Consider the following 112,391-nt stretch of genomic DNA (forward strand, 5'->3'; position numbering starts at 1 on the left):
ATCAGGCTGGTGGATAATGTCGGAAAAGCGCATGAGGTTGCGCGCATCCGCGGCAATTCACGTTGGAACATCCTGCGTTATGTTGTGGCGTTCCAAGGCTATTGGATGCTAGCGCGGTGTAGGATGTGCCCCGATCAAGTCAGCGATTTCGCGGACATTGCGGTGGGGGATCCGCATCTGCCCAGATTCCGCTCCAAGCAGGGGTTGGGATATTCAGCCGTGGTTGTACGAAATGAGCGCGGGCTACGCTGGTATGAAGAAGCCATCAAGGCCGGCGTGTTGCAGGATGAACAGCTGGACCGCGAAGAGTTGATTGAATCACAAGGCTATACGCTTGATAATCGGCGCCATGCAAAGGCATACATCCGGGTGGCCAGATGGCTGGGCATGCCCGTGCCGGAACTGGTGACTTATCAGGAATTCGATCATCCTGCCTTCAAGCATTACAAGTATGCCTTGATAGATCTGCTAAAAATTCGCTTGAGAAATGTCCTCATACTGCGACCGTTTTATATTCCCTGGCAGGTATTCGAATATCTATTCATAACCTTGGCGCCGCGCGTCTTCGTCAAGCGCCTCATGAATCTTTTTTCAAATAAATAATGTCATTCTGGCATAGAGATTATCTATCCCTTATTGAGTCGCTTGACGCCGTACGAAAGCGCCTAGGTGGTGTGGAAGATTTCCTGCAAGCTGAAGATAAGCAGGGGCGGGTAATTCTGCGTCATGATGTGGACCGCCGCCCCGCAAAGTCGTGTGCGTTAGCTCGCCTGGAGCGTGCAGCCGGAGTTCGAAGTACGTATTATTTCCGCGTGACAGCAGCAGGAGAATTCCCGGCTGCTGCCATTGCCGACATCGTCGGTAACGGCCACGAGGTTGGTTACCACTACGAGGACCTGGGCGCATGCGGCGGAAACCGCGCACAGGCACTGGCGCGCTTTCATCGCAACCTATCCGAACTCCGCAAGCTGGCGCCATGCACAACGGTAAGCATGCACGGTGCACCGCTCAGCAGGCATGATAATCAGGATCTGTTGCATACCGATGACCTGAAGCTCGCAGGCCTGCTTGGCGACGCTGTCGCCTCTGTGCGGCCGTTCAACCCCTTCTACCTTACCGATACCGGTGGCCGATGGCTGGCCACGCAGTCAAATCTGCGCGATCGTGTCGGGGATGCATGGCCGCATGACGCCTTGCCGAACGCCGGCCAAGCATTTCAACGCTTTATTACGCAGACGATTAGGCCGCTATACATAAGTACACATCCGGAAAGATGGAGTGCCTCGTTTATCGACTACTGCGGCGTAAAAGCGTTGGACCTGGCCGCCAACAGTACCAAGCGAGTACTGCGCGCTGCTCGTCCTACCGTACGCTCATGAAACCCCTCCACCAAAACCACTATGCACTGACTATCGCGAAGCAATGCTGGACCGGGGCAGTTCTTTTGGCCCTGGGACTTTACATCTGGAAGAATGGCATACACATCGCCGCGACGCTCGCAGCTATTTCAAAAACCCACCTGATCGCTGCGTTCTTCTGCATCATGGCCGGCAAGTTCTCGGCTCTCTTTCTCATGCAGGCGTCGTTGCGGATGTCGATACTGGTGTCGCCAAGTTGGAGAGCTAGTTCCTGGATCTACGCTTCTTCGGATGTGGCAAAGTACATGCCTGGCGGTGTATGGGCCATCGTTGGACGAGTGATGCACTATAGGGACCTGGGCCTATCGGCTGGCGCCATCTCGAAGGCCCTTTTGCTGGAAAACTTGGGCCTCGGTGTCACTGCCCTGATGTTAGGAACACCGGCCGCAATAGCCATGGCTTCAAAGGCAGGCTGGCTGGGCGGCCAGGGATGGTCGGCCATTGCTACGGTCGTGACCGTTATGGTCTGGGCAGGGGTGCGGCTGCTGCGCCGCAGGGTTGTCGTGATTTCGCGGGCCAGCGTCGGGATTGGTAGCCTGGCGCTTGCAGTGATGATGCTAGGCTGGGTTGCCATGGGCACGTCTTTTTTCCTACTGCTCGCTACATTCGGTGGTTGGCTTGAATGGCTGTGGATGGTTGGCACGTATGCTGTTGCCTTTACCGCCGGCATGGTCGCCATCTTTGCGCCTGCCGGAGCAGGCGTGCGCGAGGGAGTGCTGGTACTGGCTAGGCAGATGTATGATGTTTCCGCCACCACAATGCTGGATGCAGCTTTGCTGAACCGCGCTCTTTGGGTCGTAGCAGACGTTTGTTTTTTCGGAGTTGCCCTGGTTGCGAGGGCGATAAAAAAATGACTGCTTACTACCTGCTGCAGCATATTTTCCTAGCACTTGGCCTTGCTCTATGCGCTGGCACTGGCGCGAGATGGTTCCATACGGGTATGACGCCACGCATGTTGCTCGCCGCCGCTCTGACGCCGCAAGTCATCGGCCTGTGCGTAATGGCGTTGGCCATGCTAGGAGTGTCCGCGCCTAGCATCTATGCGCATCTGCCAACCGCACTTGGCCTCAGCCTGATCGGATTAGGCAGTTGCGGCGGAGCCGTGTACCGGCGAATCGGCCAGGCGGTCTCGCAAGTGAATATCAGTACCGCAGTAATCGCCTTCATCGCGACACTGGTTCTGGTCCAGCTGATTTCGACCATCGTGGAAAATTCGCTGACCCTGAATCCGCTGGCGCATGACTTCAACGTATACTTAACGGGTGCGAAGAAATTCGCCGTCGCGCCATCTATGGAAGCGATACCCAGCTTCTTTGGCAAAGCGGGCGATATCATTGTTGTACATCCACATTCGTTTATCTACGAAGCTTATTTCTCGCAGGCGGTGCTGCTGGCTGGCCCAGATACGACCTTCCCACCCCTTGACTTTCTGCCGCGACTGGGCCAGCAGCTCACGATGCTTTACCTCTGTTTTGCATTGTTCGGCACGGCTCTCGCCATGGGGGCACGGTGGGGAGCAGTCGCTGCGGTATGCCTGGCACTGTGCATTCCCTGGGTCTATTATATTGTTAGCACGCTGAGCCGGGATGGCTTTCGCATGGTGCCGGTGCTGGGCTACCTAGTGCTGCTGAGTTCACTGTGCCTAAATGCTCGCAGTGCGATGCTACGGCGCGGACTGCTTGCCGGCGCCTATGCAGCTTTAGCTATCATGTCCCACACGCTGGGGCTGATGCTGATCGGACTTACCAGCCTCTTCATCCTAAGCTATGCCGCTATCCGAAATAAACTAGGATGGACGACCGCAGCCAGATATGCACTACCTGTGCTCGTCCTGGTTGCGCTATCGACGTTCAGGTATGCCGAATATTATCGGAAAACCGGTAATTTCATGGGCTACGGACTACAGTATTCCATCTATCGCGGTACGTGGTTGGAGCCGCTGCTCGCCGCAGCCTGGACGAACAAGCATACCGGTGCTTGGGAGGCGCTGGGTATTCTGTTGGAGCGCTACGACCAGCACCTGCAGCTGGCGGCGGTTGTGATCAGCTTGCTCACAGTGCTGTTTACGAAAGGACGGGGTCGAATCACTTATCATTGTATCGGCTTGGCATTATACAGCCCCTTGCTGGTCACCCTCTCCGGACTGATCGATCAGTCAAGCATCAACTTGCGCAATGCCTTGATCGCAAATGAACGGTATGCGCTTTCATATTTTCTTCTGTCGGCGTTGCTGATCGGGGCTGGTCTGGCGCTGCTGGGGCGCACCTTAGCAGCAAGACTTCCCGTAGGAAGGTGGCGCCAAGGGGGAGCGGTTTTGGTCACCGTGTTCGCGGCATGGCTTGCCTATGAATCGCTACTGAGCCCGCAGTGGCTCAGTTCCAAGCCATTTACCGAGGACCTGGAGCAGATAGATTTCATGAAACGAACGGTGAATTGCCTCAGTCCTCAAGACAACTGGCTGATAGATGACGATGGGTGGAACCCATATTTCACAGATCGTCCCCCCGCGTTTGTATATACGCAGCCTGTGCGCCCGTTATTACTAGCCGGAAGCATAGACACAGTGCGCGACGTGCTGAAAGAGATGAAGATACAAATGATTGCATTTATATATAGCCCGGAAATCTGGAAGACTAGTCCGCTCTATAAATTCTTAGAGAAAGGCTGGATTCGCGTCTCCATGAAAGGTTCCCGCGATCGCGAAGTGTGGTTAGCGCCAAATACGGCGCAATGCGTCAATTTGAAATAGCTCTCGTCCAGTTGCCGCAAATTTACAGCATATCAGTTTTTATATATGAAAAAAATCAAAGGCTTCGATGGTCTGCGTGGATTAGCCGTGTTGTTAGTAATCATTTCGCACGGAGGATTTTGGACGCTATTGAACGTGGATCACACAATTTTTGCCAGAACACTGACTGCCGAACTAGGGGTGACGATCTTTTTTGTATTGTCTGGTTTCTTAATCACATCACTCCTCTTTGAAGAGAGGCGTGTCACTGGCACAGTAAGCCTACTTGGATTTTACATGCGGAGGGCGTTGCGTATTTTCCCACTGTATTTTCTGTCTCTCTCTATAGCGCCGGTTCTGCAGTATATGGAGCTTATCCGGCTTTCGAACTGCACCTATTGGCATGCATTCACTTACACCATGAATTTTGCGCCCAAGGAGTGTGTCTTGGCGTCTTATAGTCATTTCTGGTCATTGGCCGTGGAGGAGCACTTTTACCTTATTTGGCCTTTAGTGTTCCTGTTGCTCAGACGTTGGGCATTAGTTTTCATGGTTCTGGTTGTTCTAATATGCTGGATAGTTTCGGCAAACGGTTCTTTCTGGCTTGCCTCGTTTTCAGAAAAATATTATATTAATCGCTGGAGCATTCCAGCGGCAGCACCAATTGCGATCGGTTGTATAGGAGCATACTTCTGCAATAGTAAATATCTGACATATGCTTTCGATAAGATCGGCGGCATAATTCTGTGCACTTCTCTGTTTGCTATCGTCTATCCGGGAACAAGCAGTCATCCCGAGTTCGACAGTTAGAACCGCAACTCATTGATTTATAAAGAAGCGCCTTAAAAACGCTCCATTACAGATTAACGAAGGCCTCAGTTGCTGTGAGCTTTCCAACCTGCAGGCTCTTCAGGATGGCCGCCTGTTCGGCATCGATCGTCGAGATGCCCGTGATGGATTTGCCGCCCGGCAGCACGACCCGGTGGGTCTGGATGCGACGCAGAATCGACAAGGCGCGCTCGGGCGAGACCACGTCGGCCACGGGCTGTTCGCGCAGCCGCATGCGTATGACCCGTTGCAACACCAAGGCAATAAAGCAGATCATGGCGTGTGCCCGGATGCGATCGGGGCGTCGGTGGTAGACGGGTCCGATCTCAATTTCGGACTTGAGCACCTTGAAGCCCCGCTCGATGTCGGCCAGGGATTTGTAGCGGCTAATCACATCGGCTGGCGCCAGATCGCAGACGTTGGTGATCAGTAGCAGCTTGCCATCCATGGCGCGTGCCAGGGCCAGCGCCTTTTCATTGACCTGGTAGGTGAAGAGCTCACTTTTAAGGTCTACCCGGATGATGCGTGCGAGATGCGCTTCGCAGACCGCGTGATAGAACCGGGCGCGCGCGCCACCATCGGAGAGCTTGCGGCCTTTGCCGCGTACCCCAGCATCCTGGGCGTCCAGTTTGCCGACCCACTGGGCGGCCTGGGCTTCGAGCGCTGCAATTTTCTGATCGCGCTGGGCCGTTTGTTCGGCAGCCCGGTACCGATCATGGGCAACAACCAACCGCAGCCCTTGCCACGCCTGTTCGCCCACGATCTCGGGGCTGTCGCTCTCGATAGCCGCTTGGTTGATCGGTTCGAGCAGCTCGGCAAACTCGTTGTACCGTCGGCCGGGGACCGCCAGAATGAATTCCAACGGCTGGCCATTGGGCAGGCGCATGGCTTGCAAGTCTGCGAGGTTGTCAATCGACAGCAGCCCTCGATCGGCGACGGCGATTACCCGGCGCACCGGGAAGCGATCCATGACCTTTTGCAGCGAGGCCTTCAGCGTCCCCACTTCGGCCGTATTGCCTTCAAAGATCTCGTGATAGAGCGGGATGCCTTCAGCGGTTTGCACCAGCCCCAGCATGAACTGACGGGCAATGATGCCTTCCTTGGACTTGCCAAACTGGCGAATGTCATCCGTTTGCTCAGAGAGCCCTTCGGCACGAATCGTGGTCATGTCGTAGAAGACCACCGACAATTCTTCACTTACCAAGGGTTTGACGGCTGCGACCAGCGCCTGATCGATGACGGCCTGGTGCTCCACCATCGCGTCCATGGTGCGCAGCAATTGCTGGTGCTCAACCGATGCCAGATCGGTATCGGGAAAGCTGACGGTCTGTAGCCAGCGCAGGGTCCCAAGCTTTGAATCGGCATCGCTCAGGCGATTAAAGACCATGACGCGCAGTAGCGCCTCCAGGTCGATTTTGTGGCGGGTGCGCTGGCGCAGCACCTGACGCAGGCGATCCAGGCCCAGCTGCTTCCAGATCTGAGTCAGTGCCCAAAGGTCCCCGATGGCTCGTGAAGAATCGAAGCGGGCGGTGCCATCATCAAGCGCTGGTGAAGGCTCTATGCCCAGGATGCGCGCCAGGCCTTCGTGCAGGGACTTGATGGAATCACCCATCTGGTCCAAACGGCCAAGTGTCGCCACAGTGCGCTGCTTGGGGCACCCAGCGTCGTCGCGGTAGGCCTCCACGAGCTGCACATAGCGGCGGGGGCCTGACTTGGTGACTTTGATAAACATGCCATTACTATAATCACATATACACAGTATAGTCAATGCGCAATTATGATAACGTGCCATTACAAAATTATCGTTGTAATTCTGTGAAAGCCGCGTCGTTACTGCGTTTCGATCAAAAAGCAGGGGTCAAACTGTCGAACTCAGGAGTCATGGAATTTATCTGGCAGTCCTTGGTGTAATCATTTTTATATATCGCAGGCAGAATTCAGCCACGACTCGTATCTTAGAATGGCGCCCATTGGCTTGGATCGGAACAATCAGTTATGGCTTGTATGTATGGCAAGGAGTGCTCGGAGGCAACGGTACATATCGCGAATTCCCAGTCTTTCCTCCCCCTTTGTATGAAGGCTTGGCTTGGGCTTTCGTTGCCTCCGTTGCGAGTTACTATCTCTTCGAGAAGCCAATCATGCGCCTGAAACACCGATTTGCATGGCGTCGTGACTCCCAGGCGATAAGCGCAGCAGCTAGCTAGCTATATTATATTCTTGGCAGATAATCTGAGGAGGGGGAGGGGGACAGAACTAATTGTTTCTTCCCGCGCCCAATGCAAGTCCCACGATGATAAAAGGTAAGCCAGTCAGAAGGAAAAGAGCCTCCGGCGACAAAGCACCCTCGTGACCAAGCCCCCACCAGAGGGCTGTGCCGAACCAGAGTGTTGCAATCAGGAAGTAGCCCAAGCTTACCGGACCGTGGCCGCGGACTTTCCGAGAAAGGATCTGGTATGCGTGCGAGCGGTGTGCTTCATTCGGGTGTTGCTTTCTCATCAGGCGCACCAGTAGAGTAATCGTAGCATCCAGAATGAATAGCGCTGCAGGAAGCAACCATAATATCAGGCTCTCATCAGTGGCCTGCTGCATCTGCAACGCGGCAACGCCAATGAAGAACCCGCAGAATGCACTGCCTATATCTCCCATGAAAACTTTGGCAGGCGGGCGGTTGAATACAAGAAAACCGGCCGCCGCCAAGGCGAATATGATACCGGCGACGGCGTGTGTCACGCCGGCAACGGCTGCCCAGCACAAGCCGATAGCAATTGCTTGCCCAGCAGCGATGCCGTCGATGCCGTCCATGAAATTATACAGATTGGTCATCCATATGATGCCGATCAGATAAATTGCTGAGGAAAACTCCGAGGGCAGAATCATGCCGAAGATAGCCAGCGTTGTCAGTGGCGATAGTAGCCAGAGAGCGCCGGCCGCGCAGGCGAGTTGCACCAGCAGGCGGCTGCGGGCAGACAGCGAACGGCGGTCGTCGATATAGCCAACGACGGCTATTGGCAAGCCGCAGGCAAAGGCGGCCGCGACTCGGATCGGCAAGAAGTCCAATGCCACAGCGCCGGCAATGCCGACCACACAGGCGGCCACGATGCCAATACCGCCGCCGCGCGGAGTCGGGCGCGAGTGCGAACTGCGATGGTTCGGTTGGTCCAGAATATTGCGATGATGCGCCCAGGCGATGCTGGCCCGGGTTGTGAATACCGCAATCAGGAAAACCACAAGAAAAAGTATGTAAAGCGTGAGCATGTCGGCATTTCGAACTTAGGGGACGTAACTATCAAGCGTGCTAGCCAAAGCACTGGCAGCGTCCAATGCGGGCGTCCAGCCTGCAGCACGGATCTTGGAGCAATCAACTAACATGGGGCGGGTTAAGCTGTCGATCTCGCGTTGCCGACCCACGATTTTAGCGGCTAGACGTAGCAATCCAGGAGGAAAGGGCACCAACCGTGAAGGGGTATGCACGCCAGCAGCAATCATGCGGATCAGTTCAGGCAACTCAAAGTCTGATCCATCGCCAGCGACAAACACACCATCCATGTATGGCGTTTCAATGCAGTACGCAAGCATGGATGCTAGATTATCCACATGGATGAACGAACGGACTCCGACCACACTCCCGAACGGGAGCGGAATGCCGCTCCTGACCAGCTTGACCAAGCGTGGGAAGTTGCCGGGACATCCAGCGCCATAAACCATCGGTGGGCGCAGGATCGTCAGAGCGGTGCCGCTGCCGCTCAGTTGCACACGTAGCTCCTGTTCGGCAGCGATTTTGGAACGCGTATATGGCGTGTCACCGATCACTGCAGAGGTCTCATTGATCGGCTGGGCAGACCAATTGCCATGCACCCCCAACGTGCTGACTTGCACGAAACGCGCAACACCAGCATCGCGTGCAGCAGTCGCTGTAACGTACGCGAGCTTACGGTTGGCGTAATCGAAGAGGTCCGTGCCATCCTGCTGCGCGATGCGGGTGTGCGCACGGCCGGCAAGATGCACGATCGCGTCGCAGTTTTGAAGATCGATACTATCGGGACAGCCATCGGGCTTGAGAAGCCAGCGCACCGCCGAGTGGTCTCCCGCTACCTCACGGCGTCCAAATGCAAGTACCTGATGGCCGCGTGAGGCAAAACAGCGCAGCAATGCAAGACCGATATACCCCGAGGCTCCGGTGATGGCAATGCGCATCATCATGACTCCTTGCTAGGGTTGGCCAAGTCCAGATATGCTCGTGCCAGGGCATCATAGCTATGCTGCTCCAGCACATAGGCATGCCCGCGCTCACCCATATCCCGCCGCTCAGCCTCACTCATACTTCCCAGGCGGCGCAAACCGTCCGCAATGGCCACGACGTCACCGGGACTGACCGATATGCCGCAAGCAGCTTCCTGCACGGGGTCGTTGCCCGCCTGTACAGCGAACAACACCGGCAAGCGGGCAAGCATATAGTCGAACAGTTTGTTGGGACTTACGCCAAAGCGGAATAAGGGTTCCTTACGCAGCGAGATATAGCCAACACTTGCATGAGCCAGCAGTGCCAGCACAACCTGCTTAGGCATTTGCTCGAATAGGGCGATACGCTCACTCAAACCGATACGATTGATCGTGGCTCGCAATTCCTCTTGAAGCTCGCCGCGACCAACAACGATGGCGAACACGTTCGTATCACCATGATCCTTCAAATGTGCGATCGCTTGCACCAGGGAGTCGACGTAGTTAGGTCGTCCCAGGGCACCAGCATAGACTACGACGCTGCGGCCGGCTTCGCGCCACAAACGCGCCTGCTTGACGCAAGGCTGATCCTCGGTGCTGATGGGCAAGGCACTCTCATCTGCGTGCACACCGTTGGGGATATACTGCCAATGATCTGGCGGCATGCCAGTAGCCGTCATGTGTTCAAGTGTGCAGGGAAGCAGGGAGACCACTGTATCGGCATGGTGATAGGCATAGCGCTCCACCCAACCGGTGAACCGCACCAACGGGTGGGTAGGGGCGATACCGGCCAGTTCTGTCAGGCTGAGAGGCCACAGATCTCTCACTTCGAATATCGACCGTGCGCCGAACTTGCGTGCTAACGCATGCGTAGCCAAGAATATGTAGGGATGGGGGCTGGAAGCTACCACTAAATCTGGACAGCCGTGCCGACGTGCGTATTTTCCTGCATTCAGCCACATCTTCAGGCTAAATGCCGCCATGTGCAACAAACGGCCCACGCCATTTCCCTGGTAAGAACGCGTGGGTACGAATTCGTACGAAACACCCTTAATCTCGCGCGTTCCAGCCGCTTGTGGCGTATCGAGCAGATGATGAAAAGCAGGAGTGAAAACTGCAGCCCGCGCGCCAGATTGCAACCACTGCCGTGCCAAGTAATAGGGCCTGCTATACCGACCTACGCCGGGGCCACCGGCATAGGGATGCACGTACCAGATATTCAGTTGGCCCTTCATGGGGTGCTCAGTCAAAGTTGAGACTCCTGTAGCGTTGCACCAGACTGGCAGCCTCCTTATTCCAATCAAACGCGACAACGGCCTGCTTGACGCCAGCTTGGCAGGAAATCAGCGCTTCGCGTGTAATGCTACGCAACAGCGTGATCAGTTCCCCGTCATCGTTGGGAGCAACCCAACCGCACTGATACTGCTGGATGATGCGTTGCTGCTCTAGCAATGGATTCACGATAATCGGCAGACCAGCATGCATGTATTCAAAAACTTTGTTCGGCAGCGAATAGTAGTGTGACAGACACGAGTTATCAGTTAAGCAGATACCAACATCAGCCGCTTTGGTGTACTCAAGGACTTCATGAGGGGCCACAGGCAGCAGCAGGTGGATATTCAGATGATTTGCTGCAACTGCCGCGATCTGCTCGCGCAATGGACCACTACCCATACACATCAGATGCGTACTGTCCGGCATCTGCGTAAATACTCGAAGCAATCGTTCAATACCTCGACCAGATATAAATCCACCCTGATACACGAAAAGCAGATCATCCGGCTTAATGCCCATTTCCCCACGCAAATCAGATTGGACCGGCGATGCAGATGCAACAGTGGGGAATTGAGGAATATTGCGTATAACTTGAGGGCGCGCAATGCCGTAACGGCTAACGTACCAGTCGGCGATAGCATCACTAACCACGAATACATACTTGCAACGCCGAATCAACCGCTTTTCAATCATGCGGCCGAGTTTCTGACGCATACCCCTATAGCCAGTGGTCTCCGTTTCCAGTTCATGCGTATCATATATTAAGCTCGCACCGGTCATACAGCTGATCATATAGCAAAGCGGCAGCACAGCAAGACTGTGTGCATTCACGCAAGCGATCTTCCGATCACGCAAGCTTACAAGAATTCGCCCTGACCATTCCAGAGTCTTGATCAACTTCGCGATAAAACCACCACTCACGCCAAAGAGTTTTCTAGGGTAGCGAATAATAGTCCGCTTGGCATCGATGGGCTGGCAATCTGGCAAGCCCGAAGCGCTTACGCCGTAGATCTCAATCTGATCGAATATTTCCGAATTGGCAAGGGCATCAGTAATGCGCAGAATCCGACTTTCATGCGTCAACGGCGATGGGTAGATATGAATATTAGTGGATGCCATATCAGATCGACTTGGCGCGCCGGCGAATATAGGTACGTAATCCGGATAAACCTTCGATAAACTGGCTCTGATTTGGATAATCAGTGTGCTTGTGATTAGGTGCAGTGACGATGCGATCCAGTTCAGCGCGACTTATGCCGAACTTCTTAAGCACAAATTCCGTATCATTTACCAGATCATTGTTCATGTACGGATCCTGCGCTAACTCGTCCAAACCCTGTTGGCGAGTAATCTGCCCAGCACATACCAGCGCGGAAAGATGGGCGCGGCGCTTGTCGAAACCAAACTTGGCAGGAAGGTAGTAGCCTTGGTACCACCGGGTATAGATGGATTCGTAATGCTTGCCGCCATAATACTGCCAGCCCAGTTGCTCCTGCATTATCTTCATGGCAGTGGCTTTGTCGTAATCCAGGTAGTTTAGTAGGTTGACCATGCGATACTTGCCAGTCAAGATGCGCAACATGAACGAAGGCAGTCCGATCTGCGGAAATGTCTTCAGACGGACCTTCCCAAAGCGGGAGTGTACGGCACGGATGTGCTTGAGATCATGGCTGTAATACACCCATGAAATGGGCAGAATTCCTTCGGTAATAACATTGCTACCATTGACGACATAAGGCGTGCCGACACGCTTAGCTGTATTGAGTAGCGTAGCGGTGATGGCATGGTCAGTCGGAATTTCACAGTTCGGCACAGATGCGCGCAAGAACGACATTTGCAAATCCTTGAACTCCTCCCAATCAACAACATAGGTATAGAGATCGATGCCCAGCTTGTCCAGCGCATTTTTAATATTATTAACAGCCAACTCAGAATTCCAGCCATTATCGAAATGCACCGCCAGCGGACGTAATCCCAGATCTTTCAACTTATAGATAACATAGGTACTGTCAACACCGCCGCTGACGCCAGCGATACAATCATAGTCCTTACCTTTACCCTCCTCACGGATGCGATCGACAATTTTCCCCAGTATGGCTTTATCCTGTGCGCTGTGGCGCACCTCATTCTTTACTCGTGAGAAATAGCGGGTGCAATGATTGCAACCATTGTCGTCAAAGACAATATCTGGGTCAGACGTATCCATCAAACACCGAGAACATTGCTGATAGGGTCTCTGGGAGAATTGACTGGAAGTCATGCTTTATTTGGTACGAAAGAAGTATAGAAACAGCGCAGTCATGACGAGCCAACCTGCGCCTGAATTCAAAGCGGTTATGATACTGGTTTCCATTGAAACTATTATCAACGGGATATTCAATGGCAAGGCCAAGGGATGATCACGATAAATCACAGTGATCACACAGAAAAGCAACGTAGTCAGGACGGTCGACGCTGCGATGCCAACGAGGCCGAAGTTGGCATAATCGTTCATGAATGACGCTGCATTCAGACTACCACGCATGCCCCGCTGAACATTCTCCTGATAGAAGGCCTGATACAGCTTGGTGGGAACAGGTACATACTTACATTCCATGAAACGCGCCAGAATTCGGTAGCCACAACCATGTTCCCGCACTTCGGGGCGACTATAAAAATAGAACCACTGATCAATCACTTGTCCGGGCACAAACAAAGCGCGCTCGAAGATAGCGTACAAGGCCGATCCGCTTTGCCAGTCCTTGTCAGGAGCGTTAGCAGTAGAGTAGCCGGAGGCCAGATCCTTGTCCGTCTGGCTAATCAGCAGCGTATCCGCGTCTGGAACGAAGCTGTTGCGGATATCAGGCGCAGAGGCCGATGCGGCCACTGTGATAAGTAGGACCAGTAGGGCGACGGCCGACATCAAGTGTAACCAACGACGCTGGAACAGTAGCAGCAATAGCAAGGGGGTCAGGAAGAGGACGGGCAAAATTCGGACGAACATCGCCAGAGAGTATAGCGAACCCATGACCAATACAAACCAGAATAGCCGCTTTCGATATGAGTAAGCTATGACAAGGAGCGCCGGGCCTAACGCCTTAAAGCTATAGTCGCTCATGTAGCGCAGCCACAGTGGTAAACTAAAATACCCTTCTTGCCGAATGACGCTGATGCCATAATCGTCCGATGAAGAGAGCGCAGCCAGGATCGGGATGTAACCAAGCGTTGCCATGTGGGCTACAAACACCGCCGCGAATAGGAGTACCAGCGCCAATAGCGCCAATGATTTGGCTCGCGATAGCACGGGCGGTACATCATGCGCTTCGCTCAACCAGTTGACCAGGCTTGGGGCCACTAAGGAGAGTATCTTCCAGATAAGCGCATACGACATGATTGCGCCGACGATGATGGCAACCACGACCGGAGCATGGCCCAGCCCCTTGTGGGCCCGCTCTGCAAACCACAAGCACGCAACTGTCAGCCACAATAGCGATGCACAATACGCGGAAAAAACGCGGTGCCGTAACATCAGATCTAGCATGCAGTACCCTTCACAGCTTAGTGACTGCTCGTTTAATCCGCAATCCAATATCGAACAACTTCGCATATGAGGCGTAGTCAGTGTAATCTTTGTTGGGCCTAGAGAATATTTCCTCCAACTCGCCAACAGTTACCCCAAGTTTCTTAGCGACGAATTTTTTATCATCTTCCTGAAGCGAAGGGTCATAGGTCGGTCTCTGCAACTCTTCCAAGGCCGCTTCGCGGGACATCTGCCCAGACTTGATCAAAGAAGACAAATGAGCCAAGCGTTTATCGTAACCAAATTTCCTGGGGAGGTAATACCCCTGAAAGAAACGGGTAAATATAGATTCATAGTGCTTACCGCCATAATCTCGCCACCCAAGTTCTTTAATAATGGTCTTCTTGGCATCAAATTTATTATAAGGAATATAATTTAACAACTTGACTGTTTTTATTTTTCTTATATAAGGATACCAGACATACTGCCTGAAAAATCCAATGGTAGGGTAGTCATGAAGACGACCTCGGCCAAAATGGCGGTGAATATCCTTCAAGTGTCTAAGATCACCTGATTGATAACCCCAAGACGATGGTAGGATGAATTCCGTGGCGTAATTGCTGCCAGACAACAAATATTTTATACCATGGCGCGCAGCCTGCCGCAGCAGGATGGCCGGGAACGCATGATCTGTCGGAATATCGCAGTTGGCAACCGAAGCTTTGAAAAAAGCTAATTGCAGGTCGCGCATCTCATCCCAGTTCACAACATGGGTGTACAGGTCAATGCCAAGCTGTTTGACGATGTTCTCGATATTATTTACTGCCAACTCAGAATTCCATCCACTGTCGAAATGCACCGCCAGCGGACGCAGTCCCAGGCGTTTGGCTGTATAAGCAACATACGAACTATCAACACCGCCGCTCAAACCCATGATGCAGTCATAGTCTTTGCCTTTGCCTGCTTCCTTGATGCGTTCGACCATGGCATTCAGCTCTTTCGTTCGCTCACCACGGGCAGCGCGGTCCACAACATCACGGACCAGCCGATCGTAGCGCTGGCAGTGGTTGCATACACCCTGTTTGTTGAAGGTGATGTCTGGGTCGGTAGTGTCCATGACGCAACTGGTACATCTCTGGTAGGTACGGATATTCATAAAATCCTGTTGCCTATTAAGTTAGCAGGCAGATTAATCTATAGAAAGAGAGAAAGGGGGGATTCGAAGAAGGTTCAAGTACGTGCCCGGCTATGGCCATCATCAGCCAACGATAACAGCCAGACCGGAGTGCAAATGGGTGCTGAAATCTGAAACTCTGGAAAGAGTTACTATGAAAACAACTGATCTACGTCCTTCTGACTAGGATAATTAATCAAGACAGCACGGTGTTTGCCGTGAAAGACAAACATACTGCCGGCGGCAAATGCAGGAATATGAGCCTTGTCGACCGCTTCGCGCATATGCTGCAAGCTGCCGGCCCCACCGCAAGCGATAATGGGCGTATCCACGGTACTCGACATCTTTTCTAAAAACGCGATATCGTATCCTGTCATCGTTCCATCACGATCAATGCTGTTAACCAGAATCTCGCCAACGCCAGCCTTGGACAGATCCTCAGCATAACGGATGGGGTCTTCCTTGGTATTGATCTTACCGCCGTTGATCCAGACCTCATATTTTCCGAAGAAAGCTTTCTTAACATCGATCGAGGCTATGACACTAGAACTTCCAAAAGCAGCACAACTCTCCTGAACCAGCCTGCGATTGGTAAATGCCGCAGCATTCAAAGCAATCTTTTCAATACCTAGTCGATACAGTTTGCGCATCTGCTCCATCGAAGTCACGCCGCCGCCGTAACTGAGCGGCATGAAACACTCACTGGCGATGTCCTCGATCAAATCAAAATTCGGTTCACGTTTTTCCTGGGTTGCAGTAATATCGAGCAGGATCAACTCATCCACTTCCTTCTCGTTGAAGATCTTCACCGCGTTAACCGGATCTCCGACATACGTAGGATCCTTGAACTTGACAGTCTTATAGAGACCACGACCCCGTAGCAATAAACAGGGGATGATACGGATTTTCAGCACGATTGAAATCGCCCGACGAAGTTACGATAGATCTGGAGGCCGTACTTATGGCTTTTTTCCGGATGGTATTGCATCGCAAGGATATTGCCGCACCCCAACACACTGGCGAAATCCTGACCATATGATGTGATACCGAGCGTTATTCCTGGCAAATCGGCGACCATGTGGTAAGAATGAACAAAGTAGAAACGCATGGGATCCGCCACTCCCTTGAAAATATTTATATCAGGGCGTGTGGGCTTGACGATATTCCAGCCCATATGAGGGACACGTAGTGAAGCACCCTCGAGAACGCGGAACCGCTGGATATGTGCGTCCAACCATCCGAAGCCTGGCTGCATACCTTCTTCGCTAGACCGAGTCATCAGCTGGGCGCCCAAACAAACACCCAAGATAGGCTTTCGTTCGATCAGGACCAACTCGTTGAGCAAGTCCCACAGTTCGAAGCGCCGCAGGTTGGCGATAGCCTCATCATAGGCGCCTACGCCAGGTAGCACTAACTTCTCGGCAGCACGCAACGCTGCCGGATCCCGTGTGATCTCTGCCTTGGCACCGACTTTACGGAGCATGTTCAGGACTGACCCGACATTGCCGACGCCGTAATCAACGATAGCGATCATGTTGCTGTTTCCTTTATGTACATGATTAGGGCTACATCCCTCCACAACTTGCGCCCCATCAGAACGGCGGAGGCAGAGGCGAGGGTTGCTGCGGCAATCGCAATGATCAAGGGGCATCCGGGCAGCAGGCGTAAAACGCCCAATATCAGACACGACAACCCAAAGACGATCCAGCCCTGGCTCAGTAACCAACCCAGCCTATTAGCCGCAAATCCACTTACCCGATAAATCGCAGCGATGTAGACGCTGTGATAAAGCAGATTGGTCGCGGTGAACGCGACGACTGAAACAATAGCATCCATACCCAAGAATAATGGAACAATGACTGCAGCGGCGGTGATGATGTCGGCGATGATCTGAACCTTAAACGATACATCCTGCCGCATGGAAACTTCAAATAAGCGTTCTGGCCAACCTGTTTGTAGCGACATCCAGGCAGCTGGCGCCATAATCATGGCAAAATAACCCGCCTGCCTCCAATCGACGCCAAACAGATTCTCGAACAGCACGTCGCCCCAAATAGCACAGAATGCGAACAGCGGTGCACCGGCTAGTAAGCCCAACTTCAGCAAACACTCGGTCAGTTCCTCCAATCGAGGAGTATTCTTCAATGCAACCGCCTCACGAAAGAACACCTGACTCAGCGCCCCAGAAACCAGCAGGGTAGGCGCCAACAACACTGTGCGTGTCAGGCCATAAAAGCCGGCATCCGCAGTGGCGGACATAGCAGAAAATACAAAGATTGGCATATCACGGGCGACCGTGCCGATCAGACTGTATGGCATGTTGTAGTACAGGAACTGACGGTAGTTACGTACTACTGCGCGTATCCGCAGCCAATCCCAGTTCCGCACCATCCGCCTCAGCGCGTACCCAGTACCACCCAAAATGACCGTCAGGCCCAGCAACTGCCCACCCATCTTGGCCCAGACCAAGCCCTCGACATGGGTTCCCAGCAGGCCAGCGCCAACCGCGATAAGGGCATAGCCTGCCTGGTTCAATACAGCGGCCTTGGCAATGTAGGTAAAACTGCGTGCACGTGACGCATAAGCGTTCCCCAACAACGTAAACGTCGTGCCAAAAACCATAGGTACCAACAGCCATAGCCAAGCTGTGTAGCTACCATAACCGGATAGACTGGCCAAATTGCCACCCGCAAGCGCAACCGCGATTACCAACACCAGCAGCACAAGCGTAGCGATGGCCAAGACGGCAGCGGCGATGCCGTCTGCTTCGTCGTCCGAGTCCGGCAACACCACCGCTAAATCATAGCGGCACGTCGCCACCACACCGAGCACCGCCGTCCATCCCATGAAAAGCGTTTGCAACCCGATCGCATCGGGGCTGTATAAGCGCGCCAATATCGGAGATAGGGTCAGCGGAATTGCTTGCGCCGCCGCCGTGCCAGACAACATCGCAATGACGTTCTTGTGAAAGCTCACGCGAAACTCTCACCAACACCGCACCAGCAAAACCACCCCATGTTGCCAATGAGAGCTAGTGATCTGGCACTGATGACTGCAACATGGCGACGCTGATGAATGATACGTTGATCACCACCGCTTGGCCGATGACATCTGGCACCACCATCAACTTGAGATGCTAACTGTGCTGTTTTCGTCGAGTCGCGCAGGGCAAAGATATCCACCGGCGTGTGGAGCATCAGAGTCCCCGCATCAATTCTTGGAGAATCAGACGGCTCGCCGTGCCATTGCCATAAGGAACACCTTGCTCGACGATTGGCAGACTGGTCAGTTTGGCGTAAGCATCCAGGATGCGAGCCTGACTGGCACCAACCAGATGATTCCAACCAAGAGCCACCGTTTCCACCCACTCGGTTTCATCGCGCATGGTGATGCAAGGCACGCGATAGAAGAAGGCTTCTTTTTGCACACCACCAGAATCAGTAAAAATGACCTTAGCTGCTTGTTCCAACGCCACCATATCCATAAAGGATACAGGATCGACAATCGTCATGGAACTCAGGAAGCGCTCCAGCCCATGTTCTGTTACCAGCTTGCGGGTGCGAGGATGCAACGGCAACACAACGGGTAAATCACGAGCAATCTCAGCCAAAGCAGACAAAATTTCGCCTAAACGCTCGGGTATATCCGTGTTTTCAGCACGATGGCAGGTTGCCAAGGCAAAACCCTTTTCCACCAATCCCAAAGTTTGCAAAATACAGCTATCCGTACTGGCTTTATCCCGGTAATGTAAGGCAACGTCATACATCACGTCGCCGACATTGCAGACCCCCTGCTGGATACCTTCACGGGCCAGATTGGCCACTGCCACGTCGGTTGGGCAAAACAATAGGTGAGACACCCGATCAGATAGAATGCGGTTGACTTCTTCTGGCATGCGCATGTTGAACGAGCGCAACCCCGCCTCAACGTGCGCCACCGGAATATGTAGCTTGGCCGCAGCCAGTGCTCCAGCCAAGGTCGAGTTGGTATCACCATAGACCAGCATCCAGTCGGGCTTTTCAGACAGAATGACCTGCTCAATACCCTCAAGCATGCGTCCGGTCATCGCGCCATGACCTCCACCGGAAACCTCAAGGTTATAGCGTGGCGCTGGAATTTCCAGTTCATCGAAAAAGACTTGCGACATATTCGGATCATAGTGTTGGCCCGTGTGGACCATAACCTCCTCAATCTGTCCAGAATGCTTGAGCATTTCCCGTGAAACAGCCGCCGCTTTGATGAATTGAGGGCGCGCGCCAACTACCGTCAAAACTTTTCTACTCATACAACCGCCTTTTTCTTATAATGCTCAACGCTTCAAGAACGGATGATAATTACCCTTCAGCGACGCAATGGGTGCATTGCGGATCGTGGACACGGTTTCGATGGCCACACGATTTTCCTCCAACCCGAATCCGCGGCCCGCTAGTATTTCCTCGTAGCTGCGCGTGTGCAGGTCAGTGAATCCGCTGGAGAACTCGATTTCTTCCCCATCCACAGTAATGGACCGATACGTGCGCTGGCCGATGGCTTTTTGCGCTTCCGGTACATAAGCATAATCTACGGACAGGAACCAGCGCACCCGCGCATGTTCATATTCTAGATAGCCACCCGCATAAGTTTCTGCACTGGCATGCACAACATTGGTCTGCAACTCGCCGAAGATATAGTGCAGCATGTCGAAGAAGTGCACGCCGATGTTGGTGGCAATACCGCCTGATTTCTTCGCGTCACCCTTCCAGGATTGCAAATACCAATGCCCACGGGATGTGATATAGGTCAAATCGACCTCGTGCTTGGTGCCCTTATTTTGCGCCTTGACCTTGTCGCGCAAGGCGATGATGGCCGGATGCACGCGCAGTTGCAAAATGGTGTTGACCTTGCGGCCCGTGTCGCGCTCGATCTCCTGTAGGCCATCGATGTTCCAGGGATTCAGCACCAAAGGCTTTTCACAGATGGCGTCGGCGCCTGAACGCAAGGCAAACCGCATATGCGAATCATGCAGATAGTTGGGCGAACAGATTGAAATGTAATCGATATTTACCGACTTTTCGGACCGTCGCATTTTGTCGATATGCCGATCAAAGCGTTCAAACTCCGTAAAGAACTCCGCATCCGGGAAATGACTGTCTATGATACCCACAGAGTCATTGGGATCCAGAGCGGCCACCAGACGATTGCCGGTGTCTTTGATGGCTTTCATGTGGCGCGGAGCGATATAGCCGGCTGCGCCGACCAAGGCGAAGTTCTTCATTGTCGTAGAGTTTATGGTTAAGGGATACTGGTTGAACAAAATGGACTCTCTCAGAGAGTGGACTGTGATTCCCGCTGCAATTGCTCGATTTCCCGCTTCAGGGTTTCATATTCCCGGATTTTGATCTTCAGGAAATTGCGCGTCAATTCAGCCTTGGCGGCAATACCCGCCGTCGTCAGCAGATAGACGTAGCCCAGCTTGTTATCGCTGTGCCGAAAGTTCTGCATCTTGATCAGCCCTTTATCTAACAGTGCACGCACACAATAATTGGCCTTGCCCAGACTGATGCCCAAGGCCCGGGCTAGCTCCCGCTGACTCAGGCCGGGATTGGCCTCCAACAAGCGCAAGACCTTCAGGTGGCTTTCTTCGTGAAGGGGGTGGTCGGCGGACATGGCATACGAACTTGAATCCAGCGAGTCTTGTTTGCCGGAGAGATCCGGAAATCAGCTGCGCTTCGAAGCATCGGACACCACGGCCGCCACGGCTTCCACCACCCGCTCCACAATTGCCTCATCCATATACGGATGCATCGGCAAACTCATCACCCGCCCGGCCACGGCGTCGCCGACCGGCAGCGAAACGCCGTCATCCGCCACGGCGGGCTGGCGGTTCAGGGGGATGGGGTAATGGACGGCGGTGGGGATGCCGGCGCCCTTCAGCGCGGCCTGCACGGCGTCGCGCCCGTCGATCTGGACGGTGTATTGCGCCCAGGCGCAGACGTTATGGGTTTCGATGACCGGAGTGGCCTGGATGCCGGCCTGCTGAAACAGGCGGGTGTAGGTGTCCGCCGCGCGCTGGCGGGCGGCGATCTCGTCATCCAGCACGGCCAGCTTCGGCAGCAGGATGGCAGCCTGCAAGGTGTCCAGGCGGCTGTTCACACCGACGCGGATGTGGTGGTAGCGGCGGTCCTGGCCATGGCGGGCGATCTGGCGCAGCACAACGGCCAGGGCGTCGTCGTTGGTGAAGATCGCGCCGCCGTCCCCATAGCAGCCCAGGGGCTTGCTGGGGAAAAAGCTGGTACAGGAAATCGTGGACAGATTGCCGCTCTTGCGGCCTTTGTAGATGCCGCCCAGGCTTTGGGCCGCGTCTTCGATGACCGTCAGGCCGTGCTTGGCGGCGACGGCGTCGATGGCGTCCATGTCGGCGCACTGGCCATACAGGGACACGGGGATGATGGCGCGGGTCCGGGGGGTGATGGCGGCTTCCAGCTTGGCCGGATCCAAGGTATAGGTGCGCGGATCGATGTCGATATAGACGGGCTTGGCGCCCAGCAGGGCGACGGTCTCGGCCGTGGCGATGTAGGTGAAGCCCGGGGTGATGACTTCGTCTCCCGGCCCGATCCCCAGCGCCATCTGGGCGATCTGCAGGGCGTCGGTGCCGTTGGCGACGGTGATGCAGTGCTTGGCGCCGGTATAGGCGGCCAGCCGTTCTTCCAGTTGGGCGACTTCCGGCCCCAGGATGAACTGGCCGTGGGCCAGCACGCGCTGGATGCCGGCATCGATTTCGGATTTCAGGCGCTGGTACTGGGCTTGTAGATCGACGAATTGCATGGTGACAGTGAATGTGGGATGAAAATCAGAGACGGACGCACTGACCATCGGTCAGGCGGTAGGTAGCCCCGGTATGGGTGCAAGTGGTCTCACCGTCGCCGCTCAGGGGCAGGTCCAGCTGTTCGCCGTGTTCGCTCATCCAGCCGATCTGGCGAGCCGGCACGCCGACCATCAGGGCATAGGGCTTGACGTCCTTGTTGATGACGGCGCCCGCGCCGACGAAGGCGTATTCGCCGATGGTGACACCGCAGACGACGGTGCAGTTGGCGCCCAGGGTGGCGCCTTTCTTGACCAGGGTGTCGCGGTATTCATCCTTGCGCTCGATCAGCGAGCGGGGGTTGTAGACGTTGGTGAACACCATGCTGGGGCCGCAGAACACGCCCTCTTCCAGGGTGACGTTGTCGTAGACGGAGACGTTGTTCTGGATCTTGCAACGGTCGCCGATGACGACCTGGTTGCCGACGAAGACGTTCTGGCCCAGGGACACCCCGGCGCCGATGCGGGCACCGCCGCAGACGTGGACGAAATGCCAGACGCGGGATCCTTCGCCAATCTGCGCGCCGGGATCGACGATGGCGGTTTCGTGTTGGTAGTGGGGCATGGGTTTCAGCGACTTGGGATTTTGGATGTTTCGGGCACGCTACCGCCGTGCTGTGACACGGTCAGCAAGCGCCAGGTGATGTTCATCGGGTGAACGCGATCATACATCACCTGGATGAGCACTAAAACCCGGAAATGCCTATAGGAATTATCTGAAACCGGCCTCGGCATGACGTTTTTATCCGTTCGCACTTCCCAGTCTGGCGGGTGCGGCGAGGCATGAAGTACCTTACACTATCAAGTTCCAAAGGAGCTCTTGCCATGAGCACTGCCCTCTCTCCCATCGTTTCCGAATTCGAGACCAAAGAACAAGCGGCCAGCTACGACCGCTGGTTTCAGGCCAAGGTACAAGCCAGCCGTGACGACCCGCGCCCCAGCATTCCCCACGATCAGGCGATGGCACTGATTCGTGAGAAACTGGCCGCCAGGCTGAAAGGCCAGGACAAAACCACCTCCCGCTCCCGTAGTCGTGACGTCTGAGTACGCGGCATCAGCACAAGACGAACCAGACAACCATGCTCCCCATCTCCTGGAGCGCCGCGGCGGCCGATGACCTGGGTCATATCATCGATTACATCGCAGAGTTCGAAGCAGCTCACATCGAGGTCATGGCCATCCTGCACGCTCGCCAGGAATATCCCTAGGCACACAGCAGATCATCCTCATTTGAGATCGGCCCTCACCCCCAGCCAAACCCCGTGCTGCATCTGCCCTCCTCCGTGCTGGCCGGTATAGGCCAGCACGACATCGACACGGCGGGCGATAGACGCCTGAACGCCCAGATCCAGACGCAGGGCATGACGCGGCAAGGGCAGGCCTTCGGCGTCGAAGCGCCGCCCCGGATCGGCCCGGTAGGTCTGCGGACTGGTCAGGGTCGATCCGCCCCATAGACTGCGCACACCCAGATCCAGCGCCATCAGGGCGTCGCCATGCGGCGTGGGCCAGGGGCGCCGGACCTGGACGCCCAATTGCCCCATCCACCGGCGGTCGGTCTGCGCATCCAGGGCAACGGCGGCCAGTCCGCCGCCCTCATGCGCGGCGGGGCGATGCAGGCGCAGCCAGACCGCCTGGGCGTAGGGCGTCAGTTGCCAGGCGCCCTGCTCCACGGGCATGTCCGGCTGGGCACGCAGCCAGGCTTGGGTCAAGCGCGCGGCGGGCCTGCTGCGCAGCGGGGATTCGGCCGGGTCGGCCTGGCGGCTGATGTCGGCCCGATGCCAGGACTGCGTGGTCCCCAGGGTCAGGCGCCAGGCGCCCCGGGCCAGACTGGCGCCCAGGCCCAGGTGTACGGACCGGTCGCGCAGGCGATAGGCGCCGCTGGCCATGCGATCTTCCCCGCCCGGCCCGGTCGACAGGCGCGTGTCCTGCGCACCGGCAAAGACCGCCAGGGCACTGTGCGCGCCTGCCGGGCGGCTGACGCCGATCTGCAGGCCACCGGTATCCCGGTCGTCGCCCGACAGGCCATGGGCGCCGGACCGTTCGGTGTTGACGGCCCAGCTCTGGATCCAGGCCCTGCCGCCAGCGATATGCGCCAGGGCGGATTCCCGCGGGAAGCGGCTGTCGTCCAGCAGGGCGCCGCGCCAGGCTGCATCGGCGGTGCTCAGGCCCCGGGCGTTGTATCGCAGGCCCAGAGTGACGGTGCTGGCGCCGTAGTCCAGGACGGGATCCAGGTAGCGCAAGGCACTGAGGGCACGGACGTAGCGGCCATCCCCAGGCACCGGGTCACCGCCGGGATCCGCCCCGTATTCCAGACCGCCGTCGGCCTGGACGACGATCCAGCGACGGGCGGGCGTCCAGGCGCCGGTTGCCGGTTCGATCAACAGTTCGCCGCCCAGGCGCGCGGTGCCGAAGGACCGGATCCGGTCGGCCTGGCCGTCGACGCCGATACGGATGCGGGTTTGCGATTGTGGCAGCAGCGCCAGGCGCTGGCCGATCAGCAGGGTTCCGGTCCGATCCGGTGCTCCGGGTTGCAGCAGGCCCGCCACGCGGGCCTCGTCCACCTGGCCGACGCCCGACAGCACAGTGCCGGGCTGCGTCAGAACCGGCCCCCACCACAGTTGGTCGACCCGCAGGCCGCCCTGCGCCAGGATCAGGGGATCGCGGCCGGGGCTGAAGCCGGCGCCCGCCAGCCGCAGGGTGCCTGTGCCGTCCTTGACGATGGGCGCCTCGGCCTGGATATTTCCCGCGAGCGTCGCTTCTCCGGATGCGACGCGCCAGACGGCGGCGCCGGACAGGCCGGCGACGGGCGGCAGCCCCCAGTGCGCCGGCGGCGTCTGGGCGGTGGCTGCGGAACGGACCTGCAGAATCTGCCCGATACGCACGCCGGGACGCAGTTCCAGGCGGGTGCCGGCCGCCATTTCCAGGCTGTTGCCTGGCGCGCCCAGGGCGGCATCGTGCGCCAGGCCCAGGCTGCCTTCGGCCAGGATGACCTGGCCGGTCAGGGTGCTGGCTCCGGCCAGCTCCAGGTGCCCGCCGCCCAGTTTCCAGAACGACACAGGGATCAGGGGATCGGCGGGATGGCCCAGGACGGAGCCCTGGAGCCACAGGGTCCGGCCGTCGGCGACCCGGAATCCGCTGGCGCCTTCCAGTTGCAGCCTCCATTCGATGCGCCGGTCGGCGGTGACGGTAATCGATTCTCCACGCAAAACAAAAGGCGCCGGGGAATCGTCCCACGGCGCCTCGGTCGATGCCTGCGTCAGGGCCGGCGGCGGCAGGCCCAGGCAGCACAGCGCCAGGATGGCGCGGACATGACGGGTCTTGAAGATGGACATGCTTGTCTCCTGTCAGGGTTATATGTCACTGAATGTGACACCCTGGTTTTACAGAAGACGGATGGCGTGTGGGGCCTGGTGTGCGGTGGAATTAGGATGGGTCAAGGGGCGCTGGGCGCGGACAGGGTTCGACTTTTGCGAATGGCCCGCTGAAGCGAGAACAGGTAGTTTGTCGGTTCTATCCTCCATTGTCATGGTCCCATTGTGGGACTTGATTAAGCCATGCGCATCGTTGCCACGCGTACCTTGCGGCAATTCTGGGAGCGACATCCGGGCGCAAAGCAATCCATCCAGGCCTGGGTGGACGAAGTTCGCCAAGCCAACTGGCAACAACCGGCGGACGTCCATTGAAATGGCATAGGTCCGCTATGAAAATCCGTCCCATCCGATCTGAAGCCGACTACGAGGCGACACTCAAGGAAGTATCTCGTCTGGTCGATCTCGATCTCGATCTCGATCCCGCTCCCGGCACGACCGACGGCGACCGGTTGGACGTGCTGGCCACACTGGTGCGGGCTTACGAGGCCCGCCACTATCCCGTCGATCTGCCGGACCCGATCGAAGCCATCAAATTCCGCATGGAGCAATCGGGGTTGAGCGCCAAAGACCTGGAGCCGATGATCGGACGGCGCAATCGGGTCTACGAGGTCCTGAACCGGAAACGCGCCCTGACTCTGCCCATGATCCGGAAGCTGCACCGGGAACTTGGCATTCCGGCCGCAAGCCTGATCCAGCCGATGACCTAGTGTCCTGTCTGGCTAATTCCAATCCTTACCTTCGGCGCCTGGGCTGGCCATGCATCCGAATTTAAGTGACCAAACTAACCTTGCATGGCGTCAGCCTCGTCCGCTGCCGCCTGCCTGACCAGGTCGGCTATGGTTTTCATAACGTCGAACCTCTCAGAGGTTGGTTATCCGCGCTCTTCGAAGACGGGCTCCCGCCGATCGGGCCGCGGGCACGGCCTCCCGCTACAATTCACCATCCCCTTGTCCATTGATGCCCCCATGCCCACCCCCCCGGCCACTCCACCCGCCTGGTTGTCGACCTGGATGTCGGCTTGCGCCGCGCTGTCCTTTCTGCTGATGTTGTCGGTGCCATCGGGCTATTCCGTGGGCGGCGGCTTGCTGCTGCTGGGCGGACTGGCGGTCTGGTGGACGGGCCGGCACCCGGGGCGTCCGCATCCCGCGGGCATGCCGGACGGGCGGGTGGCCGCGCCCTGGACGACCGAGGACCGCACGCTGTGCGCGCTGCTGCTGGCGGTGTTCGCCGTCAATGCACTGGCCGTGCTGTGGCACGGGGATTCGGGCAAATACCTGGACCAGGGTGTCCGCTATCTGCTGGCCATCCCCATCCTGGCGGGGCTGCGGCGCGTCCAACTGCGCCTGGACTGGCTTGCGGCGGGGCTGGCGCTGGGCCTGTTCGCCACGGCGGGGGTCGCCGCGTGGCAGACGATCGGCATGGGCTACGAACGCGCAACGGGCTTTGTGACCAGCGCCATCCCGTTCGGCGACATGTCCCTGACAATGGGGTTCTGGTCCTTGATGGGCGCCGCCCTGGCGGCGATCCGGCGGCGCTGGTGCGGGGCCGCGCTGCTGCTGGCCGGGTCGCTGGCGGGGATCTACGCCATGATCGCCTCCGCCTCGCGCGGCAGCCTGGTGGCGTTGCCGATCCTGCTGGTGCTGGCGGCGGTCGCGCTGCTGCGCCGTACGCATCTGCGCCCCTTGCTGGCGGGCGTGGCCATCCTGGCGGCGGCCGCGGCGATCGCGCTGTCCGTCCTGCCCGCCGGCCACATCGCCGAAAGCCGCTACGGCGCCGCGCTGGACGAATGGCACGCCTACAGCCAGCGGGGCGATGCCACGAACAATGTCGGTTCCCGCCTGGAGGCCTGGAAGGCCGCGCTGATCAGTATCCCGGAACGCCCCCTGCTGGGCTGGGGGCACGCGCAGTACGATGCCCATCTGCGGGAACTGATCGGCGCCGGTCGCGTGGCGCCCATCGTGGGTACGCTGGCGAACACGCACAACCAGTTCATCGAGATCTGGCTGCACCAGGGCAGCCTGGGACTGATCGCGTGCCTGGCGCTGCTGATCGCCAGTTTCTGGTATTTCTGCCGCCGCCTGCGCGCGCCCGAACCGGCGGTGCGGGTGCTGGCCTGTTGCGGGGCGGCGTTGCCGGCCGCCTTCGCCGCCTACGGCCTGACCCAGGTGATCCTGGGCCGCAACAACGGGGTGATGTTCTTCCTGGTGTCCCTGGCGGTGCTGTGGGCTGCGATGCGGCAGGCGGAACGGGACGCGGCGGTCGGGGACTAGACTTTTTCCCGACCACGCAGCCACTCCCGCAAGGCCTGATTCATGCGGGTCTGCCAGCCGGGCCCCCCGGCCTTGAAGGCATTGATGATATCGACGTCGTAACGGACTGCGGTCTGAATCTTGCGCGGTGCCTTCTGGGGTCCGCGTTGTCCGCGTAATTTCCGCTGAAGCGACTCAGGCAATCCATCCAGGCGCACGGCCGTGCGCATGTCGGTCTCAGTCCATTCCGGGTTGTCGTCATCCACGCGCTCAGGGTCGACTGATTTCTTGCTCATACAAATACACCTCCCGCCGATTGGCCTTGCGCAAGCTGATGATGCGGATCGCATGCTCGCGCTCTGTGAATACCACCACGTGCACACGGCCATCGATCTTGCCCAGCGCCCGGATGCGTACCTCGCCGTAATCGCACCGTGCATCGACTTTGAATACCGCGGTCTCGAACTCGAACTGGGACGCCAACGCGAACGGCAGGCCGCGTTCTCGCTCATTGATCCTCGATTTATACGGATCAAATTCGATATCCATGGTCTGATTGTAGATGCATTTAAATCAATGATCCATCTTTCTATAGACACATTGACGGGATGGGAGCATGTTGCATCGCCCATCTTATGGATATCTGTCTTGGTAAGCGAGGTGGGCTGTGATGGATTGATCACAACCTGCACTGGAGGCAAGGCGGAGCTTCCGCCCCGCTACAGCGGCGTGATCCGCCCGAATTCGACCTGCACGGTCTGCGGGCGGCCCAGGATGTCCAGCAGCAGGGTGACGCGATCGGCGGAGACCGCCTGGACCAGGGCCTGGACGCCGGCCAGCGCCGGGTCCCGCAAGCGCACGGCCATGCCGGGACGATAGGGGCCGATGTCGGCCAGGGCGGCGGTTTCGCGCAGGCCTTCGGCCTGGCGGATGGCATGGACGGCGGCATCGGCCAGTGTCGCGGGCTGGTGGCCGAACATGACCAGCCGGCTGACGCCCACGGTGGAGCGCACCACGGACAGGGACTGCGTGGCCCGGGTGGGCCGCAGGAACAGGTAGCGGGGGAACATGGGTTCGTGGGCGGTCAGGGCCGGATCGGCATGAGCGCCTGGCTGGACGCCGGCGCCGATGGCCGGCTCCGGGGCGGCGCAAGCCGTCGCGGACGCGCGCCGCCGCCCCGGTTCCCGGAAGACCTTGAACAGCGGCAGATAGACCTCGAAGTCCTGGCGCCGCAATTGCTCGGCCGCGGTGCGTTCCTGACGAGGCTTGGTGTGGACGACGTACCAGGCGGAGGGAAGATCTTCAGGCATGCAATTCTTTTCTAAGCGCCTGAATGACCAGTTCGTTCAGGGCCACTCCGCGGCGTCGGGCTTCCTGGGCAGCCTGTCGGTGCAAATCACCGCCGACGCGCACGTTGAAGCTGCCCTTGAACGGCTGATCCGGCTGGACGCCTCGTTCCGCGCAAGACTGTAGGTACTGATCGACCGCCTCACGGAAGGAGTGCAGGACTTCGTCCACGCTGATGCCATCGAACAGGATCAGATCGTTGATGAACTCGACCTTGCCGCACAGGCACTGGTCTTCGGCGCTGAACTCGACCGAACCCAGGTAGCCTTTGTATTCCAGCACATTGTTCATAGAAAGCCCCATTGACGCAGTCTGGCGCATATCTCGCGAACCTGATAGACCTTCAGCACACCGCCCGGATGCGGTCGCGCGCAGACAATCCTATACTCGCCGCCTTGCGCACGCTGGTGAATGAACGACTTGTGCGACGATCCGCCGCCATGTTCCCACAAGATGAATCCGAAACCGGACAGCAACGCCACAAGATCCGCAAATCGAAAGTCACGCGGCGAAGGAACGGCACTGAGCCGGTCCACCAGTTTTTGATGCCTGGACATGAATGATGCCTCGAAGTGCGGTTGATAGCAACTATTAATCAGTTGCTAACACCGTCAATGATCCAGGCAGAACTGTGCCGGGCATTTAGCGTGAAAGACAGGCATTTCTGACCGAGCGCCCCCCCAGCCATCGAAGGCTGTAAGGGCTAGGGCGGTGCGGCTCAGGCGCTGGCAGGTTGGATAAATCCGAACTTGGTCAGAGCCTTGATCCAGCGTGGAGCGTTGCGTTGAACGGATAGGGCCTCATAGTCGGTGGCGCTGTCCCGGTAGTGTTCGCCACGCTGGAGTATGAAGAAGATCGTTCGCAGTATTTTGTGGCCGATGGCGATGATGGCCCGTTTATAGCCACGGCGCACCATCAAGGCCTGGAATTTCGATTTGAAGACGGATTGAGTACGGCTAGCGGCGTGAGCGAACTCGCACAACAGGCGCCGGACATACAGATTGCCCTTGCGAACACGACCGGATTTACGCTTGCCGGCTGATTCGTTGTTGCCGGGGCAGATGCCGACCCAGGAGGCAAGACGATCGGCACTACCAAAGACATCCATGTCGGAGCCGATTTCGACCAACAGCATGGCAGCCCCGATCTGATCGACGCCGGGAATGGTTTGCAGCAGGGCCAAGGCGTTGTGTTCGGATTTCAGTTCGGCGAGCAGCCGGGTATCGAAGCGAACGATACGGGCCTCGATTTCCTCGACATGCTGCATCAGTTCATCCAGGACGAAGTGATGGCTGGCCGTCAGGTCGCCTTGCAGGGCGTCGAAGATTTCCTCGCGGCTGGCCTTCAGGCGGCGACTGGCAAGCTTGAGCACCTCCTGCGGCGCTTGTCCGGCGATGATCGCCTTGACCATGGCGCGTGCCGACTGGCCGTGCAGATCACTGACCACCACCCCCAGGCGCACGCCGCTATCGGTGAGCACCTTGTGCAGACGGTTCTTCTCGCTGGCCAGTTGCCCGACAAGTTTCTGTCGTTGGCGGGCGATCAGGCGCAGTTCCCGCAGCTTGGCCGGCGGTACAAACGAGCCGCGCAGTAATCCCGCTCGCGCCAGCGTCGCTAACCAGTGGGCATCACCCACATCGGTCTTGCGGCCCGGCACGTTCTTCACATGTCGCGCATTGACCACCTTGGCGCAGATGCCACGCGCTTCCAGTGCCGCATACGGGCTCTTCCAGTAAATGCCGGTGCTCTCCATCACGACTTCGTCGGGGCGTAGTGACGCCACCCAGTCGGCCAGTTCCCGACGGTCTCGCTTGAACGCGCCGAATTGACGTTGCTCGATGCGTGCGCAGCCGTCTGCTTCCTCGATCAGCGCACAGGCCGTGATCTGCGCCTGATGAATGTCCAGACCGATCACCCGTTTGTATAACGCTCCCAGTTCCATACCACCTCCTGTCGATTAGACTTAAGGGTGGAAGGTGGCGGGTGCCGGGACTGAACGTGCCTGAAGGCGACATGTCGCCAACGGCCTGTTTAGCGTGCGCTCTCTAGGGAAGCAATCCGGGGTGCGAGTCAGTCCGGCCGGTCACGTTAGCCGCGGGGTCGAGCCGCCAAAAACTTTTACGACCTTCACCCAACACCTTCCACCCCAAAGTCTCTTTCATCTTCAGGGGTGGTGCCTACCACCATGATCGTTAGCCAGACAGACAGTCGGTCAATTCCTCATGGCTGATTTCGTCATGCTGAAAAACTGGTGAAAATGCATCGGGCGCTCCATGGAGCGCTCGATGCGGCATTGATCCGGGAAAAGATCAAGCCTCCGCGTGCTTCGCGGCCTCGACGGCGGCGTCGGTGTCGTGCGGGGCGCCGTTGAAGAACAGGTTCAGCAGCACGGCCGACAGGGAGGTCAGCAGGATGCCCGATTCGATCAGCGGGTGGATGGCGTGCGGCATCCACTGGCGGAAGTTCGGGGCGACGACGGGGATCATGCCCATGCCGATGGAAATGGCGACGATCATGGCGTTGTTGCGGTTCTTGACGAAGTCCACGCCGCCCAGGATGCGGATGCCGGTGGCGGTGACCATGCCGAACATCACGATGCCGGCGCCGCCCAGTACGACGGTGGGCAGGGATTCGACCAGCGCCGCCAGTTTCGGCAGCAGGCCCAGGATCAGCAGGATGACGCCGCTGGCCACGCAGACGTAGCGGCTGCGCACCCCGGTGACGGCGACCAGGCCGACGTTCTGGGAGAAGCTGGAATACGGGAAGGTGTTGAAGATGCCGCCGATCAGGGTGCCCAGGCCATCGGTGCGCAGGCCGCGCGCCAGGTCCTTCTGGCCGATCTTCTTGCCGGTCATATCGCCCAGGGCCAGGAACATGCCGGTGGACTCGATCAGGATCACGATCATGACCAGCACCATGGTCAGGATCATCCAGAAGTCGAACTTCGGCATGCCGAAATGAAAGGGCAGGACCACGTCGACCCATGCGGCCTTGCCGACTTTCTCGAAAGACATGATGCCCATGGCGGCCGTGATGACGGCGCCGATCACGATGCCCAGCAGCACGGCGATGTTGGCCAGGAAGCCCTTGCAGAACTTGGCGATCGCCAGGATCGACAGCAGCACGACGCCGGCGATGCCCACACCGGTCAGGTTGGCGTACTTGGGATTGGGCAGCGTCGGCATGATGGCCAGTCCCTGCGGCACGGCCGGCAGGGGCGAACCCGGCGCACCGGCCGCCGCCTGGATGTCCTTCAGCCAGTTGACGTAATTGGGATCGACCAGGGACGGCGCGGTGGGCCCGACGGGGTTGCCGAAGATCCAGTTGATGCCCACGCGCATCAGGGTGATGCCGATGATGGCGATGATGGTGCCGGTCACGACCGGCGGGAAAAAGCGCAGCAGCCGGCTGATCCAGGGCGCGATGAGGATGGTGACGATCCCCGCCGCGATGATGGTGCCGAACAGCAGTTGGGCGCCCTCGTGCCCGGGGGTGGACTGGGCGATGTGGATCATGGGGCCGACGGGGGCGAAGCTGACGCCCATGATGACGGGCAGCTTGATGCCGAACCACTGCGTGGCGCCCAGGGACTGGATGATGGTGGCGATGCCGCAGGCGAACAGGTCGGCCGCGATCAGCAGGGACACTTCGTGCGAGTCCAGGCCCAGCGCCCGGCCGATGATCAGAGGGACGGCCACGGCGCCGGCGTACATCACCAGCACGTGCTGCAGCCCGAGGGCCGTCAGCTGGCCCAACGGCAGGATCTCATCCACCGGAGCGACGGTTTTGCTCATGTCTTGTCTCCAAGGAGCGGGACGCCTCCGTGCCCGGGGCCTCCCTCTTGTCTGAAGTCGGAAGTCTGAAAGCGCCTTTCCGGCGTCTTGCGGCCACTCTACCGGAGGCCTCTGCGGGCAACCATGCGCAAAGCACGATAAGGGCTTTTCGACCGGGCGCATAATCCCGGGTAAACCCTGGGGTTTTCAGGAAATATTCATGAACCGGACGGGGATGGCAGGGAAAGTCCCTATGGGTGCAGGCTTCGGAGCGCTCGAAAGACATCCCGATGTTCCCCGACCTGCATGGCCCGGCCGCATTCATGATCCACCTCTTGCTTGCCAAGTGATCCTAAAAAAGAGACCATTGACCTCAAATATGGATCATTCATTGATTTCCCTCCTCCTGCCGGAATACCGGCGCCGGATACTGGAGCTGCTGCTGCTCAATCCGACGGAGCCGCTGCATGGGCGGGAAATCGCCCGCCGCACGGACCTGCCGGCCGGCGCGACGATGCGCGAACTGTCCAAACTGGCGCAGGCCGGCCTGCTGACGCGGACTAACCGCGGCAACCAGCGGATCTATCAGGCCGATACGACTTGTCCCATCTTCCATGAGCTTTCCAGCATCCTGCTGAAGACATCCGGTATCGCCGTCCTGCTGTCCGAAGCCATCGCGCCCCTGGACGACGACATCGTCATCGCCTTCATTTTCGGGTCGACCGCCAGGAATCAGGCGGCTCCGACCAGCGACGTCGACCTGATGCTGATCGGTCCGGCCCACTTCGACCACGTGGTCGAACATCTCTGGCCCGCCCAGGCAAAATTGCGACGGGAGATCAATCCGGTCGTGCTGACCGTGCCAGAATTCAAGGCACGGGCGGGCGACGCATTCCTGCGAGACGTGCTTTCCAAGCCCAAACTATTCCTGAAGGGCGGCGAACATGAGCTTGCGGAACTTGGTGGGCATCAGCCTGGAGCCGATTGAGCCGGATTGGCGCGCCACCTGTCGGACTATTCCGGCGACCTGGTTTCCGAATCGACCGCATCCGCCTGTCTGCAACAGGCTGTTCTGCTGCACGCCGACATCACCGTCTGGCTGAGCAGCCACGACCCGGGATGATCATCACGGATCATTCCCGCAGGCGGTCGATCCAGTGGCGGGTGGAGGCGTCGTGGCGGACGGCGAGGTCATCGGCGGCAGGTGCGGTCGCGCGCGCCTGGCCGGACGGGTCCAGTTCGGCGATGATGCCGCGCGCCAGGATCTTGCCGTACTCGACGCCCCACTGGTCGAAGGGGTCGATGCCCCAGATCACGCCCTGCGTGAAGACGCGGTGCTCGTACAGGGCCAGCAGCGCGCCCAGGGAATACGGCGACAGGCGCGGCAGGACGATCAGGTGGTTGGGGCGCCCGCCCGGGTGGACGCGGTGCGGGGCCAGCCAGTCGGCGCGGGCCGCATCCATGCCTTCGGCCAGGCATTCGGCTCGCGCCTGGGCCAGGGTCTTGCCGCGCATCAGGGCTTCGCGCTGGGCCAGGCAGTTGGCCAGCAGTTGGCGGTGGTGCGCCGGCCAATGGTGGTCGGCCTCGCGGCACAGGATGAAGTCCACCGGGGCGCCGTCGCTGCCCTGGTGCATCCACTGAAAGAAGGTGTGCTGCGCGTCGGTGCCCGGCATGCCCCAGACGGCGGGGCCGGTGGGCACGCCCACGGGCCGGCCGGCGACGTCCACCGACTTGCCCAGGGATTCCATGTCCAATTGCTGGATGTAGGGCACCAGGTTCGCCAGGCGCGAGTCGTAGGGCGCGATGTTCAACGATCCCTGTCCCAGCACGCTGCGGTTGGCGACGCCCGCCAGCGCCATGCGCACCGGGGCGTTTTCCGCCAGCGGCGCCTGGGCGAAGTGCGCGTCCATGGCGGCGGCGCCCGCGCGCAGGCCCTCCAGCACGTCGACGCCCACGGCCAGCGCGGTGCTCAGGCTGACCGCCGACCAGAGGGAGAACCGCCCTCCGACCCAATCCCACAGTTGGAAGATCTGGCCTTCCGGCACGCCCCAGGCGCGGGCGCGGTCGGGCCGGGCGGTGACCGCGGCCAGGTGGGCGGCCGGGTCCAGCCCGGCGCCGGCCAGCCATTCGCGGGCGCGCGCGCCGTTTTCCAGGGTTTCCGCGGTGGTGAAGGATTTGGAGACCAGCACGACCAGGGTTTCGCGCGGGTCCAGCCCCGCGAGACCGCCCTCGATCGCATGACCGTCGATATTGGCGACGAAGCGCACGTCGCGCCAGGTGCCGGCATAGCCGAAGGCCGTGACCGCCAGGCGCACGCCCCAATCCGAGCCGCCGATACCCACGTGCACGACGTGGCGCCAGCGCCTTCCCGCGTCGGCGCGCTGCACCCAGGCATCCATGCGCTCGCGTTCCGCCCGCACCTCGGCCGGCGCCTCCGGCGCACGCAGCGCGGTGTGCCAGGCCGCGCGGCCTTCCGTGACATTGACGGACCCGCCCGCCAGCAGGCACGTGCGCTGCGTCTCGAAATTCCGCGCACGCAGCAGGGCCTCGCCCGCCGCCATGAGATCGGGCGAGTGGCGCTGGCCGCTGGAATCCAGCGCCAGGCCGGGCGCTTCGATCAGGTCCAGCGCGTCGGCACGCGGCGCGCAGGTCTGCGCCGCCAGCGCGAAGCGCTTCCATTCGGGAAGGTCCGTGAGGGGAGCGGGCGTGTCGGTGGGAGTGATGCGATCGGACATGGCGACGGGATCGGGATCGGCGGGGTCGCCGGTCATTATGTCATGATGCCATGATGCGGCCATGTAAAAAACGCCCCGGCTCTCCCTCCTCGCAGCGGGCGGAGCCGGGGCGTTCAGGCCGCCGAAGGCAATCAGCAGCGTTCGAAAATCCCCGCCGCGCCCATGCCGGTCCCCACGCACATGGTGACCATGCCGTATTGCAGCTTGCGGCGGCGCAGGGCGTGGATGGTGGTGGCGGAACGGATCGCGCCGGTGGCGCCCAGGGGATGGCCCAGGGCGATGGCGCCACCCATCGGGTTGACCACATCCTCGTTCAAGCCCAGGTCGCGGATGACGGCCAAGGACTGGGCGGCGAAGGCTTCGTTCAGCTCGATCCAGCCCATCTGGTCCAGCGTCAGGCCGGCTTTCTTCAGGGCGGCCGGGATGGCTTCCTTCGGGCCGATGCCCATGATGTCGGGCGGCACGCCGCGCACGGCGAAGGACACGAAGCGCGCCAGCGGCGTCAGGTTGTGTTCCTTCAGGGCGCGTTCGGACACGACCAGCAGGGCGCCGGCGCCGTCGGAGGTCTGCGAGCTGTTGCCGGCGGTGACGCTGCCCTTGGCGGCGAACACGGGGCGCAGACGGGCCAGGGCCTCCAGGCTGGTGTCGGCGCGCGGGCCTTCGTCCAGGGCCACGGTGCGGCGGTCTTCGCGTATCCGTCCCGTCGCCAGGTCGGGCGCGCGGCGCACGATTTCCACCGGCAGCATTTCGTCGTTGAATTCGCCGGACTGCTGGGCGGCCAGGGCGCGCTGGTGCGAGCGCAGGGCGAAGGCGTCCTGATCCTCGCGGGAAACCTTCCAGCGCTGAGCGACCTGTTCGGCGGTGGAGCCCATGCCGTAGGCGATGCCGATGTTCTCCTCCTTCAGGTAGACGTCCGGGCTGAAGGAGGTGTTGATCCCCATGGTGGGTACCAGGCTCATGGACTCGGTGCCGCAGGCCAGCATCACGTCGGCCTCGCCCACGCGGATGCGGTCGGCCGCCATGGCGACGGCGGTCAGGCCGGACGCGCAGAAGCGGTTCACCGTCACACCGCCCACCGACTGGGGCAGGCCCGCCAGCAAGGCGCCGATGCGCGCGACGTTCAGGCCCTGTGGGCCTTCGGGGATGGCGCAGCCGACGATGGCGTCCTCGATCGCGGCGGGATCCAGGCCGGGCGCCTGGGCCATCACGCCCTGGATGGCCTTGGCCAGCAGTTCGTCGGGGCGGGTGTGGGAATACATGCCGCGCGGGGCCTTGCCGATGGGCGTGCGCGTCGCGGCGACGATATAGGCTTGTTGAAGGGCAGTCATTGAAAGTCTCCTTGTTCGGGGTTCCGGGCCGGCCGGCGGCCCGGGCTTCGTCTGCGACGCGTCAGTTCCGCACGGGCTTGCCAGTTTGCAGCAGGCCGGCGATGCGCTCTTGTGTCTTGGGGTTGGCGAGCAGGCCCAGGAAGGCCTCGCGCTCCAGCCGCAGCATCCAGGCTTCGTCGACCAGGCTGCCCGGATCGACGTCGCCGCCGCAGATGGCCGTGGCGACCTGTTCGGCGATGTGGAAGTCGTAGTCCGAGATATAGCCGCCCACGCGCATGTTCACCAGCTGCGCCTTCAGGGTGGCGATGGCGTCGCGGCCGGCCACGGGGAAGCGCGCGGCCAGCGGCGGGCGCCAGCCCTGTCCGGCCAGGTTGGCGGCCTCGCGCACCGCCACGTACAGCAGTTCATGGCGGTTCATCACGATGGGGTCGGAGTCGCGCAGGAAGCCGATCTCGCGGGCCTCCAGGGCGGACTTGGACACGCGCGCGGTGGCCACGGCCAGGACGAAGTTCTTCACGTAGGCGAGCAACGGGGCGTCCGGGGCCGACTGGGCCTGGATCTCGGCCGCGCGGCGGGCGCTGAAAGTGATGCCGCCCGCGCCCGGCACCAGACCGATGCCGACTTCCACCAGGCCGATGTAGCTTTCCAGGTGGGCGACGCGGCGGGCGCAATGCACGGACAGCTCGCAGCCGCCGCCCAGGGCCAGGCCGGCCACGGCCGCGACTACGGGCACCTGGGCATAGCGCAGGCGCATGACCATGTCCTGCATTTCTTTCTGGATCGGCTCGACGGCCTTGACGCCGCCGGACATGAAGGCGGGGAGCATGGCTTTCAGGTCGGCGCCCGCGGAAAACGGGTCGTCCAGTTGGGCGACGACCAGGGCCTTGTAGCCCTGCTCGGCCAGATCCACGGCGCGGACCACGCCGCGCACCACGTCCGGACTGAGGGTGTGCATCTTGGTCTTGAACGACACCAGCAGCACGTCCTGGGGATGCGGGGCGGGCAGCGTCCAGCACAGCACCGCGTCGTCCTCATGGACGACATGCGGCACCAGCGACGGGCCTTCGCCCACCAGACGCGGCGCGCCGATCTGGCGCTGGTAGACGGGCAGCGCGCTGCGCGGCACGTAGGCGCCGGTGGCCGGACTGAAGGAGCCTTCCGGCGTGTGCACGGCCTGCTTGTCCCAGACGACGCCGCTGGTGACCCAGGCGGGCAGCGGCGCATCCGACAGGGTCTTGCCGGCGGCGATGTCTTCGTTGATCCACTCGGCGACCTGACGCCAGCCGGCGGCCTGCCAGATCTCGAAGGGTCCGAAGCTGTGACCGAAGCCCCACTTCATGGCCTGGTCCAGCTCGCGCGCGCTGTCGGCGATGTCGACCAGGTGCACGGCGCTGTAATGGAAGGTGTCGCGCAGCACGGCCCAGACGAACTGCGCCTGGGGATGCGTGGAATCGTGCAGCGCCTTCAGGCGCTTGGCGGGATCACGTTCCTTCAGGATGTCCTTGACCTCGTCGTCGGCCTTCTCTCCGGAGGGCACGTACTGCCCGGCGGCGGGGTCCAAACGCAGGATGGCCTTGCCTTCCTTCTTGAAGAAGCCGGCCTTGGTCTTCTGGCCCAGGGCGCCCTTCTCGATCAGGGCGGCCAGTACGGGAGGCACGCCGAAATGCGCGTGGAAGGGATCGTCGGGCAACTGGTTCTTCATCGTGTCGATGACGTGCGCCAGCGTATCCAGGCCGACCACGTCGGCGGTGCGGTAGGTGCCGGACTTGGCTCGGCCCAGGCGGGTGCCGGTCAGATCGTCCACCAACTCGTAGGGCAATCCGAAGGCCTGGGTATGATGGAAGACCGACAGGATGCCGAATACGCCGATACGGTTGCCGATGAAGTTCGGCGTGTCCTTGGCGCGCACGACGCCCTTGCCCAATTGCGACACCAGGAAGGTTTCCAGGTGGTCCAGCAGGGCCGGCTCGGTGGCGCCGGTGGGGATCAGTTCGACCAGCGGCATGTAGCGTGGCGGATTGAAGAAGTGCACGCCGCAGAAGCGGTGGCGCAGGGTCTCGGGCAGGGCCTCGGACAGGGACGTGATGGACAGGCCCGAGGTGTTGCTGGCGACGATGGCGTGCGGGTTCAGGGCCGGCGCCAGCTTGTGGTAGAGGTCACGCTTCCAGTCCAGGCGTTCGGCGATGGCTTCGATGACGACATCGCAATCGGCCAGCAGCGCCAGATCCTCGTCGTAGTTGGCCGGCGTGATCAGGTCGGCCAGGGCGTCGACGCCCAGGGGCGCGGGGTTGAGCTTCTTCAACTGGGCGATGGCGCGCTGGACGATGCCGTTCTTGCCGCCCTGGCCGTCGTCCTTGGCCAGATCGAACAGCACGACCGGCACGCCGGCGTTGACGCAGTGGGCGGCGATCTGCGCGCCCATGACCCCGGCGCCGCACACCGCCACGCGGCGGATGAACAGGGGGGCGGACTGGCTGGTTTGCATGATATTGTGTCCTCGCTGGTTTTAATGGGCTGGCCGATGGCCTGGGTGGGTGCCGAACAGGTTCACCCGGCTGCTGCACGCTTCGGGCGGATTTCTTCAGAACCTTCCCGGGCCGATTTTTTGATTGTCGCTGATTTGTGATGAAAATTCAAACAACCGTTTGAATTTAAAGATGCCTCTATAGTCATGGCTCGATTGCCCCGCCTCTACGCCCCCCGCATCCCCCAGCTGGCCCAGGCGCGCTTCGCGCATCCGCTGGCGCCGGCCGACGCCCCCGCCCCGGCGACGGCGCTGGACCGGATCCGCGGCTGGCTGGCGGAGGAAGCCGGGCGCGCGGCGGCGGGCGAGGCCGGCGCCGTGGCCCTGCACGGCTGGATCGTCCTGCCGGACCGGATCACGCTGCTGGCCACGCCGGGCGACGAGGCCGCGCTGTCGCGCCTGATGCAGGCGCTGGGACGACGCATGGGCTCGGGCCTGATGCGCACGCGTGTGTACACGGGGCGCTATCGCAACGCGCTGCTGGAACCGGGACGCTGGGTGCTGCCGGCCATGATCTGGCTGGAATCGCTGCCGGTCTCGACCGGCCAGGTCGGCGCGGCGACGCAATGGCCCTGGTCGTCGGCGGCGGAACACGCCGGGCTGGGCCTTGGGAGCGCGCCGGGACCGTCTGACCCGGACGGGGAGGCGGTCCCGGCGGGAGCCCGCCCGGCCCTGACGGACCACCCCGACTACTGGCGCGAAGGCGATACGCCCTTCGCCCGCCAGGCCGCCTGGCGTAACCGGCTGGCCGCCGGACTGGGCGAATCGCAAGGCTTGCGGATCGAGGCGGCGCTGGCGGGCCAATGGGCGCTGGGGGAAAAGATCTTTCTGGCGCACCTGGGGCGCCTGGCGTCCCGGCGCGTCAGCCCGGCGCCGCGCGGACGGCCGAGGAAGACAGCGGGGTAGTCTCGTGCGGCGACGGACAGCCGCGCGTTTCCGGTGCGCCGTCAGCACGACAGAGCCAGATCATTCATCAGGCCATTGCACCACGCCTGGGCCTCGTGCTCGCGCGCCTCGTTCGCCGTCCCTCGGATTGCGAGGCCGTTACATGCGGCAAACCGTTTGGCAGGGCGACCGGGACTCATAACCAGACGGTGCGCCGCTCCCATTTCCGGATCCGGCTGCGGGGATAGTGGGTGTCCGAGAGGCGGCCATCCGCGATTGGTTTGCGCAGCAGGTATTCGGACGGCTCCTGCAGCAGTTCACCCAGAATGGACAGTTCAGCCAGGGCGATCAGGTAGGTCGAGGCCGCCACCGTGGCGTCTCCCCGCTCGGCGCGCCGCAAGGTGGATAGCGACACACCCACTCGTTCGCAAAGCGCCTGCGCCTTGATGCCCTGACTCACGCGGCGGTAGCGGATGCACATTCCCCATTCCGCCAGCCGGGTCGCGGCCTGTTCGCGACAGGATCGGCGGCTGTGGGCCTCCACCTGCCGCTTCATGGAAACGGTCTTCTCCCGAGTTGCCGGCACCTGCGGAGGCGGGACGGGTTTCCGGGATGCCGGCTGCTGAAACGTGTGACCTTGAAGCGTCTGCCTCTGCGCCCGGAAGCTAGCCAGACTCTCGGCCAACGCCCGGTTCGCTTCATAGCGCAGGTCGAGTTTTTCCTGGGGAATTCTGCGAAACAACGGTCTGCGCGAGGGTGGGGTGTGAGCCATGGACGAGTGCCTCCTGTGTCCTGTGATGAGTCATCCGACTCAAGCCCAGTCCAGGTTTCGGCCAAGAAGGGCTGGGCGGCGCCAAGGAAGACAGAGCAATGATGTTCCTTTCAAATTCCTGGCCAGAGAGACCATATACGACGCTTTAGAGGGGTAAAAGCGCATATGAGGTCACATCGACCACTTTTCTCTGGTGGAACCCTTATGTACCTCGGGTACTGCCGTTCTGATCATGCCAGATTGTGAAGACTCTTCCATACCTCAGCGGACTTCCGTACCGCGATTCAGCCTTCCGTACCGCGATTCAACCATCGCTGCCAATTGCCGCCATGACCCACCGTAGCCCATTCACCACAGACCGCTCGGCCCCTGCCCGCCGATTGCCGACTGCCGATTGCCGACTGCCGACTGCCGACTGCCGACTGCCAATTGCTGATTGCCGATTGCCGATTGCCGATTGCCGATTGCCGATTGCCGATTGCCGCGCAAAGGATAACGCCCCGCCTTCACGACGAATAGTGGGGGCGGAGCGTTTTTGTCATATCCGGACGGCGTGAACCGTTCAGAAGCGAGATGCCGGCACCTGGGAAGAAACGCTTAGAACGAGCTGGTCACTTCCATGAAGAAGGTGCGGCCAGGCTGGTTGTAAGTGTAGGCGCCGGCGCCGTGGATGTAGTTGGCGTTGTCCATGTTGACGCCGATCGCATTGCCCCGGCGGAAGATACGCTTGTCGAACACATTGTCCACGCCCGCCGTCACGCGCAGGTGCTTGTCGACCTTGTACTGCGTACTCAGGCCGAAGATCGCGTAAGGCGGGATCTTGTCGGTGGCGCTGCCGGTCAACGGCTGGCCGTAGTAGTCATACTTCGGCCCTTCCTGCTCGCCGTAGACGGTGGCCTTGGCGCGCAACGACCACGCCGGCGTCACGGACCAGTCCAGGGTGCTGTTGACCGTGTATTCGGGAATGGTGGACAGGTGTTCGCCGGTCTCCTTGTTCTTCGATTCGATCATGTAGGTGAAGTTGGTGGACCACAGCCAGTCCCGGGCGAAGGGCCAGGTCAGGTTGCCCTCGATACCCTGCACGACGGCGCGGGGGATGTTTTCCCATTGAAAGACATTCTGCTTGAAACCGGTGCTCCCGGTGAACGAACTGACAGTGGTACGCCCCGCCTCGATCTTGTCACGGTAATCGTTGTGAAAATAGGTCAGGCTGGCGCCCAGTCCATCCGGACTGCGGAATTCGATCCCCAACTCCTTGTTGATGCTGGTTTCCGCTTTCAGATCCGAATTCCCCAGCAGGAAGCAGCCATCCGTACCGCCCGGCGGGTTGCCCCAGCAGCCATTGCCCGCGCTATACAGGAGATAGCCGGAATTGCTCTGGTACAGATTGGGCGCCTTGTAGGCCCGGGCGACGCCGGCCTTCACCGTCCATTGCTCATTGACCATGTAGGCCAGGTTCAGCGACGGACTCCAGTTGTTGCCCTGGAGGCTGTGATGGTCGAAACGCAGGCCCGGCGTCACGGTCCAGCGATCGCCGATGTACAGATTGTCCTCGGCGAACAGTGAATAGATGTTGGCATGCGCCTTGGGGCTGTAGGCAAAAGGCACCTTGGGCATCTTGGCGTTCGGCAGATTGCGCGAGGCCAGATCGGACGAATAGTCCTCCAGATCCTGGCGCACCCATTCCAGGCCGAACGTCCCCATCTGGTCGATGCCGCCCCAGTTCAGGCGCCGGCTCAGTTCGGTATGGGCGGTCAGCGTGCGCAGATCGATGTCGCCGTAACCACCGTCCTTGACCTTGGGATTGGTCGGATCATTGAACGCGCCCTCGGTACCCCCGGCCAGCCCTTCCAGCAGCCGGGTGTTGCGCGTCTGTTCGTACTGCAGGTAGCTCAAGGTATGAGTGTCGGCGTTCCAGTCGCCGTTGTGGGTGATGGAATAAGCCTGGCGGTAGATACGGTTGGTCTCGCCGCCCAGCTCGCGCTTCACCATGTCGTTGGTATTGGTGTTCTGCGTATCGCCGACGTAGATGTTGCCCTGGCGACCGTAGCTGGCCTCGAAGTCGATCTTATGGCCGGCGGCGGGCTTCCAGCTCAACACCCCGTTGATGTCTCGATTCTTGAAACCTTCTCGGCCGGCGGGAAAAGTACCCTTGTTGCTGCCGCCACGCGCCGACTCATGCCCCTCGTTGATGTCCCACGCATCCCCCTGGAAATTCGCCGCGCTGCCGTTCAAGCGGAAACCCAGGGTATCGGAGATCGGACCGGCCAGGCTGAAGGTCGTGCGGGCGGTCGAGCCCTCGTCGCTGTGCTCGGGCAAATTACCGTAGACGGTGACCGAGCCGGTCAGCTTGTCCGCGATCGGCTTGGTGATGATGTTCACCACGCCGCCGGCCGCGCCGTTGCCGTAGCGCGCGGCGGCGGGGCCGCGCAGGACTTCGATGCGCTCGATCTGTTCGGGCGGGACCCAGTTGGTGTCGCCGCGCGTGTCGCGTTCACCGCGCCAGCCGAAGCGCACCGACCCGCGCGAGGATACGGGCTTGCCGTCGATCAGGATCAGGGTGTTCTCCGGGCCCATGCCGCGGATGTCGATCTGGCGGTTGTTGCCGCGCTGGCCGCTGGAGGAGTTGCCGGTCAGGTTCACTCCCGGCATGGTACGGATGATCTCCGACACGTCGGTGGCGGGCGGGGATTTCTGGATGTCCTCGGACGTGATGGTGGACGCGCCCGGGGTCTGCTTCAGTTCCTGCTCGGCCTTGACGACGACGCGGTCGAGCTGGGCGACGCCGTCGGACGATTGCGCGCCGGCCGGGGCGGCGACCAGGCCCAGGGCGATGAGCAGGCCGATCGGCGGCAGGGTACGGCCCTGGACATTGGAAGCGGACATGTGGATTCCTTGGATTGCTGTCTGGATTATGAAATAAATGAGAATATAAACGATAACTGTTTCTATTTACAATTCCCGCTCCGGGATCTGATCAAACAATGTCAAGGATTCCCCCGCCCCACACCGGAAATGATCAAATCCCTTGACCTTCATTCATAGAACCCCCCAAGGAGATCGTCATGGGTCTGTTCAGCACCATCCTCGAAAAACTGGGCTTCGGCAGCGCGCAGGCCGCTCCGGCGCCCGACGCGTCCGCCGCCGCGAGCGTGCCGGCCAGCCAGGCGATTTCCGTCGTGGACGTAGTGGGTCAACTGGAACAAAAGGCCGCCGCCAATTCCCAGAAACTGAACTGGAAGACTTCCATCGTCGACCTGATGAAGCTGCTGGACATGGACAGCAGCCTGGGGGCGCGCAAGGACCTGGCCACCGAACTGGGCTGCCCGGCCGACAAGATGGGCGACTCGGCGCAGATGAACATGTGGCTGCACAAGGCCGTGCTGGCCCGCCTGGCGGAAAATGGCGGCAACGTGCCCGCCGACCTGCTGGATTGAACCACCCCGAGGCCGGCGCCGCCGGCCAGGAGCCACACACCATGCAAATCGCCGATATCCTCGCCCTGGCGAACGAGCTGGGCCCCATCGCCCGCCAGCTGGGCATCACCGAAACCCAGGCGGCCAGCGGCGCCCAGGCGCTGCTGCCGGCCGTGATGGGCGGCTTCCGGAAACAGGCGCAGGGCGCGGGCGGGCTCGACGGCCTGCTGGCCCAACTGGGCGGCGCGAACCTGCCGGCCACGGCCGACGATCTGGATCCCGCCGACACGGCCCGGGGAAACGACGTGCTGGGGCAGATCTTCGGCTCGAAGGATGTCAGCCGCACCGTGGCCCATCATGCGGCCTCCGGCAGCGGGCTGGATCCCGCGCTGCTGAAGCAGATGCTGCCCCTGCTGGCCACGCTGGTCGCGGGCTTCATGTCCCGCCAGGGAAGCACGGGCCAGGCGGAGCCGGCCGCGCCGATGAGCGGTCTGCTGGGTGACCTGCTGGGCGGGCTCGGCGGCCAGGGCGGCACGCAGCAATCTTCGGGCGGCCTGCTCGGCGGTCTGAACAGCCTGCTCGACGCCAACGGCGACGGCAACGCACTGGACGACATCCTTCGCATGGCGGGCAAGGCGGGGCGCTGAGCATCGCGCACCTCGCCACGCAACATCAGCCGGCCAGGCGCTCCGCCGGCCGGCCCCGCCCGCCTGCCAGCAGCCAGCGCCACCCAGGCATCAGAGCGTCCAGCGGCGCGGTCCGGTGTGTGCGCCCGGGCAGCACGGCGCCATCCAGGCGCAGGCCGGGGCATAGGGTCAATTCTCCGGTCAGGTCCCGCATGCCGTCCACCATGGCGCGCGCCCGACGCAGGGCCAGACGGCGGGCCCGTTCTTCCTCATCGATGCCGGGGCCGCACTCCTCGGGCGCCAGGCCCTGCTCGTGCTCCCCCACGGTCAGCCGGACACCGAGCGCCGGCACGCCCCGGGCGCACAGCCACGGCCGACGGCGGCGCAGCAGGCGGGCGGCATAGCGGCCTCCCCACCAGACCGAAGGACTGGACAGCACGTAACCGTCAAAAGCGCACGGCCGGTGAGTCAGGACGTACAGGGCGAACAGCGCGCCCAGTGAATGGCCGGACAGTACCTGGCGGCGAGGATCCAGGCGCCAGTCGTCGGCGACCCGCGCGCGCACCCGATCCAGGACGCGCAGCCAGCGGGCCGCGCCCGCCCGCATGCCGGGCGGGATTCGGCCGTCACCAGCCACGCCGGGGCTTGCGGGATCGGCTCCCGCAAGCCCGCGCGCGCCCCGGCCCGCCGGCACATAGTCCCAGCGGCGGTCCTCGGGCCTGCCCGGCCCCAGGCCCACCAGCAGGCCAGGCAGGCCCGCCGGATCGGCGCGCATCGAGTCGAACTGTTTGAGATCCAGCACGTAGGCCACGGGCCAGCCGTCCACCGGCATGAGACCGGGCGGCACGGCGATGCGCACGGCGCAGGCACGGCCGTCCTCCAGGGGCAGGTCGAAGGCAAGCGGGGTCATGTTCCACTATACTGGCAGAGCCGTAAACGGTTCTCATTCTATACATTCATTCACCCGCCTACCCAGGTTCCGCACCCGCCGCCCCGCGCGGTGGTCCGCCGCCTCTTTCGCATGGACGCCTCGCTGACGACTCCCGCCCCGGTTTTGATGGATTACCGGCGCATGCTGCGCCGCCGCTGGCTGCTGGTCGCGCTGCTGTCGATCGTCATCCTGGCCTCGATCCTGGCGGACTTCATGCTGGGGCCATCGGGGCTGGGCTGGGCGGACCTGAGCCATGCACTGTTCCACCCCGACCTGGCCGATCCGACCACCCGCGTCATCGTCTGGGACATCCGCCTGCCCTACGCCCTGATGGCGGTGGCGGTGGGCCTGTCCCTGGGCCTGGCCGGCGGGGAAATGCAGACCATTCTGAACAATCCGTTGGCCAGCCCTTTCACGCTGGGGATCTCCTCGGCAGCCGCGTTCGGGGCATCGCTGGCTATCGTGCTGGGCCTGTCGCTGCCTGGCGTGCCGCAGTCCTGGACGATCGCCGCCAACGCCTTCGTCTTCGCGCTGATCTCGGCGCTGCTGCTGGACGCGGTGGCGCGCTGGGGTTCGATGAGCACGTCCGGACTGGTGCTGTTCGGCATCGCGCTGGTGTTCTCCTTCAACGCGGCGGTATCGCTGGTGCAGTTCGTCGCCAGCGCCGAGGCCCTGCAAGGCCTGGTGTTCTGGACCATGGGCAGCCTGGCGCGCTCCTCCTGGCCGAAGGTCGGCATCCTGCTGCTGGTCTTCGCCGTGCTGCTGCCGCTGTCGCTGCGAGACACCTGGAAGCTGACCGCACTGCGCCTGGGCGAGGACCGCGCCGCGAGCTTCGGCATCGATGTACCGCGCCTGCGGCTGACGGCGCTGGTGCGCATCAGCGTGCTGGCCGCGCTGGCCGTGTCCTTCGTCGGCACCATCGGCTTCGTCGGGCTGATCGCCCCGCACATCGCGCGCCGCCTGTTCGGCGAGGACCACCGCTTCTACCTGCCGGGCAGCGCCCTGGTGGGAGGGACGATCCTGTCGCTGGCCTCGATCGCCTCCAAGAACATCGTGCCCGGCATCATCGTACCGGTGGGCATCGTCACCTCGCTGGTCGGGGTGCCGTTCTTCCTGGCGGTCGTACTGCGCCGTCAAATGAAATAGGGCCTAGCATGCTGCAGATCCAGGACCTGTCGGTCGCCTACGGCCGCCGCCCCATCATCCGTGAACTGTCCGCCGGGCCGTTGCTGCCCGGCCGGGTGGTGTCCCTGCTGGGCCCCAACGGCAGCGGCAAGTCCACGCTGCTCAAGGCTCTGGCCGGCCTGCTGAAGGTCGCCCGCGGCCAAGTGGTGCTGGACGGCCAGGATCTGACGAAGCTGTCGTTCGAGCGCCGTGCGCAGCGCGTGGTCTACCTGCCGCAATCCCTGCCGGCGGCCGTGCACCTGCGAGTCTTCGAGTCCGTGATGGTGGCCGCGCGCGCTTCGGACCTCGATCCGCGCGCCCAGGACGCGAGCCCGCAGCGCATCCTGGACGTGCTCGGACGCCTGGGGATCGAGCACCTGGCCATGCACTACCTGGACCAGTTGTCCGGCGGCCAGAAGCAGCTGGTGGGCCTGGCCCAGGCGCTGATCCGCACGCCCCGCCTGCTGCTGCTGGACGAACCACTATCGGCCCTGGACCTCAACTACCAGTGCCACGTGATGGACCTGCTGGCCCAGGAAACTCGCGAGCACGGCCTGACCACGCTGATCGTGCTGCACGACCTGAACATCGCCCTGCAGCGCAGCGACGAGGCCCTGCTGATCCGCGAAGGGGAACTGGTCGGCCACGGCCGCCCGGACCAGGTCGTCACGGCCGAATCCCTGGCCGACGTCTACCATGTCGACGCCCGGGTCGAAACATGCTCGCGCGGGCTGTCCCACGTGCTGATCGACGGGCTGTGCGCCCCGGCTTCCTGACTGAGATGGAGCAGGCCATGCCCTTCTTCCTGAACTCTCTACGCGCCCTGCTGCTGGGCCTGGCCTGCCTGGCCGGCGCGGCGACGGCCGCCCCCATCCAGGTCACCGACGTCCTGGGCCGGCGGGTCACACTGCCCGGTCCCGCGCACCGCGTCGTGCTGGCGCAGGCGCGGCATTTCCAGGTACTGTCCCTGCTGGCGCCCGATCCCGCCGCTCTGCTGGCGGGCTGGTCCGACGAACTGCGGACCTCGTTCGCGCCGGACTACCAGGCCGCCCTGAAGCGCTTCCCCGCCCTGGCGCAGGTGCCGGTCGTGGGGCGCCACACGCCGGACTCGTTCTCGGTGGAACGCACGCTGGCCCTGCGCCCCGACCTGGTGGTCATGACCGCCACCTTCGCCGGCCTGGCTCCCGGACAACCAGCCGGCGAGTCGCCGCTGATCGGCCGGCTGGAGGCCGCCGGGGTGCCGGTGATCGTGATCGACTTCTTCATCCGGCCGATGGAAAACACCGTGCCCAGCCTGCGCGCCCTGGGCCATGCCATCGGCCAGGGGGACCGCGCCGAGGCTTTCATCGACTTCTACCAGCGGCACATGCGCGCCGTCGCCGAACGGCTGGCGGACCTGCCCGCGGACCGCCGCCCGCCGGTCTTCGTCCATGCTCACGCGGGCAGCACCGATTGTTGCAACTCACCGGGCACAGGCACCTTCAATGAAATGATCGCCTACGCGGGCGGCCACAACATCGGCGCGGACGTGCTCAAGGCGGCCACGGGCAAGCTGAACTTCGAATACATCAATGCGCGCGCGCCCCAGGTCTACGTCGCCACCGGCACCGGCGCGCGCAAAGGCGCGGGCCTGGCGATCGGCGCCGGGGTGACCGAGGCCGGCGCCCGCGCCAGCCTGGCGCACCTGATCGAGTCCAACCGCCTGGACGCGCTGCCGGCGGTACGCTCGGGCAACAGCCACGGCATCTGGCACGCCTTCAACGATTCACCGCTGCATGTGGTGTTCATCGAGGCCCTGGCCCACTGGATCCATCCGGACCGTTTCGCCGACATGGATCCGGCCGGGACACTGCGCGAAATCAACGAACGGTTCCTGGCCGTCCCCCTGGAAGGCACGTATCTGGTCGATCTGAAGCCCGGAACCGGGTCCGTCCGATGAGCCCGCGGGAAACCATGCTGGCCGCTGGCGTACCCGACGCTCGCCGCCTGCGCCTGCACGTGCCGGACGGACGTCCGCCCCGCGACGGCTGGCCGCTGCTGGTCCTGCTGGATGGAGACTGGGTCTGGCCCCAAAACCCACCACCCGAAGGCGGAACGGCCTGCGCCGTGCTGATTCCGGGCCACGGCGGCCGGCATGGCCCCGTTCCGCCCCGGCTGGCAAGGCGGGGCGTGCCGGCCCGGGCCGGTTCCCAGGCGCAGGCCCTGGCGCGGCGCGCGCTGGATTTCACGCCGCCCGCGCCCGGCGGTGGCCGCTGGCCCGATCCGCGCCGGCCCGAATGGCAATGCGGCGGAGCGGACGCGTTCCTGGACGCGCTGCTGGGCCCCATGCTGGACTGGGCGACCGCCCAGGCGCCCCTGGATCCGGTCCGCCTGAGCTTGTATGGCCACTCTTACGGCGGCCTGTGCGCGCTCTACGCGCTGGTCCGCCATCCCGGCCGATTCGCCCACACGATCTGCGCCAGCCCCTCTCTCTGGTGGCGCGAAGGACGGATCGAGGCCCTGCTCGACGGTCTGCCGTGCGCGCTGCCTTCCGGCCCGGGCACCCATCGGGCCGGCCCCGCCGAGGGCGCGCCCCACCCGCACCCGGCGGCGTCCCGGGTCCGGCTGACGCTCATGGCCGGCACGGACGAGCGCTGGTTTCCCCGGCCCCTCGACCCCGCGAACCCGCGCCGCCCGGCCGACGGCATCCCGACCCTGCCCCGGCTGGAGACGCTGTGCCGACGCCTGGTGGACATTCCCTGGCTGGATTGCTCGCTGGAACGCCTGGACGGCACCCACCACGGCGATGCGCTGCAAGCCAGCGCGCGGCGGGCGTTGACGCTCGCCGCTGCCTGACGCGCGCCGGACGGCGCCATCCGCCGCCAGGCCGATCATGCACGCCCCGGACACCTCCGCCCCGTACCGGCTGGTCCTGTCCCGTGGACTGCCGGACGAAGCCGGAGCCGCGCGCCTGCGCCGGGACCTGCCCGAGGCCGAACGGCGCTGGATCGACCGCCTGCGCCGCCCCGACGACCGCCTGCGCAGCCTGATCGGCCGCGCCCTGGCCCGCCGCCTCCTGGGCCGGCGCCTGGACCTGGCCCCCGAGAACGTCCCCCTGCGCGCGGGGCCGCGCGGCAAGCCGATGCTGGCCGGCGGCGATCCGGGCGAACCGCCCAGCCCGGGCGGCGGCGCCCCCGCGCCCGGCACGACGCACTCCGCCTGGCACTTCAACATCGCGCACAGCGGCGACCTCGTCCTGGTCGGCGTCGGCCCCGGGCCGCTGGGCGTGGACGTGGAACATTGCCCTGATCACGTGGACGCGGACCTGTGGCGTCTGGCCACCGGCCATCCGCTTCCGGCTCCAGGCGGCCCCGGAATCGCGCCCGATCCCCAGGCCTTCTGCGCCCAATGGGTCCGCCGCGAGGCGATCCTCAAGACCTGCGGCCTGGGACTGGCGGCCGGGCCCGGAGCCCTGCGGCTGGCGGTCGCCGAAGCGACGGGCTGGGAGCCGGTCTCGGGCCGGCCCGAGGTCGAAGGCCTGTGGGTGCGGCTGCTGTGGGCATTCCCGGACCATTGCGCCGCCCTGTGCCTGCGAGGCGCGGCGCCACCCATGCCTGCCGCGTGCGGCTCCGGCCGCCATGACGCGCCGCCTCCCGACGCCTGGTCGCTGAGGACGCTGGCGCTGGCCGACTGGATCGACGGACCGGACTGACGGGCCGGATCGACCGACCGGCGCCGGGGACAGGATTCGCGGACGAACGCCACGGACCGGCCCGGAAATCTGACTGCAAGCTGAATCCATGGACTGGATCCCGAGCTCTCATGGATTATAATCATTCTCATTATCATACTCAGATCATTGGCGCCTGAACTATGACGATGCCATCCCTCCCGCCCGCCCCCAGCCCTGCCGAAGGAGCGCCCGACGAACCGCCGCGCCCCGTCCAGGTCTGGCCCGAGGCGTTCGCCGCCCGCTACCGCACGGCCGGCCACTGGCGCAACGAGACCTTCGGCGCCTGGCTGCGCGAACGCGCCACGGCCCACCCGGACCGCCTGGCCGTGGTCGGCGGCGACCAGCGCTGGACCTACGCCGAACTGGACCGGCGCGCCAGCGCCCTGGCGGCCGGGTTCCTGCGCGCCGGACTGCGCCAGGGCGACCGCGTGCTGGTGCACCTGCCCAACATCCCCGACTTCATCGCCGTGGTGATGAGCCTGTTCCGCGCCGGACTGATCCCGGTCTATGCCCTGCCCGCGCACCGCATCGCCGAGATCGAGCACTTCGCCCGGGGCTCGGGCGCGCGCGCCTACGTCTCAGCCGCCGCGCACGCCGGCTTCGACTACACGGCGCTGGCTCGCGAACTCCAGGCGCGCCAGCCGCGCGTCGAGCACGTCTGGATCGCCGAACCCGCCGGCACCCCGCAAGGCGCATCCGCCGAACCGGCCCCGGCCGACCCGTTCCCGCGCCTGGACGCGCTCTACGCAACCGATGGCGACGCCGTCCCGGCCAGCGTCTCGCAGGGCCAGGACGTCGCCTTCCTGCAGATTTCCGGCGGCAGCACGGGGCTGTCCAAACTGATCCCGCGCACGCACGACGACTACATCTACACTCTGCGCGAATCCGCCCGCATCTGTGGGCTGGACGCGGACACCGTCTTCCTGGGCGCGCTGCCGATCGCGCACAACTTTCCCATGAGTTCGCCCGGATTCCTGGGTACGCTGTACGCGGGCGGACGCGTGGTGCTCTGCCCCTCGCCCGATCCGGAGTCGGCCTTCGCGCTGGTCGAGCGCGAGCGCGTCACGGTCACCAGCCTGGTGCCGCCGCTGCTGCTGCAATGGCTGGACCGCGCGCCCGCCTCGGGGCGCGACCTGGGCAGCCTGCGCGCCATCCAGGTGGGCGGCGCCAAGCTGTCGGCGGAAATCGCCCGCCGCGTGCGCCCCACGCTGGGCGCCACGCTGCAGCAGGTCTTCGGCATGGCCGAGGGGCTGGTGAACTACACCCGTCTCGACGACCCGGACGAGCTGATCATCCACACCCAGGGCCGCCCGATCAGCCCCGACGACGAGATCCTGATCCTGGACGACGAGGGCCGGCCGGTCGAGCCGGGCCAGGCGGGCCACCTGCTGACACGCGGCCCGTACACGATCCGCGCCTACCACGACAACCCGTCGGCCAACGCGCGCTCCTTCACCGAGGACGGCTACTACCGCACCGGCGATGTGGTGCGCATGACGCCCGAGGGCTGCCTGGAAGTCCAGGGCCGCGCCGGCGACCACATCAACCGCGCCGGAGAGAAGATCTCCGCCGAGGAGATCGAGGACCACCTGCTGTCGCACCCTCGGGTCTTCGACGCCGCCGTCGTGTCCGTGCCGGACGAATACCTGGGCGAGCGCAGCTGCGCTTTCGTCATTCCCAAGGGCGAGCGCCCGCGTCCGGCGGACCTGAAGCGCTGGATCCGCGCGCGCGGAATCGCCGACTTCAAGGTCCCCGACCAGATCGTGTTCGTGGACCGGTTCGCGTCCACCGCCGCCCTGAAGATCAGCCGCAAAGCCCTGCGCGCCCAGTTGCGCGCCCGACTGCTGGAACAGGAACAGCGGGAACGCGCCGCGCAGTGAGCCCGGCGCCCGACCTTTCACCGATACGTACCACCGACATGACCGCCCTCAGCCTCGAATCCATGCGCGCCGACATCGCACGCATGCTGCATGAATCGCCCGACGAGATCCGGAACGACGACAACCTGATGGACCTGGGCCTGGATTCCATGCGCCTGATGAAGCTCGCCTCGCAATGGCGCGCGACCGGCGCGCGGCTGGAATTCGCCGACCTCGCCGCCGACGCCACCCTGGCGCACTGGTGGGCGATCGTGGCGCGCGGCCAGGCGCGCGAGGCATGAACCGGCAACCCGAACAGACGGCAGCCGGCGGCATGGCCCAGGCCCCGCACGCCGCCGTTTCGGCCTGGGCGCCGCTGACCGAGGCTCAGGAGGGCCTGTGGTACGCCCAGTGCCTGGACCCGTCCAATCCGATCTTCAACCCGGCGCACTGCACCACGCTGCGCGGCCCGCTGGATGTGCCGCGCTTCGAGCGGGCCGTGAACCAGGCGCTGGCCGAGGCCGAGTCCCTGTCCCTGCGCTTCGAGGACCGCCCCGACGGCCCGGCGCAACGCACCGACCCCGCGCGCGCGCCGCGCCTGGAGATCCGCGACTTGAGCCGCCTGCCAGAAACGCAGGCGCGCGCGCAGGCGGACGACTGGATCCGGGTCGACCTGCGGCGACCCGTGGACCCCGTGCGCGATCCGCTTTCGCGCCAGGTCCTGTTCCTGTGCGGCCCGGCGCTGACGCTGTGGTACCAGCGTGTGCACCACCTGGCCGCCGACGGCTACGGCATGGCCCTGATCGAGGGCCGCGCCATCCGCCTGTACCGGGCGCTGGGCGAGGACGACGCCGACTGGGGGCCGCCGCTGGCGCCGCTGGCGCCCGTCTGGGACGAGGACCGCGCCTGGCGCGCCGATCCGAAGCGCGCGCAGGCCCGCGAATTCTGGCTGGCCCAATGCGCGGGCCACGTGCCCGCCGCCAGCCTGGCCGCGGGGTCGGCGCTGAGCGCCCACGACTGCCTGCGCATGGAACTCGACGCGCCCGCCGCGCTGGCCGAGGCGCTGCGGGCCCTGGAAGCCGCCACCGATATCGGCTGGCCCGACATCCTCACCGCCCTGAGCGCCGCCTACGTGGCGCGCCACCTGGGGCCGTCCGGATGCGTGACGGGCGTGCCCGCCATGGGCCGCCTGGGCAGCAAGAGCGCCCGGGCCGTGGCGACCGTGATGAACGTGCTGCCCTGGACCTGGACCCCGGACGAGGACGCCCCGCTGGCCGAAACCCTGCGGGACGCCGCCCGGTCGCTGCGCAACCTGCGTCGCCACAGCCGCTACCGCGCCGAGCACCTGCGCCGCGACCTGGCGCTGCCGGGCGGTCTGCCGCGCCTGCACGGCCCGATCCTGAACATCCTGCCCTTCGATACCCCCTACGAGGCCGCCGGCCTGGACGCCTCGCAGGCCGTGCTGTGCACCGGTCCGGTCGAGGACCTGACCATCAGTTTCCGGGCGGCGCCCGACGGCGGCGGCCTGCGCATCGAACTGGAGGCCAACCCTGCCCTGTACGCCCCGGACCAGGCCCGGGCCCACCTGCGGCGCCTGACAGCCTTCCTGGCGGCCTCCCTGACCGCCCCCCGCCTGGCCGGCGTCCCCACCCTGACGACGGACGAGCACGAGCGCTGGGCGATGGCCCCCAACCGCACCGACCACCCCATTCCCGCCGGCACGCTCTGGACACGCATCCGCGACCGGCTGCGCGCCGAGCCCGATCGCGTCGGCCTGGAAGACGACGCCGGCGCCTGGACCTATGCCGACATCGACACCTGGACGGCGCGCGCGGCGCGACGCCTGCGCGCCCTGGGCGCGGGCCCGGGCGTCCTGGCGGCCGTGGCCCTGCCGCGCTCGGCGCGGCGCGTACTGTGCATGCTGGCGATTCTGCGCAGCGGCGCGGCCTACCTGCCCCTGGACCCGCGCCAGCCGGCCGCGCGCCTGCGCGGCATCCTGGACGACGCCCGCGCCCGCGTCCTGATCGGCCCGGCCGGACTGTGCGACGGCCTGCGCACCCGGCCGCTGACGGCGGACACGCTGGGCGACACCGATGAAGCGGTCGCCCCGTCCGGGTCCGGCGCCGGCGCGCCCGGACCGATGGCCGAAGCGACGGCCGGCGCCAGCCCCGGAGACCCGGCCTACGTGATCTACACTTCCGGCTCGACCGGCGCGCCCAAGGGTGTGATCGTGTCCCACGCGGCCATCGTCAACCGGCTGGAATGGATGCGCGCGCACTACGCCATCGGGCCGGGGGACCGCATCCTGCAGAAAACCCCGGCGACCTTCGATGTGTCCGTCTGGGAATTGTTCCTGCCCTTCCTGAGCGGTGCCCGCCTGGTGGTCGCCCCGCCCGACGCGCACCGCGACCCGGCCTGGCTGTGCCGCCTGGTGCGCGAACGGCGCATCACCGTGCTGCACTTCGTGCCGTCCATGCTGGCCGCCGTACTGGACGAGCCCGCCGCGCGCGGGCTGGAGGCCCGCCTGGTATTCTGCAGCGGCGAGGCCCTGCCCGCCGCCTTGCGCGACCGCTTCCACCGCACGATCCGGGCGGAACTGCACAATCTGTACGGCCCCACCGAGGCCGCCGTGGACGTGTCGTACTGGCCGGCCGGCGCGGACGACGACAGCCAGCCCGTCCCCATCGGCTGGCCGGTCTGGAACACCCGGCTGCACGTGCTGGACGAACGCCTGCGGCCCGTGCCGCCCGGCACGCCCGGCCAGCTCTACCTGGGCGGCCGCCAACTGGCGGTCGGCTACCTGGGCCGGCCCGACCTGACGACCGAGCGCTTCATCCCGGCTCCGGCCGGCCTGCCGGACGACCGCCTGTACGCCACCGGCGACCTGGCCGCGCGGCGCGAGGACGGCGCGGTGGTCTACCTGGGCCGCCTGGACCACCAGGTCAAGCTGCGCGGCCAACGCATCGAACTGGGCGAGATCGAAGCCGTGCTGGCTTCCCACCCGGACGTCGCCCGGGCGGCCGTCCTGGCCCGCGAGGACCGGCCCGGCCAGGCGCTGCTGGCGGCCTACGTAGTGCCCGAGTCCGGCCGCCCCTTCGACCGCGATGTCCTGGCGGCCCACATAGCCGATCGCCTGCCGGACTACATGGCACCGGCCGCCTGGGTGCCGCTGGCCGCACTGCCGGTCACGGCCAACGGCAAGCTCGACCGCAAGGCACTGCCCGCCCCCGATCTCCCGGTCCGGTGCGCGGCGCGGCCCCCGCGCACCGCGGCCGAGCGCCGGGTGGCCGAGGCCTTCCGCGCCGTGCTGGGGCTGCCGGACCCGCCGGGCGCGGACGATGATTTCTTCGCCCTGGGCGGGCATTCGCTGCTGGCGGCGCACCTGGCCCTGGCGCTGCGCGACGGCCACGACCTGTCGCTGGGCGCGGTCTTCCAGTACCCCACGGTGGCGCGCCTGGCCGCCCACCTGGAAGACGAGGACGCGCGCGCGACCGGCGCCGCGCAGGCCGGCTTCGGCTCCGTCGTGACCCTGCGCGAGGCCGCCGGCCGGCCGGCGCTGTTCTGCATCCACCCCGCCGGCGGCCTGTCCTGGTGCTACGGCGCCCTGGCCCGCGCCCTGCCCACGCCGCGCACGGTCCACGGCCTGCAGGCGTCCGCCCTGGCCCTGGACGGCCAGCCGCCCGCCGACAGCCTGGACGCCCTGGCGCGGACCTACGCCGACCGGGTGCTGTCGCTGCAGGCCGAAGGGCCATACCACCTGGCCGGCTGGTCCGTGGGCGGCATCCTGGCGCAGGCCGTGGCCGCCGAACTCCAGGCGCGCGGATGGGCCGTGGGCGTGATCGCCCTGCTGGACGCCTATCCCTGCGAAGCCTGGCGGGACCGCCCCGAGCCCGCCCCCGAGGATCTGTACAAGGCGCTGCTGCACGTCGCCGGCGCCGACCCGGGCGCCCTGCCGCCGGAACGCCTGAACCGGCGCGGCGTCGTTGAATTCCTGCGCGTCCGGGACCATCCGCTGGGCGAGCTGTCCGACGCGCGGCTGGACGCGGTCTTCGAGACCGTCGGCCACACCAACCGCCTGGTGCGCGGCCACCGGCACGCGCGCTACGAAGGCCCCGCGCTGCATTTCCAGGCCGCCCTGGACCACGCCGATTCCGGCCTGAACCCGGACATGTGGCGGCCGCACGTCGGCGCATTGACCCGCCATGCGGTGGACAGCACCCACGCCGGCTTGCCGGGCACCGCCGCGACGGCCCTCATCGCCCCCGTGCTGGACGCCAGCCTGCGGGCGGCCGACCATGCGGAAACGACCGCCGCGTCCGCCTGAACCCCATTCCAGCCCTATCGATCGCACGAGGAAACCGCATGAACACGCACATCATCCACCACCCGGCGCCGCGGCGCGGCGTTCGCATCCTGCTGGCCGGCGCCGCCCTGGCCCTGGCCGCCGGCTGCGCGGCCACGGGCCCGGACGCGCGGCAATCCGCGCCCGCGACCCCGTCGGCCGCCGCGCCGACCTGGTCCGTCACGGCGCAGTCCATCGACCTGCTCCCGGGCGTCTACCAGGGCGCCTACAGCGTGCGCGCCCAGCGCCTGTACGTGACCTCGGCCATCGGCCGCCCGCCGGTGAAAGAATCGCACCTGCTCGCCATCGATCCGGCCAGCCTGCGCGTCGTCGCCTCCGTCGTCCCGGCCCCTCAAGCCAGCCGCACGGACGGCCAGGTACAGGCCGTCTACGGCCTGGCGGTGGACGACGCCCGCAGCCAGGTCTGGACCACGAACACCCGCAGCGGCTCGGTCGCCGTCTACCGGCAATCGGACCTGTCCCTGGTCAAGCAGTTCCCCGACGACGTGACGCCGCATGCGCGCGACGTGCTGGTCGACGCCGCGCACGACCGCGCCTACGTCTCCTCGCCCGCCTCCAACGTCATCCACGTGTTCGACAGCGCCACGCTGCAGCCGCTGCCCGGCATCACGCTCTCCGGCGCCGGCGAAGCGCCCAGGCCGATGAGCCTGGCGCTGGACGCCGACCGCCAGCGCCTGTACGCCGTCAGCCTGAACACGGCCGAAGTCTTCGCCATCGACACGGCCACCGGCCGCCAGGCTGCCCGCTACACCGTGCCCGACGTCCAGGGCGCTTCCGGCATCGCCGTGGACAGCCAGGCGTCGCGGATCTACGTGGCGTCCCAGAAATCCGGCGACCTGACGGTGCTGGACGCCCGGGACGGCCGTGTCCTGCGGCACCTGGCGACCGGGGCCGGCGCCCTGAACGTCGCCTTCGATCCAGTGCACCGCCTGGCTTATGTCGCCAACCGCGGCGCGGGCACCGTCACCGTCGTGGACGAGCATGGCATGGTCCAGGCCCAGGTGGACACCGGGTCCGCCCCGAACCACATCGCGCTGGATCCGCAGGGCAACGCCTGGGTGCTGGTGAAAAAGAGCAAGGACGACCCGCGCGGCGACCGCCTGGTGCGCATCGAGGTCCACCGCTGATCATGGATATGCTTGCCCGCACGCCACCGGATCCGCGCACCGGCGACCTGGCCGGCTTCCAGCCGGGCGACAGCCTGTTCACCGCGCGGGGTCTGGGGTTTCATGGCCAGGGCTGCCTGCTGCAGGCAGCCCCCCGCGAGGACGTGAGCGCCTGCGCCGCCCGCCTGCTCGCGCAGGCGACCGAACTGCGCGCCGGGACGGACACGGACGCCGAGAGCAACGCGAGAGACGCGCGTCCCCTGCTGCTGGGTCTGTTGCCCTACGACCCGGCCGGCCCGGCGCCTGCCCTGCTGCGCGTGCCCCGGACGCTGCGGCGCATCGCCGCGCCGCCGGACCTGCCGCCCGCGCGGCGCGGCGCCATCCTCCAGCGCCGGGAGCACCCCGGCCAGGCCGGGTACGAACGCAGCGTGAGCGCGGCGCTCGAACGGCTCGGCCGGGACGGCGTCCTGCGCAAGCTGGTGCTGTCCCGCACCCTGGAGCTGGAACTGGACCGCCCGCTGGACCTGCCGGAAGTCCTGGCGCGACTGTGGCGGGCCAGCCCGCACGGCCACACCTACGCGCTGCCCGTGTCCGGGGCCGGCCAGAACTATTTCCTGGGCGCCAGCCCGGAACTGCTCGTGCGCCGGGAAGGCCGCCGGGTGCGCGTGCATCCCCTGGCGGGCACGGCCGCGCGCCACCCCGACGCCGCCGAGGACGCCCGCATCGCCCGGGCGCTGCTGGACTCGCCCAAGGACCGGCTGGAACACGCCGTCGTGGTCGAGGCGATCGAGGCCGCGCTGCGGCCATTGTGCCGCACGCTGGACGTTCCCGCGCAGCCGGGCCTGACTTCGACCGCCCGGCTCTGGCACCTGGGCACCCCGATCGAAGGCGAACTGGCCGATCCCGCCATCAGCGCCCTGGACCTGGCCATCGCCCTGCACCCCACCCCGGCCGTCTGCGGCCTGCCCACGGCGGACGCGCGGCGCGCCATCGCCGGGCTCGAACCCTTCGAGCGCGGCTACTTCGCCGGAGCCGTCGGCTGGTGCGACGCCGCCGGCGACGGCTCCTGGGCGGTCGCCATCCGCTGCGCCCACGCCCGCGGTCGCCGGATCACCCTGTCGGCCGGCGCGGGTATCGTCCCCGGCTCGGTCCCCGAACTCGAATACCTGGAAACCGGCAACAAGCTGCGCACCGTCCTGGACGCTCTGGGCCTGCTTTGAACAGGCCGTCGCGTCGCATGCATCTGCTTTCCGCTCGACCCGTTCAAAGGAGCCCCGGGGCTTCTTTGAACAGACTATTCCCGGAGTTCCGTTTCATGAGCATCCCCTCCCTGCCGTCCTACGCCATGCCCCGCGAGCCCGCGCGCAACCGCGTGGACTGGCGCCCCGAGACGCGCCGCGCCGCCCTGCTGATCCACGACATGCAGGATTACTTCCTCGGCAAATATGACGTGGCGCGAGAGCCGATCCCCGACCTGATCGCCGCCATCGTCCACCTGTGCGACCGCTGCCGCGACCTGGGCATCCCCGTGTTCTACACCGCCCAGCCGCCCGTGCAGCCCGAGGCCGACCGGGCGCTGCTGAACGACTTCTGGGGGCCGGGCCTGACCGCGCCGGAACACCAGGACGGCGCGCGCATCGTCGCGGCCCTGAGTCCCCGCCCGGAAGACACCGTGCTGACCAAGTGGCGCTACAGTGCCTTCCAGCGCTCAGACCTGCGGGAACGGCTGCGCGCGCAAGGCCGCGACCAGCTCATCATCACCGGCGTCTACGCCCACATCGGCTGCATGGCCACCGCGCTGGAGGCCTTCATGCAGGATGTCCAGCCCTTCCTGGCCATCGACGCCTGCGCGGACTTCAGCCCGGAAGATCACCGCATGGCCGTCACGCACGTCGCGCGCCGCTGCGGCGTGAGCCTGACCACGGACCAGATCCTCGGCGCCCTGGCGCAAGACGCCGCGACCCCGTCCACCCGAGAGATCCACGCACGATGAACACCCTGCCCGACACTGGCCGCGACAGCCCGGCCGCGCACCGCCAGGACGACTTCCTGGACCGCCACATCCTCGTCACCGGCGCCGCCAGCGGCATCGGCGCCGCCGTCGCCCGCCAGCTGCTCTCCCGGGGCGCCCGCGTGGCCGCCGTCGACCTCGACGGTGCCGGCCTGCAACGCCTGCATGCGCATGCGACGGACGCCGCCGCCGGCGGCTCCGACCCGTCCGCCCGCCTGTGGACCGCCCCTCTGGACGTGCGCGACGCCGCGCGGGTCGAACACATCGTCGCCCAGGCCGAGTCCGCCCTGGGACCGCTCCACGGGCTGGCCAGCGTCGCCGGCGTCCTGGAAATGGGCGACATCATCGACCTGGACGACACCCAATGGGCGCGCTGCTTCGCCGTCAATGCCACCGGCGTCTTCCACGTCTGCCGCGCCGTCGCCCGCCGTCTGCGGGAACGTCGCGCCGGCGCTATCGCCGTCGTCAGCTCCAACGCCGCCACCACCCCGCGCGCCGGCATGGCCGCCTACGCCGCCTCCAAGGCCGCCGCCACTCAGATCGCCCGCTGCCTGGGCCTGGAGCTCGCCCCGCACGGCATCCGCGTCAACATCGTCTCGCCCGGCTCCACCGACACCGCCATGCAGCAGGCCATGTGGGCGCTGGGCAGCTCGCGCGAAACCGTCATCGCCGGCGATCCAGCCCGCTGGCGCCTGGGCATCCCCCTGGCCAAGATCGCCACCCCCGACGAAATCGCCCGGGCCGTCCTGTTCCTGCTTTCCGACCAGGCCAGCCACATCACCCTGCACGACCTGCGGGTCGATGGCGGCGCCACGCTGGATATGTGAACCAGCAACACAAAAAAACTCGAAATCCGATCACACGAAACCCGGATTTTCCAGTCCACGTCCCGCACGAACGTGACCGGGACAAGACCGTTCGGAGGTCCCGTTTCCGAGCCGGGACAGGCGGCCCCACCGCCACGTCCGCAATCCACAGACGAATATTTTTCCACCACTCCCCCGGGGGTTTCCCTGGCAATCCGGGCATATCCAGCCGATCACAATATTTATATTTCATGTGATTTGATACGTCCCTATATATTAATAATTAATGACATACCCATAATAAATAGGGACGTATCAATAAAAAATCCTATTGTCAACAAGGACTTGTGGCTGTAATTTCCACTTTCCGCCGCCCGGAACGGCACCTGTATTCCGCCACGCGAGTTCTGCCATGACCCACCCCGCCTCCTGTCCCCCCGGCCCGCCGGCCGCCCAGGGTCTATACCGCCCCGAACAAGAACACGACGCCTGCGGCGTCGGCTTCGTCGCCCACATCAAAGGCCACAAGAGCCACTCCGTCATCCAGCAGGCCCTCAAGATCCTGGAAAACCTGGACCACCGGGGCGCCGTCGGCGCCGATGAACTGATGGGCGACGGCGCGGGCATCCTGATCCAGATCCCCGACCAGCTCTACCGCGAGGAAATGGCCGCCCAGGGCGTCACCCTGCCGCAGCCCGACGACTACGGCGTCGCCATGGTCTTCCTGCCCAAGGAAACCGCCTCGCGCCTGGCCTGCGAGCGCGAGCTCGAACGCGCCGTGCGCGACGAGGGCCAGGTCGTGCTCGGCTGGCGCGACGTCCCCGTCGACCGCGACATGAAAATGTCGCCCGCCGTGCGGGCCTGCGAACCCGTCATCCGCCAGCTCTTCATCGGCCGCGGGCACGACATCATGGTGCCCGACGCCCTGGAGCGCAAGCTCTACGTCATCCGCAAGACCGCCAGCCACGCCATCCAGCGCATGCAGCTCGCGCACGGCCAGGAATACTTCGTGCCCTCGATCTCGGTGCGCACCGTGGTCTACAAGGGCCTGCTGCTGGCCAGCCAGGTGGGCCTGTACTACCGCGACCTGGCCGACACCCGCGCCGTCTCGGCCCTGGCCCTGGTGCACCAGCGCTTCTCCACCAACACCTTCCCGGCCTGGCCGCTCGCGCACCCCTACCGCATGATCGCCCACAACGGCGAGATCAACACCGTCAAGGGCAACTTCAACTGGCTGCGCGCCCGCGAAGGCGCGATGAGCTCGGCCGTGCTGGGCGAGGATCTGTCCAAACTCTACCCCATCGTCTACGAAGGCCAGTCCGACACCGCCACCTTCGACAACTGTCTGGAACTGCTGGTCATGTCGGGCTATTCCCTGGCCCATGCCATGATGATCATGATCCCGGAGGCCTGGGAGCAACACGCCGACATGGACGAGTCGCGGCGCGCCTTCTATGAATACCACGCCGCCCTGATGGAACCCTGGGACGGCCCGGCCGCGGTGGCCTTCACCGACGGTCGCCAGATCGGCGCCACGCTGGATCGTAACGGCCTGCGCCCGGCGCGCTACCTGATCACCGACGACAACATGGTGGTCCTGGCGTCCGAGGCCGGCACACTGCCGATCCCGGAACACCGCATCGTCAAGAAATGGCGCCTGCAGCCCGGCCGCATGCTGCTGATCGATCTGCAGCAGGGCCGCATCATCGAGGACGAGGAGATCAAGTCCCAACTGGCCAACGCGCACCCCTACCCGCAATGGATCGAGCGCTTGCGCCTGAAGCTGGATGACCTGCCCGCCCTGAAGGCCGACGATCCACCCGAGCCGTCCGCCAGCCTGCTGGATCGCCAGCAGGCCTTCGGCTGGACCCAGGAGGACTTCAAATTCATCCTGGAACCGATGGCGAAGAACGGCGAGGAGGCCATCGGCTCCATGGGCAACGACGCCCCGCTGACCGTGCTGTCGGACCGTCCCAAGCCCTTCTACAACTATTTCCGCCAGATGTTCGCCCAGGTGACCAACCCGCCGATCGATCCGATCCGCGAGCAGATGGTCATGTCGCTGGTGTCCTTCATCGGCCCCAAGCCCAACCTGCTGGACATCAACAACGTCAATCCGCCGCTGCGCCTGGAGATCAGCCAGCCGGTGCTGGACCGGGCCGCCATGGCCCAGCTGCGCCACATCAGCCGCCAGACCGGCGACAAGTTCCGCTGCTGCGAACTGGACATCGTCTATCCGGTCGCCTGGGGCCCCGAGGGCATCGAGGCCTGTCTGGCCTCGCTGTGCGCCACCGCCGCCGACGCGGTGCTGAGCGGCGACAACATCCTGCTGATCAGCGACCGCCGCGTGGATGCCGAGCACGTCGCGATCCCCGCGCTGCTGGCGACTTCGGCCATCCACCAGCACCTGATCCGCGCCGGCCTGCGCACCCGCACCGGCCTGATCGTGGAAACCGGCTCGGCGCGCGAAACGCACCATTTCGCGCTGCTGGGCGGCTACGGCGCCGAGGCCGTGCACCCCTGGCTGGCGCTGGAGACCCTCGCCGCGGGGGTGGGGCCCCATGCCGAGCCCGGCGCCCCGACGGCGATCACCGACTCCGCCAAGGCCACCGAGAACTACATCAAGGCGATCGGCAAGGGGCTGAAAAAGGTCATGTCCAAGATGGGCATCTCGACCTACATGTCCTACACCGGCGCGCAGATCTTCGAGGCGGTGGGCCTGCACAGCAGCCTGGTGAAGAAATACTTCACCGGCACGCCCAGCAACATCGAGGGCATCGACATCTTCCAGGTGGCGGAGGAAGCCCTGCGCACCCATCAGGCGGCCTTCAGCGCCGATCCGGTGCTGGCCAACGCGCTGGACGAGGGCGGCGACTACGCCTTCCGCATCCGTGGCGAACAGCACCTGTGGACGCCCGATTCGATCGCCAAGCTGCAGCACGCCACGCGCGCCAACAATTATTCAACCTTCAAGGAATACGCCCAGCTCATCAACGATCAGTCGCGCCGCCACATGACGCTGCGCGGCCTGTTCGAGTTCCGCGTCGATCCGGCCAAGGCCATCCCCCTGTCGGAAGTCGAGCCCGCCAAGGAAATCGTCAAACGCTTCGCCACCGGCGCCATGTCGCTGGGCTCGATCTCCACCGAGGCGCACGCGACCCTGGCCGTGGCCATGAACCGCATCGGCGGCAAGTCCAACACCGGCGAGGGCGGCGAGGACGCGCTGCGCTACCGCGCCGAGATGCGCGCGGGCAAGCCGACGGTGAGAAAGGGCGATACCATCGCATCCGTCCTGGGCCAGGACCGCATCGTCGCCGACATCCCGCTGGCGGCCGGGGATTCGCTGCGCTCCCGCATCAAGCAGGTGGCTTCGGGGCGCTTCGGCGTCACCGCCGAATACCTGTGCAGCGCCGACCAGATCCAGATCAAGATGGCCCAGGGCGCCAAGCCCGGCGAAGGCGGACAGCTGCCGGGCCACAAGGTCACGGACTACATCGCGCAACTGCGCTATTCGGTGCCGGGCGTGGGCCTGATCTCGCCCCCGCCGCACCACGATATCTATTCGATCGAGGACCTGGCGCAGCTGATCCACGATCTGAAGAACGTCAACGAGCGCGCCTCGATCTCGGTGAAGCTGGTGGCGGAAGTGGGCGTGGGCACGGTGGCCACCGGCGTGGCCAAGGCCAAGGCCGACCACGTGGTCATCGCCGGCCATGACGGCGGCACGGGCGCCTCGCCCGTGTCCTCGATCAAGCACGCCGGCATTCCCTGGGAACTGGGCCTGGCCGAGACGCAGCAGACCCTGGTGCTGAACCGCCTGCGCAGCCGCATCCGCGTGCAGGCCGACGGCCAGATGAAGACCGGCCGCGACGTGGCCATCGCCGCCATGCTGGGGGCCGACGAGGTCGGCTTCGCCACGGCGCCGCTGATCGTCGAAGGCTGCGTCATGATGCGCAAATGCCATCTGAACACCTGCCCGACGGGGGTCGCCACCCAGGATCCCGAGCTGCGCAAGAAGTTCAACGGCAAGCCCGAATACGTGGTCAATTATTTCTTCTTCGTGGCCGAGGAAGTGCGCGAGATCATGGCGCAGCTGGGTATCCGCACCTTCGACGAGCTGATCGGCCGCGTCGACCTGCTCGACATGCGCAAGGGCATCGAGCACTGGAAAGCGCACGGACTGGACTTCAGTCGTATCTTCCATCAGGTGCCCACCGGGGACCCGGTGCATCACACGGACCCCCAGGACCACGGCCTGACGCACGCGCTGGATCACCAGTTGATCGAGCGCAGCAAGGCGGCGCTGGAGCGCAGCGAGAAAGTGTCCTTCATCACCCCGGTGCGCAACCGCAACCGCACCATCGGCGCCATGCTGTCCGGCGAGGTGGCCAGGCGCTACAGCCATGAAGGCCTGCCCGACGACACCATCCACATTCAGTGCAACGGCGCGGCCGGCCAGAGCTTCGGCGCCTTCCTGGCCCACGGCGTGACCCTGGACCTGGTGGGCGAAGCCAACGACTACGTCGGCAAGGGCCTGTCGGGCGGTCGCCTGATCCTGCGCTCGCCCAACGATTTCCGTGGCTTCGGCCCGGACCACATCATTGCCGGCAACACGGTGCTGTACGGCGCCACCGGCGGCGAGGCCTATTTCAACGGAGTGGCCGGCGAACGCTTCGCGGTGCGCAATTCGGGCGCCGCGGCCGTGGTGGAAGGCACGGGCGACCACGGCTGCGAATACATGACGGGCGGCACTGTGGTGGTGCTGGGCGAGACGGGCCGCAATTTCGCGGCTGGCATGTCCGGTGGCATCGCCTATGTCTGGGATCCGGAGCAAGTCTTCGCGCGCCGCTGCAACACCGGCATGGTGCGCCTGGATCCGATGGAGACCGACGAGGCTCAGCGACAAGCCGGCGAGCCGCAATTCTGGCACAGCCTGGATCGCAACGGCCCGCGCGAGACCGACGAGGCGATCGTGCGCCGTCTGGTGGAAAACCATTTCCGCCACACCGGCAGCTTCCGCGCCCGGGAAATCCTGGAAGACTGGAACCAGGCGCGCCGCGCCTTCGTCAAGGTCTCTCCGATCGAATACCGCCGCGCCCTGGGCGAACTGTGGCAGGCGGCCCAGACCCAGGCCCAGGCCGCCTGAAGGAACATCATGGGAAAAATCACTGGCTTCATGGAATTCGCGCGGGTCAAACCCGCCTACGAGGCGCCGGAATCCCGCCTGCGCCACTGGAAGGAATTCGTCTCGCCGCTGACCGACGAACAGGCCCGCGTCCAGGGCGCGCGTTGCATGGACTGCGGGGTGCCCTTCTGCACGCACGGCTGCCCGGTCAACAACATCATTCCGGACTGGAACGACCTGGTCTACCGCCAGGACTGGAAGCGCGCGCTGGACGTGCTGCTGTCGACCAACAATTTTCCGGAGTTCACCGGCCGCATCTGCCCCGCGCCCTGCGAGGCGGCCTGTACGCTGAACCTGAACGACGACGCGGTCGGCATCAAGTCGATCGAGCACACGATCATCGAGCGCGGCTGGCGGGAAGGCTGGGTGGTGCCGCAGCCGCCCGCGCGCAAGACGGGCAAGCGGGTCGCCATCGTGGGCTCGGGACCGGCCGGCCTGGCCTGCGCGCAGCAATTGGCGCGCGCCGGGCACAGCGTGTCCGTCTATGAGAAGAGCAACCGCATCGGCGGGCTGCTGCGCTACGGGATCCCGGACTTCAAGCTGGAAAAGTCGCACATCGACCGGCGCCTGGCGCAAATGGAGGCCGAAGGAGTGGAATTCTTCCCCTCGACCTACGTGGGCCGCGCGGAACACGCGGAGGACGGGCTGACGGTGGTCACGCCCGAAGAGCTGCTGGCGCAGCACGACGCGGTGGTGCTGACGGGCGGGTCCGAGCAGCCGCGCGACCTGCCGGTGCCCGGCCGCGAACTGCGCGGGGTGCACTTCGCCATGGACTTCCTGCGCCAGCAGAACAAGATCAACCATGGCGACCGGATCGCCAAGCCGATCAGCGCGAAAGGCAAGCACGTGGTGGTGATCGGCGGCGGCGACACGGGTTCGGACTGCGTGGGGACGAGCAACCGCCAGGGGGCGGCGTCGGTGACGCAGTTCGAGCTGATGTTCCGCCCGCCGGAGGAAGAGGACAAGCTGCTGACCTGGCCCTATTGGCCGATCCGGCTGCGGACTTCGTCCTCGCACGAGGAAGGCTGCCAGCGCGATTGGGCGGTGGGCACCCAGGCGTTCGAGGGCAAGGGCGGCAAGGTGGAAAAGCTGGTCGCGACGCGCCTGGAATGGCTGAAGGACAAGGCCACGGGCCAGATGAAGATGCGCGAGGTGAAGGATTCGCAGTTCGATATCCAGGCGGACCTGGTGCTGCTGGCGATGGGCTTCGTGTCGCCGGTGCGCTCGGTGCTGGACGCATTCGAGGTGGAAGCGGACGGGCGCGGGAACGCGCGGGCGAATACGGACGACTACTGCAGTTCCCGGGCGAAGGTGTTCGCCGCGGGGGACATGCGGCGCGGGCAGTCGCTGGTGGTGTGGGCGATCCGCGAGGGGCGGCAGTGCGCGCGGTCGGTGGACGAGTATTTGATGGGGGCGTCGGTCCTGCCGCGCTGACGCGGCCAGATGCGATCCCCGCCGCCGCGGCGGCGGGGATCGCCATCAGGATTCCTTCGGCACCTGGATATCCTGCCAACCCGGGTGATCGAAATAGGCGCCATAGCGGTTCAACGCCTCGGCCAGGCGCACGACCCCCGCGGCACGGGGCTGTCCGGCCTGCTGACCGCCCGCGATGCCCGCGCCCTCGACCACGTCCGCCAGGATCACATGCAGCACGGCATCGGCCTGCGGTTCGAGCTTGCAGTTTTCGACGATATACGCCAGTTCGCGATTGGCCTGTTCACCGAGCGCATCGTAGCTTGCGTCGGAAAACGTACCCGCGTGCGCGTCGGGCAGGGCCCGCGCCACGGCTTGACGAAGATTGCCCATGGCCTGGCGCAGCGGAACATCGGCGGCCCACTTCTGGCCATGGTCCAGGGTCGGCGTCGCCGGCGATGCATGGCCGTGATCGTGCGTCTCCGCCGCCCGGAGGGGGCCGGTGGCCAACGCAAGCGGCAGAGCGAGACCCAGGGCGAGCAGCAGGCGGGAGGGATGGGTTTTCATGATTCAGCTCCTAAAAAAGGGGGGCAATGTCATTCCGACACCTCCTCTAACGCGCCATGCATGGAAAAGTTCCACGCTGGCCACTTGCCGCACGAATTCAGCGGGCCGTTGGCGCCTTCCGATGCAGCTGCTCCGCCCGGGTCGCCTGCGCGGCGAACTCCTGCATCAACAGTTCCTTGAGCACGGCCCGCTGGCGAGCATCGAGGACGTCTCGTTCCGCCAGCAACTGGCGGATCACATGCTTCTGCTGCTCGTCCTGCAAAGCGGCGATCTTCGCCTGGATGCCGTCCAGCCGCGTCGTGTCCGGTTTCGTGGCGAAGAGTTCGTCGAGCAAGGCCTGTCGCTGCGCGCGGATGTCCGCCCAATTCCGCGCCAGGTCCGCCAGGAACGGGCCTTCGAGCCGCGTCCAGGCGGTCTGCTGGCTGGCCGACAGCCCGAGGCGCTGCGCCAGGGATTCCGCGGGCGGACCGTCACCGCCACCCATCCAGTGCCGCTGGACGGCGGTGGCTACGAAACCGACATTCAAGGCCAGCGAGACGGCCAGCAGGATATTCCGGAATCGTGGGCTCATGTTCTCTCCTCGAGGGTTCCACACAGGCCGGCGGCGGCGCACAGCCCGCCCGGAGGTACCGGGCTGAAAGCATCCAGACGAGCCATCGAAACATCAGGCCGCGCGGGACTCTCCACAGGCCAGGACCAGTTCGCCAGCCCGATGCCGACCGCCAGGGAAGCCGTGACGGCCATCGCGGCCGGCAACCAGCCCAGCCAGGCCCGCAAGACATCCCTGAAGGGCCGGACCGCAATGCGCCGCCCGACGGACGCGGATTGCCAGGAACGGGAAAAATCCGGCACCGCAACGGGATCAGGCAATGCCTTCAGGTCGACGATCATGGCCAGTAGCGCCTGCGATTCGGCCGCGCAGACCGGGCAGCCTGCGACATGCGCCTGGATCAGGTCGCGCCTGCGTCCGGTCCAGTCCGGATCCAGGCAGGCGGAGAGCAGTACGGTTCGGGGGCAAGGCATTGACTTCTCCTTTGTCAGGCCTTCAGGACGGCCAGCAAGGCCGCCCGGGCACGGGCGATGCGCGAGCGCACGGTGCCCGGATTCAGGTTCAGGGTACGGGCGATGTCCTCATAGGACATGCCCTCGATCTCGCGCAACAGCAGGATTTCACGATGCGTCGGCGCGATGACGGACAGGGCCTGCTCCAGCCGACGTACTCTTTGCGCGGTTTCGAGCAGCCTGTCGGGGCCGGGCGCCGGATCCGGAACGTCCAGGCCCGCGTCCAGGGGCTCCATGCGCACCCGGCTGGTCCGCCGCAAATGGTCCAGCGCCAGGTTGTGCGCGATGCGAAACAGCCATGTCCGGAACCTGGCCTCCGGCCGCCAGTCTCGAATGGCCTGATAGGCGCGCAAGAACGTGTCCTGGGTAAGCTCCCGGGCGATTTCCGGCGCCTGGATCAACCGCACGAGGTAGCGATAGACGGCGCCCTGGTGGCGCGCCACCAGCCAGGAATAGGCATGCGCATCCCCGGCGCTGGCACGCGCCGCATGGCGGTCGTCTTCGAGTTCGGCATCGGCATCCACACCCACTCCAACGAAAGAGGACGTAAAAAGTTCCCTGCCAGGGAAACGGAAGGGCTTCGGGACAGGCTCCATCCAGCCGGCCCGGCGGGTGCAGGTACAATCCATGTTAGTCCGATGCGGTTATCCGATCCCAATGAATTCTGCCCCCGATCCCCTTGTCACCTTCGATGGCGTTTCGCTCGGCTACGGCGAGTTCACCGTGCTGCGCGGCATCGACCTGCGGGCCATGCCTGGCCAGGTCGTGGCCATGATGGGCGGCTCGGGCTCGGGCAAGACCACGCTGCTGCGGGCCATGACCGGCCAACTGCCGGCGCAGGCCGGGCAAATCCGGGTGTTCGGCCAGGACATGGCCGACCTGAGCGGCGAACCGCTGCGCGCCACGCGCCAGCGCATGGGCGTGCTGTTCCAGAGCGGCGCCCTGTTCACCGACTTGAACGTCTTCGAGAACGTCGCCTTTCCGCTGCGCGAGCACACCCATATTTCCGAACAGCAGATCCTGGAACGGGTGCTGGACAAGCTCCAGGCCGTCGGCCTGCGGTACGCCGCGCATCTGCGGATCTCGGAAATTTCCGGCGGCATGGCGCGGCGCGTGGCCCTGGCGCGGGCGATCGTGCTGGAGCCCGAACTGATCCTCTACGACGAGCCCTTCGCGGGGCTGGACCCGATCTCGCTAGGGATCACGGCGCAGTTGATCCGTACTCTGACGGACCAGCTGGGCTGCGCCTCGATCCTGATCACGCACGACGTCGCGAAATCCTTCGCGATCGTGGACCAGGTCTACCTGATCGGCCAGGGCCGGCTGATCGCCCAGGGCACGCCGGCGGAACTGTCGGCTTCGCAGGACGAATACCTGCAGCAATTCCTGCAGGGCAGGCCCGACGGCCCGATCGGTTTCCACTACCCCCTGACGCCGGCCTTCGAACGCTGGCTGGCCTCCCGGAGGGACTCATGAGCACGCTCGCAAGCCGCATCGCCGCGCTGGGGCACGGCTTCGTGTCCATGATCACCGGCCTGGGCGCCTTCGCCCGCCTGTTCGCGGCCATCCTGGCGCGCAGCGGCGTGGTGCTGCGCCGCCCGCGCCTGACGGGCCAGCAGGTCCATTTCATCGGCAACCATTCCTTGCTGATCATCGGGGTCTCCGGCCTGTTCGTGGGCTTCGTGCTGGGCCTGCAGGGCTACTACACGCTGAACCGCTACGGCTCGGAAGAGGCCCTGGGCCTGCTGGTGGCCCTGTCACTGACGCGCGAACTGGGGCCGGTGGTCACGGCACTGCTGTTCGCCGGACGGGCCGGCACGTCGCTGACGGCGGAAATCGGCCTGATGAAGGCCGGCGAGCAGATCGCCGCCATGGAAGTCATGGCCGTGGATCCGATCCGCCGCGTCCTGGCGCCGCGCTTCTGGGGCGGGGTGATCGCCATGCCGGTCCTGGCGGCGGTCTTTTCCATGGTTGGCATCCTGGGCGGCTGGTTCGTTGGCGTGATCCTGATCGGCATCGACCCGGGCGCCTTCTGGTCACAGATGCAGGACGGAGTGGACGTCATCGACGACGTGCTCAACGGCGTCATCAAGAGCCTGGTCTTCGGTGTCGTCGTGACCCTGATCGCCCTCTACCAGGGCTGGACGGCGCGCGCCACCCCCGAGGGCGTCTCGCGCGCCACCACCCGCACCGTGGTCAGCGGCGCCCTGGCGGTGCTGGGGCTGGATTTCCTGCTGACGGCGCTGATGTTCGCCCACTAAGGCCTGTTCACACGAATCAAGGCGGCTCCTCGATTCGTGTGAACAGGCTCTAACCCCGATTCTTCGTCAACCGAAACCTGCGGAACGAGTTCATGACACGTGAAAAAACCGATTTCTGGGTAGGCCTGTTCATCCTGCTGGGCCTGATCGCCCTGGCGTTCCTGGCGTTGCGCGCCGGCAACATGAGCTCCTTTTCCTTCGCCCCCACCTACCAGGTGCATGCGCATTTCGACAACGTCGGCGGGCTGAAGGTCCGCGCGCCGGTGAAAAGCAGCGGCGTGGTGGTCGGGCGGGTCGCCGAAATCGGCTTCGACAACCAGCGCTTCCAGGCCACGGTCACGCTGTCGCTGGAGCAGTCCTACGCCTTCCCCAAGGACACCTCGGCCTCGATCCTGACCTCGGGCCTGCTGGGCGAGCAGTATGTCGGCCTGACGCCGGGAGGCGACGACAAGGACCTGGCCGATGGCGGCACGATCGAATTCACGCAATCCGCCGTGGTACTGGAGGACCTGATCAGCAAGTTCCTCTACAGCTCGGCCGAGAAGGAAGGCTCGAAGGAAGGCCAGGGCGCCGCCGCGCCGGCCGCCGGCCATTGACCGGCTCCCCTTACAATGTGCGACACTTTCACGCTGCCCTGACATCGACCGCACGAGACACGACATGAATCCCACCGCCCCGACGACGGCCACACCGCGTTCCGGACGCCTCCCGGCCCGCACCGGGCTGGTCCTGGCGACCGCCGCACTGATGGCCGGCTGCGCGCAGGTGCCGCACCCCTCGCCCAATGATCCCTGGGAATCCTACAACCGCAGCATGTACCGCTTCAACGACACGGTGGACCGTGCCGTGCTCAAGCCGATCGCCACGGGCTACCAAACCGTCACCCCGCGCCCGGTGCGTACCTGTATCCACAACATCTACGGCAACCTGGTCGATGTCTGGTCGGGCATCAACAGCCTGCTGCAGGGACGAGGCCGCGATTTCGTGGACACCTTCGGCCGGGTGCTGTTCAACAGCACGGCGGGCCTGGGCGGCTGCATCGACATCGCCTCGATGCACGGGGCGCGCAAGATTCCCAACGACTTCGGCATGACCCTGGGCGTCTGGGGCTTCGGCCCCGGCCCATATGTGGTACTGCCGTTCCTGGGCTCGAGCACGGTGCGCGACGGCACCGCCTGGGCCATTTCCCTGGCGTCGCCGATCTCGCCCGTCAGCGCGGTGTTCGCCATCGACGACGTGCCGGTGCGCAACTCGCTGCTGAGCCTGTACGTCGTGGACATGCGCGCCGATCTGCTGGAAGCCGACCGCCTGGTGGACCAGATCGCGCTCGACAAGTACAGCTTCATCCGCGACGCCTACCTGCAGCGCCGCAAGGCCATGCTGGACAGCCGCCTGCGGAACGGCCGCGCCTCGACGGCGGACGACCTGAACCATCCGGCTTCGCCGCCGGCCGACCAGGGCCTGCCGGTCTACGAAGATCCGGACGCGGCACCGGCGAACTGAACCCGCCCGGGGTCGCGTCCGGCCCGGGCATCGACCCGCCCCGCGCGGGCGGGCGCACACGGAGACGATCATGTATTTTCCTTCCTTCCTGAAAATCCTGCGCCGGGCGGGCGGCCTGTGCTTGCTGGGCGCCATCCTGGGCCTGTCCACGGCATCCGCGGGCACGGCCGAACGCACGGTCGCCCCCCAGGCCGCGCCGAACGATTTTCTCGAAGCCGTGGCCAACAACATGCTGGACGCGGTGAAGGCCGATCCCCAGGCGCTGCAGGGCGATCCAGGCCATATCGCGGATATGGTGCGCCGCTACGCGCTGCCATACGTGGACATGGACAAGACGACCCGCCTGGCGGCCGGCCGCTACTGGCGCCAAGCCTCGGCGTCGCAGAAGAAAGCGCTGATCCAGGCGTTCACGGGAACGCTGATCCGCACCTACAGCGGCGCGTTCACGCGAGTGACGTCCAGCACGACGATCTCGCTGCTGCCGTTCCGGGGCGATCCGCAGGCGGACGACGCTGTGGTGCGCACGACGATCTCGCAGCCGAACAGCGCGGCGATCGGTGTGGATTACCGGCTGGAGCGGACGGACGCGGGCTGGAAAGTCTACGACCTGAACGTGGAGGGCATCTGGCTGATCCAGAACTACCGCAACCAGTTCGCCTCCGAGATCAACCGCGGCGGGATCGACGGGTTGATCTCGGCCTTGAACGCGAAGCAGTGACGCGGCTCTCGATCCCCTCTCAGGCCGCAAACCCGGTCCCGGGAGTGGCGTGGGAGGCAGGGCAGCCGCGTGAGGCGCCGGCGGCTTCCGAAGGGAAGCCGGGGGAAGTCGGCGGGGGTGTCTGAGCCGCGCAAGTCCAATCGTCCCGACCGCTATAATGTCCGATGGCGCCCACTTCGGGGCGCATCGCCAGCCCATGCCCGCCCTCGACCTGCAACACGTCTCCAAAGTCTATGCTCCGCGCCAGCGATCCTGGCGCGACCGTCTGAGCGGCCGTCCCGCGTCCGCGGGCTTCCAGGCCCTGCGCGACGTCAGCCTGACGGTCGAGCACGGCGAATTCTTCGGCCTGCTGGGCCCCAACGGGGCGGGCAAGACCACGCTGATCTCCATCCTGGCCGGGCTGTCCCGCGCCACCCGGGGCAGCGCCCGGGTCTGCGGCCACGACGTGGTCGACGATTTTCGCCGCGCCCGCCAGTCGCTGGGCGTCGTGCCCCAGGAAATCGTCTACGACCCCTTCTTCACCGTGCGCGAGACCCTGCGGCTGCAATCCGGGTATTTCGGCCTGCGGAACAACGACGACTGGATCGACGAGATCCTGGACAACCTGGGCCTGCTGGACAAGGCCGAGGCCAATATGCGCGAACTGTCGGGCGGGATGAAGCGCCGCGTACTGGTGGCGCAGGCCCTGGTGCACCGCCCGCCCGTGATCATCCTGGACGAGCCCACCGCCGGCGTGGACGTGGACCTGCGCCGCACACTGTGGGATTTCATCACGCGCCTGAATCAGGCCGGCCACACGATCCTGCTCACCACCCACTACCTGGAAGAAGCCGAATCCCTGTGCGGACGCGTGGCGATGCTGAAATCCGGCCAGATCGTGGCGCTGGACACCACCCAGGCGCTGATGGCGCGGGTCGGCGGCGCCGATCTGGAAGACGCCTTCGTGCGCATCATGCACGACGATTCCGTGCTGGAGGCCGAGCTGTGATCCGCCCCGTCTCCCAGGCCCGCCCCGCGATGGGCTCGGGCTTTCCGACCCTGCTGCACAAGGAACTGATGCGCTTCTGGAAGGTCGGCCTGCAGACCATCGCCGCCCCGGTGATGACGGCGCTGCTGTACCTGCTGATCTTCTCCCACGTGCTCGAAGACCGTGTGCGGGTGTACGACGCGATTTCCTACACCGCCTTCCTGATCCCCGGGCTGATGATGATGAGCATGCTGCAGAACAGCTTCGCCAATCCGTCCTCGTCCCTGATCCAGAGTCGCATCACCGGCAACCTGATCTTCGTGCTGCTGCCGCCGTTCTCCCACCGCCAGATCTTCACCGCCTACATCCTGGCGGCGGTCGCGCGCGGGCTGGCCGTGGGCGCCTGTGTCTGGCTGGTGGCGCTGTTCTTCGTGCGCCTGCCGGTCACGGCCCCGTTGTGGCTGCTGGTCTTCGCGGTGCTATCGTGCTGGATCATGGGCGTGCTGGGACTGATCGCCGGCCTGTGGTCGGAAAAATTCGACCAGTTGGCAGCCTTCCAGAACTTCCTGATCATGCCCGCCACCTTCCTGTCGGGCGTGTTCTACTCGATCCACAGCCTGCCGCCCTTCTGGCAGGAAGTCTCGCGCTGGAATCCGGTGTTCTACATGATCGACGGCTTCCGCTACGGATTCTTCGCGGCGTCCGACGTTTCCCCCTGGCGCGGCCTGGCCATCGTGCTGGCCGTCGCCGTGGCCCTGAGCCTGTTCGCCCTGCGCCTGCTGGCGCGCGGCTACAAACTACGGAGCTGACCCATGTCTCCCACCCCCGACCACGTCCGCCAGTACATCGCCGACAACCTCCCCTGCGAGCACCTCGAAGTCTACGGCGACGGTGCCCACTTCGAGGCCCTGATCGTCAGTTCCGTCTTCGAGGGCAAGCGCACGCTGGCCCGCCACCAGGTGGTCTACCAGGCCCTGGGCGAACGCATGCGCGCGGAAATCCACGCCCTGTCGATGCGCACCCTGACGCCGGCCGAATACGAAGCCACCAAGAGCAATGGATAAGCTGCTGATCCAGGGAGGCCGCCCGCTGCGGGGCGAAGTCGCCATCTCGGGCGCCAAGAACGCCGCCCTGCCGATCCTCTGCGCGTCGCTGCTGACCGCCGATCCGCTGGAACTGGACAACGTCCCGGCCCTGCGCGACATCGGCACCACCCTGACCCTGCTGCAGCGCATGGGCGTGCGCACGGAACGCGGGGACGAGACCCGCGTCACTCTCCAGGCCGACCAGGTGTCCAGCCAGGAAGCCCCCTACGAACTGGTCAAGACCATGCGGGCGTCCATTCTGGTGCTGGGACCGCTGGTGGCGCGCTTCGGCCGCGCCCGGGTCAGCCTGCCCGGCGGCTGCGCCATCGGCCAGCGGCCGGTGGACCAGCACATCAAGGGCCTGGCCGCCATGGGCGCGCGCATCCACATCGACCACGGTTTCGTCGTGGCCGAGGCCGACCGCCTGCGCGGCGCCAGCATCCTGACGGACATGGTCACCGTGACCGGCACGGAAAACCTGCTGATGGCCGCCGCCCTGGCCGAAGGCCGCACCGTGCTGGAAAACGCCGCCTGCGAACCGGAAGTCGTCGATCTGGCGAACGTCCTGATCGCCATGGGCGCGCACATCGAAGGCCACGGCACCGACCGCATCGTCATCGAGGGCGTGGAACACCTGCACGGCGCCGCCCACCGCATCGTGCCCGACCGCATCGAGGCCGGCACCTTCCTGTGCGCCGTGGCCGCCACGGGCGGCGACATCACCCTGCGCCACGCGGCCCCCGACACACTGGGCGCGGTGCTGGACAAGCTGCGCGACGCCGGGCTGGAGATCACCACCGGGCCGGACTGGATCCGCGCCCGCATGGCCGGCCGGCCGCGCGCGACGGGCTTCCGCACCAGCGAATACCCGGGTTTCCCGACCGACATGCAGGCCCAGCTGATGGCCCTGAACACGCTGGCCGAAGGCACCGCCGTCATCACCGAAAACATCTTCGAGAACCGCTACATGCACGTGCAGGAACTGCACCGCATGGGCGCGGACATCGAGATCGACGGCCACACCGCCGTGGTCCAGGGCGTCGCGCGGCTGCTGGGGGCCACCGTCATGGCCACCGACCTGCGCGCCTCGGCCAGCCTGGTGATCGCCGGTCTGGCCGCCAGCGGCCAGACCACGGTGGAACGCATCTACCACCTGGACCGCGGCTACGAACGCATGGAACACAAGCTCCAGGCGCTGGGCGCGGACATCCAACGCATCCAATAAGCGACAGGCTCCACATGGCCCTCTCCCCTCTGACCCTGGCCCTGTCCAAAGGCCGCATCTTTGAAGAAACCCTGCCACTGCTGGCCACCGCCGGCGTGGGCGTGCCGGAAAACCCGGAATCCTCGCGCAAGCTGATCCTGCCCACGGATTCGGACGAACTGCGCATCATCATCGTGCGCGCCTCGGACGTACCCACCTATGTCCAGTACGGCGCGGCCGACTTCGGCATCGCCGGCAAGGACGTGCTGCACGAACACATGGCGCAGCACCCCGGCGGACTGTACCAGCCCATCGACCTGAACATCGCCCGCTGCCGTCTGTGCGTGGCCGCCCCCGAGGGTTTCGACTACCAGGCCGCCGTGCGCCAGGGCTCGCGCCTGCGCATCGCCACCAAGTACGTGCGCGCCGCGCGCGAGCACTTCGCCGCCAAGGGCGTGCACGTGGACATCATCAAGCTCTATGGCTCGATGGAGCTGGCCCCGCTGGTGGGCCTGGCCGACGCCATCGTAGACCTGGTGTCCTCGGGCGGCACACTGCGCGCCAACCGCCTGGTCGAGGTCGAGGAAATCCGCCAGATCTCCTCGCGCCTGATCGTCAACCAGGCCGCGCTCAAGATGAAGGGCGAGCGCCTGCAGCCCTTCCTGGATGCCTTTGCCAGGGCCTCGGCCGCGATGGCCTGAGGACCGTCCGCGGCCGCCGTCCGCTCGGACTGCGGGAATTCCGGCTAAGATAGACACGTCGTGGCCGCCGCGAGCGGCCCGCGCGGCCGTTCGCCGTCCAATTTTCCGCACCCCGCTTCCGACCCGATTTCCATCATGTCCCTGATTCACCGACTGGATGCCCGTTCCCCCGATTTCGACGCGGCGCTGGCCCGGCTCCTGGCCTACGACGCTTCCCAGGACGAGGCCATCGAAACCGCCGTGCGCGACATCCTGCACGACGTGCGGGCGCGCGGCGACGCGGCCATCCTGGACTACACGGCGCGCTTCGACCACGTCCGGGCCGACCGGCTGGAAGCCCTGGAAATCCCCCGCGCCGACTGGCTGGCGGCCCTGGACGGCCTGCCCGCCGACCAGCGCGCGGCGCTGGAGGCCGCCGCCGACCGGGTGCGTCGCTACCACGAGCACCAGCGCGCCGAGACCTGGACCTACACCGAGCCCGACGGCACGATGCTGGGCCAGCAGGTCACCCCGCTGGACCGCGTCGGCCTGTACGTGCCGGGCGGCAAGGCCGCCTACCCGTCCTCGGTGCTGATGAACGCCATCCCGGCCAAGGTCGCCGGCGTGCCCGAACTCATCATGGTCACGCCCACGCCCGGCGGCGCGCGCAACCCCATGGTGCTGGCCGCCGCCGCGCTGGGCGGGGCGGACCGCGTATTCGCCATCGGCGGGGCCCAGGCCGTGGGCGGCCTGGCCTACGGCACGCGCACGCTGCCCGCCGTGGACAAGATCGTCGGGCCGGGCAACGCCTATGTCGCGGCGGCCAAGCGCCGCGTGTTCGGCACGGTCGGCATCGACATGATCGCCGGCCCGTCCGAGATCCTGATCCTGGCCGACGGGTCCACGCCCGCCGAATGGCTGGCCATCGACCTGTTCTCCCAGGCCGAGCACGACGAACTCGCCCAGGCCATCCTGCTGTGCCCGGACGACGACTATCTGGACGCCGTCCAGGCCGCCATCGAGCGCCTGCTGCCGGCCCAGCCGCGCGCCGACATCCTGCGCATCAGCCTGGCCAACCGGGGCGCCCTGATCCGTACCGGCAGCCTCGAACAGGCCTGCGACATCGTCAACCGCATCGCGCCGGAACACCTGGAGATCTCCGCCCGCGACCCGCAGGCCCTGCTGCCCTTGATCCGCCACGCCGGCGCGATCTTCCTGGGGGCCTACAGTTCCGAATCCCTGGGCGACTATTGCGCCGGACCGAACCACGTCCTGCCCACCGCGCGCACCGCGCGCTTCTCCTCGCCGCTGGGCGTGTATGATTTCCAGAAGCGCAGCAGCCTGATCCAGGTCTCGCGCGCCGGCGCCCAGACCCTGGGCCGCATCGCCGCCACCCTGGCCACAGGGGAAGGCCTGCACGCACATGCCGCCAGCGCCTCGCTGCGCCTGGACGCGCAGCCCTAGGGCCTGTTTACACTGATCAAGGGGTCCCCCTGATCAGTGTAAACAGGCCCTAACCCGCCCGCGCGGCCCTTCCGGCGCCGCGCGGTTCCACCCCCGACCGACCCACCCATCGCCCATGCGCACCGCCACCATCGAACGCAACACCCAGGAAACCCGCATCCGCGTCAGCCTGAACCTGGACGGCACCGGCTCCCGCGGCCTGAACACCGGCGTGCCCTTCCTGGACCACATGCTGGACCAGATCGCCCGCCATGGCCTGTTCGACCTGGACGTCCGCTGCGACGGCGACACCCACATCGACGACCACCACAGCGTCGAGGACGTCGGCATCACCCTGGGCCAGGCCTTCGCCGCCGCGACGGGCGACAAGGCAGGCCTGCGCCGCTACGGCCACGCCTACGTGCCGCTGGACGAATCCCTGTCGCGCGTGGTGGTGGACCTGTCCGGCCGCCCCGGCCTGTTCTACCACGTGGCCTACGCCCGGCCGCGCATCGGCACGTTCGACGTCGACCTGGCGCGCGAATTCTTCCAGGGCTTCGTCAACCACGCCCAGGCGACCGTGCACATCGACAACCTGCGCGGGGAAAACGCCCACCATCAGTGCGAGACCATCTTCAAGGCTTTCGGCCGCGCGCTGCGCATGGCCGCCGAAGTCGATCCGCGCGCCGGCGGCGCCATCCCCTCGACCAAGGGCTCGCTGTAATCCTGTTTCCCCAGAGGACTTCCGCATCGTGACCCGCATCGCCATCGTCGACTACGGCATGGGCAACTTCCATTCCGTCGCCCGCGCCCTGCAAGCCGCCGCACCCGGCCATGACATCCGCATCGCCCGGAGCGCCGACGAGATCCGCGCCGCCGACCGCATCGTATTCCCGGGCCAGGGCGCCATGCCAGACTGCATGCGCACGCTGGATACCTCCGGATTGCGCGACGCGGTGCTGCGAGCCGCCCGCGAAAAGCCGCTGCTGGGCGTATGCGTGGGCGAACAGATGCTGTTCGAGGCCAGCGACGAGGGCGACACCCCCGGCCTGGGCCTGTTCGCCGGCCGCGTGCGCCGCTTCCAGGGGCCGGCCTTCGACCACGCCGCCGACGGCGGCGAACGGCTGAAAGTCCCCCACATGGGCTGGAACGCCGTCACCCAGACTCGCGCCCACCCGCTATGGGAAGGCATCGCCCAGGACACACCGTTCTATTTCGTCCACAGCTACTACGCCGAACCCGCCGACCCGGCGCTCACCGCCGGCATCAGCCGCCACGGCCTGCCGTTCTGCTGCGCCATTGCGGACGACAATATTTTTGCCGTACAGTTCCACCCAGAAAAGAGCGCAGCCCCCGGGCTGCGGATGTACCGCAACTTCACCCGCTGGCAGCCCTGAAACCACCCGGCTCCCGGCACCGCATCCCGTATCCTTTCCGCACCGACCACGACGACCATGCTGCTCATCCCCGCCATCGACCTCAAAGACGGGCATTGCGTGCGCCTGCGCCAGGGTGACCTGGACCAGGCCACCGTGTTTTCCGAAGACCCCGCCGCCATGGCGGCCCAATGGGTCGCCCAGGGCGCGCGCCGCCTGCACCTGGTGGACCTGAACGGCGCCGTGGCCGGCAAGCCGCGCAACCGCGCCGCCATCCAGGCCATCGTGGACACCGTCGATGAATCCATCCCGGTGCAGATCGGCGGCGGCATCCGCGACCTGGACACGGTCGAATACTACCTGGACAACGGCATCTCCTACGTCATCATCGGCACGGCGGCGGTCAAGGATCCGGGCTTCCTCAGCGACGCCTGCTCGGCCTTCCCCGGGCACATCATCGTCGGCCTGGACGCGCGCGACGGCAAGATCGCCACCGACGGCTGGTCGAAGCTGACCCGCCACGACGTGCTGGACCTGGCCCGGAAATTCGAGGACTACGGCTGCGAGTCCATCATCTATACCGACATCGGCCGCGACGGCATGCTCTCGGGCGTCAACATCGAAGCCACCGTGCGCCTGGCGCAGCATGTCCGCATCCCTGTCATCGCCTCGGGCGGCGTCGCCTCGCTGGACGACATCCGCGCCCTGTGCGATGTGGCCGACGAGGGCGTCGAAGGTGCCATCCTGGGCCGCAGCCTGTACGAGGGCACCCTGGACTTCGCCGCCGCCCAGGCCCTCGCCGACGACCTGGCCGGCCCCCCGGCCGAGGACGCGGCCGGCGAGGACGCCGACGCATGACCCCGTCCGACGCTCCAGCCGGGCAGCCGGTCCTGTCTGGCCTGTGCCGCCGCATCATCCCCTGCCTGGACGTCAACGCCGGGCGGGTGGTCAAGGGCGTGAACTTCGTCAACCTGACCGACGCCGGCGACCCGGTGGAAATCGCCCGGCGCTACGACGAACAGGGCGCCGACGAACTCACCTTCCTCGACATCACGGCCACGTCCGACGACCGCGACCTGATCCTGCCCATCATCGAAGCCGTGGCGCGCCAGGTCTTCATCCCCCTGACGGTCGGCGGCGGCGTACGTCGGGTGGCCGACGTGCAGCGCCTGCTGGACGCGGGCGCCGACAAAATCTCGATCAACAGCGCGGCGGTCGCCCGCCCCGAGCTCGTGGCCGAGGCCGCCCGCCACCACGGCTCGCAATGCATCGTCGTGGCGCTCGACGCCCGCCGCGTCTCCGGCGAGGACGAGGCCCCGCGCTGGGAAATTTTCACCCATGGCGGCCGTCGCGCCACCGGGCTGGACGCCGTGCAATGGGCGTGCCGCATGGCCGACCTGGGCGCCGGCGAACTGCTGCTCACCAGCATGGACCGCGACGGCACCAAGTCCGGCTTCGACCTGGAACTGACGCGTGCCGTCTCGGACGCCGTGCCGGTGCCGGTGATCGCCTCCGGCGGCGTCGGCACCCTGCAGCACCTGGCCGACGGGGTCACCCTGGGCCACGCCAGCGCCGTGCTGGCCGCCAGCATCTTCCACTTCGGCCAGCACACCCTGGCCGAAGCCAAGGCCTACCTGGCCGCCCAGGGCATCCCGGTGCGACCCGCTCCCGCGCAGGCGCCCGCATGACGGCACCCGCGCAACCCGCCCCCTGCGCGCCGGAGGACTGGCTGGCGGCCCTGCGCTTCGACGACCGGGGCCTGATTCCCGCCATCGCCCAGGACGCCAGGACCGGCACCGTGCTGATGATGGCCTGGATGAACGCCGAAGCCGTCCGCGAAACCGTGCGCACCGGCCGCGCCGTGTATTTCTCGCGCTCGCGCGCGCGCCTGTGGCGCAAGGGCGAGGAATCCGGCCACGTCCAGCAGGTCCACGACATCCGCCTGGACTGCGACGGCGACGTGCTGCTGCTCAAGGTCACCCAGATCGGCGGCATCGCCTGCCACACCGGGCGAGAACGCTGCTTCTACCGGGGCCTGGACCTGGCCGGGGATCCGCCGGCCTGGGTCGCCCAGGACCCGGTGCTGAAGGACCCCGAGTCCATCTACGGCCACTCGCACCCGCACGGCCACTGAACGCATGCACCGCACGGGCCGGCCGCGCCGGGCCCGGGCCTCCTTCGATCACGGACTCCTCCACATGACGACTTCCTCCACCGCCGACACCCTGGCCCGGCTGGCCGACACCCTGGCGACGCGCCGCCCCGACCGCGGCGGCGACCCGCAGACGTCCTACACCGCCAAGCTGCTGGCGCGCGGCCCGGACGCCTTCCTGAAGAAGATCGGCGAAGAAGCCACCGAACTGGTCATGGCCGCCAAGGACGGCGTCCGCGAGCGCATCGTCGCCGAGACCGCCGACCTCTGGTTCCACTGCCTGGTCGCCCTGACGCACTTCGACCTGCGTCCCGAGGACGTGCTGGCCGAACTGGCCCGCCGCGAAGGGCTGTCCGGGCTGGAGGAAAAGGCGTCCCGTCCGAAGGACTAGGGTCCGCACGCCCTCGTCCGCCCGGCGCCTGCTCGGGATGCCCTGGACGAGTCGAGCCGGGAGAATCTCTCGGGACATACCCGCAAACGAGGCGTCCTCCCCCCTCCCGATCAAACCGGCCTCCGCGAAAATATGGCAACATACGGGATTGATCGGGTCGATGTCCGGCCCCTCCCCGTAGGTCCTCATGAGCCACGATTGCCTGTTCTGTAAAATCGCCCGGCACGAAATCCCCGCCCGCATTGTCCACGAAGACGACGAATTCCTCGCATTCCACGACATCAATCCGGCGGCTCCCGTGCATCTGCTGCTGATCCCGAAACATCACGTGGCCTCCCTGGCGGACATCGGCGTCGCCGACGGCGACTGGCTGGCCCGCATGCTGCGCCTGGCGCCCGAACTCGCCTTCGCCAACGGCTGCAATCCCATGCCCGCCGGCGGCTTCCGCCTGGTGTCCAACACCGGCGCCGAAGGCGGTCAGGAAATCGATCACCTGCATTTCCACATCCTGGGGGGCGAACGCCCCTGGTCAAACCGCGCGGCCCCCGCCGCCTAAGGAGTTCTCATGGGTAGCTTCAGCATCTGGCACTGGCTGATCGTCCTGGTCATCGTGGCCCTGATCTTCGGCACGAAAAAACTGCGCAACATCGGCGAGGATCTCGGCGGCGCCGTCAAAGGCTTCAAGAAAGGCATGAAGGACGCGCAGGACGAATCCACCACCACGCCGGCCGTCACCCAGCAGACCCGCGACGCCGATACCGTGGACGTCCAGGCCCGCGAAAAGACCGACGCCTGATCCCGACCGCCGCGCACCGGACCCGCCATGTTTGATGTCAGCTTCAGCGAACTGATGCTGATCGGCGTGATCGCGCTGATCGTCATCGGCCCCGAACGCCTGCCCAAGGTCGCCCGCACGGTCGGGCACCTGCTCGGCCGCGCCCAGCGCTACGTCAACGAGGTCAAGTCCGACATCCAGAAGGAAATGGACCTGAAGGAAATCGGCGACATCAAGCACCAGATGGAGGATGCCGCCCGTTCCGTGCAGTCCTCCATGACCTCGTCGGTGGACGACCTCAAGGCCGCCGTCACCCAGCCCACTCAGGCGCTCAAGGACACCCTGGACCAGGCCCGCCAGGCGCTGGACCCGCTATCCGCCCCCGCCGATGCCGCCGCATCCGGCACCGCTCCGGCCGATCCCGCCGTCGGCGCCCCCGCGATCCCGGCGCCGGCCACTGAACGGACCACCGCGCCGGCGCCCGAACCGGTGCCCGCCCCCCGGCCCGCCGCCACCGACACCAGCCATTGAAGCACGGCATGACAGACGCTTCCGACGCCTCGTCCCAGGACACGTTCATCTCCCACCTGATCGAACTGCGCACGCGCCTGTTGCGGGCCGTGATGGCCGTGCTGGGCATCTTCGTGGTGCTGTTCATCTATCCGGGCCCGTCGATGATCTACGACATCCTGGCCCAGCCCATGCTGGCCTCGCTGCCCCAGGGCACGCGCATGATCGCCACCGGGGTCATCACGCCCTTCATGGTGCCGATCAAGGTCACCTTGCTGGCATCCTTCGTGCTGGCCCTGCCGGTTGTCCTGTACCAGGCCTGGGCCTTCGTCGCCCCGGGCCTGTACCGCCACGAACAGCGCCTGGCGCTGCCCCTGATCATCTCCAGCACCCTGCTGTTCCTGCTGGGCATGGCGTTCTGCTATTTCGTGGTCTTCCACACAGTCTTCAACTTCATCGCCCACTTCGCGCCCCAGTCCATCACTCCGGCGCCGGACATCGAGGCCTACGTCAATTTCGTGCTGACCATGTTCATCGCCTTCGGCGTGACCTTCGAGGTTCCGATCGCGGTCGTCCTGCTGGTCAAGACCGGCATGGTCACGGTGAAGAAACTGCGCGAGATCCGCGGCTACGTGGTCGTCGGCGCCTTCGTCGTCGCCGCCGTGGTGACGCCGCCCGACGTCCTCAGCCAGATCCTGCTGGCCGCGCCGCTGTGCCTGCTGTACGAAATCGGCATCCTGGCCGGTGCCGCCATCGAAAAGCGCAAGCCGGCCCGGGACGACGCGGATTCAGCCCACGAGCCGGTCCGCACGGACGAGCCCACCGGCGAATCGGAAGACTGAATGCGGCCGACCCATCCCGCCGCCCGGCGGGTGGCCCTTCTTCCGGTCTAATTTCCGTCCAGCACCCGATCCTGCACCTCGCGGAAGGCGTCCGCCTTCCTGAACCCCACCACCCGGGCCTCGGGAATCAGGCGCCCCCGGGCATCGAAGAACAGGATGCCCGGCGGACCGAACAGGTCGAAGCGCGCCAGCAGGGCGCGATCCTCGTCCGTCATGCGGGTCACGTCCGCCTGCAGCAGCCGCATCCGGCCCATCCGTTCGGCAACGGCCGGATCGCTGAAGGTGAATTTCTCCATCTCCAGGCAGGACACGCACCAGTCGGCGTAGAAATCCAGCATCACGGGCCGGTCGGCGGCCTCCAGCCGCGCGTCCAGGTCCGCCAGCGACCGCACGCGCGTGAAGCGGGCGCGGATGGCGGCGGGATCCGTGGACGCCGACACGCCACCCGCTCCGGTCCCGCCCGCGCCGGCGGTGAACGGCGCCAGAGGGCGCAGCATGTCGTGCCCACCCGCCAACAGCCCGGCACCCTGCGCCAGTCCCCACAGGGCCAGCATCAGGGCCAGGGCGCGCGTCAACAGCCGCAGCGGCCCGGCCTCGCCCTCGCCCTGGGCGGCGGCTGACCAGGCCAGCAGGGCGGCCCACAACGCCAGCACGACCCAGCCGGCGACGTAAAGCCCGTCGGCCAGCAGCGGCCTCGCCATCCACCAGGCGGTGGCCAGCAGCAGCAGGCCGAAGCCCGCCTTCAGCGGCGTCATCCAGGCCCCGGCGCGCGGCATCAGGGCGCCGGCGCCCGCGCCCACGGCCAGCAGGAGCAGGCCCTCGCCCCAGGCCAGGGCGAACAGGGCGGCGCCGCCCACCACCACATCGCCGGTCTGCGAGATGAACAGCAGCACGCCGGCCAGCGGCGCGGCCACGCACGGCCCGACGATCAGGGCCGACAGCAGGCCCATCACGAACACGCCGCCCGCGCGGCCCCCCGGCAGGCGCCGCAGACGTGCCTGCATCGCCGACTGCAGGCCCACCGGGGCCTGCAGGGTGAAGACGTCCAGCATCGCCAGCGCGAACAGCGCCAGCAACACGGCGAAGGTGCCCAGCACCCAGGGCGACTGCAGCCAGGCAGCCAGGCCCGCGCCCAGCAGGCCGGCCGCCACGCCCAGGGCGGTATACACCAGGGACATGCCCAGCACGTAAATCGCCGCCAGCCCCAGGCCGCGCGCCCGGCCGACCACGCCCCCGCCTCCGGAGATCACGGCCAGCAGGATGGGCACCATGGGCAGCACGCAGGGCGTGAGCGACAGCAGGGCGCCCAGCGCCAGGCTCAGCGTCAGGATCTGCCACAGCGGCGCCTGGTGCAGCCAGGCCGCCATGCCCACGTCGCCCAGGTCCAGCCAGGATTCGCCGTCCGGTCCGGAGGCCGCGGACGAGGCCCCGGGCCCGCCCGCCGGGGGCGGCGCAGTCCCGGCTCCGGCGCCGCCGCGCAGGGCGGCCGACAGGCCGACGCCCGCGCCGGGCGCCCGTCCGGAGGAAGCCGAGGCGGAGGCGGGCGTCTCGTCGCGCGGCGGCGGCACCCGGTCGCGGACCTGCTCGCCGACCGCGCGGTAGCCGTCGCCATCGGCCTGCAGGACGAAGGTCTTCGTCATGGGCGGATAGCACAGGCCCTCGTCCGCGCAGCCCTGGCCGGTGACGGCGACCCGCAGGGGGCCCTCGGCGCCGGGCCTCAGGGCCGCACGCAGTGTCACGCCCCCATGGAAGACCTCCATGTCCTTCTCGAACGTGGGGTCGTACTTGACCTGCCCGCGCGGCAGCCGCAGGGCGTCCCCCCAGGCCGGCGCACGGGTCTCCGCATCCGCCGGCGTCAGGTCGGAGCGCCGGAACAGCAGCAGTCCGCCCCGGGCGTCTTCGATGCGCACCTCGAACCGGTCCTGGTACATGTAGTAGCCCGGCGCGATCTTCCAATGCACGTCCAGGGTCAGGGGGTCGGTCATGGCCGCCGATTCGACGAAGGCCAGTTCGGGATCCAGGAAGTCGTCCGCCGCCCGGACCGGGCCCGAGCCCAGCAGGCCGCACAGTGCCAGCAGCAGGATGCCCGTCAGGGCCGCGGCCCGGCGCGGCAAGCCGCGCGCGCGCATGAACAGGCACGAGCCCGGCGACAGCCACGGGCCAAGGTCCGACGGATACAGCATCGACAACTTCCTTGAATACGGCGACGGCGATACCCGTCAGGCGCCCTGGATGGCGGGACGGGTGGACTGGACGACCCAATCCAGGTAAGCGCGGCTGCCCGCGGGCACGCCCAGCACCATAAACTCGGGGATTTCGTAGGGATGCAGGTCGCACAGCCGCGCATACAGCGCGGGCAGCGTGTCCGCCGTGGTCTTGAACACGAGTTGGACTTCATCCGTGCCTTCGAGTTCCCCCTGCCACAGGTACATGGAGACGATGGCCGGCCCCACCTGGGCACAGGCCACCAGAGATTCCTCGACCAGCACGTGCGCGATGCGCTTGGCCAGGAGCTCGTCGGGCGCCGTGCTGAGCACCACCACGGTATCGGTGGAGGCGCCGGCCTGGCGCACCACCAGGGCGGGATCGCCGCCAGGTGTCTGTTCTTTCATGGTTTTCGGGCGCAGTGTGGGTATCGAATTCATTGTACCCGTGCTGACCCTGAGCATCCATGACCCAAGGCAAAACGGGCCCCGCAGGGCCCGTTTTGCCGATTCACCGCCCGGAAGGCGGCGCGGAGGACGACTTATTCGCCGGCCGGCGCCTCGGTTTCCGGACGGTCGACCAGTTCCATGTAGGCCATGGGGGCATTGTCGCCCTGGCGGAAGCCCATCTTCAGCACACGGGTATAGCCGCCGTTGCGGGCGGCGAAGCGCGGCCCGATGTCGTTGAACAACTTGGTGACGACGTCGCGATCGCGCAGGCGGGCGAAGGCCAGGCGGCGGTTGGCCAGCGTGGGGTTCTTGCCCAGGGTGATCAGGGGCTCGACCACGCGGCGCAGTTCCTTGGCCTTGGGCAGGGTGGTCTTGATGGCTTCGTGGGTCAGCAGGGAGACCGCCATGTTGCGGAACATGGCCAGACGGTGGCTGCTGGTGCGGTTCAGTTTGCGAAGGCCGTGACGATGGCGCATTTCGATTTCCTTTTGAATCTATGGAACCCGGATCTTCTATCGGATCGGGGACCCTCTGAACGAGTCGTCGCGCCGCATGCATCTGCGGCTTCGGGCTGTCTGCCGTGTTGCTCATCCTCGCGATAGCTATTGCCATCGCCGCGGTTCGCGCCTTGCATCCAACCCGAATCCACGGAGCCTGCTTACCGCCCGGCTTGTGCAAAGGGTCCCCACCGCGGCCCGGGTGGGGTTGAACCCCGGCCGCCGAAGCGACCGAGGCGGGATATTAGCACGCGCTCAGCCACGACGGTGGCCATGCGCATGCCGGTGCTGCGATCAGGGGCGCTCGAGGCCGACGGGCGGCCAGTTTTCCAGCTTCATGCCCAGGGTCAGGCCGCGCGCGGCCAGGACTTCCTTGATCTCGTTGAGCGACTTGCGACCCAGGTTCGGGGTCTTGAGCAGCTCATTCTCGGTGCGCTGAATCAGGTCGCCGATGTAGTAGATGTTCTCGGCCTTCAGGCAGTTGGCCGAACGCACCGTCAGCTCCAGGTCGTCGACCGGGCGCAGCAGCACCGGGTCGATCGGAGCCGACTGGCCGCCCACCGGCAGGCTGGTGGTCAACTGGCCGGCGTCCTTGTCGGCCAGCGACACGAACACGGAGATCTGGTCCATCAGGATGCGAGCCGACTGGCGCACGGCTTCCTCGGGGCTGATGACGCCGTTGGTCTCCACGTCCAGCACCAGCTTGTCCAGGTCGGTGCGCTGCTCGACGCGGGCGTTCTCCACGGCGTAGCTGACGCGACGCACGGGACTGAAGGAGGCGTCCAGGACGATCTGGCCGATGGTGGCCGAACGGTCGTCGACCAGGGCCCGCACATTGCCCGGCACGTAGCCGCGGCCCTGCTCGACCTTGACCTGCATTTCCAGGCGGCCGTTGTCGGTCAGGGTGGCGATCAGGTGATCCGGGTTGATGATCTCGACGTCGTGCGGCAGTTCGATGTCGCGGGCGCGGACCTCGCCGGGGCCCTGCTTGTTGAGCTGCAGCGTGACTTCGTCGCGGTTGTGGAGCTTGAACACCACGCCCTTCAGGTTCAGGAGGATGTCGACGACGTCCTCGCGCACTCCGGCGATCGTGGAATATTCGTGCACGACCCCGCTGATCTGGACTTCCGTGGGAGCGTAGCCCGCCATGGAGGACAGCAGGATGCGGCGCAGGGCGTTGCCCAGCGTGTGGCCATAGCCGCGCTCGAAGGGCTCCATCACGACCTTGGCATGATGGGCGCCCAGGGTTTCGACGGAGATGGTGCGGGGTTTCAGAAAACCTTGTGCAGACATGAATGTTCCTTTTCAATACCCTCGGCTCGTTACACCGATAAGGCTGACGGAAAACAAGAGGTAAAACCGCCGCCCCGGAGGGGGACGGCGGGCAGCGCACGCCGCCGATCTCGGGGGATCAGCGGGAATACAGTTCCACGACCATGGATTCGTTGACGTCGTGGGCGACGTCGGCGCGATCCGGGGCCTGCTTGAACACGCCCGACAGCTTGGCGGCGTCGACCTCGACCCACTGGGGCAAGCCGTTGCCGGTCGCCAGTTCCAGGGCTTCCTTGATGCGGGACTGGTTCTTCGCCTTTTCGCGCACGGTGACCACGTCGCCAGCCTTGACCAGCATCGAGGCGATGTCGGCGGTGCGGCCGTTCAGCTCGATGGCGCGGTGGTTCACCAGCTGGCGCGCTTCGGCGCGGGTGGAACCGAAGCCCATGCGGTAGACGACATTGTCCAGGCGCGATTCGAGCAACTGGATCAGCGTCTCGCCGGTGTTGCCACGGCGGCGATCAGCCTCGGCGAAGTACTTGCGAAACTGCTTTTCCAGCACGCCGTACATGCGCTTGAGCTTCTGCTTTTCACGCAGCTGCAGGCCGAAATCCGACGTGCGCGAACCCGAGATGCGGCCGTGCTGGCCGGGCTTGGATTCGAGCTTGCACTTGGAGTCCAGCGAACGGCGGGCGCTCTTCAGGAACAGGTCGGTGCCTTCGCGGCGCGAAAGCTTGCATTTGGGTCCAGTGTAACGAGCCAAGATGTTCCCCTTAGATACGACGACGCTTGGGCGGACGGCAGCCGTTGTGCGGCACCGGCGTGATGTCCGAAATGCTGGAGATCTTGATCCCCAGGGCATTCAGGGCGCGCACGGAGGATTCGCGGCCGGGGCCGGGGCCCTTGATGCGGACTTCCAGCGTCTTGATGCCGTATTCCTGGGCCACGCGGCCGGCGGATTCGGCGGCCACCTGTGCGGCGAACGGCGTCGACTTGCGCGAGCCCTTGAAGCCGGCGCCGCCGGACGTGGCCCACGACAGGGCATTGCCCTGGCGATCGGTGATGGTGATGATGGTGTTGTTGAAGGACGCGTGGACGTGGGCAATCCCGTCGGACACGTTCTTCTTGACTTTCTTGCGGACGCGCGCGGCGCCGCTCTGAGCTTTCGCCATGTTCTTTCCTCAGGTTATTTCTTCAGGGACGCTGCGGCGCGACGCGGGCCCTTGCGGGTGCGCGCGTTGGTGCGGGTGCGCTGGCCGCGCACCGGCAGACCGCGCTTGTGGCGCATGCCACGGTACGTGCCCAGGTCGATCAGGCGCTTGATCGACAGCTGCACTTCGCGGCGCAGGTCGCCTTCGATCGTGTAGCCGTTGATCTGTTCACGGATCTTTTCCAGTTCCTCGTCGGTCAGATCCTTGATCTTCTTCGAGTACTCGATGCCGGTCGCTTCGCAGATCTTGCGGGCGCGGGTGCGGCCGATGCCGAAGATGGCCGTCAGACCGATCTCGGCGTGTTGGTGCGGCGGAATATTGATGCCAGCAATACGGGCCATGACTGTTCCTCGTGAAATCCGTTATGCCCGGCCTTAGCCTTGGCGTTGCTTGTGACGCGGGTCGGTGCAGATGACGCGCACCACGCCGTGACGTTTGATGATTTTGCAGTTGCGGCAGATCCGCTTTACCGATGCCATTACCTTCATGGTGATCTCCTGGTTCTTGACCGGCCGCTACCTACTTGGAGCGGAAAACAATCCTGGCGCGCGACAGGTCATAGGGCGTGAGCTCCACTGTGACCTTGTCACCCGGAAGGATCCGGATGTAGTGCATACGCATCTTGCCCGAAATGTGGCCCAATACCATGTGGCCATTTTCCAGCTTGACGCGGAACGTTGCGTTGGGAAGGTTTTCGATGACCTCCCCTTGCATCTGGATGACGTCGTCCTTGGACATGTTCTTCAGCGCATGGGTAATCCCGCGGCGCCCTTGAAGTTCGCCTTCCGGAGCAGCGAGTCATACTGTTGGGACATCATGTAAGCCTGCGCCTGCGCCATGAAATCCATCGCGACGACGACGATGATCAGCAGGGACGTGCCGCCGAAATAGAAAGGCACGTTCCAGCGCATCTGCATCAGTTCGGGCAGCAGACAAACCAGCGTGACATAGATCGCGCCGGACAGCGTCAGCCGCATGAGGATCTTGTCGATGTAGCGGGCGGTCTGCTCGCCGGGACGGATCCCGGGCACGAAGGCGCCGCTCTTCTTCAGGTTGTCCGCCGTCTCGCGGCTGTTGAACACCAGCGCCGTGTAGAAGAAGCAGAAGAAAATGATCAGACCGGAATACAGCGTCACGTACAGCGGCTGCTGCGGCGACAGGGCCGCCGCCAGGTCGCCCAGCCAGCGCATGTTCGGGTTGCTGGAGAACCAGCTGGTGACCGTCGCGGGCAGCAGGATGATCGACGAGGCGAAGATCGGCGGGATCACGCCGGACATGTTCAGCTTCAGCGGCAGGTGCGAGGACTGGCCGCCATAGAGCTTGTTGCCCACCTGGCGCTTGGCGTAGTTCACCGTGATGCGGCGCTGGCCGCGCTCGACGAAGACCACGAAGTAGGTCACCCCCACCACCAGGGCCAGGATGAACAGCGCCGACAGGATGGACATCGAGTCCGTGCGCACCAGGTCCAGCATGCCGCCCAGCGCGCCGGGCAGACCGGCGACGATCCCGGCGAAGATCAGCAGCGAGATGCCGTTGCCCAGGCCGCGTTCGGTGATCTGCTCGCCCAGCCACATGATGAACATGCTGCCGGTGACCAGCGTCACGATCGTGGTGAAGCGGAACAGCAGGCCCGGGTCGATGACCAGGCCCGGCTGGGATTCCAGGGCGACCGAAATCCCGACCGCCTGGAACAGCGCCAGGAACACCGTACCGTAGCGGGTGTACTGGGTGATCTTCCGTTGCCCGGACTGGCCTTCCTTCTTGATAGCTTCCAGAGTCGGCACGACCACCGCCATCAGCTGCATGATGATGGATGCCGAGATGTACGGCATGATCCCCAGCGCCAGCACGGAGAAGCGTTCCAGGGCGCCGCCGGAGAACATGTTGAACAGGCCCAGGATGCCGCCCTGATTCTGCTGGAACAGGTCCGCCAGCGCGTCCGGATTGATGCCGGGCACGGGAATGTGGGTCCCCAGGCGGTAGACGATCAGGGCGAGCACGAGGAACAGGATGCGGCGCTTGAGGTCGCCGTATCCCGCGCTGGGCTTATGTGCCTGAGCTTTGGCCACAGCCGCCCCTTACGCCAGCGACCCGCCGGCCGCTTCGATCGCGGCGCGAGCGCCGGCCGTCGCATTGATTCCGCGCAGAGTGACCTTGCGGGACAGTTCGCCGGTCTTGATGACCTTGACGGTGCGGACCAGGTCGCCGACCAGGCCTGCGGCCTTCAGGACCTGCAGGTCGATCTCGTCGACCGGCAGCGCCTGGAGGTCCGACAGGCGGACTTCGGCGAACAGGTGGCGGCCCAGCGGCGTGAAGCCGCGCTTGGGCAGGCGGCGCTGCAGCGGCATCTGGCCGCCTTCGAAACCGACCTTGTGGAAACCGCCCGCGCGGGACTTCTGGCCCTTGTGGCCGCGGCCGGCGGTCTTGCCCAGACCCGAGCCGATGCCCCGGCCCACGCGGCGGCGGGGGCGCTTGGCGCCTTCGGCGGGAGCGAGCGTGTTCAGTTGAGTGACGGACATCTGAATTCCTTTAGGCTTCCGAGACGGTGACCAGATAATCCACCTTGCGGATCATCCCACGGACCTCGGGCGTATCGACCAGGACGCGGCTGCTGTTCACCTTGCCCAGGCCCAGGCCGCGCACGGTGGCGCGGTGGGACTTGTGCGTGCCGATGACAGAGCGCACGAGCGTGACTTTGATTTGCTTCTGTGCCATGTCTTACCCCAGGATCTCTTCGACGGTCTTGCCGCGCTTGGCCGCGATTTCCGCGGGCGTGGAGCAGGCGCGCAGACCGTTGAGCGTCGCACGGACCATGTTGTACGGGTTGCTCGAACCGAGGCTCTTGGCCACGACGTTGCGCACGCCCATGACGTCGAAGATCGCGCGCATCGGGCCGCCGGCGATCACGCCGGTACCTTCGGCGGCGGGCGAGATCAGCACCGTCGAGGCACCGTGCTTGCCGACCACGGTATGGTGCAGCGTGCCGTTCTTCAGGGCCACCTTGAGCAGACCGCGGCGGGCCTGTTCCATGGCCTTCTGGACGGCGACCGGCACTTCGCGGGCCTTGCCCTTGCCCATGCCGATGCGGCCGTCGCCGTCGCCGACCACGGTCAGCGCGGCGAAGCTCATGGTGCGGCCGCCCTTGACGACCTTGCTGACGCGGTTGACCGCGATCATCTTTTCACGCATGCCATCGTCGCGTTCCTGCTCCGGGGCGTGCTTGCCTTGTGCTTTAGCCATGTGATTCCCTTAGAACTTCAAGCCGGCTTCACGCGCGGCTTCGGCCAGCGCCTTGACGCGGCCATGGTAACGGAAGCCCGAACGGTCGAAGGCGACGAGTTCGATGCCGGCAGCCTTGGCCTTCTCGGCCACGCGCTTGCCGACCAAGCTGGCGGCGGCGGCGTTGCCGCCATTGGCCTTCTGGCTGGCGAGTTCCTTGCGGACCTCGGGCTCGAGCGTCGAGGCGCTGACGAGCACGCGGTCGCCTTCCGGCGAAATGATGTTGGCGTAGATGTGCAGATTCGTGCGATGCACCGCCAGGCGATGCACGCGCAGTTCGTGAATCTTGCGGCGGGTGGCCGCGGCACGACGCAAACGGGAAGTTTTCTTGTCCATGATTCGTCCTTGCCTGCGTGCTTATTTCTTCTTGGTTTCTTTCAGGATCACGCGTTCGTCCGCGTAGCGCACGCCCTTGCCCTTGTAGGGCTCGGGTTCGCGATAGGCGCGGATTTCGGCGGCGACCTGGCCGACGGCCTGCTTGTCGGCACCCTTGACCACGATTTCGGTCTGGGAGGGACACTCGATCTTGATCCCGTTGGGGATGTCGTGCAGGATATCGTGCGAGAAGCCCAGCTGCAGCTTCAGGGCGTTGCCCTGGACCTGGGCGCGGAAGCCCACGCCGACCAGGTTCAGGCGGCGTTCGAAGCCGGCGCTGACGCCCGTGACCATGTTGTTCACCAGCGCGCGCACGGTGCCCGACATGGCGTTGGCCTGGCGGGAATCGTTGGCGACGACGAAGGTGAGCTGGCCGTCTTCCTGGGAGACCCGGACGTTGCCGTCCAGGGACTGGGTCAGGGTGCCCAGCGGGCCCTTGACGACGATCTGCCCGGCGCTGATGGTGGCTTCGACGCCTTTCGGCAGCGCGACGGGGTATTTGGCGATGCGTGACATGGTTGAGCTCCTTATGCCACGTAGCAGAGCACTTCGCCGCCGACACCGTTGGCGCGGGCCTTGCGGTCCGTCATGACGCCGCGGGGGGTCGAGACGATCGCCACGCCCAGGCCGTTCATGACCTGGGGAATGGCGTTGCTGCTCTTGTAGATGCGCAGGCCGGGACGCGAGACGCGGTCGATGCGCTCGATCACCGGACGGCCGGCATAGTATTTCAGGGTGATTTCCAGTTCCGGCTTGGCCTGTTCGCCGCCGATACGGAAATCCTCGATGTAGCCTTCGTCCTTCAGCACGGCGGCGATGGCCGCCTTCAGCTTGGAGGAGGGCATGGAAACCGACGTCTTGTTGACCATTTGCGCGTTGCGCACGCGGGTCAGCATATCGGCGATGGGATCGCTCATGCTCATGTGTGATTCTCCTACCAGCTGGCCTTGGTCATGCCGGGCACTTCGCCGCGCATGGCCATTTCACGCAGTTTGTGGCGGGTCAGCCCGAACTTGCTGAACACGCCGCGGGGGCGGCCCGTCACCACGCAGCGATTGCGCTGGCGGGTGGGGTTGGCGTTGCGCGGCAGCTGTTGCAGCGCCAGGCGAGCCTGATAGCGTTCTTCGTCGGATTTCGACTGGTCGGCGATGATCGCCTTCAGCGCGGCGCGCTTGGCGGCGAATTTCTCGGCCAGCTTGGCGCGCTTGATATCGCGATTGATGAGGGAAAGTTTTGCCACGTCAGCCCCTTAGTTGCGGAAGGGGAAGCTGAATGCGCTCAACAGCGCCTTGGCTTCCTCGTCGGTCTTTGCGGTGGTGGTGATGCTGATGTTCATCCCGCGCACGGCATCGATCTTGTCGTACTCGATTTCCGGGAAGATGATCTGTTCTTTCACACCGATGTTGTAGTTGCCGCGGCCGTCGAAGGCACGGCCCGACACGCCACGGAAGTCGCGCACGCGGGGCAGGGCGATCGAGATCAGGCGATCCAGGAATTCATACATGCGCTGGCCGCGCAGAGTAACCATGCAGCCGATCGGATAGTCTTCGCGGATCTTGAAGCCGGCGATGGCCTTGCGGGTCTTGGTGACCACTGGCTTCTGGCTGGCGATCTTGGTCATGTCGCCGACGGCGTTCTCGATGACCTTCTTGTCGGCGACGGCTTCGGACACACCCATGTTCAGGGTGATCTTGGTGATGCGGGGAACCTGCATCACCGACTGGTAGCTGAACTTCGCCTGCAGGTCGGCAGCGACCTTGGAGCGATAGAAATCTTGTAAACGAGCCATTTTGTGCGCGCCCCTTATGCCTTCGCGCCAACGACGGCGCCGTTGGAGCGGAAAATGCGAACCTTGGCGCCATCCACGACCTTGACGCCGACGCGGTCGCCCTTGCCGGTTTCGGGGTTGTAGATCGCCACGTTCGAGATGTGGATGGGCAGGGTCTTGTCGACGATGCCGCCGGGCGTGCCCGCCATGGGATTGCCCTTGGCGTGCTTCTTCACGACGTTGATGCCTTCGACCAGCACGTGGTCGGCATCGACGCGGGCCACCACGGTGCCGCGGCGACTGCGGTCGCGGCCGGACAGCACGATGACTTCGTCGCCTTTGCGAATGTTTTGCATGATCGGCTCCTTTACAGCACTTCGGGCGCCAGGGACACGATCTTCATGAACTTCTCGGTGCGCAGTTCGCGCGTGACCGGTCCGAAGATGCGCGTGCCGATGGGCTCGAGCTTGGCGTTGAGCAACACGGCCGCGTTGCCGCCGAAGCGGATCAGCGAGCCGTCCTTGCGGCGGACGCCCTTGGCGGTGCGCACCACCACGGCGTTGTAGATTTCGCCCTTTTTGACGCGCCCGCGGGGAGCCGCTTCCTTGACGGACACCTTGATGACGTCGCCAATGGCGGCATAACGGCGCTTGGAGCCGCCCAGCACCTTGATGCACATCACTGAACGCGCACCCGTGTTGTCGGCCACGTCCAGCGTGGTCTGCATTTGGATCATGATTTTTCCTGTTCCAACTTAACAACGAAGCCCAGGGCATGAATCCCCGGCCACGCAGCCAGTTTTGGTCCCGTCAGGCATACTTGGCTCGCCGCTTGGGTTCGCCAATTGGTTGGCCAAGTACACCCTGGGTTGAAATTCGATAACAACCATTGCCCAAAGCAAGGGTCCGGCGCGATGCCACGCGAAAGCCACGCACAAAGAATGGCTCATGACAAACCGCACCCTATAGGGCAAGACAGCCATTATAGGATGCCGATGTGGGCATGGCAAGCCCTTTCTGAAAAATGTTGGCGCACGGCGGCGCGCTCACGCGGCGCGCGGCAGCGCGCCGTATTCCATCACCATCCGGCGCGTGCCCTGATCCTCGGCATCATCCACATAAACGCGCATGCCCATGCCGATCGCGGTTTCAGTGACGGCCACCATCATCTGCACGCCGCCCGGACTGGCCAGCAGTTCGCGCACAAAGGTCCCGCCCAGCTTCACATAGGCGAAATCGACCTCGTGGATCTGGCGCAGGGCGTCGGGCTGCTGGTCCAGGCCGCGCAACCCGACGTGCGCGCCGGCCGCGATGATGCCCCGCGCGAAGGCCCGGAAGGCTTCCAGGTGGCGGCTCAGGCCGTAGGCGTCGAGTTCCACCACCAGGCGATGCAGCAATTCGGGGTCGGCGTTGCCGCAGATCTGGCGGATCTCATCCAGGTACTGCGCGTCCAGGATCGAGGCGATCGACATGCGGATGACCAGGACGCCGTCATGCTCGCCCAGCCAGTTCAGCGCCAGGCACAGCGCACGCATGTCGCAGGCCGGGGACAGGCCCAAGCGCGCGGCGGCCGGCATGAACAGGAAGCCGGACATGCGCGGCTGGTCGGGATCGTCTTCCTGCAGCGCCAGCGCGGCCTCGTGGCGGTCGTCGACGTCGTCGCCCTCGTATTGGACGCGGCGCACGTCCAGTGACAGGCGGTCGTGATCCAGCGCCTGGCTGATCAGGGTGCGCCAGGACGCCTCGCCCATCAGCAGCTCGCCGTCCTCGTGGTCGGCGTAGGACAGGAACTCGATTTCCTCGTGGCCGGCGCTCTCGGCGCACATCAGGGCCTGGTCCAGGCGCGTCAGGACTTCCTTGGTGGTGCACTGCATGGTGTAATCCGTCAGGGCATAGGCCCAGCGCGACAGGTTGTGGCTGTCGAGCTTGACCCGCAAGGTTTCGAGCAGCTCGCGCAGTTTCTGCACCGGACGCATGACCTCGGGCCCGCCGCCCACGGGGAACAGCACCACGAAGTCGCCGCCGGTCAGCCGCGCGGGCAGCGCCCGCGCCTGCGGGGACTCGTTCAGCAGTTCGATGATGCGCCGCCCCAGCAGCCGCAGCCAGTCGTCCAGTTCCTGGCGTTCCGTCTGGTTCTGCAGCCGCGCCATGTCGCGGCTGCGCACCAGCAGCACATAGCCGCTGACCGCGCCCTGGCGGGAATCGTCGCGCAGCATGCGCTTGAGCTCGTTCAGGAAATAGCTGCGGTTGGCCAGGCCGGTGACCGGATCGCGGTTGAGTTCGATTTCCAGCCGCTCGATGCGCGCCATCTGTTCGTCCATCGTGGGCGCGACGCGTTCGCGGACGTCGTCCATGAGCTCGGCGTCCTCGACCGGCTCGGTGCGCTTGATCTTGATTTCGGGCGCGTCGACCACGGCGGCGGACAGCTCGCGCCGCACCCGGGCCGCCAGCGCGACGACGAACAGGGCCCAGAAAGCCGCCAGCCCCAGGGCCAGCCAGGTCCATTGCTGCACGTGCGTCCAGAGCGCGTCGCGCGCCGGCCCCGGATCCAGGGTCAGCCGCAGCGCGCCGATGCCCGCGACCTGCCGGGAGGCCTGATGGGGCTGGATGTCGGCCAGGGAAGTGAACCAGTCCGGCGCATCCCCGGCGAGGCGCCCCGGACGGCGGGACTGGAAGGCGGGTGCCGCCGGATCATCGGGCGTGAACGCCAGGTCGGAAAAACGCCCTTGCTGGAAGGCCGCGTCCAGCACCCTTGCACGCGCGACGGCGTCGGGCTGGGCGCTGACCAGCAGGGCCAGCGTGGCGACGGCGTTCTCGCCGTCGGTCTGCAGCTGGGCATCGAGCCGTCGCTCCATCAGGCTGGTGCCCATCGCCAGCATGCCCACGAGGATGCAGGCGATGACCAGGGACGAAATCACCAGCAGCTGTCGCACGGAAGCCATCGCGCACCCTCTAGGACCATGGAAACGAATCCTTGAAAGTGTATCCTGGACGCGGCATTTCCCCAAGAAACCAATCATTGGCGCACACCCGCCTCCCCCTGCGTTCTAAGGGGTAACACGGATACCCAATCCAGGCAGGTTGTGTATAGTTTTAAAACAAACGTTTGAATTAATCCATGGCCACCTCCCGCTCGACTCTCACCCGCGATGCCATCCTCGACGCCGCCGAACGCCTGTTCGCCGAGCACGGGCACGACAACACGTCCATGCGCCAGATCACGCAGGCGGCGGGGGTGAACCTGTCCGCCGTGAACTACCATTTCGGTTCCAAGGATGCCCTGGTCGAGGCCGTGTTCCAGCGCCGCCTGGACGCGCTGAACGACGAGCGCCTGAGCATCCTCGACGACCTCGAGGCCAAGGCCGGCGGCCAGCCCCTGAAGCCTTCCGCCATCGTCGAAGCCTACTTCGGTCCCCTGGTGCGCCACGCCTGCAGCGCCGGCGCCGAGCGACGCGCCTTCATGCCGCTGCAATCCAGCACCATGTCCGACCCGAACGGCGCCATCAGCGCCCTGTTCGCCGCCGAACGCTCGGCGGTCGCGCACCGCTTCACCCGGGCGCTTCTGACCTCGCTGCCCGGCGTGCCGGAGGCCGAGATCGTCTGGCGCTTCCACTTCATGCTGGGCGCCACGGCCTACGCCATCATGGGCGCCGAAAGCTCCAGCCGGGCCATGAACCTGCCCGGCGACACCAGCAATATCGACGCCCAGGCCCTGCTCAGCCGCCTGATGGCCTTCCTGCTGGGCGGCCTGCGCGCCCCGCTGTCGACCGGCGCGCCGCTACCGGGAGCCCCCGCATGACGTTCCTTCTGATCCTCCTCGCCCTGCTGCTGGCGGCCACCGTCTTCGTGCTGGCCAGCCACGACTTGCGTGTCAGACACCTCAGCCGCCCGCTGTACCGGACCTTCCGCCGCATCCTGCCGCGCATGTCGGACACCGAGCGCGAAGCCCTGGAGGCGGGCACCGTCTGGTGGGAAGGCGAGCTCTTCCGCGGTCGCCCCAGCGCCCGCGCCCTGCACGCCATCCCCGCCCCACGCCTGACCGAGGCCGAACAGGATTTCCTGGACAATGAAGTCGAGACCGTCTGCGCGATGGTGGACGACTGGCGGGTCACCCGGCAGGACCTGGACATCCCCGCCGACGCCTGGGAATACATCAAGACGCACCGCTTCTTCGGCATGATCATCCCGAAGGAATACGGCGGACTGGGCTTCTCGGCGCTGGCGCACTCCGCCGTGGTCGCCAAGCTGTCCACGCGCTGCTCCGCGCTGTCGGTCACCGTCATGGTGCCCAATTCCCTGGGGCCGGCCGAACTGCTGCTGCACTACGGCACCGACGAGCAGAAGAACCACTACCTGCCGCGTCTGGCTCGCGGCGAGGATATCCCGGCCTTCGCCTTGACCAGCCCCTGGGCCGGCTCGGATGCCGCCGCCATCCCCGACCACGGCATCGTGTGCAAGGGCGAGTGGCAGGGCCGCGAAGTCCTGGGCATGCGCGTCACCTGGGACAAACGCTACATCACCCTGGGGCCGGTGTGCACCATCCTGGGCCTGGCCTTCCGCCTGTACGACCCCGACGGCCTGCTGGGCGACACGCCCGACCTGGGGATCACCTGCGCCCTGGTGCCGGCCGACCACCCCGGCGTGGAAACCGGCCGCCGCCATTTCCCGCTGGACGCCATGTTCATGAACGGCCCCACGCGCGGACAGGACGTGTTCATGCCGCTGGACTTCATCATCGGTGGGCCGGCCATGGCCGGTCAGGGCTGGCGCATGCTGATGGAATGCCTGGCGGCGGGACGCTCGATCTCGCTGCCCTCGTCCTACACCGGCATGGCCAAGCTCACCGCGCGCGCCGTGGGCGCCTACACCGTGGTGCGCGACCAGTTTCGCACCCGCATCCACAAGTTCGAAGGCATCGCCGAGGCCCTGGCGCGCATCGGCGGCCACACCTACCTGATGGACGCGGCCCGCGTCATGACGGCCGGCGCCGTGGACCTGGGAGAAAAGCCCGCCGTGGTCTCGGCCATCGTCAAATACCACGTCACCGAGCGCGGCCGCATCGTGGTCAACGACGGCATGGACATCATCGGCGGCAAGGGCATCTGCCTGGGCCCGCGGAACTTCCTGGGCCGCGCCTACCAGCAGATCCCGGTGGGCATCACCGTCGAGGGCGCCAACATCCTCACGCGCAGCCTGATCATCTTCGGCCAGGGCGCGATCCGCTGCCATCCCTACGTGCAGGACGAAATGCGCGCCGCCCAGGCCGCCGATCCCGAACAGGGGCTGCCGGACTTCGACCGCGCCTTCTGGGGCCATGCGCGCCATACCGTGATCAACACGCTGCGCGCCGTCGGCCACGGCTTCACGAACGCACTGCTGGCCCGCCCCGACACGGCCGTCGCCCCGGAAATGGCCCGCTACTATCGGCAGCTGACACGCTTCTCGGCAGCCTTCGCCACCCTGGCCGACGTGTCCATGCTGACACTGGGCAGTTCGCTGAAGCGCCGCGAGTCGATCTCCGCCCGCCTGGGCGACATTCTGTCGCAGCTCTACCTGATTTCCGCCACGCTGAAGCGCTACCAGGACGAGGGCCGCCAGGCCGCCGACGCGCCACTGGCGCACTGGGCGATCCAGGATGCGTTCCGACGCGCCCAGGACGCCTTCGCCGGCGTGCTGGCCAACTTCCCAAACCGCCCCCTGGCCTGGACCCTGCGTGCGCTGCTGTTCCCCTGGGGCCTGCCGTTCGCCGCGCCGTCCGACAAGCTCTCCTCGGCCGTGGCCGACGCGATCAGCCAGCCCGGCGGCGCGCGCGACCGCCTGACGCAAGACATCTACGTCCCCCGGGATCCGGACGAGCCTGTCGGCGCCATCGAAGCCGCCTTCGCCGCCGTGCTGGATACGCAGGCCATCGAGGCCCGCATGCGTGAATTCGAAAAGACTGGCCGCGTGCCGGCCGCCGACCCGCGCGCCAACGTGCGCGACATGGCCGAGGCCATCCATGCGGCCGGCGGCATCACCGACGACGAACTGAACCGCATCCGCGCGCGCAACGCGCTGCGCGACCGCGTCATCGCCGTCGACGACTTCGCCCCCGACCTCCAGGGCACGTCCCGGGCCGAATCCGAAGGAGTCCGATCCTGATGGCCTTCGAACCCGTCTACATCATCGACGGGGCGCGCAGCCCCTTCCTCAAGGCCCGCAACGCGCCGGGCCCGTTCTCCGCGTCCGACCTGGCCGTGCAGACGGGCCGCGAGCTGCTGCTGCGCCAGCCCTTCGCCCCCACGGAACTGGACGAGGTCGTGATCGGCTGCGCGGCGCCTTCGGCCGACGAAACCAACATCGGCCGGGTGATCGCCCTGCGTCTGGGCTGCGGCGATCGCGTGCCCGGCTGGACGGTGATGCGCAACTGCGCCTCCGGCATGCAGGCGCTGGACTCCGCCGCCATGGGCCTGCAGACCGGCCGCCACGACCTGGTCCTGGCCGGCGGCGTGGACGCGCTGTCGCGCGCGCCGCTGCTGTTCCCCGACGAAATGGTCCACTGGCTGGCCCAATGGAACCAGGCCCGCGCCCTGGCGCAGCGCCTGCCGCTGCTGCGACGCTTCCGCCCCTCGTACTTCAAGCCTGTGATCGGCCTGCTGAAAGGCCTGAGTGATCCGGTGATCGGCCTGTCCATGGGGCAGACCGCCGAAAACCTGGTCCATCGCTTCGGCCTGACGCGCGAACAGCTCGACGCCTACGCGGCGCAGAGCCATGCCCGCGCCCTGGCCGCGCGCGGCCGGGGGGCCTTCGGCGAAATCGTGCCCCTGGTCGACGCCAAGGGCGCGCTGTACGCGGACGACGACGGCGTGCGCGCGGATTCCACGCCGGAAAAGCTCGCCCGGCTCAAGCCCGTCTTCGACAAGCCCTACGGCAACATCACGGCGGGCAACAGCTCCCAGGTCACCGACGGCGCGGCGCTCCTGCTGCTGGCGTCGGCACGCGCCGTGCGCGAACGCGGCCTGCGGCCCGTCGCCCGCATCGTCGACGCCCAATGGGCCGCCCTGGATCCCGCCGTCATGGGCCTGGGCCCGGTGCACGCGGCCTCGGCCATCCTGGCGCGCCACGCCCTGGGCCTGAACGACCTGGACTTGTGGGAAATCAATGAAGCCTTCGCCGCTCAGGTGCTAGGCTGTCTCGCCGCCTGGCGCGACGAATCGTGGTGCCGGGAACACCTGGGGCGCGATGCGCTGGGAGACCTGGACATGGACCGGCTGAACGTGGACGGCGGCGCCATCGCGCAGGGCCATCCGGTGGGCGCGTCGGGCGCCCGCATCGTGCTGCATCTGGTGCGCGCCCTGCAGGCCAGGGGCCTGCGCCGGGGCATGGCCGCCATCTGCATCGGCGGCGGCCAGGGCGGCGCCATGCTGGTCGAGCTCTGCGGACAGGAGGGACTGGCATGAGCTTCGAATCCCTGGGCCTGCGTCATTTCCATTGCGCGGTGGACCCGCAGGGCATCGCCTGGCTGACCATCGACTGCGCCGGCAGCGCCGTCAACCGCCTGTCGGGCGACGCGCTGGCGGAATTGGGCCGCGTCCTGGACTATTTCCAGTCCACCCCGCCCGCCGCGATGGTGATCCGCTCGGGCAAGGCCGCCGGCTTCGTCGCGGGCGCCGACATCGACGAGTTCTCCCGGTTGAACGACGCCGCCACGGCGCGCGCCTTCGTCGAACGCGGCTGGACGACCTTCAACCGTCTGGCGGCGGTATCCTGGCCGACCCTGGCCCTGATCCAGGGCCATTGCATGGGCGGCGGCCTGGAACTGGCTCTGGCGTGCCGCTACCGGATCGTCGTGGACCAGCCCGACACGCGCCTGTCGCTGCCCGAAGTCATGCTGGGCATCTTTCCCGGCTGGGGCGGCATGCTGCGCCTGCCCCGGCGCGTGGGCGCGCCGCTGGCCCTGGACATGATGCTGACCGGCCGGGCGCTGGACGCGCGCCGCGCCGCGTCGGCCGGGCTGGCCGACCTGTGCGTGCCGCCCCGCCTGGCGGAACAGTCCGCCGCGCGCCACGTCCTGTCCGGCCAGCCGGTGCGCGGTCCCCGGGGCAAGGACGCCTGGCTCAGCCATCCGATCCTGCGACCGCTGCTGCTGCGCCAGGCCCGCAAGACTCTGGAAAAGCGCGACCCGCAGGGCCACTACCCGGCCCCGCGCGCCATCCTGGAGATCTGGGCGCATCACGGCGGCGACGCGCTGGCCGCGCCCGGGCTGATCGACGGCATCGTCCAGTCCGGCACCGCTCGCAACCTGCTGCGCGTGTTCCGCATGCAGGAACGCCTCAAGTCCTTCGGCAAAGCCGGGGGCCGGCCGCCCGTGCGGCACGTCCACGTGGTGGGCGCGGGCGTGATGGGCGGCGACATCGCGGCCTGGTGCGCGCTCAAGGGCCTGACCGTCACCCTCCAGGACACGGACCGCACGCGCATCGCCCAGGCCATCGGCCGCGCCCAGGCGCTGTATGCCCGCAAGGTCCGGCCCGCCCGCGAGGCGAGGCTGACCGCCGACCGCCTGATCCCGGACCCGGACGGCCTGGGCATCGCCCGCGCCGACCTGGTCATCGAGGCCATCAGCGAGAACCTGGGAGCCAAGCGCGGTCTGTACGCCGCCATCGAACCACGCCTCAAGGACGGCGCGCTGCTGGCGACCAACACCTCCAGCCTGTCGCTGGAGGACCTGGGCCGCGACCTGGCGCGGCCGGAACGCCTGGTGGGGATCCACTTCTTCAATCCGGTCGCGAAGATGCCCCTGGTCGAGGTCGTAGCCGCGGATGGCACCGACCCGCGCGCCCAGGCCGCCGCCTGCGCCTTCGTCGGCCGGATCGGCAAGCTGCCCCTGCCGGTGAAGAGCGTGCCCGGCTTCCTGGTCAACGCCGTGCTGGCGCCCTACATGCTGGAAGCCATGCGCTGCGTGGACGAGGGCCTGCGCCCCGAGACCATCGACGCCGCGATGAAGGCCTTCGGCATGCCCATGGGGCCGATCGAACTCGTCGACACCGTGGGCCTGGACATCGCCCGCGACGCCGGCGCGCAGCTGACCGGCGGGGCCGAGCCGCCCGCCTGCCTGGCGCGCCACCTGGACCGCGATGAACTGGGCCGCAAGTCCGGCCAGGGCTTCTACCGCTGGCGCGAGGGCAAGCCCGTCCGCGCCGAAGCCGGTACGGCCCCGGCCGGGCTGGCGCGCCGCCTGCTGCAACCCTTGATCGACGCCACCCGCCGCCAGCTGGCGGCCGGCGTCGTCGCCGATTCCGAACTCGCCAACGCGGGCGTGATCTTCGGAACGGGCTACGCACCCTATACAGGGGGACCCATGACATTAGAAGACGATTGATTTCGCCCTGAAGCCGGTCTGATCCCGGCCCCGTCGCCGACCTGAACGACGCTGCGCGAATCGCGCGGCGGGGGGAGTTTTTGCTGATTTGATTTGAAAGGCCGCAAGCACCCGCCGCGCGGCCAGGGGACGTTCGTCCCTGGATTTTAACCCTAAGCCCGATGTGGTTGGTCGGGCAGCACCCAATCGCAGGCATGCCTGCGCACGAAGACGACTTTTCATCCATACATCCGGAGGTGACACGATGAAAACGCAACACACGCTCAAGACCCTGTCGGCCCTGATCCTGGGCCTGGGCGCCATGGGCGTCGCCCACGGCGCCGGCTTCCAGCTGCTGGAGCAGAACGGCAGCGGCCTGGGCAACGCCTACGCCGGCTCCGCCGCCATCGCGGAGGATGCCAGCACCGTCTACTACAATCCCGCCGGCATGACGATGCTGCCGGGCATGAACGTCAGCGCGGGCGCTGTGGCGATCAAACCGAGCTTCAAGTTCTCGAACGACGGCAGCACCGGGCCGACGCACTTCGGCGGCAACCCCCTGGGCCCGCTCGGCGGTCGCCCGACCGGCGGCCCCGATGGCGGCGACGCGGGTTCCTGGGCGGCCGTGCCCGACGCCTACTTCACCTGGCAGGTGAATCCGCGCATCTGGCTGGGCCTGGGCGTTGGCGCGCCCTTCGGCCTGATGACCGACTACGAGGAAGGCTGGGCCGGACGCTACCACTCGGAGAGATTCTCCATCAAGAGCCTCAACATCAACCCGTCCATCGCCTTCAAGGCCACCGACACGCTGTCCTTCGGCCTGGGCGTGAACTACATGCACCTGGACGCGGACTATCGCAAGGCGCAATATGCGGCGGTCGTACACCCCTTGGCCGGTCTGCTCGGGACCGGCGACCTGGAGGCCCGCGTCAAGGCCAAGGGCGACGCCTGGGGCTGGAACGCCGGGGTCTTGTGGCAGGCCACGCCGGACACGCGCTTCGGCCTGTCCTACCGCTCCAGAGTCAAGATCGACGCGGACGGCACCACCAAGGTCAGCAACCGATCCCTCAACGCGGTCGCCGCCGGCGCGCTCACCGGCCTGGGCGTCATCGGCACCCATGACGCCGAGACCACGGTCGAACTGCCCGATACCGCCATCTTCAGCGTGGTGCACCAGTTGAACGACCGCTGGACCCTGCTGGGCGACGTGTCCTGGACCGGCTGGAGCAGTATCCCGGAGCTGAAGATCAAGAACAGCGGCATCCCGGACGCCGAACTGGATCTGCGTTTCAAGGACTCCTGGCGCGTGGCCCTGGGCGCGCACTACCGCTACAACGATACCTGGACCTTCAAGGGCGGCGTGGCCTGGGACCAGTCGCCGGTGCGCGACGACGCCTTCCGCCCCGCGTCCCTGCCCGACAACGACCGCTACTGGGTGTCCCTGGGCGCGCAATACCGCTTCAACAAGAACACCAAGGTCGATGTCGGCTACGCCCACCTGTTCGTGAAGGACACCTCGGTGAACAACACGTCCGACCCCAAGGGCGCCGGCGTGTTGAAGGGCAGCTACGACAGCAGCGCGGACATCATCGGCGTGCAGTTTTCGCATCAGTTCTGAGCGAGCCGACCGTGAGCCTGGCATGAAGTTGTCGCAGTTGAAACGCCTGCCGCCCCGGTGGCGGGCGCGTGCCATGCGCACGGGCTTCAATCTCCATCCGGCCTTCCGCTCGACGGGAGGGCGGGTGGAATACGTGTCCCACGACCTGCTGCACGTGCGCGTGCGTCTGGCACTGACGCGGCGCACGCGCAACATCGTGGGCTCGATCTTCGGCGGCTCACTGTTCTCCGTGACCGACGGCGTGCACGTGGGAATGCTGATGGCCCGCCTGGAACGGGACGCCATCATCTGGGACAAGGCCGCCGAGATCCGCTACCGCAAGCCCGCATTCCGCACGCTGTACGCGGACTTCGTCCTGACCGAGGCCGAACTGCGGAGCATCCGCGAAGAACTGGACCTCAATCACGAGGCCGAGCGGGTCTACCAGGTGGACCTGAAGGATGCCGACGGCACGGTGCACACGGAAGTCCGGCGCACCATCTACCTGGCCGACAAGGCCTACTACAAACAACGCAAGCCGCGCCCCGGCGCGGCGGGAGACGCATCATCATGACCCATCCGAACACTCCGGTCTCATGGAGCCCCCTTGACGCCGCGCGCCGCCCGCCTCGCGGCCTGCTGCGAGGCACGTTCGCCGCCCTGGTCCTGGCCGCCGCCAGCCTGTGCGCGGCCCCGCCCGCCCTGGCCCTGACCGTGGCCAACGTGGACGTGCCGGAACAGCAGTCGGTCGCGGGCCAGAACCTGATGCTGAACGGCGCCGGGCTGCGCCAGCGCTTCGTCTTCCACGTCTACGTCGCCGCCCTGTACCGGCCGCGGCCGACGAAGGACGCCGAGGCGATCCTGAACAGCGCCGAGCCGCAGATGCTGCGCCTGACCCTGCTGCGCGACATCAACAGCAAGGCGCTGACCGACGCGCTCAACGACGGGCTGAAGGCCAACTGCACCGAAGCCGAACTGCGGGACATGGCCGACACCATCGCCCATTTCGAAGCCTTCATGAAGACCGGCGGCGAGGGCGCCTCGGGCGACCTGGTGGACATGGTTTTCAATCGGGGAACGGTCTCGGTATCATTCAAGGGCAAGGCTCTGGGAGAGGTCGAGGATCCTCGTTTCGCCACCGCGCTCCTGAAGGTCTGGCTGGGCGCCCACCCGGCCCAGGAATCCCTGAAGGCGGCCCTGCTGGGCCAGGAATCCAAACACAACTGATCTGACATAAAGGAACCGCATCATGGAACGCATCTGGCTGGAACACTACCCCGAAGGGGTGCCGGCTGACATCACCGACCAGGCCGCCGCCTACGATTCGCTGGCCGACCTGTTCGAGCAAAGCTGCGGGCAGTATGCCGGCAACACGGCCTACGTCAGCATGGGTGCGTCCATGACTTACACGCAGACACTGGACAAGGCACGGGCCTTCGCGGCCTGGCTGCAGGCCCAGGGCGTGACAAAGGGCGACCGCGTCGCGCTGATGATGCCCAACCTGCTGCAATATCCGATCTGCCTGTTCGGCACGCTGATGGCGGGCGCGGTGGTGGTCAACACCAACCCCCTCTACACACCGCACGAACTGCACCACCAACTGACGGATTCGGGCACGACCACGGTGGTGGTGGCGGAGAACTTCGCCCTCACCCTGCAGCAGGCGATGGAAGGCACCGGGGTCAAGCGCGTGGTCGTGACCTCGCTGGGTGAGTTGCTGGGCTTTCCCAAGGGCCTGATCACCGACCTGGTGGTCCGCCACGTGAAAAAAATGGTGCCCGCCTGGAACATCCCGGGCGCCGTGCGCCTGCGCGACGCGCTGGCGGAGGGCGCCCGGGCGCCGTACCGGCGTCCCGCGCTGGCACATGCCGACCTGGCGGCGCTGCAGTACACCGGCGGCACCACGGGCGTGGCCAAGGGCGCAATGCTGAGCCACGGCAACCTGGTATCCAACGTCTGCCAGGCCTACGCCTGGGTACGGCCCTACTGCCAGGGCGACCGCGAATGCATCGTAACCGCGCTTCCGCTCTATCATATCTTCGCCCTGACGGCGAACTGCCTGACTTTCATGCGGCTGGGCGCCAGCAACCTGTTGATCGTCAATCCGCGCGACATCCCCGGCTTCGTCAAGGAACTGGGCAAGACGAAATTCACCGCCCTGACAGGCGTGAACACGCTGTTCAACGCCCTGCTGAACAATCCCGATTTCGGCAAGCTGGACTTCAGCAGGCTGAACATCACGCTGGGCGGCGGCATGGCCGTCCAGGAAGCCATCGCGGAGCGCTGGCTGAAGACCACCGGCAAGCCCATCGCCCAGGCCTACGGGCTGACGGAAACCTCGCCCGCCGTGACCATCAATCCACTCGACAAGGTCGATTTCAACGGTTCGATCGGCCTGCCGGTGCCGTCCACCGACGTCGCCGTGCGCAACGACAACCGCACCATGGCGATCGGCGAATCGGGCGAGATCTGCGTCAAGGGCCCGCAGGTCACGTCCGGCTACTGGAACCGCCCCGAGGAAACCGCCAAGGTCTTCGACGCGGACGGCTGGCTGCTGACCGGCGACATCGGCTACATGAACGACAAGGGTTACGTGTTCCTGCTGGACCGCAAGAAGGACATGATCCTGGTGTCGGGCTTCAACGTGTACCCGAACGAGGTCGAGGCCGCCGCCATCGAGCACCCCGGCATCCTGGAGGCCGCCGCCATCGGCGTGCCCGGCGGCGCCTCCGGCGAGGTGGTCAAGCTCTACGTGATCCGCAAGGATCCGAACCTGACCGAGGCCGACGTGATCGCCCACTGCCGCAAGCTGCTGACGGGCTACAAGGTGCCGAAGTTCGTGGAATTCCGCGAGGAACTGCCGCGCAGCAACGTGGGCAAGATCCTGCGCAAGGAGCTGCGCAACGAAGAAGTGAAGCAGCCGGCCTAGAGCAGGCCGGCCGTGCCTCGCGCCGGCGCGGGGCGGCCCGGCCGCGGCGCGCCGGCCTCAATACCCCAGCGCGGCGCCGTCCGGATTGCGGGGGTCCGAGGCGCCATACAGCACGCCGTCGCGGATCAGGATGGTCTGCGTGCGTCCCATGGCCGGCTTGACGACGACGTGGTGCCCATAGCCGCGCAGCAAGGCCAGCGTATCGGGGCTGAAGCCCTTTTCCACCCGCAGCTCGTCGGGTTGCCACTGGTGATGGAAACGCGGCTGGGCGGCCGCCTCGGCCGGGTTCATGCCGAAGTCGATGGCGTCGGCCACGGTTTCCAGCACCGTGGTGATGATGCGCGCGCCGCCCGGGCTGCCGGTCACCAGCCAGGGCCGGCCATCCCGCAGCACGATCGTGGGCGTCATGGACGACAACGGCCGCTTGCCGGGCTGGATGGCGTTGGCCTCGCCGCCAGTCAGGCCGTAGACATTGGCCACCCCCGGCTTGGCGGAAAAATCGTCCATTTCGTTGTTCAGCAGGATGCCGGTGCCGGCGGCCACGATGCCGCTGCCGAAGTTCGTGTTCAGCGTATAGGTGACGGCCACCGCGTTGCCCGCCGCGTCCGCCACGGAAAAATGCGTGGTCTGGCCGCTTTCGTCAGGCAGCGGCCGGCCGGGGCGGATGTCGGCCGCCGGCCGGGCGCGGTCCGGCGCGATGCCGGCGGCCAGATGCCGGGCGTAGGCCTTGGAAACCAGGCCGGCCACGGGCACCGTCACGAAATCCGTATCCCCCAGGTATTCCGCACGGTCGGCATAGGCCAGCTTCATGGCCTCGGCCATGTGGTGGAGAGTCCGCGCGCCGCCGGCGCCCCATGCGGCGATGGGCCAGGTTTCCATCATGTTCAGGATCTGCACCAGATGGACGCCGCCGGAGCTGGGCGGCGGCATGGTCACGATGCGGTAGCCGCGATACGTACCGGCGATGGGCGGGCGCTCGACGGCCCGGTAGCCCGCCAGATCCCGCGCCGTGATCAGGCCGCCGTGGCGCGCCATTTCGGCATCGATCCGATCCCCGATCGGTCCCCGATAGAACGCATCGTCCCCCCGTTGCGCGATCAGGCGCAGGGACCGCGCCAGGTCGCGCTGAACCAGCTGTTCGCCCGCCCGCAGGGGACGGCCATCGCGCCAGAAGATCGCGCGCGTCGCCGGCCACCGGCCCATGGGTCCGGCGTTCTTCACCAGTGTATCCGCCAGGGTCTGGCTGACCGGATAACCCCGCTCCGCCAGGCGGATGGCGGGCGCCATGACCTGCCGCAGGGGCAGCGAGCCCCAGCGTTCCAGCGCGTGCGTCAGGCCAGCCACCGTGCCCGGCACACCCACCGCCTGATGCGTGTGCAGCGAAAGGCCGTCCACGACCTGGCCGCCCGCGTCCAGGTACATGTCACGCTTGGCCCGCGCCGGCGCCGTCTCGCGGAAATCCAGGGCGTGATCCCCACCGCCGCGCGCCTCGTGCACCATCATGAAACCACCGCCGCCGAGATTGCCGGCATTGGGCAGGACCACCGCAAGACTGAACCCCACGGCCACGGCGGCATCGACAGCATTGCCCCCGGCCTCGAGCATGTCCAGGCCGGCCCGGCTGGCGAGCGCCTGCTCGGACACCACCATGCCGCGGCGCGCGGCGACCGGATGGAAGATGTCCAGGCCGGCATCGTAGGCCGCGGCGGCGGCCCGGGTGGCGGAGGGGGGCGCGGCCACCGCCGGCGGCACGGACTGCCGGGGCGAGGCGCAGGCGGCCAGCAGGCTGAACAGACCCAGGCCGAGCCAGCGCATGGGGGAAGGCGTTTTCATGGGCGTTCTCCGGATGCCGCGTTCCGGCATCGCCACCCCGAGGGTAGCAGGAACCCGCCCGCCGCCGTCAAGACCGATGGGGAGTGTCGCGTCAGGCGGCGCCGAACATGATCGGCTCGCCTTCCCGGTCGAAGGCCAGCAGCGAGCCGATCGTGCCGTACTTGATCATCTGGGTCATGCGCTGGAAGGCCTGGTCCACGTCCTTGCTGTCCGGCAGGTAGGCGGACTGGTCCGCCATGGCGGCCACGAACACCACCTGCCAGTCCTGGCCGGTGCGACGCGATTCCTCGGCCAGCGCCGCGAACGCGTCCAGCTCGTCGGGTGTCTTGTCCACGCACAGGACAGGCGTGAGTTCGCCGCCCTCGCCCCGCGCATGCCGGGCCTTCAACTCCGGAGTGGCATCGTCCGACACCGTGCTGGCGGCAAAGACGAACAGCAGACGCTGCGGTTCGGGCTGCAAGCGCGCGGCCCGCAGCAGATCGTCGAAACAGGTGATGTCCATGGCGGCCCTTGAGAAAACCTTCATCCTACAAGATTTTGCCGGCCCA

Annotated in this window: 114 protein-coding genes (1 of these 114 running past the window's edge); 57 read left to right on the forward strand and 57 right to left on the reverse strand. The window is 65.5% G+C overall.

What is annotated here, in order from left to right; genetic code table 11:
- From ACTPOE_RS11520 to ACTPOE_RS11540, 5 genes are all read left to right on the forward strand, one after another.
- Nucleotides 1-603, forward strand: the 3' portion of a protein-coding gene (locus tag ACTPOE_RS11520; RefSeq protein WP_458872308.1) for a Coenzyme F420 hydrogenase/dehydrogenase, beta subunit C-terminal domain. The gene continues 741 nt to the left of window position 1, outside the view; 603 of the gene's 1,344 nt are visible here — the last part of the coding sequence; the start codon falls outside the window, past its left edge; the stop codon is at nt 601-603.
- A 71-nt stretch (nt 604-674) separates the two neighbouring features.
- Nucleotides 675-1,379, forward strand: coding sequence for a hypothetical protein (locus ACTPOE_RS11525; RefSeq protein ID WP_458872309.1), 705 nt, complete (start codon nt 675-677; stop codon nt 1,377-1,379).
- On the forward strand, nt 1,376-2,272 hold the full coding sequence (locus tag ACTPOE_RS11530) for a hypothetical protein (RefSeq protein WP_458872310.1): 897 nt from the start codon (nt 1,376-1,378) through the stop codon (nt 2,270-2,272). The genes ACTPOE_RS11525 and ACTPOE_RS11530 overlap by 4 nt, the downstream gene beginning before the upstream one ends.
- Nucleotides 2,269-4,167 carry a hypothetical protein gene (locus ACTPOE_RS11535; protein ID WP_458872311.1) on the forward strand — a complete coding sequence of 633 codons (1,899 nt, stop codon included), beginning with the start codon at nt 2,269-2,271 and terminating at the stop codon, nt 4,165-4,167. The genes ACTPOE_RS11530 and ACTPOE_RS11535 overlap by 4 nt, the downstream gene beginning before the upstream one ends.
- Before the next feature lie 45 nt (nt 4,168-4,212).
- Nucleotides 4,213-4,956 carry an acyltransferase family protein gene (locus ACTPOE_RS11540; RefSeq protein ID WP_458872312.1) on the forward strand — a complete coding sequence of 248 codons (744 nt, stop codon included), beginning with the start codon at nt 4,213-4,215 and terminating at the stop codon, nt 4,954-4,956.
- A gap of 46 nt (nt 4,957-5,002) precedes the next feature.
- Here ACTPOE_RS11540 and ACTPOE_RS11545 read toward each other — a convergent pair whose 3' ends face one another.
- The 16 genes from ACTPOE_RS11545 to wbpD form a co-directional block, all read right to left on the reverse strand.
- On the reverse strand, nt 5,003-6,706 hold the full coding sequence (locus tag ACTPOE_RS11545) for an IS1634 family transposase (RefSeq protein ID WP_458870344.1): 1,704 nt from the start codon (nt 6,704-6,706) through the stop codon (nt 5,003-5,005).
- Between the two features lie 521 nt (nt 6,707-7,227).
- Complete coding sequence (locus tag ACTPOE_RS11550) at nt 7,228-8,229, reverse strand: MraY family glycosyltransferase (protein ID WP_458872313.1); 1,002 nt, start codon at nt 8,227-8,229, stop codon at nt 7,228-7,230.
- 15 nt (nt 8,230-8,244) lie between these two features.
- Entirely contained in the window at nt 8,245-9,174 is a 930-nt protein-coding gene (locus tag ACTPOE_RS11555; protein WP_458872314.1) for an NAD-dependent epimerase/dehydratase family protein, read from the reverse strand.
- A complete protein-coding gene (locus ACTPOE_RS11560; protein ID WP_458872315.1) occupies nt 9,171-10,427 on the reverse strand; it encodes a glycosyltransferase family 4 protein in 1,257 nt (418 codons plus the stop codon). The genes ACTPOE_RS11555 and ACTPOE_RS11560 overlap by 4 nt, the downstream gene beginning before the upstream one ends.
- Nucleotides 10,428-10,434: 7 nt before the next feature.
- Nucleotides 10,435-11,586: a glycosyltransferase family 4 protein gene (locus ACTPOE_RS11565; RefSeq protein ID WP_458872316.1), complete on the reverse strand. Its 1,152-nt coding sequence runs from the start codon at nt 11,584-11,586 to the stop codon at nt 10,435-10,437.
- A gap of 1 nt (nt 11,587) precedes the next feature.
- Nucleotides 11,588-12,727, reverse strand: coding sequence for an N-acetyl sugar amidotransferase (locus ACTPOE_RS11570; RefSeq protein WP_458872317.1), 1,140 nt, complete (start codon nt 12,725-12,727; stop codon nt 11,588-11,590).
- 3 nt (nt 12,728-12,730) lie between these two features.
- Nucleotides 12,731-13,987 (reverse strand): hypothetical protein, encoded by a 1,257-nt coding sequence (locus ACTPOE_RS11575; RefSeq protein ID WP_458872318.1) that lies wholly within the window; start codon nt 13,985-13,987, stop codon nt 12,731-12,733.
- A 10-nt stretch (nt 13,988-13,997) separates the two neighbouring features.
- The gene (locus ACTPOE_RS11580; protein WP_458872319.1) at nt 13,998-15,122 is read right to left on the reverse strand and encodes an N-acetyl sugar amidotransferase; all 1,125 of its coding nucleotides are present in this window, start codon (nt 15,120-15,122) and stop codon (nt 13,998-14,000) included.
- 170 nt (nt 15,123-15,292) lie between these two features.
- The gene (locus tag ACTPOE_RS11585; RefSeq protein ID WP_458872320.1) at nt 15,293-16,054 is read right to left on the reverse strand and encodes an AglZ/HisF2 family acetamidino modification protein; all 762 of its coding nucleotides are present in this window, start codon (nt 16,052-16,054) and stop codon (nt 15,293-15,295) included.
- Nucleotides 16,048-16,674, reverse strand: coding sequence for an imidazole glycerol phosphate synthase subunit HisH (gene hisH, locus ACTPOE_RS11590; RefSeq protein WP_458872321.1), 627 nt, complete (start codon nt 16,672-16,674; stop codon nt 16,048-16,050). Before hisH (ACTPOE_RS11590) ends, ACTPOE_RS11585 begins: the two co-directional genes overlap by 7 nt.
- A complete protein-coding gene (locus tag ACTPOE_RS11595; RefSeq protein ID WP_458872322.1) occupies nt 16,671-18,116 on the reverse strand; it encodes a lipopolysaccharide biosynthesis protein in 1,446 nt (481 codons plus the stop codon). Before ACTPOE_RS11595 ends, hisH (ACTPOE_RS11590) begins: the two co-directional genes overlap by 4 nt.
- Nucleotides 18,117-18,336: 220 nt before the next feature.
- Complete coding sequence (wecB, locus tag ACTPOE_RS11600) at nt 18,337-19,425, reverse strand: non-hydrolyzing UDP-N-acetylglucosamine 2-epimerase (RefSeq protein WP_458872323.1); 1,089 nt, start codon at nt 19,423-19,425, stop codon at nt 18,337-18,339.
- A 24-nt stretch (nt 19,426-19,449) separates the two neighbouring features.
- Nucleotides 19,450-20,394, reverse strand: a complete 945-nt coding sequence (locus ACTPOE_RS11605; protein WP_458872324.1) for a Gfo/Idh/MocA family oxidoreductase — start codon at nt 20,392-20,394, stop codon at nt 19,450-19,452.
- A gap of 50 nt (nt 20,395-20,444) precedes the next feature.
- Nucleotides 20,445-20,786 (reverse strand): MarR family EPS-associated transcriptional regulator, encoded by a 342-nt coding sequence (locus ACTPOE_RS11610; protein ID WP_458872325.1) that lies wholly within the window; start codon nt 20,784-20,786, stop codon nt 20,445-20,447.
- A gap of 51 nt (nt 20,787-20,837) precedes the next feature.
- A complete protein-coding gene (locus ACTPOE_RS11615) occupies nt 20,838-21,944 on the reverse strand; it encodes a DegT/DnrJ/EryC1/StrS family aminotransferase (protein ID WP_458872326.1) in 1,107 nt (368 codons plus the stop codon).
- A 25-nt stretch (nt 21,945-21,969) separates the two neighbouring features.
- A complete protein-coding gene (gene wbpD, locus ACTPOE_RS11620) occupies nt 21,970-22,545 on the reverse strand; it encodes a UDP-2-acetamido-3-amino-2,3-dideoxy-D-glucuronate N-acetyltransferase (RefSeq protein ID WP_458872327.1) in 576 nt (191 codons plus the stop codon).
- Nucleotides 22,546-22,805: 260 nt separating this feature from the next.
- Between wbpD and relB the strand changes: the two genes are divergently transcribed.
- Together relB and ACTPOE_RS11630 are read left to right on the forward strand one after the other, a co-directional pair.
- Nucleotides 22,806-23,024 (forward strand): type II toxin-antitoxin system RelB family antitoxin, encoded by a 219-nt coding sequence (gene relB, locus ACTPOE_RS11625; RefSeq protein WP_458872328.1) that lies wholly within the window; start codon nt 22,806-22,808, stop codon nt 23,022-23,024.
- A gap of 35 nt (nt 23,025-23,059) precedes the next feature.
- A complete protein-coding gene (locus ACTPOE_RS11630) occupies nt 23,060-23,188 on the forward strand; it encodes a hypothetical protein (protein WP_458872329.1) in 129 nt (42 codons plus the stop codon).
- A gap of 18 nt (nt 23,189-23,206) precedes the next feature.
- On the opposite strand, the gene ACTPOE_RS11635 is transcribed toward ACTPOE_RS11630, so the two are convergent.
- Nucleotides 23,207-25,312 carry an autotransporter outer membrane beta-barrel domain-containing protein gene (locus ACTPOE_RS11635; RefSeq protein WP_458872330.1) on the reverse strand — a complete coding sequence of 702 codons (2,106 nt, stop codon included), beginning with the start codon at nt 25,310-25,312 and terminating at the stop codon, nt 23,207-23,209.
- Nucleotides 25,313-25,680: 368 nt separating this feature from the next.
- On the opposite strand from ACTPOE_RS11635, the gene ACTPOE_RS11640 reads away from it, so the two are divergent.
- Together ACTPOE_RS11640 and ACTPOE_RS11645 are read left to right on the forward strand one after the other, a co-directional pair.
- Nucleotides 25,681-26,058 carry a helix-turn-helix domain-containing protein gene (locus tag ACTPOE_RS11640; RefSeq protein ID WP_458872331.1) on the forward strand — a complete coding sequence of 126 codons (378 nt, stop codon included), beginning with the start codon at nt 25,681-25,683 and terminating at the stop codon, nt 26,056-26,058.
- Nucleotides 26,059-26,316: 258 nt separating this feature from the next.
- Complete coding sequence (locus ACTPOE_RS11645; RefSeq protein ID WP_458872332.1) at nt 26,317-27,621, forward strand: O-antigen ligase family protein; 1,305 nt, start codon at nt 26,317-26,319, stop codon at nt 27,619-27,621.
- Here the strand turns inward: ACTPOE_RS11645 and ACTPOE_RS11650 are convergent.
- The 7 genes from ACTPOE_RS11650 to ACTPOE_RS11680 all read right to left on the reverse strand — a co-directional run bounded on the left by ACTPOE_RS11650 (nt 27,618) and on the right by ACTPOE_RS11680 (nt 32,741).
- Complete coding sequence (locus tag ACTPOE_RS11650; protein ID WP_458872333.1) at nt 27,618-27,896, reverse strand: BrnA antitoxin family protein; 279 nt, start codon at nt 27,894-27,896, stop codon at nt 27,618-27,620. The genes ACTPOE_RS11645 and ACTPOE_RS11650 overlap by 4 nt on opposite strands.
- Complete coding sequence (locus ACTPOE_RS11655) at nt 27,871-28,149, reverse strand: BrnT family toxin (RefSeq protein WP_458872334.1); 279 nt, start codon at nt 28,147-28,149, stop codon at nt 27,871-27,873. The genes ACTPOE_RS11650 and ACTPOE_RS11655 overlap by 26 nt, the downstream gene beginning before the upstream one ends.
- Before the next feature lie 170 nt (nt 28,150-28,319).
- A complete protein-coding gene (nusG, locus tag ACTPOE_RS11660; RefSeq protein WP_458872335.1) occupies nt 28,320-28,910 on the reverse strand; it encodes a transcription termination/antitermination protein NusG in 591 nt (196 codons plus the stop codon).
- Nucleotides 28,903-29,238 carry a type II toxin-antitoxin system HicB family antitoxin gene (locus ACTPOE_RS11665; protein ID WP_458872336.1) on the reverse strand — a complete coding sequence of 112 codons (336 nt, stop codon included), beginning with the start codon at nt 29,236-29,238 and terminating at the stop codon, nt 28,903-28,905. Before ACTPOE_RS11665 ends, nusG begins: the two co-directional genes overlap by 8 nt.
- Nucleotides 29,235-29,504 (reverse strand): type II toxin-antitoxin system HicA family toxin, encoded by a 270-nt coding sequence (locus ACTPOE_RS11670; protein ID WP_458872337.1) that lies wholly within the window; start codon nt 29,502-29,504, stop codon nt 29,235-29,237. Before ACTPOE_RS11670 ends, ACTPOE_RS11665 begins: the two co-directional genes overlap by 4 nt.
- Before the next feature lie 161 nt (nt 29,505-29,665).
- The gene (locus ACTPOE_RS11675; RefSeq protein ID WP_458870713.1) at nt 29,666-30,889 is read right to left on the reverse strand and encodes an IS110 family RNA-guided transposase; all 1,224 of its coding nucleotides are present in this window, start codon (nt 30,887-30,889) and stop codon (nt 29,666-29,668) included.
- A 367-nt stretch (nt 30,890-31,256) separates the two neighbouring features.
- Complete coding sequence (locus ACTPOE_RS11680) at nt 31,257-32,741, reverse strand: nucleobase:cation symporter-2 family protein (protein ID WP_458872338.1); 1,485 nt, start codon at nt 32,739-32,741, stop codon at nt 31,257-31,259.
- A gap of 199 nt (nt 32,742-32,940) precedes the next feature.
- Here ACTPOE_RS11680 and ACTPOE_RS11685 point away from each other — a divergent pair, with 199 nt between their 5' ends.
- Nucleotides 32,941-33,708: a nucleotidyltransferase domain-containing protein gene (locus ACTPOE_RS11685; protein WP_458872339.1), complete on the forward strand. Its 768-nt coding sequence runs from the start codon at nt 32,941-32,943 to the stop codon at nt 33,706-33,708.
- Nucleotides 33,709-33,714: 6 nt separating this feature from the next.
- Nucleotides 33,715-33,843, forward strand: a complete 129-nt coding sequence (locus tag ACTPOE_RS11690) for a hypothetical protein (protein WP_458872340.1) — start codon at nt 33,715-33,717, stop codon at nt 33,841-33,843.
- A gap of 10 nt (nt 33,844-33,853) precedes the next feature.
- Here the strand turns inward: ACTPOE_RS11690 and pgi are convergent, their stop codons facing one another.
- The 3 genes from pgi to ACTPOE_RS11705 form a co-directional block, all read right to left on the reverse strand.
- A complete protein-coding gene (gene pgi / locus ACTPOE_RS11695; RefSeq protein WP_458872819.1) occupies nt 33,854-35,455 on the reverse strand; it encodes a glucose-6-phosphate isomerase in 1,602 nt (533 codons plus the stop codon).
- Nucleotides 35,456-35,586: 131 nt separating this feature from the next.
- On the reverse strand, nt 35,587-36,783 hold the full coding sequence (locus ACTPOE_RS11700; RefSeq protein ID WP_458872341.1) for an acetyl-CoA C-acyltransferase: 1,197 nt from the start codon (nt 36,781-36,783) through the stop codon (nt 35,587-35,589).
- 61 nt (nt 36,784-36,844) lie between these two features.
- Nucleotides 36,845-39,268, reverse strand: a complete 2,424-nt coding sequence (locus tag ACTPOE_RS11705) for a 3-hydroxyacyl-CoA dehydrogenase/enoyl-CoA hydratase family protein (protein ID WP_458872342.1) — start codon at nt 39,266-39,268, stop codon at nt 36,845-36,847.
- A gap of 186 nt (nt 39,269-39,454) precedes the next feature.
- Here ACTPOE_RS11705 and ACTPOE_RS11710 point away from each other — a divergent pair, with 186 nt between their 5' ends.
- Complete coding sequence (locus tag ACTPOE_RS11710; RefSeq protein ID WP_458872343.1) at nt 39,455-40,213, forward strand: transposase; 759 nt, start codon at nt 39,455-39,457, stop codon at nt 40,211-40,213.
- A gap of 175 nt (nt 40,214-40,388) precedes the next feature.
- On the opposite strand, the gene ACTPOE_RS11715 is transcribed toward ACTPOE_RS11710, so the two are convergent.
- Nucleotides 40,389-40,748 carry a helix-turn-helix domain-containing protein gene (locus ACTPOE_RS11715; protein WP_458872344.1) on the reverse strand — a complete coding sequence of 120 codons (360 nt, stop codon included), beginning with the start codon at nt 40,746-40,748 and terminating at the stop codon, nt 40,389-40,391.
- Nucleotides 40,749-41,561: 813 nt separating this feature from the next.
- Nucleotides 41,562-43,850 (reverse strand): TonB-dependent siderophore receptor, encoded by a 2,289-nt coding sequence (locus tag ACTPOE_RS11720; RefSeq protein ID WP_458872345.1) that lies wholly within the window; start codon nt 43,848-43,850, stop codon nt 41,562-41,564.
- A 179-nt stretch (nt 43,851-44,029) separates the two neighbouring features.
- On the opposite strand from ACTPOE_RS11720, the gene ACTPOE_RS11725 reads away from it, so the two are divergent.
- Both ACTPOE_RS11725 and ACTPOE_RS11730 read left to right on the forward strand, forming a co-directional pair.
- A complete protein-coding gene (locus ACTPOE_RS11725; protein ID WP_458872346.1) occupies nt 44,030-44,401 on the forward strand; it encodes a DUF3597 domain-containing protein in 372 nt (123 codons plus the stop codon).
- A 41-nt stretch (nt 44,402-44,442) separates the two neighbouring features.
- Nucleotides 44,443-45,027, forward strand: a complete 585-nt coding sequence (locus ACTPOE_RS11730) for a DUF937 domain-containing protein (protein WP_458872347.1) — start codon at nt 44,443-44,445, stop codon at nt 45,025-45,027.
- 25 nt (nt 45,028-45,052) lie between these two features.
- Here the strand turns inward: ACTPOE_RS11730 and ACTPOE_RS11735 are convergent, their stop codons facing one another.
- Nucleotides 45,053-45,916: an alpha/beta hydrolase-fold protein gene (locus ACTPOE_RS11735; protein WP_458872348.1), complete on the reverse strand. Its 864-nt coding sequence runs from the start codon at nt 45,914-45,916 to the stop codon at nt 45,053-45,055.
- Nucleotides 45,917-46,078: 162 nt separating this feature from the next.
- On the opposite strand from ACTPOE_RS11735, the gene ACTPOE_RS11740 reads away from it, so the two are divergent.
- The 14 genes from ACTPOE_RS11740 to ACTPOE_RS11805 all read left to right on the forward strand — a co-directional run bounded on the left by ACTPOE_RS11740 (nt 46,079) and on the right by ACTPOE_RS11805 (nt 67,577).
- Nucleotides 46,079-47,083, forward strand: a complete 1,005-nt coding sequence (locus tag ACTPOE_RS11740; protein ID WP_458872349.1) for a FecCD family ABC transporter permease — start codon at nt 46,079-46,081, stop codon at nt 47,081-47,083.
- 8 nt (nt 47,084-47,091) lie between these two features.
- Complete coding sequence (locus ACTPOE_RS11745; protein ID WP_458872350.1) at nt 47,092-47,877, forward strand: ABC transporter ATP-binding protein; 786 nt, start codon at nt 47,092-47,094, stop codon at nt 47,875-47,877.
- 17 nt (nt 47,878-47,894) lie between these two features.
- A complete protein-coding gene (locus tag ACTPOE_RS11750) occupies nt 47,895-49,040 on the forward strand; it encodes an ABC transporter substrate-binding protein (protein ID WP_458872351.1) in 1,146 nt (381 codons plus the stop codon).
- A complete protein-coding gene (locus tag ACTPOE_RS11755) occupies nt 49,037-49,936 on the forward strand; it encodes an alpha/beta hydrolase (protein ID WP_458872352.1) in 900 nt (299 codons plus the stop codon). Before ACTPOE_RS11750 ends, ACTPOE_RS11755 begins: the two co-directional genes overlap by 4 nt.
- 37 nt (nt 49,937-49,973) lie before the next feature.
- Complete coding sequence (locus ACTPOE_RS11760; protein WP_458872353.1) at nt 49,974-50,792, forward strand: 4'-phosphopantetheinyl transferase family protein; 819 nt, start codon at nt 49,974-49,976, stop codon at nt 50,790-50,792.
- Nucleotides 50,793-50,959: 167 nt separating this feature from the next.
- Nucleotides 50,960-52,693, forward strand: a complete 1,734-nt coding sequence (locus ACTPOE_RS11765) for a (2,3-dihydroxybenzoyl)adenylate synthase (RefSeq protein WP_458872354.1) — start codon at nt 50,960-50,962, stop codon at nt 52,691-52,693.
- Nucleotides 52,694-52,731: 38 nt separating this feature from the next.
- Nucleotides 52,732-52,974 carry a phosphopantetheine-binding protein gene (locus tag ACTPOE_RS11770; RefSeq protein WP_458872355.1) on the forward strand — a complete coding sequence of 81 codons (243 nt, stop codon included), beginning with the start codon at nt 52,732-52,734 and terminating at the stop codon, nt 52,972-52,974.
- The gene (locus ACTPOE_RS11775; RefSeq protein ID WP_458872356.1) at nt 52,971-56,996 is read left to right on the forward strand and encodes an amino acid adenylation domain-containing protein; all 4,026 of its coding nucleotides are present in this window, start codon (nt 52,971-52,973) and stop codon (nt 56,994-56,996) included. Before ACTPOE_RS11770 ends, ACTPOE_RS11775 begins: the two co-directional genes overlap by 4 nt.
- Nucleotides 56,997-57,034: 38 nt before the next feature.
- A complete protein-coding gene (locus ACTPOE_RS11780) occupies nt 57,035-58,162 on the forward strand; it encodes a YncE family protein (protein WP_458872357.1) in 1,128 nt (375 codons plus the stop codon).
- A gap of 2 nt (nt 58,163-58,164) precedes the next feature.
- Complete coding sequence (locus ACTPOE_RS11785) at nt 58,165-59,361, forward strand: isochorismate synthase (RefSeq protein ID WP_458872358.1); 1,197 nt, start codon at nt 58,165-58,167, stop codon at nt 59,359-59,361.
- A 95-nt stretch (nt 59,362-59,456) separates the two neighbouring features.
- Entirely contained in the window at nt 59,457-60,134 is a 678-nt protein-coding gene (locus tag ACTPOE_RS11790; protein ID WP_458872359.1) for an isochorismatase family protein, read from the forward strand.
- Nucleotides 60,131-60,979 (forward strand): 2,3-dihydro-2,3-dihydroxybenzoate dehydrogenase, encoded by an 849-nt coding sequence (locus ACTPOE_RS11795; protein ID WP_458872360.1) that lies wholly within the window; start codon nt 60,131-60,133, stop codon nt 60,977-60,979. The genes ACTPOE_RS11790 and ACTPOE_RS11795 overlap by 4 nt, the downstream gene beginning before the upstream one ends.
- 391 nt (nt 60,980-61,370) lie before the next feature.
- On the forward strand, nt 61,371-66,104 hold the full coding sequence (locus ACTPOE_RS11800; RefSeq protein WP_458872361.1) for a glutamate synthase-related protein: 4,734 nt from the start codon (nt 61,371-61,373) through the stop codon (nt 66,102-66,104).
- Between the two features lie 9 nt (nt 66,105-66,113).
- Nucleotides 66,114-67,577: a glutamate synthase subunit beta gene (locus ACTPOE_RS11805; protein ID WP_458872362.1), complete on the forward strand. Its 1,464-nt coding sequence runs from the start codon at nt 66,114-66,116 to the stop codon at nt 67,575-67,577.
- Nucleotides 67,578-67,622: 45 nt separating this feature from the next.
- Here the strand turns inward: ACTPOE_RS11805 and ACTPOE_RS11810 are convergent, their stop codons facing one another.
- From ACTPOE_RS11810 to ACTPOE_RS11825, 4 genes are all read right to left on the reverse strand, one after another.
- Nucleotides 67,623-68,123, reverse strand: a complete 501-nt coding sequence (locus ACTPOE_RS11810; RefSeq protein ID WP_458872363.1) for a hypothetical protein — start codon at nt 68,121-68,123, stop codon at nt 67,623-67,625.
- Nucleotides 68,124-68,220: 97 nt separating this feature from the next.
- On the reverse strand, nt 68,221-68,694 hold the full coding sequence (locus tag ACTPOE_RS11815) for a Spy/CpxP family protein refolding chaperone (protein WP_458872364.1): 474 nt from the start codon (nt 68,692-68,694) through the stop codon (nt 68,221-68,223).
- Entirely contained in the window at nt 68,691-69,146 is a 456-nt protein-coding gene (locus ACTPOE_RS11820) for an anti-sigma factor family protein (protein WP_458872365.1), read from the reverse strand. Before ACTPOE_RS11820 ends, ACTPOE_RS11815 begins: the two co-directional genes overlap by 4 nt.
- A gap of 14 nt (nt 69,147-69,160) precedes the next feature.
- Complete coding sequence (locus tag ACTPOE_RS11825; protein WP_458872366.1) at nt 69,161-69,709, reverse strand: RNA polymerase sigma factor; 549 nt, start codon at nt 69,707-69,709, stop codon at nt 69,161-69,163.
- 133 nt (nt 69,710-69,842) lie between these two features.
- Between ACTPOE_RS11825 and ACTPOE_RS11830 the strand changes: the two genes are divergently transcribed.
- The 21 genes from ACTPOE_RS11830 to tatC all read left to right on the forward strand — a co-directional run bounded on the left by ACTPOE_RS11830 (nt 69,843) and on the right by tatC (nt 85,092).
- The gene (locus tag ACTPOE_RS11830; protein WP_458872367.1) at nt 69,843-70,661 is read left to right on the forward strand and encodes an ABC transporter ATP-binding protein; all 819 of its coding nucleotides are present in this window, start codon (nt 69,843-69,845) and stop codon (nt 70,659-70,661) included.
- On the forward strand, nt 70,658-71,446 hold the full coding sequence (gene mlaE / locus ACTPOE_RS11835; RefSeq protein WP_458872368.1) for a lipid asymmetry maintenance ABC transporter permease subunit MlaE: 789 nt from the start codon (nt 70,658-70,660) through the stop codon (nt 71,444-71,446). Before ACTPOE_RS11830 ends, mlaE begins: the two co-directional genes overlap by 4 nt.
- 92 nt (nt 71,447-71,538) lie before the next feature.
- Entirely contained in the window at nt 71,539-72,042 is a 504-nt protein-coding gene (gene mlaD / locus ACTPOE_RS11840) for an outer membrane lipid asymmetry maintenance protein MlaD (RefSeq protein ID WP_458872369.1), read from the forward strand.
- A 64-nt stretch (nt 72,043-72,106) separates the two neighbouring features.
- Nucleotides 72,107-72,949: an MlaA family lipoprotein gene (locus ACTPOE_RS11845; protein WP_458872370.1), complete on the forward strand. Its 843-nt coding sequence runs from the start codon at nt 72,107-72,109 to the stop codon at nt 72,947-72,949.
- A gap of 70 nt (nt 72,950-73,019) precedes the next feature.
- Nucleotides 73,020-73,667 (forward strand): MlaC/ttg2D family ABC transporter substrate-binding protein, encoded by a 648-nt coding sequence (locus ACTPOE_RS11850; protein ID WP_458872371.1) that lies wholly within the window; start codon nt 73,020-73,022, stop codon nt 73,665-73,667.
- Nucleotides 73,668-73,863: 196 nt separating this feature from the next.
- Nucleotides 73,864-74,655 carry an ABC transporter ATP-binding protein gene (locus ACTPOE_RS11855; protein WP_458872372.1) on the forward strand — a complete coding sequence of 264 codons (792 nt, stop codon included), beginning with the start codon at nt 73,864-73,866 and terminating at the stop codon, nt 74,653-74,655.
- Between the two features lie 29 nt (nt 74,656-74,684).
- Nucleotides 74,685-75,443, forward strand: a complete 759-nt coding sequence (locus tag ACTPOE_RS11860; protein WP_458872820.1) for an ABC transporter permease — start codon at nt 74,685-74,687, stop codon at nt 75,441-75,443.
- 3 nt (nt 75,444-75,446) lie between these two features.
- Entirely contained in the window at nt 75,447-75,698 is a 252-nt protein-coding gene (locus ACTPOE_RS11865; RefSeq protein WP_458872373.1) for a BolA family protein, read from the forward strand.
- On the forward strand, nt 75,691-76,944 hold the full coding sequence (gene murA, locus ACTPOE_RS11870) for a UDP-N-acetylglucosamine 1-carboxyvinyltransferase (RefSeq protein ID WP_458872374.1): 1,254 nt from the start codon (nt 75,691-75,693) through the stop codon (nt 76,942-76,944). Before ACTPOE_RS11865 ends, murA begins: the two co-directional genes overlap by 8 nt.
- 14 nt (nt 76,945-76,958) lie before the next feature.
- Nucleotides 76,959-77,624 (forward strand): ATP phosphoribosyltransferase, encoded by a 666-nt coding sequence (hisG, locus tag ACTPOE_RS11875; RefSeq protein ID WP_458872375.1) that lies wholly within the window; start codon nt 76,959-76,961, stop codon nt 77,622-77,624.
- 135 nt (nt 77,625-77,759) lie between these two features.
- Nucleotides 77,760-79,067 (forward strand): histidinol dehydrogenase, encoded by a 1,308-nt coding sequence (gene hisD / locus ACTPOE_RS11880; RefSeq protein WP_458872376.1) that lies wholly within the window; start codon nt 77,760-77,762, stop codon nt 79,065-79,067.
- Between the two features lie 115 nt (nt 79,068-79,182).
- Nucleotides 79,183-79,770: an imidazoleglycerol-phosphate dehydratase HisB gene (hisB, locus tag ACTPOE_RS11885; protein WP_458872377.1), complete on the forward strand. Its 588-nt coding sequence runs from the start codon at nt 79,183-79,185 to the stop codon at nt 79,768-79,770.
- A gap of 28 nt (nt 79,771-79,798) precedes the next feature.
- A complete protein-coding gene (gene hisH / locus ACTPOE_RS11890; RefSeq protein WP_458872378.1) occupies nt 79,799-80,443 on the forward strand; it encodes an imidazole glycerol phosphate synthase subunit HisH in 645 nt (214 codons plus the stop codon).
- Between the two features lie 57 nt (nt 80,444-80,500).
- Complete coding sequence (gene hisA / locus ACTPOE_RS11895; RefSeq protein ID WP_458872379.1) at nt 80,501-81,280, forward strand: 1-(5-phosphoribosyl)-5-[(5-phosphoribosylamino)methylideneamino]imidazole-4-carboxamide isomerase; 780 nt, start codon at nt 80,501-80,503, stop codon at nt 81,278-81,280.
- On the forward strand, nt 81,277-82,110 hold the full coding sequence (gene hisF, locus ACTPOE_RS11900; RefSeq protein WP_458872380.1) for an imidazole glycerol phosphate synthase subunit HisF: 834 nt from the start codon (nt 81,277-81,279) through the stop codon (nt 82,108-82,110). Before hisA ends, hisF begins: the two co-directional genes overlap by 4 nt.
- Nucleotides 82,107-82,556, forward strand: coding sequence for a phosphoribosyl-AMP cyclohydrolase (gene hisI / locus ACTPOE_RS11905; RefSeq protein WP_458872381.1), 450 nt, complete (start codon nt 82,107-82,109; stop codon nt 82,554-82,556). Before hisF ends, hisI begins: the two co-directional genes overlap by 4 nt.
- A 64-nt stretch (nt 82,557-82,620) precedes the next feature.
- A complete protein-coding gene (locus ACTPOE_RS11910) occupies nt 82,621-82,965 on the forward strand; it encodes a phosphoribosyl-ATP diphosphatase (RefSeq protein ID WP_458872382.1) in 345 nt (114 codons plus the stop codon).
- A 187-nt stretch (nt 82,966-83,152) separates the two neighbouring features.
- Nucleotides 83,153-83,521 carry a histidine triad nucleotide-binding protein gene (locus ACTPOE_RS11915; RefSeq protein WP_458872383.1) on the forward strand — a complete coding sequence of 123 codons (369 nt, stop codon included), beginning with the start codon at nt 83,153-83,155 and terminating at the stop codon, nt 83,519-83,521.
- 9 nt (nt 83,522-83,530) lie between these two features.
- Nucleotides 83,531-83,761, forward strand: a complete 231-nt coding sequence (gene tatA / locus ACTPOE_RS11920; protein ID WP_458872384.1) for a Sec-independent protein translocase subunit TatA — start codon at nt 83,531-83,533, stop codon at nt 83,759-83,761.
- A gap of 27 nt (nt 83,762-83,788) precedes the next feature.
- On the forward strand, nt 83,789-84,271 hold the full coding sequence (gene tatB / locus ACTPOE_RS11925; protein WP_458872385.1) for a Sec-independent protein translocase protein TatB: 483 nt from the start codon (nt 83,789-83,791) through the stop codon (nt 84,269-84,271).
- 8 nt (nt 84,272-84,279) lie between these two features.
- Complete coding sequence (gene tatC, locus ACTPOE_RS11930; protein WP_458872386.1) at nt 84,280-85,092, forward strand: twin-arginine translocase subunit TatC; 813 nt, start codon at nt 84,280-84,282, stop codon at nt 85,090-85,092.
- 47 nt (nt 85,093-85,139) lie between these two features.
- Here tatC and dsbD read toward each other — a convergent pair whose 3' ends face one another.
- From dsbD to ACTPOE_RS12035, 21 genes are all read right to left on the reverse strand, one after another.
- Nucleotides 85,140-87,275: a protein-disulfide reductase DsbD gene (gene dsbD, locus ACTPOE_RS11935; RefSeq protein ID WP_458872387.1), complete on the reverse strand. Its 2,136-nt coding sequence runs from the start codon at nt 87,273-87,275 to the stop codon at nt 85,140-85,142.
- A 36-nt stretch (nt 87,276-87,311) separates the two neighbouring features.
- Nucleotides 87,312-87,704, reverse strand: coding sequence for a divalent-cation tolerance protein CutA (gene cutA, locus ACTPOE_RS11940; protein WP_458872388.1), 393 nt, complete (start codon nt 87,702-87,704; stop codon nt 87,312-87,314).
- Between the two features lie 134 nt (nt 87,705-87,838).
- A complete protein-coding gene (gene rplQ / locus ACTPOE_RS11945) occupies nt 87,839-88,222 on the reverse strand; it encodes a 50S ribosomal protein L17 (protein ID WP_458872389.1) in 384 nt (127 codons plus the stop codon).
- 315 nt (nt 88,223-88,537) lie between these two features.
- A complete protein-coding gene (locus ACTPOE_RS11950) occupies nt 88,538-89,536 on the reverse strand; it encodes a DNA-directed RNA polymerase subunit alpha (RefSeq protein WP_458872390.1) in 999 nt (332 codons plus the stop codon).
- A gap of 118 nt (nt 89,537-89,654) precedes the next feature.
- Complete coding sequence (rpsD, locus tag ACTPOE_RS11955) at nt 89,655-90,278, reverse strand: 30S ribosomal protein S4 (RefSeq protein ID WP_458872391.1); 624 nt, start codon at nt 90,276-90,278, stop codon at nt 89,655-89,657.
- 10 nt (nt 90,279-90,288) lie between these two features.
- Complete coding sequence (gene rpsK, locus ACTPOE_RS11960) at nt 90,289-90,687, reverse strand: 30S ribosomal protein S11 (RefSeq protein WP_043678919.1); 399 nt, start codon at nt 90,685-90,687, stop codon at nt 90,289-90,291.
- Nucleotides 90,688-90,701: 14 nt separating this feature from the next.
- The gene (gene rpsM / locus ACTPOE_RS11965; protein ID WP_043678921.1) at nt 90,702-91,067 is read right to left on the reverse strand and encodes a 30S ribosomal protein S13; all 366 of its coding nucleotides are present in this window, start codon (nt 91,065-91,067) and stop codon (nt 90,702-90,704) included.
- Between the two features lie 33 nt (nt 91,068-91,100).
- A complete protein-coding gene (rpmJ, locus tag ACTPOE_RS11970; RefSeq protein ID WP_003805360.1) occupies nt 91,101-91,214 on the reverse strand; it encodes a 50S ribosomal protein L36 in 114 nt (37 codons plus the stop codon).
- Nucleotides 91,215-91,245: 31 nt separating this feature from the next.
- Complete coding sequence (gene infA, locus ACTPOE_RS11975; RefSeq protein ID WP_043678924.1) at nt 91,246-91,464, reverse strand: translation initiation factor IF-1; 219 nt, start codon at nt 91,462-91,464, stop codon at nt 91,246-91,248.
- Nucleotides 91,465-91,469: 5 nt separating this feature from the next.
- Nucleotides 91,470-92,795 (reverse strand): preprotein translocase subunit SecY, encoded by a 1,326-nt coding sequence (gene secY / locus ACTPOE_RS11980; RefSeq protein WP_458872392.1) that lies wholly within the window; start codon nt 92,793-92,795, stop codon nt 91,470-91,472.
- Between the two features lie 9 nt (nt 92,796-92,804).
- Complete coding sequence (rplO, locus tag ACTPOE_RS11985; RefSeq protein WP_323024036.1) at nt 92,805-93,245, reverse strand: 50S ribosomal protein L15; 441 nt, start codon at nt 93,243-93,245, stop codon at nt 92,805-92,807.
- Between the two features lie 10 nt (nt 93,246-93,255).
- The gene (gene rpmD / locus ACTPOE_RS11990; protein ID WP_043678932.1) at nt 93,256-93,441 is read right to left on the reverse strand and encodes a 50S ribosomal protein L30; all 186 of its coding nucleotides are present in this window, start codon (nt 93,439-93,441) and stop codon (nt 93,256-93,258) included.
- Nucleotides 93,442-93,444: 3 nt separating this feature from the next.
- Complete coding sequence (rpsE, locus tag ACTPOE_RS11995) at nt 93,445-93,966, reverse strand: 30S ribosomal protein S5 (RefSeq protein ID WP_458872393.1); 522 nt, start codon at nt 93,964-93,966, stop codon at nt 93,445-93,447.
- A 9-nt stretch (nt 93,967-93,975) separates the two neighbouring features.
- Entirely contained in the window at nt 93,976-94,341 is a 366-nt protein-coding gene (gene rplR / locus ACTPOE_RS12000) for a 50S ribosomal protein L18 (RefSeq protein ID WP_043678937.1), read from the reverse strand.
- Nucleotides 94,342-94,362: 21 nt separating this feature from the next.
- Nucleotides 94,363-94,896, reverse strand: a complete 534-nt coding sequence (gene rplF / locus ACTPOE_RS12005; protein ID WP_458872394.1) for a 50S ribosomal protein L6 — start codon at nt 94,894-94,896, stop codon at nt 94,363-94,365.
- 11 nt (nt 94,897-94,907) lie between these two features.
- Nucleotides 94,908-95,303 carry a 30S ribosomal protein S8 gene (gene rpsH, locus ACTPOE_RS12010; protein WP_458872395.1) on the reverse strand — a complete coding sequence of 132 codons (396 nt, stop codon included), beginning with the start codon at nt 95,301-95,303 and terminating at the stop codon, nt 94,908-94,910.
- Between the two features lie 11 nt (nt 95,304-95,314).
- Nucleotides 95,315-95,620: a 30S ribosomal protein S14 gene (gene rpsN, locus ACTPOE_RS12015; protein WP_269356061.1), complete on the reverse strand. Its 306-nt coding sequence runs from the start codon at nt 95,618-95,620 to the stop codon at nt 95,315-95,317.
- Nucleotides 95,621-95,629: 9 nt separating this feature from the next.
- Nucleotides 95,630-96,169, reverse strand: coding sequence for a 50S ribosomal protein L5 (gene rplE, locus ACTPOE_RS12020; protein ID WP_458872396.1), 540 nt, complete (start codon nt 96,167-96,169; stop codon nt 95,630-95,632).
- Between the two features lie 14 nt (nt 96,170-96,183).
- The gene (gene rplX, locus ACTPOE_RS12025; protein ID WP_376817157.1) at nt 96,184-96,504 is read right to left on the reverse strand and encodes a 50S ribosomal protein L24; all 321 of its coding nucleotides are present in this window, start codon (nt 96,502-96,504) and stop codon (nt 96,184-96,186) included.
- 11 nt (nt 96,505-96,515) lie between these two features.
- Complete coding sequence (rplN, locus tag ACTPOE_RS12030; protein ID WP_043678954.1) at nt 96,516-96,884, reverse strand: 50S ribosomal protein L14; 369 nt, start codon at nt 96,882-96,884, stop codon at nt 96,516-96,518.
- Between the two features lie 309 nt (nt 96,885-97,193).
- A complete protein-coding gene (locus ACTPOE_RS12035) occupies nt 97,194-99,089 on the reverse strand; it encodes an EAL domain-containing protein (protein WP_458872397.1) in 1,896 nt (631 codons plus the stop codon).
- Nucleotides 99,090-99,265: 176 nt separating this feature from the next.
- On the opposite strand from ACTPOE_RS12035, the gene ACTPOE_RS12040 reads away from it, so the two are divergent.
- The 8 genes from ACTPOE_RS12040 (at nt 99,266) to ACTPOE_RS12075 (ending at nt 110,010) form a co-directional block, all read left to right on the forward strand.
- Nucleotides 99,266-99,946, forward strand: coding sequence for a TetR/AcrR family transcriptional regulator (locus ACTPOE_RS12040; protein ID WP_458872398.1), 681 nt, complete (start codon nt 99,266-99,268; stop codon nt 99,944-99,946).
- Complete coding sequence (locus ACTPOE_RS12045; RefSeq protein WP_458872399.1) at nt 99,943-102,288, forward strand: acyl-CoA dehydrogenase; 2,346 nt, start codon at nt 99,943-99,945, stop codon at nt 102,286-102,288. Before ACTPOE_RS12040 ends, ACTPOE_RS12045 begins: the two co-directional genes overlap by 4 nt.
- Nucleotides 102,288-103,586 (forward strand): acetyl-CoA C-acetyltransferase, encoded by a 1,299-nt coding sequence (locus ACTPOE_RS12050; RefSeq protein ID WP_458872400.1) that lies wholly within the window; start codon nt 102,288-102,290, stop codon nt 103,584-103,586. Before ACTPOE_RS12045 ends, ACTPOE_RS12050 begins: the two co-directional genes overlap by 1 nt.
- On the forward strand, nt 103,583-105,505 hold the full coding sequence (locus tag ACTPOE_RS12055; protein WP_458872401.1) for a 3-hydroxyacyl-CoA dehydrogenase NAD-binding domain-containing protein: 1,923 nt from the start codon (nt 103,583-103,585) through the stop codon (nt 105,503-105,505). The genes ACTPOE_RS12050 and ACTPOE_RS12055 overlap by 4 nt, the downstream gene beginning before the upstream one ends.
- Nucleotides 105,506-105,749: 244 nt before the next feature.
- Nucleotides 105,750-107,102: an OmpP1/FadL family transporter gene (locus ACTPOE_RS12060; protein ID WP_458872402.1), complete on the forward strand. Its 1,353-nt coding sequence runs from the start codon at nt 105,750-105,752 to the stop codon at nt 107,100-107,102.
- Nucleotides 107,103-107,124: 22 nt separating this feature from the next.
- Nucleotides 107,125-107,655: a DUF4442 domain-containing protein gene (locus ACTPOE_RS12065; protein WP_458872403.1), complete on the forward strand. Its 531-nt coding sequence runs from the start codon at nt 107,125-107,127 to the stop codon at nt 107,653-107,655.
- Nucleotides 107,652-108,308 carry a chalcone isomerase family protein gene (locus ACTPOE_RS12070; protein ID WP_458872404.1) on the forward strand — a complete coding sequence of 219 codons (657 nt, stop codon included), beginning with the start codon at nt 107,652-107,654 and terminating at the stop codon, nt 108,306-108,308. The genes ACTPOE_RS12065 and ACTPOE_RS12070 overlap by 4 nt, the downstream gene beginning before the upstream one ends.
- Before the next feature lie 22 nt (nt 108,309-108,330).
- Nucleotides 108,331-110,010, forward strand: coding sequence for an AMP-binding protein (locus ACTPOE_RS12075; RefSeq protein WP_458872405.1), 1,680 nt, complete (start codon nt 108,331-108,333; stop codon nt 110,008-110,010).
- Nucleotides 110,011-110,067: 57 nt separating this feature from the next.
- On the opposite strand, the gene ggt is transcribed toward ACTPOE_RS12075, so the two are convergent.
- Nucleotides 110,068-111,843 (reverse strand): gamma-glutamyltransferase, encoded by a 1,776-nt coding sequence (gene ggt / locus ACTPOE_RS12080; RefSeq protein ID WP_458872406.1) that lies wholly within the window; start codon nt 111,841-111,843, stop codon nt 110,068-110,070.
- A gap of 91 nt (nt 111,844-111,934) precedes the next feature.
- On the reverse strand, nt 111,935-112,345 hold the full coding sequence (locus tag ACTPOE_RS12085) for a ribonucleotide reductase subunit alpha (RefSeq protein WP_458872407.1): 411 nt from the start codon (nt 112,343-112,345) through the stop codon (nt 111,935-111,937).
- Nucleotides 112,346-112,391: the final 46 nt, after the last annotated feature.

Source organism: Castellaniella sp. WN, assembly GCF_054457555.1.

Coding starts and splice junctions, on each gene's coding strand:
- ACTPOE_RS11530 (WP_458872310.1), top strand. CDS start 1,376: ATGAAACCCCTCCACCAAAACCACTATGCACTGACTATCGCGAAGCAA.
- ACTPOE_RS11535 (WP_458872311.1), top strand. CDS start 2,269: ATGACTGCTTACTACCTGCTGCAGCATATTTTCCTAGCACTTGGCCTT.
- ACTPOE_RS11540 (WP_458872312.1), top strand. CDS start 4,213: ATGAAAAAAATCAAAGGCTTCGATGGTCTGCGTGGATTAGCCGTGTTG.
- ACTPOE_RS11545 (WP_458870344.1), bottom strand. CDS start 6,706: ATGTTTATCAAAGTCACCAAGTCAGGCCCCCGCCGCTATGTGCAGCTC.
- ACTPOE_RS11550 (WP_458872313.1), bottom strand. CDS start 8,229: ATGCTCACGCTTTACATACTTTTTCTTGTGGTTTTCCTGATTGCGGTA.
- ACTPOE_RS11555 (WP_458872314.1), bottom strand. CDS start 9,174: ATGATGATGCGCATTGCCATCACCGGAGCCTCGGGGTATATCGGTCTT.
- ACTPOE_RS11560 (WP_458872315.1), bottom strand. CDS start 10,427: ATGAAGGGCCAACTGAATATCTGGTACGTGCATCCCTATGCCGGTGGC.
- ACTPOE_RS11565 (WP_458872316.1), bottom strand. CDS start 11,586: ATGGCATCCACTAATATTCATATCTACCCATCGCCGTTGACGCATGAA.
- ACTPOE_RS11570 (WP_458872317.1), bottom strand. CDS start 12,727: ATGACTTCCAGTCAATTCTCCCAGAGACCCTATCAGCAATGTTCTCGG.
- ACTPOE_RS11575 (WP_458872318.1), bottom strand. CDS start 13,987: ATGCTAGATCTGATGTTACGGCACCGCGTTTTTTCCGCGTATTGTGCA.
- ACTPOE_RS11580 (WP_458872319.1), bottom strand. CDS start 15,122: ATGAATATCCGTACCTACCAGAGATGTACCAGTTGCGTCATGGACACT.
- hisH (WP_458872321.1), bottom strand. CDS start 16,674: ATGATCGCTATCGTTGATTACGGCGTCGGCAATGTCGGGTCAGTCCTG.
- wecB (WP_458872323.1), bottom strand. CDS start 19,425: ATGAGTAGAAAAGTTTTGACGGTAGTTGGCGCGCGCCCTCAATTCATC.
- ACTPOE_RS11605 (WP_458872324.1), bottom strand. CDS start 20,394: ATGAAGAACTTCGCCTTGGTCGGCGCAGCCGGCTATATCGCTCCGCGC.
- ACTPOE_RS11610 (WP_458872325.1), bottom strand. CDS start 20,786: ATGTCCGCCGACCACCCCCTTCACGAAGAAAGCCACCTGAAGGTCTTG.
- ACTPOE_RS11615 (WP_458872326.1), bottom strand. CDS start 21,944: ATGCAATTCGTCGATCTACAAGCCCAGTACCAGCGCCTGAAATCCGAA.
- wbpD (WP_458872327.1), bottom strand. CDS start 22,545: ATGCCCCACTACCAACACGAAACCGCCATCGTCGATCCCGGCGCGCAG.
- relB (WP_458872328.1), top strand. CDS start 22,806: ATGAGCACTGCCCTCTCTCCCATCGTTTCCGAATTCGAGACCAAAGAA.
- ACTPOE_RS11630 (WP_458872329.1), top strand. CDS start 23,060: ATGCTCCCCATCTCCTGGAGCGCCGCGGCGGCCGATGACCTGGGTCAT.
- ACTPOE_RS11635 (WP_458872330.1), bottom strand. CDS start 25,312: ATGTCCATCTTCAAGACCCGTCATGTCCGCGCCATCCTGGCGCTGTGC.
- ACTPOE_RS11640 (WP_458872331.1), top strand. CDS start 25,681: ATGAAAATCCGTCCCATCCGATCTGAAGCCGACTACGAGGCGACACTC.
- ACTPOE_RS11645 (WP_458872332.1), top strand. CDS start 26,317: ATGCCCACCCCCCCGGCCACTCCACCCGCCTGGTTGTCGACCTGGATG.
- ACTPOE_RS11650 (WP_458872333.1), bottom strand. CDS start 27,896: ATGAGCAAGAAATCAGTCGACCCTGAGCGCGTGGATGACGACAACCCG.
- ACTPOE_RS11655 (WP_458872334.1), bottom strand. CDS start 28,149: ATGGATATCGAATTTGATCCGTATAAATCGAGGATCAATGAGCGAGAA.
- nusG (WP_458872335.1), bottom strand. CDS start 28,910: ATGCCTGAAGATCTTCCCTCCGCCTGGTACGTCGTCCACACCAAGCCT.
- ACTPOE_RS11665 (WP_458872336.1), bottom strand. CDS start 29,238: ATGAACAATGTGCTGGAATACAAAGGCTACCTGGGTTCGGTCGAGTTC.
- ACTPOE_RS11670 (WP_458872337.1), bottom strand. CDS start 29,504: ATGTCCAGGCATCAAAAACTGGTGGACCGGCTCAGTGCCGTTCCTTCG.
- ACTPOE_RS11675 (WP_458870713.1), bottom strand. CDS start 30,889: ATGGAACTGGGAGCGTTATACAAACGGGTGATCGGTCTGGACATTCAT.
- ACTPOE_RS11680 (WP_458872338.1), bottom strand. CDS start 32,741: ATGAGCAAAACCGTCGCTCCGGTGGATGAGATCCTGCCGTTGGGCCAG.
- ACTPOE_RS11685 (WP_458872339.1), top strand. CDS start 32,941: ATGAACCGGACGGGGATGGCAGGGAAAGTCCCTATGGGTGCAGGCTTC.
- pgi (WP_458872819.1), bottom strand. CDS start 35,455: ATGTCCGATCGCATCACTCCCACCGACACGCCCGCTCCCCTCACGGAC.
- ACTPOE_RS11700 (WP_458872341.1), bottom strand. CDS start 36,783: ATGACTGCCCTTCAACAAGCCTATATCGTCGCCGCGACGCGCACGCCC.
- ACTPOE_RS11705 (WP_458872342.1), bottom strand. CDS start 39,268: ATGCAAACCAGCCAGTCCGCCCCCCTGTTCATCCGCCGCGTGGCGGTG.
- ACTPOE_RS11710 (WP_458872343.1), top strand. CDS start 39,455: ATGGCTCGATTGCCCCGCCTCTACGCCCCCCGCATCCCCCAGCTGGCC.
- ACTPOE_RS11715 (WP_458872344.1), bottom strand. CDS start 40,748: ATGAAGCGGCAGGTGGAGGCCCACAGCCGCCGATCCTGTCGCGAACAG.
- ACTPOE_RS11720 (WP_458872345.1), bottom strand. CDS start 43,850: ATGTCCGCTTCCAATGTCCAGGGCCGTACCCTGCCGCCGATCGGCCTG.
- ACTPOE_RS11725 (WP_458872346.1), top strand. CDS start 44,030: ATGGGTCTGTTCAGCACCATCCTCGAAAAACTGGGCTTCGGCAGCGCG.
- ACTPOE_RS11730 (WP_458872347.1), top strand. CDS start 44,443: ATGCAAATCGCCGATATCCTCGCCCTGGCGAACGAGCTGGGCCCCATC.
- ACTPOE_RS11735 (WP_458872348.1), bottom strand. CDS start 45,916: ATGACCCCGCTTGCCTTCGACCTGCCCCTGGAGGACGGCCGTGCCTGC.
- ACTPOE_RS11740 (WP_458872349.1), top strand. CDS start 46,079: ATGCTGCGCCGCCGCTGGCTGCTGGTCGCGCTGCTGTCGATCGTCATC.
- ACTPOE_RS11745 (WP_458872350.1), top strand. CDS start 47,092: ATGCTGCAGATCCAGGACCTGTCGGTCGCCTACGGCCGCCGCCCCATC.
- ACTPOE_RS11750 (WP_458872351.1), top strand. CDS start 47,895: ATGCCCTTCTTCCTGAACTCTCTACGCGCCCTGCTGCTGGGCCTGGCC.
- ACTPOE_RS11755 (WP_458872352.1), top strand. CDS start 49,037: ATGAGCCCGCGGGAAACCATGCTGGCCGCTGGCGTACCCGACGCTCGC.
- ACTPOE_RS11760 (WP_458872353.1), top strand. CDS start 49,974: ATGCACGCCCCGGACACCTCCGCCCCGTACCGGCTGGTCCTGTCCCGT.
- ACTPOE_RS11765 (WP_458872354.1), top strand. CDS start 50,960: ATGCCATCCCTCCCGCCCGCCCCCAGCCCTGCCGAAGGAGCGCCCGAC.
- ACTPOE_RS11770 (WP_458872355.1), top strand. CDS start 52,732: ATGACCGCCCTCAGCCTCGAATCCATGCGCGCCGACATCGCACGCATG.
- ACTPOE_RS11775 (WP_458872356.1), top strand. CDS start 52,971: ATGAACCGGCAACCCGAACAGACGGCAGCCGGCGGCATGGCCCAGGCC.
- ACTPOE_RS11780 (WP_458872357.1), top strand. CDS start 57,035: ATGAACACGCACATCATCCACCACCCGGCGCCGCGGCGCGGCGTTCGC.
- ACTPOE_RS11785 (WP_458872358.1), top strand. CDS start 58,165: ATGGATATGCTTGCCCGCACGCCACCGGATCCGCGCACCGGCGACCTG.
- ACTPOE_RS11790 (WP_458872359.1), top strand. CDS start 59,457: ATGAGCATCCCCTCCCTGCCGTCCTACGCCATGCCCCGCGAGCCCGCG.
- ACTPOE_RS11795 (WP_458872360.1), top strand. CDS start 60,131: ATGAACACCCTGCCCGACACTGGCCGCGACAGCCCGGCCGCGCACCGC.
- ACTPOE_RS11800 (WP_458872361.1), top strand. CDS start 61,371: ATGACCCACCCCGCCTCCTGTCCCCCCGGCCCGCCGGCCGCCCAGGGT.
- ACTPOE_RS11805 (WP_458872362.1), top strand. CDS start 66,114: ATGGGAAAAATCACTGGCTTCATGGAATTCGCGCGGGTCAAACCCGCC.
- ACTPOE_RS11810 (WP_458872363.1), bottom strand. CDS start 68,123: ATGAAAACCCATCCCTCCCGCCTGCTGCTCGCCCTGGGTCTCGCTCTG.
- ACTPOE_RS11815 (WP_458872364.1), bottom strand. CDS start 68,694: ATGAGCCCACGATTCCGGAATATCCTGCTGGCCGTCTCGCTGGCCTTG.
- ACTPOE_RS11820 (WP_458872365.1), bottom strand. CDS start 69,146: ATGCCTTGCCCCCGAACCGTACTGCTCTCCGCCTGCCTGGATCCGGAC.
- ACTPOE_RS11830 (WP_458872367.1), top strand. CDS start 69,843: ATGAATTCTGCCCCCGATCCCCTTGTCACCTTCGATGGCGTTTCGCTC.
- mlaE (WP_458872368.1), top strand. CDS start 70,658: ATGAGCACGCTCGCAAGCCGCATCGCCGCGCTGGGGCACGGCTTCGTG.
- mlaD (WP_458872369.1), top strand. CDS start 71,539: ATGACACGTGAAAAAACCGATTTCTGGGTAGGCCTGTTCATCCTGCTG.
- ACTPOE_RS11845 (WP_458872370.1), top strand. CDS start 72,107: ATGAATCCCACCGCCCCGACGACGGCCACACCGCGTTCCGGACGCCTC.
- ACTPOE_RS11850 (WP_458872371.1), top strand. CDS start 73,020: ATGTATTTTCCTTCCTTCCTGAAAATCCTGCGCCGGGCGGGCGGCCTG.
- ACTPOE_RS11855 (WP_458872372.1), top strand. CDS start 73,864: ATGCCCGCCCTCGACCTGCAACACGTCTCCAAAGTCTATGCTCCGCGC.
- ACTPOE_RS11860 (WP_458872820.1), top strand. CDS start 74,685: ATGGGCTCGGGCTTTCCGACCCTGCTGCACAAGGAACTGATGCGCTTC.
- ACTPOE_RS11865 (WP_458872373.1), top strand. CDS start 75,447: ATGTCTCCCACCCCCGACCACGTCCGCCAGTACATCGCCGACAACCTC.
- murA (WP_458872374.1), top strand. CDS start 75,691: ATGGATAAGCTGCTGATCCAGGGAGGCCGCCCGCTGCGGGGCGAAGTC.
- hisG (WP_458872375.1), top strand. CDS start 76,959: ATGGCCCTCTCCCCTCTGACCCTGGCCCTGTCCAAAGGCCGCATCTTT.
- hisD (WP_458872376.1), top strand. CDS start 77,760: ATGTCCCTGATTCACCGACTGGATGCCCGTTCCCCCGATTTCGACGCG.
- hisB (WP_458872377.1), top strand. CDS start 79,183: ATGCGCACCGCCACCATCGAACGCAACACCCAGGAAACCCGCATCCGC.
- hisA (WP_458872379.1), top strand. CDS start 80,501: ATGCTGCTCATCCCCGCCATCGACCTCAAAGACGGGCATTGCGTGCGC.
- hisF (WP_458872380.1), top strand. CDS start 81,277: ATGACCCCGTCCGACGCTCCAGCCGGGCAGCCGGTCCTGTCTGGCCTG.
- hisI (WP_458872381.1), top strand. CDS start 82,107: ATGACGGCACCCGCGCAACCCGCCCCCTGCGCGCCGGAGGACTGGCTG.
- ACTPOE_RS11910 (WP_458872382.1), top strand. CDS start 82,621: ATGACGACTTCCTCCACCGCCGACACCCTGGCCCGGCTGGCCGACACC.
- ACTPOE_RS11915 (WP_458872383.1), top strand. CDS start 83,153: ATGAGCCACGATTGCCTGTTCTGTAAAATCGCCCGGCACGAAATCCCC.
- tatA (WP_458872384.1), top strand. CDS start 83,531: ATGGGTAGCTTCAGCATCTGGCACTGGCTGATCGTCCTGGTCATCGTG.
- tatB (WP_458872385.1), top strand. CDS start 83,789: ATGTTTGATGTCAGCTTCAGCGAACTGATGCTGATCGGCGTGATCGCG.
- tatC (WP_458872386.1), top strand. CDS start 84,280: ATGACAGACGCTTCCGACGCCTCGTCCCAGGACACGTTCATCTCCCAC.
- dsbD (WP_458872387.1), bottom strand. CDS start 87,275: ATGCTGTATCCGTCGGACCTTGGCCCGTGGCTGTCGCCGGGCTCGTGC.
- cutA (WP_458872388.1), bottom strand. CDS start 87,704: ATGAAAGAACAGACACCTGGCGGCGATCCCGCCCTGGTGGTGCGCCAG.
- rplQ (WP_458872389.1), bottom strand. CDS start 88,222: ATGCGCCATCGTCACGGCCTTCGCAAACTGAACCGCACCAGCAGCCAC.
- ACTPOE_RS11950 (WP_458872390.1), bottom strand. CDS start 89,536: ATGTCTGCACAAGGTTTTCTGAAACCCCGCACCATCTCCGTCGAAACC.
- rpsK (WP_043678919.1), bottom strand. CDS start 90,687: ATGGCGAAAGCTCAGAGCGGCGCCGCGCGCGTCCGCAAGAAAGTCAAG.
- rpsM (WP_043678921.1), bottom strand. CDS start 91,067: ATGGCCCGTATTGCTGGCATCAATATTCCGCCGCACCAACACGCCGAG.
- rpmJ (WP_003805360.1), bottom strand. CDS start 91,214: ATGAAGGTAATGGCATCGGTAAAGCGGATCTGCCGCAACTGCAAAATC.
- infA (WP_043678924.1), bottom strand. CDS start 91,464: ATGTCCAAGGACGACGTCATCCAGATGCAAGGGGAGGTCATCGAAAAC.
- rplO (WP_323024036.1), bottom strand. CDS start 93,245: ATGTCCGTCACTCAACTGAACACGCTCGCTCCCGCCGAAGGCGCCAAG.
- rpmD (WP_043678932.1), bottom strand. CDS start 93,441: ATGGCACAGAAGCAAATCAAAGTCACGCTCGTGCGCTCTGTCATCGGC.
- rpsE (WP_458872393.1), bottom strand. CDS start 93,966: ATGGCTAAAGCACAAGGCAAGCACGCCCCGGAGCAGGAACGCGACGAT.
- rplR (WP_043678937.1), bottom strand. CDS start 94,341: ATGGACAAGAAAACTTCCCGTTTGCGTCGTGCCGCGGCCACCCGCCGC.
- rplF (WP_458872394.1), bottom strand. CDS start 94,896: ATGTCACGCATCGCCAAATACCCCGTCGCGCTGCCGAAAGGCGTCGAA.
- rpsH (WP_458872395.1), bottom strand. CDS start 95,303: ATGAGCATGAGCGATCCCATCGCCGATATGCTGACCCGCGTGCGCAAC.
- rplE (WP_458872396.1), bottom strand. CDS start 96,169: ATGGCTCGTTTACAAGATTTCTATCGCTCCAAGGTCGCTGCCGACCTG.
- rplX (WP_376817157.1), bottom strand. CDS start 96,504: ATGCAAAACATTCGCAAAGGCGACGAAGTCATCGTGCTGTCCGGCCGC.
- rplN (WP_043678954.1), bottom strand. CDS start 96,884: ATGATCCAAATGCAGACCACGCTGGACGTGGCCGACAACACGGGTGCG.
- ACTPOE_RS12035 (WP_458872397.1), bottom strand. CDS start 99,089: ATGGCTTCCGTGCGACAGCTGCTGGTGATTTCGTCCCTGGTCATCGCC.
- ACTPOE_RS12040 (WP_458872398.1), top strand. CDS start 99,266: ATGGCCACCTCCCGCTCGACTCTCACCCGCGATGCCATCCTCGACGCC.
- ACTPOE_RS12045 (WP_458872399.1), top strand. CDS start 99,943: ATGACGTTCCTTCTGATCCTCCTCGCCCTGCTGCTGGCGGCCACCGTC.
- ACTPOE_RS12050 (WP_458872400.1), top strand. CDS start 102,288: ATGGCCTTCGAACCCGTCTACATCATCGACGGGGCGCGCAGCCCCTTC.
- ACTPOE_RS12055 (WP_458872401.1), top strand. CDS start 103,583: ATGAGCTTCGAATCCCTGGGCCTGCGTCATTTCCATTGCGCGGTGGAC.
- ACTPOE_RS12060 (WP_458872402.1), top strand. CDS start 105,750: ATGAAAACGCAACACACGCTCAAGACCCTGTCGGCCCTGATCCTGGGC.
- ACTPOE_RS12065 (WP_458872403.1), top strand. CDS start 107,125: ATGAAGTTGTCGCAGTTGAAACGCCTGCCGCCCCGGTGGCGGGCGCGT.
- ACTPOE_RS12070 (WP_458872404.1), top strand. CDS start 107,652: ATGACCCATCCGAACACTCCGGTCTCATGGAGCCCCCTTGACGCCGCG.
- ACTPOE_RS12075 (WP_458872405.1), top strand. CDS start 108,331: ATGGAACGCATCTGGCTGGAACACTACCCCGAAGGGGTGCCGGCTGAC.
- ggt (WP_458872406.1), bottom strand. CDS start 111,843: ATGAAAACGCCTTCCCCCATGCGCTGGCTCGGCCTGGGTCTGTTCAGC.
- ACTPOE_RS12085 (WP_458872407.1), bottom strand. CDS start 112,345: ATGGACATCACCTGTTTCGACGATCTGCTGCGGGCCGCGCGCTTGCAG.